The 110,241-nt window shown below is 72.3% G+C and carries 86 protein-coding genes, 1 tRNA gene, 1 rRNA gene and 1 riboswitch (1 of these 89 cut by a window edge); of the genes, 23 read left to right on the forward strand and 65 right to left on the reverse strand.

From position 1 onward, the window contains the following. A protein-coding gene (locus tag BM076_RS12735) for a bifunctional acetate--CoA ligase family protein/GNAT family N-acetyltransferase (RefSeq protein ID WP_093713577.1) crosses the window boundary here: on the reverse strand, window positions 1-645 show its beginning. 2,148 nt of this gene lie to the left of the window's left edge; the window shows 645 of its 2,793 coding nt (coding positions 1-645); its start codon is at window positions 643-645; its stop codon lies beyond the left edge, outside the window. Between the two features lie 192 nt (window positions 646-837). Between BM076_RS12735 and BM076_RS12740 the strand changes: the two genes are divergently transcribed. Then, complete coding sequence (locus BM076_RS12740) at window positions 838-1,119, forward strand: HPr family phosphocarrier protein (protein WP_093713578.1); 282 nt, start codon at window positions 838-840, stop codon at window positions 1,117-1,119. A 180-nt stretch (window positions 1,120-1,299) separates the two neighbouring features. Here BM076_RS12740 and BM076_RS12745 read toward each other — a convergent pair whose 3' ends face one another. From BM076_RS12745 to BM076_RS12760, 4 genes are all read right to left on the reverse strand, one after another. After that, the gene (locus tag BM076_RS12745) at window positions 1,300-1,932 is read right to left on the reverse strand and encodes a GntR family transcriptional regulator (protein WP_407640647.1); all 633 of its coding nucleotides are present in this window, start codon (window positions 1,930-1,932) and stop codon (window positions 1,300-1,302) included. A gap of 270 nt (window positions 1,933-2,202) precedes the next feature. Continuing rightward, window positions 2,203-3,057 (reverse strand): M23 family metallopeptidase, encoded by an 855-nt coding sequence (locus BM076_RS12750; RefSeq protein WP_093713580.1) that lies wholly within the window; start codon window positions 3,055-3,057, stop codon window positions 2,203-2,205. 14 nt (window positions 3,058-3,071) lie between these two features. Continuing rightward, a riboswitch (cyclic di-AMP (ydaO/yuaA leader) is annotated at window positions 3,072-3,239 on the reverse strand. Window positions 3,240-3,520: 281 nt separating this feature from the next. Next, complete coding sequence (locus BM076_RS12755; RefSeq protein ID WP_093713672.1) at window positions 3,521-4,885, reverse strand: M16 family metallopeptidase; 1,365 nt, start codon at window positions 4,883-4,885, stop codon at window positions 3,521-3,523. Window positions 4,886-4,902: 17 nt separating this feature from the next. Next, window positions 4,903-6,282: a M16 family metallopeptidase gene (locus BM076_RS12760; RefSeq protein WP_093713581.1), complete on the reverse strand. Its 1,380-nt coding sequence runs from the start codon at window positions 6,280-6,282 to the stop codon at window positions 4,903-4,905. Between the two features lie 207 nt (window positions 6,283-6,489). Between BM076_RS12760 and BM076_RS12765 the strand changes: the two genes are divergently transcribed. Next, window positions 6,490-8,934, forward strand: a complete 2,445-nt coding sequence (locus BM076_RS12765; RefSeq protein ID WP_093713582.1) for a DNA gyrase/topoisomerase IV subunit A — start codon at window positions 6,490-6,492, stop codon at window positions 8,932-8,934. A gap of 90 nt (window positions 8,935-9,024) precedes the next feature. After that, window positions 9,025-9,957 carry a sucrase ferredoxin gene (locus tag BM076_RS12770; RefSeq protein ID WP_093713583.1) on the forward strand — a complete coding sequence of 311 codons (933 nt, stop codon included), beginning with the start codon at window positions 9,025-9,027 and terminating at the stop codon, window positions 9,955-9,957. An 11-nt stretch (window positions 9,958-9,968) separates the two neighbouring features. Here BM076_RS12770 and BM076_RS12775 read toward each other — a convergent pair whose 3' ends face one another. From BM076_RS12775 to BM076_RS12785, 3 genes are all read right to left on the reverse strand, one after another. Then, window positions 9,969-11,051 (reverse strand): ABC transporter substrate-binding protein, encoded by a 1,083-nt coding sequence (locus tag BM076_RS12775; RefSeq protein ID WP_093713584.1) that lies wholly within the window; start codon window positions 11,049-11,051, stop codon window positions 9,969-9,971. 90 nt (window positions 11,052-11,141) lie between these two features. Next, window positions 11,142-12,020 carry an ABC transporter permease gene (locus tag BM076_RS12780; protein WP_093713585.1) on the reverse strand — a complete coding sequence of 293 codons (879 nt, stop codon included), beginning with the start codon at window positions 12,018-12,020 and terminating at the stop codon, window positions 11,142-11,144. Beyond that, window positions 12,010-12,888 (reverse strand): ABC transporter ATP-binding protein, encoded by an 879-nt coding sequence (locus BM076_RS12785; protein ID WP_245796014.1) that lies wholly within the window; start codon window positions 12,886-12,888, stop codon window positions 12,010-12,012. Before BM076_RS12785 ends, BM076_RS12780 begins: the two co-directional genes overlap by 11 nt. Window positions 12,889-13,125: 237 nt before the next feature. On the opposite strand from BM076_RS12785, the gene BM076_RS12790 reads away from it, so the two are divergent. Then, window positions 13,126-14,853, forward strand: coding sequence for an ATP-binding protein (locus tag BM076_RS12790; RefSeq protein ID WP_093713586.1), 1,728 nt, complete (start codon window positions 13,126-13,128; stop codon window positions 14,851-14,853). Beyond that, a complete protein-coding gene (locus BM076_RS12795; protein ID WP_093713587.1) occupies window positions 14,850-15,542 on the forward strand; it encodes a response regulator in 693 nt (230 codons plus the stop codon). The genes BM076_RS12790 and BM076_RS12795 overlap by 4 nt, the downstream gene beginning before the upstream one ends. An 18-nt stretch (window positions 15,543-15,560) precedes the next feature. Here BM076_RS12795 and BM076_RS12800 read toward each other — a convergent pair whose 3' ends face one another. The 6 genes from BM076_RS12800 to BM076_RS12825 all read right to left on the reverse strand — a co-directional run bounded on the left by BM076_RS12800 (window position 15,561) and on the right by BM076_RS12825 (window position 22,468). Further along, window positions 15,561-17,189 carry a solute symporter family protein gene (locus tag BM076_RS12800; RefSeq protein WP_093713674.1) on the reverse strand — a complete coding sequence of 543 codons (1,629 nt, stop codon included), beginning with the start codon at window positions 17,187-17,189 and terminating at the stop codon, window positions 15,561-15,563. Between the two features lie 41 nt (window positions 17,190-17,230). After that, complete coding sequence (locus BM076_RS12805; RefSeq protein ID WP_245796015.1) at window positions 17,231-17,728, reverse strand: DUF485 domain-containing protein; 498 nt, start codon at window positions 17,726-17,728, stop codon at window positions 17,231-17,233. Window positions 17,729-17,823: 95 nt separating this feature from the next. After that, entirely contained in the window at window positions 17,824-18,501 is a 678-nt protein-coding gene (locus BM076_RS12810; RefSeq protein WP_245796028.1) for a response regulator, read from the reverse strand. 50 nt (window positions 18,502-18,551) lie between these two features. Continuing rightward, window positions 18,552-19,706, reverse strand: coding sequence for a sensor histidine kinase (locus BM076_RS12815; protein WP_093713588.1), 1,155 nt, complete (start codon window positions 19,704-19,706; stop codon window positions 18,552-18,554). After that, entirely contained in the window at window positions 19,703-20,182 is a 480-nt protein-coding gene (locus BM076_RS12820; protein ID WP_093713589.1) for a DUF1453 family protein, read from the reverse strand. The genes BM076_RS12815 and BM076_RS12820 overlap by 4 nt, the downstream gene beginning before the upstream one ends. A 165-nt stretch (window positions 20,183-20,347) precedes the next feature. After that, window positions 20,348-22,468 carry a DNA gyrase/topoisomerase IV subunit B gene (locus BM076_RS12825; protein ID WP_093713590.1) on the reverse strand — a complete coding sequence of 707 codons (2,121 nt, stop codon included), beginning with the start codon at window positions 22,466-22,468 and terminating at the stop codon, window positions 20,348-20,350. 442 nt (window positions 22,469-22,910) lie between these two features. Here BM076_RS12825 and BM076_RS12830 point away from each other — a divergent pair, with 442 nt between their 5' ends. After that, a complete protein-coding gene (locus BM076_RS12830; protein WP_093713591.1) occupies window positions 22,911-23,141 on the forward strand; it encodes a DUF7455 domain-containing protein in 231 nt (76 codons plus the stop codon). 142 nt (window positions 23,142-23,283) lie between these two features. Here BM076_RS12830 and BM076_RS12835 read toward each other — a convergent pair whose 3' ends face one another. The 6 genes from BM076_RS12835 to BM076_RS12860 form a co-directional block, all read right to left on the reverse strand. Continuing rightward, on the reverse strand, window positions 23,284-24,132 hold the full coding sequence (locus tag BM076_RS12835) for a S1 family serine peptidase (protein ID WP_366567472.1): 849 nt from the start codon (window positions 24,130-24,132) through the stop codon (window positions 23,284-23,286). A gap of 224 nt (window positions 24,133-24,356) precedes the next feature. Further along, the gene (locus BM076_RS12840; protein ID WP_093713677.1) at window positions 24,357-25,919 is read right to left on the reverse strand and encodes an RNA polymerase sigma factor; all 1,563 of its coding nucleotides are present in this window, start codon (window positions 25,917-25,919) and stop codon (window positions 24,357-24,359) included. Window positions 25,920-26,215: 296 nt separating this feature from the next. Next, window positions 26,216-27,178: a FadR/GntR family transcriptional regulator gene (locus BM076_RS12845; protein ID WP_407640648.1), complete on the reverse strand. Its 963-nt coding sequence runs from the start codon at window positions 27,176-27,178 to the stop codon at window positions 26,216-26,218. Between the two features lie 51 nt (window positions 27,179-27,229). Further along, on the reverse strand, window positions 27,230-29,047 hold the full coding sequence (locus BM076_RS12850) for an ATP-binding cassette domain-containing protein (protein ID WP_093713593.1): 1,818 nt from the start codon (window positions 29,045-29,047) through the stop codon (window positions 27,230-27,232). Between the two features lie 42 nt (window positions 29,048-29,089). Further along, entirely contained in the window at window positions 29,090-29,824 is a 735-nt protein-coding gene (locus tag BM076_RS12855) for an NUDIX hydrolase (protein WP_093713594.1), read from the reverse strand. 98 nt (window positions 29,825-29,922) lie between these two features. After that, the gene (locus tag BM076_RS12860; protein WP_245796016.1) at window positions 29,923-31,923 is read right to left on the reverse strand and encodes a glycogen debranching N-terminal domain-containing protein; all 2,001 of its coding nucleotides are present in this window, start codon (window positions 31,921-31,923) and stop codon (window positions 29,923-29,925) included. 201 nt (window positions 31,924-32,124) lie between these two features. Between BM076_RS12860 and BM076_RS12865 the strand changes: the two genes are divergently transcribed. Continuing rightward, complete coding sequence (locus BM076_RS12865) at window positions 32,125-33,435, forward strand: alpha/beta fold hydrolase (RefSeq protein WP_093713595.1); 1,311 nt, start codon at window positions 32,125-32,127, stop codon at window positions 33,433-33,435. Here the strand turns inward: BM076_RS12865 and BM076_RS12870 are convergent. Then, window positions 33,347-34,534, reverse strand: a complete 1,188-nt coding sequence (locus BM076_RS12870) for a DUF4192 domain-containing protein (protein WP_245796017.1) — start codon at window positions 34,532-34,534, stop codon at window positions 33,347-33,349. The two genes, BM076_RS12865 and BM076_RS12870, sit on opposite strands and share 89 nt — an antisense overlap. Before the next feature lie 181 nt (window positions 34,535-34,715). Here BM076_RS12870 and BM076_RS12875 point away from each other — a divergent pair, with 181 nt between their 5' ends. Next, window positions 34,716-36,896 (forward strand): RecQ family ATP-dependent DNA helicase, encoded by a 2,181-nt coding sequence (locus tag BM076_RS12875; RefSeq protein ID WP_093713597.1) that lies wholly within the window; start codon window positions 34,716-34,718, stop codon window positions 36,894-36,896. A gap of 206 nt (window positions 36,897-37,102) precedes the next feature. Further along, window positions 37,103-37,684: a hypothetical protein gene (locus tag BM076_RS12880; RefSeq protein ID WP_093713598.1), complete on the forward strand. Its 582-nt coding sequence runs from the start codon at window positions 37,103-37,105 to the stop codon at window positions 37,682-37,684. 3 nt (window positions 37,685-37,687) lie between these two features. Here BM076_RS12880 and BM076_RS12885 read toward each other — a convergent pair whose 3' ends face one another. From BM076_RS12885 to BM076_RS12905, 5 genes are all read right to left on the reverse strand, one after another. Continuing rightward, window positions 37,688-38,365 carry a hypothetical protein gene (locus BM076_RS12885; RefSeq protein ID WP_093713599.1) on the reverse strand — a complete coding sequence of 226 codons (678 nt, stop codon included), beginning with the start codon at window positions 38,363-38,365 and terminating at the stop codon, window positions 37,688-37,690. A 54-nt stretch (window positions 38,366-38,419) separates the two neighbouring features. After that, on the reverse strand, window positions 38,420-39,106 hold the full coding sequence (locus tag BM076_RS12890; RefSeq protein WP_093713600.1) for a ribonuclease HII: 687 nt from the start codon (window positions 39,104-39,106) through the stop codon (window positions 38,420-38,422). A 48-nt stretch (window positions 39,107-39,154) separates the two neighbouring features. Next, complete coding sequence (locus BM076_RS12895; protein WP_093713680.1) at window positions 39,155-40,060, reverse strand: ADP-ribosylglycohydrolase family protein; 906 nt, start codon at window positions 40,058-40,060, stop codon at window positions 39,155-39,157. Window positions 40,061-40,135: 75 nt separating this feature from the next. Next, complete coding sequence (locus BM076_RS12900; protein WP_093713601.1) at window positions 40,136-40,798, reverse strand: histidine phosphatase family protein; 663 nt, start codon at window positions 40,796-40,798, stop codon at window positions 40,136-40,138. Window positions 40,799-40,928: 130 nt separating this feature from the next. After that, window positions 40,929-41,753 (reverse strand): SDR family NAD(P)-dependent oxidoreductase, encoded by an 825-nt coding sequence (locus BM076_RS12905; protein WP_093713602.1) that lies wholly within the window; start codon window positions 41,751-41,753, stop codon window positions 40,929-40,931. A 72-nt stretch (window positions 41,754-41,825) separates the two neighbouring features. Here BM076_RS12905 and BM076_RS12910 point away from each other — a divergent pair, with 72 nt between their 5' ends. Beyond that, on the forward strand, window positions 41,826-42,482 hold the full coding sequence (locus BM076_RS12910; RefSeq protein WP_093713603.1) for a TetR/AcrR family transcriptional regulator: 657 nt from the start codon (window positions 41,826-41,828) through the stop codon (window positions 42,480-42,482). A 475-nt stretch (window positions 42,483-42,957) separates the two neighbouring features. Here BM076_RS12910 and BM076_RS12920 read toward each other — a convergent pair whose 3' ends face one another. The 3 genes from BM076_RS12920 to nrdR all read right to left on the reverse strand — a co-directional run bounded on the left by BM076_RS12920 (window position 42,958) and on the right by nrdR (window position 47,276). Then, window positions 42,958-43,563: a YdbC family protein gene (locus tag BM076_RS12920; RefSeq protein WP_093713681.1), complete on the reverse strand. Its 606-nt coding sequence runs from the start codon at window positions 43,561-43,563 to the stop codon at window positions 42,958-42,960. Window positions 43,564-43,747: 184 nt separating this feature from the next. Beyond that, window positions 43,748-46,645 (reverse strand): vitamin B12-dependent ribonucleotide reductase, encoded by a 2,898-nt coding sequence (locus BM076_RS12925; protein ID WP_093713605.1) that lies wholly within the window; start codon window positions 46,643-46,645, stop codon window positions 43,748-43,750. Window positions 46,646-46,763: 118 nt separating this feature from the next. Then, window positions 46,764-47,276 (reverse strand): transcriptional regulator NrdR, encoded by a 513-nt coding sequence (gene nrdR, locus BM076_RS12930; protein ID WP_093713606.1) that lies wholly within the window; start codon window positions 47,274-47,276, stop codon window positions 46,764-46,766. A 604-nt stretch (window positions 47,277-47,880) separates the two neighbouring features. Here nrdR and lexA point away from each other — a divergent pair. Beyond that, complete coding sequence (lexA, locus tag BM076_RS12935) at window positions 47,881-48,654, forward strand: transcriptional repressor LexA (RefSeq protein ID WP_093713607.1); 774 nt, start codon at window positions 47,881-47,883, stop codon at window positions 48,652-48,654. Between the two features lie 143 nt (window positions 48,655-48,797). Here the strand turns inward: lexA and BM076_RS12940 are convergent, their stop codons facing one another. Next, window positions 48,798-50,780, reverse strand: coding sequence for an ATP-dependent DNA helicase (locus BM076_RS12940; protein WP_093713608.1), 1,983 nt, complete (start codon window positions 50,778-50,780; stop codon window positions 48,798-48,800). Window positions 50,781-50,883: 103 nt separating this feature from the next. Between BM076_RS12940 and BM076_RS12945 the strand changes: the two genes are divergently transcribed. Both BM076_RS12945 and BM076_RS12950 read left to right on the forward strand, forming a co-directional pair. Further along, window positions 50,884-52,068 (forward strand): FHA domain-containing protein, encoded by a 1,185-nt coding sequence (locus tag BM076_RS12945; RefSeq protein WP_093713609.1) that lies wholly within the window; start codon window positions 50,884-50,886, stop codon window positions 52,066-52,068. A gap of 18 nt (window positions 52,069-52,086) precedes the next feature. Beyond that, window positions 52,087-53,286, forward strand: coding sequence for a serine/threonine-protein kinase (locus tag BM076_RS12950; RefSeq protein WP_093713610.1), 1,200 nt, complete (start codon window positions 52,087-52,089; stop codon window positions 53,284-53,286). Here BM076_RS12950 and BM076_RS12955 read toward each other — a convergent pair. The 4 genes from BM076_RS12955 to BM076_RS12970 form a co-directional block, all read right to left on the reverse strand. Further along, window positions 53,264-53,899 carry an FHA domain-containing protein gene (locus BM076_RS12955; protein ID WP_093713611.1) on the reverse strand — a complete coding sequence of 212 codons (636 nt, stop codon included), beginning with the start codon at window positions 53,897-53,899 and terminating at the stop codon, window positions 53,264-53,266. The two genes, BM076_RS12950 and BM076_RS12955, sit on opposite strands and share 23 nt — an antisense overlap. A 151-nt stretch (window positions 53,900-54,050) precedes the next feature. Then, entirely contained in the window at window positions 54,051-54,791 is a 741-nt protein-coding gene (locus tag BM076_RS12960) for a GNAT family N-acetyltransferase (protein WP_093713612.1), read from the reverse strand. 109 nt (window positions 54,792-54,900) lie between these two features. After that, a complete protein-coding gene (locus BM076_RS12965) occupies window positions 54,901-56,877 on the reverse strand; it encodes an IucA/IucC family protein (protein WP_093713613.1) in 1,977 nt (658 codons plus the stop codon). A gap of 91 nt (window positions 56,878-56,968) precedes the next feature. Further along, window positions 56,969-58,366 carry a diaminobutyrate--2-oxoglutarate transaminase gene (locus BM076_RS12970; RefSeq protein ID WP_407640652.1) on the reverse strand — a complete coding sequence of 466 codons (1,398 nt, stop codon included), beginning with the start codon at window positions 58,364-58,366 and terminating at the stop codon, window positions 56,969-56,971. A gap of 217 nt (window positions 58,367-58,583) precedes the next feature. Here BM076_RS12970 and BM076_RS12975 point away from each other — a divergent pair, with 217 nt between their 5' ends. Next, window positions 58,584-59,843 (forward strand): trypsin-like serine peptidase, encoded by a 1,260-nt coding sequence (locus BM076_RS12975; RefSeq protein ID WP_407640649.1) that lies wholly within the window; start codon window positions 58,584-58,586, stop codon window positions 59,841-59,843. Between the two features lie 83 nt (window positions 59,844-59,926). Here the strand turns inward: BM076_RS12975 and hflX are convergent, their stop codons facing one another. From hflX to miaA, 5 genes are all read right to left on the reverse strand, one after another. Then, window positions 59,927-61,420 (reverse strand): GTPase HflX, encoded by a 1,494-nt coding sequence (gene hflX / locus BM076_RS12980; protein ID WP_093713614.1) that lies wholly within the window; start codon window positions 61,418-61,420, stop codon window positions 59,927-59,929. A gap of 160 nt (window positions 61,421-61,580) precedes the next feature. Beyond that, window positions 61,581-63,740 carry a RelA/SpoT family protein gene (locus BM076_RS12985; RefSeq protein ID WP_093713615.1) on the reverse strand — a complete coding sequence of 720 codons (2,160 nt, stop codon included), beginning with the start codon at window positions 63,738-63,740 and terminating at the stop codon, window positions 61,581-61,583. Window positions 63,741-63,961: 221 nt separating this feature from the next. Then, window positions 63,962-64,867, reverse strand: coding sequence for a diaminopimelate epimerase (gene dapF, locus BM076_RS12990; RefSeq protein ID WP_093713616.1), 906 nt, complete (start codon window positions 64,865-64,867; stop codon window positions 63,962-63,964). Between the two features lie 95 nt (window positions 64,868-64,962). Continuing rightward, complete coding sequence (locus BM076_RS12995) at window positions 64,963-65,481, reverse strand: hypothetical protein (protein WP_093713617.1); 519 nt, start codon at window positions 65,479-65,481, stop codon at window positions 64,963-64,965. 105 nt (window positions 65,482-65,586) lie between these two features. Further along, window positions 65,587-66,501: a tRNA (adenosine(37)-N6)-dimethylallyltransferase MiaA gene (gene miaA, locus BM076_RS13000; protein WP_245796019.1), complete on the reverse strand. Its 915-nt coding sequence runs from the start codon at window positions 66,499-66,501 to the stop codon at window positions 65,587-65,589. A 130-nt stretch (window positions 66,502-66,631) separates the two neighbouring features. Between miaA and BM076_RS13005 the strand changes: the two genes are divergently transcribed. Further along, window positions 66,632-66,976 (forward strand): antitoxin, encoded by a 345-nt coding sequence (locus BM076_RS13005; RefSeq protein WP_245796020.1) that lies wholly within the window; start codon window positions 66,632-66,634, stop codon window positions 66,974-66,976. A gap of 54 nt (window positions 66,977-67,030) precedes the next feature. On the opposite strand, the gene BM076_RS13010 is transcribed toward BM076_RS13005, so the two are convergent. Both BM076_RS13010 and miaB read right to left on the reverse strand, forming a co-directional pair. After that, complete coding sequence (locus tag BM076_RS13010; protein WP_093713618.1) at window positions 67,031-67,747, reverse strand: class III extradiol dioxygenase subunit B-like domain-containing protein; 717 nt, start codon at window positions 67,745-67,747, stop codon at window positions 67,031-67,033. Between the two features lie 106 nt (window positions 67,748-67,853). Beyond that, window positions 67,854-69,347: a tRNA (N6-isopentenyl adenosine(37)-C2)-methylthiotransferase MiaB gene (gene miaB / locus BM076_RS13015; RefSeq protein WP_093713619.1), complete on the reverse strand. Its 1,494-nt coding sequence runs from the start codon at window positions 69,345-69,347 to the stop codon at window positions 67,854-67,856. Window positions 69,348-69,458: 111 nt separating this feature from the next. Here miaB and BM076_RS13020 point away from each other — a divergent pair, with 111 nt between their 5' ends. After that, complete coding sequence (locus BM076_RS13020; protein WP_093713620.1) at window positions 69,459-70,490, forward strand: TAXI family TRAP transporter solute-binding subunit; 1,032 nt, start codon at window positions 69,459-69,461, stop codon at window positions 70,488-70,490. A gap of 37 nt (window positions 70,491-70,527) precedes the next feature. Here the strand turns inward: BM076_RS13020 and BM076_RS13025 are convergent, their stop codons facing one another. Together BM076_RS13025 and BM076_RS13030 are read right to left on the reverse strand one after the other, a co-directional pair. After that, a complete protein-coding gene (locus BM076_RS13025; protein WP_093713621.1) occupies window positions 70,528-72,018 on the reverse strand; it encodes a sensor histidine kinase in 1,491 nt (496 codons plus the stop codon). Between the two features lie 18 nt (window positions 72,019-72,036). Further along, window positions 72,037-72,795 (reverse strand): response regulator transcription factor, encoded by a 759-nt coding sequence (locus BM076_RS13030; RefSeq protein WP_093713686.1) that lies wholly within the window; start codon window positions 72,793-72,795, stop codon window positions 72,037-72,039. A 295-nt stretch (window positions 72,796-73,090) separates the two neighbouring features. Between BM076_RS13030 and BM076_RS13035 the strand changes: the two genes are divergently transcribed. Then, window positions 73,091-74,803: an FAD-dependent monooxygenase gene (locus tag BM076_RS13035; protein WP_093713622.1), complete on the forward strand. Its 1,713-nt coding sequence runs from the start codon at window positions 73,091-73,093 to the stop codon at window positions 74,801-74,803. Between the two features lie 99 nt (window positions 74,804-74,902). On the opposite strand, the gene recX is transcribed toward BM076_RS13035, so the two are convergent. From recX to BM076_RS13055, 4 genes are all read right to left on the reverse strand, one after another. Next, the gene (gene recX / locus BM076_RS13040; RefSeq protein ID WP_245796021.1) at window positions 74,903-75,466 is read right to left on the reverse strand and encodes a recombination regulator RecX; all 564 of its coding nucleotides are present in this window, start codon (window positions 75,464-75,466) and stop codon (window positions 74,903-74,905) included. A 4-nt stretch (window positions 75,467-75,470) separates the two neighbouring features. After that, window positions 75,471-76,601: a recombinase RecA gene (gene recA, locus BM076_RS13045; RefSeq protein ID WP_093713624.1), complete on the reverse strand. Its 1,131-nt coding sequence runs from the start codon at window positions 76,599-76,601 to the stop codon at window positions 75,471-75,473. 206 nt (window positions 76,602-76,807) lie between these two features. Then, entirely contained in the window at window positions 76,808-77,911 is a 1,104-nt protein-coding gene (locus BM076_RS13050; protein ID WP_407640650.1) for an AI-2E family transporter, read from the reverse strand. Window positions 77,912-78,030: 119 nt separating this feature from the next. Next, window positions 78,031-78,225, reverse strand: coding sequence for a DUF3046 domain-containing protein (locus BM076_RS13055; RefSeq protein ID WP_093713625.1), 195 nt, complete (start codon window positions 78,223-78,225; stop codon window positions 78,031-78,033). Window positions 78,226-78,325: 100 nt separating this feature from the next. Between BM076_RS13055 and BM076_RS13060 the strand changes: the two genes are divergently transcribed. Further along, a complete protein-coding gene (locus tag BM076_RS13060) occupies window positions 78,326-79,228 on the forward strand; it encodes a hypothetical protein (protein ID WP_093713626.1) in 903 nt (300 codons plus the stop codon). A gap of 9 nt (window positions 79,229-79,237) precedes the next feature. Here BM076_RS13060 and BM076_RS13065 read toward each other — a convergent pair whose 3' ends face one another. Genes BM076_RS13065 through BM076_RS13075 form a run of 3 tightly spaced genes read right to left on the reverse strand, consistent with a single transcriptional unit; the run spans window position 79,238 to window position 81,340 of the window. Then, window positions 79,238-79,564 (reverse strand): AzlD domain-containing protein, encoded by a 327-nt coding sequence (locus BM076_RS13065; RefSeq protein ID WP_093713627.1) that lies wholly within the window; start codon window positions 79,562-79,564, stop codon window positions 79,238-79,240. Further along, window positions 79,561-80,466 (reverse strand): AzlC family ABC transporter permease, encoded by a 906-nt coding sequence (locus BM076_RS13070; protein WP_093713688.1) that lies wholly within the window; start codon window positions 80,464-80,466, stop codon window positions 79,561-79,563. The genes BM076_RS13065 and BM076_RS13070 overlap by 4 nt, the downstream gene beginning before the upstream one ends. Window positions 80,467-80,491: 25 nt before the next feature. Then, a complete protein-coding gene (locus BM076_RS13075; protein WP_093713628.1) occupies window positions 80,492-81,340 on the reverse strand; it encodes an AraC family transcriptional regulator in 849 nt (282 codons plus the stop codon). A 105-nt stretch (window positions 81,341-81,445) separates the two neighbouring features. On the opposite strand from BM076_RS13075, the gene BM076_RS13080 reads away from it, so the two are divergent. After that, the gene (locus BM076_RS13080) at window positions 81,446-86,089 is read left to right on the forward strand and encodes an ATP-dependent helicase (protein WP_407640651.1); all 4,644 of its coding nucleotides are present in this window, start codon (window positions 81,446-81,448) and stop codon (window positions 86,087-86,089) included. Window positions 86,090-86,305: 216 nt separating this feature from the next. On the opposite strand, the gene BM076_RS13085 is transcribed toward BM076_RS13080, so the two are convergent. After that, a complete protein-coding gene (locus BM076_RS13085; RefSeq protein ID WP_093713630.1) occupies window positions 86,306-86,902 on the reverse strand; it encodes an ankyrin repeat domain-containing protein in 597 nt (198 codons plus the stop codon). 138 nt (window positions 86,903-87,040) lie between these two features. Further along, window positions 87,041-87,607: a GlcG/HbpS family heme-binding protein gene (locus tag BM076_RS13090; protein ID WP_093713631.1), complete on the reverse strand. Its 567-nt coding sequence runs from the start codon at window positions 87,605-87,607 to the stop codon at window positions 87,041-87,043. A 317-nt stretch (window positions 87,608-87,924) separates the two neighbouring features. Between BM076_RS13090 and BM076_RS13095 the strand changes: the two genes are divergently transcribed. The 3 genes from BM076_RS13095 (at window position 87,925) to BM076_RS13105 (ending at window position 90,730) form a co-directional block, all read left to right on the forward strand. Continuing rightward, window positions 87,925-89,148, forward strand: coding sequence for a sensor histidine kinase (locus BM076_RS13095; protein ID WP_093713632.1), 1,224 nt, complete (start codon window positions 87,925-87,927; stop codon window positions 89,146-89,148). Beyond that, entirely contained in the window at window positions 89,145-89,819 is a 675-nt protein-coding gene (locus BM076_RS13100) for a response regulator (RefSeq protein ID WP_093713633.1), read from the forward strand. The genes BM076_RS13095 and BM076_RS13100 overlap by 4 nt, the downstream gene beginning before the upstream one ends. A gap of 107 nt (window positions 89,820-89,926) precedes the next feature. Further along, the gene (locus tag BM076_RS13105; RefSeq protein WP_093713634.1) at window positions 89,927-90,730 is read left to right on the forward strand and encodes an Fpg/Nei family DNA glycosylase; all 804 of its coding nucleotides are present in this window, start codon (window positions 89,927-89,929) and stop codon (window positions 90,728-90,730) included. A gap of 67 nt (window positions 90,731-90,797) precedes the next feature. Here BM076_RS13105 and BM076_RS36585 read toward each other — a convergent pair whose 3' ends face one another. The 10 genes from BM076_RS36585 to BM076_RS13155 form a co-directional block, all read right to left on the reverse strand. Further along, entirely contained in the window at window positions 90,798-91,205 is a 408-nt protein-coding gene (locus BM076_RS36585; RefSeq protein WP_177246430.1) for a hypothetical protein, read from the reverse strand. A 177-nt stretch (window positions 91,206-91,382) separates the two neighbouring features. After that, entirely contained in the window at window positions 91,383-91,853 is a 471-nt protein-coding gene (locus tag BM076_RS13115; RefSeq protein WP_093713635.1) for a Dps family protein, read from the reverse strand. Window positions 91,854-92,081: 228 nt separating this feature from the next. Further along, the gene (locus tag BM076_RS13120; protein WP_093713636.1) at window positions 92,082-92,474 is read right to left on the reverse strand and encodes a helix-turn-helix domain-containing protein; all 393 of its coding nucleotides are present in this window, start codon (window positions 92,472-92,474) and stop codon (window positions 92,082-92,084) included. 109 nt (window positions 92,475-92,583) lie between these two features. Then, on the reverse strand, window positions 92,584-93,129 hold the full coding sequence (locus BM076_RS13125; protein WP_093713637.1) for a CinA family protein: 546 nt from the start codon (window positions 93,127-93,129) through the stop codon (window positions 92,584-92,586). Then, window positions 93,126-94,001: a CDP-diacylglycerol--glycerol-3-phosphate 3-phosphatidyltransferase gene (pgsA, locus tag BM076_RS13130; RefSeq protein ID WP_093713638.1), complete on the reverse strand. Its 876-nt coding sequence runs from the start codon at window positions 93,999-94,001 to the stop codon at window positions 93,126-93,128. The genes BM076_RS13125 and pgsA overlap by 4 nt, the downstream gene beginning before the upstream one ends. Continuing rightward, window positions 93,998-95,566, reverse strand: coding sequence for a 30S ribosomal protein S12 methylthiotransferase RimO (rimO, locus tag BM076_RS13135; protein WP_093713639.1), 1,569 nt, complete (start codon window positions 95,564-95,566; stop codon window positions 93,998-94,000). Before rimO ends, pgsA begins: the two co-directional genes overlap by 4 nt. Window positions 95,567-95,649: 83 nt before the next feature. Further along, window positions 95,650-96,462 carry a helix-turn-helix domain-containing protein gene (locus BM076_RS13140; protein WP_093713640.1) on the reverse strand — a complete coding sequence of 271 codons (813 nt, stop codon included), beginning with the start codon at window positions 96,460-96,462 and terminating at the stop codon, window positions 95,650-95,652. Window positions 96,463-96,680: 218 nt separating this feature from the next. After that, window positions 96,681-99,446, reverse strand: a complete 2,766-nt coding sequence (locus BM076_RS13145; protein WP_093713689.1) for an FtsK/SpoIIIE family DNA translocase — start codon at window positions 99,444-99,446, stop codon at window positions 96,681-96,683. Window positions 99,447-99,573: 127 nt separating this feature from the next. Beyond that, the gene (locus BM076_RS13150; RefSeq protein WP_093713641.1) at window positions 99,574-100,272 is read right to left on the reverse strand and encodes a response regulator; all 699 of its coding nucleotides are present in this window, start codon (window positions 100,270-100,272) and stop codon (window positions 99,574-99,576) included. A gap of 299 nt (window positions 100,273-100,571) precedes the next feature. Continuing rightward, window positions 100,572-106,058 (reverse strand): HAMP domain-containing protein, encoded by a 5,487-nt coding sequence (locus BM076_RS13155; RefSeq protein WP_177246431.1) that lies wholly within the window; start codon window positions 106,056-106,058, stop codon window positions 100,572-100,574. Window positions 106,059-106,391: 333 nt separating this feature from the next. On the opposite strand from BM076_RS13155, the gene BM076_RS13160 reads away from it, so the two are divergent. Beyond that, window positions 106,392-109,061 carry a SpoIIE family protein phosphatase gene (locus BM076_RS13160; RefSeq protein ID WP_245796022.1) on the forward strand — a complete coding sequence of 890 codons (2,670 nt, stop codon included), beginning with the start codon at window positions 106,392-106,394 and terminating at the stop codon, window positions 109,059-109,061. Window positions 109,062-109,145: 84 nt separating this feature from the next. Here the strand turns inward: BM076_RS13160 and BM076_RS13165 are convergent. From BM076_RS13165 to rrf, 3 genes are all read right to left on the reverse strand, one after another. Beyond that, a tRNA-Thr gene (locus BM076_RS13165) sits at window positions 109,146-109,218 on the reverse strand. Window positions 109,219-109,291: 73 nt separating this feature from the next. Beyond that, complete coding sequence (locus tag BM076_RS13170; protein WP_093713690.1) at window positions 109,292-110,020, reverse strand: DegT/DnrJ/EryC1/StrS family aminotransferase; 729 nt, start codon at window positions 110,018-110,020, stop codon at window positions 109,292-109,294. A gap of 133 nt (window positions 110,021-110,153) precedes the next feature. Beyond that, window positions 110,154-110,241: ribosomal RNA gene (rrf, locus tag BM076_RS13175) — 5S ribosomal RNA — on the reverse strand; the annotation flags it as partial.

The raw sequence follows: 110,241 nt of genomic DNA on the forward strand, positions 1-110,241 counted from the left end.
GCGGTGTTCGCGGGCCCGCATGACCTGGACGGATTCCTCGGTGGGTTCCAGGTCGAGGTCAAGGTGGACGACGCCGTCGGTGAAGCTGCGCTGCTGGGTGAAGCCCGCGTCGGTGAAGACCTTGACCATCTTGCGGTTGGCGGGCAGCACTTCCGCGGTGAAGTGCAGGATGCCGCGCTCGCGGGCGACGGCGACGATGTGTTCGAGCAGCGCGGAGGCGACGCCGCGGCCCTGGTGGGCGTCCTGGACGAGGAAGGCGACCTCGGCGCGGGTGCCGGTGCCGTTCGTACCGCCGGGCCCGTTCGTACCGCTCGTACCGCTGCCGGAACGTGACACCGCGCGGCCGTCGTCGTCGGTGCGGTCGTAGCGGACGGTGGCGATGAACTCGCCGCCGACGGTGGCGGCCAGGCCCACCCGGTCGTCGTAGTCGTGGTGCGTGAAGCGGTGCACGTCGCGGTCGGACAGCCGGGGGTAGGGCGCGAAGAAGCGGTAGTACTTCGACTCGTCGGAGACCTTCTCGTAGAAGTCGACAAGTCGTCCCGCGTCGTCCGGGCCGATCGGCCGGATGTGGGCGATCCCGCCGTCCCGCAGCACGACGTCCGCCTCCCAGTGCACGGGGTACGGATGCGCCTGCTGCTCGGTCATGGCTTCAGCGTAAGCGCGCCGGGGCCGTACCGGAGCGCGGCGGACCCGCGGACCGGGCGGGCGCGTCCCGCTCGCGGAGCGGGTCCCGACGGGGCAGTCTGGACGCAGCCGCGATGGTGCCGACGTGTCGGAGCAGCCCTCGGGCCGTGCGAAACTGGTCTAGACAACTGGAACGACCTGAAGGGCAGCACCATGGTTGAGCGCCGTGTCAACGTCGGCTGGGCGGAGGGCCTGCACGCCCGCCCCGCGTCCATCTTCGTCCGCGCGGCGACCGCCGCCGGCGTGCCGGTGACGATCGCGAAGGCTGACGGCAACGCGGTCAACGCCGCGTCCATGCTCGCCGTGCTCAGCCTCGGCGCGCAGGGCGGCGAGGAGGTCGTGCTCGCCTCCGAGGCGGACGGCGCCGACGCCGCGCTCGACCGGCTGGCGAAGCTGGTCGCCGAGGGACTCGAAGAGCTTCCCGAGACGGTCTGATTCCGCGCTCCCGATATCCGGGGACGGATTCACGGCGCCGGACCGGCCGCCGGGGAATCGTCCCCCCGGAATCAGGGCAGGCGAATAGGGCGGGGCCGGGCGATCCCATGGATTGCCCGGGCCCCGCCTTTATGTATTCACGGGAGCCGCAATTCTCTTCACTTGTATACGGTGCGATTGTTAATTGCGACGCCGCGCCGCGTTGACGGGATGTTTCAGGATCCTCACCGCGGCCGAGCGCTCCACGTGTCCGGCGGCCAGTTTCCTGGCCCGCTCGGCGTCACCGCGCGCGACCGCGTCCACGATCGCCGCGTGCTCCTCCCACGACTCCACCGCGCGGCTGCGCACCTCGTCGCCGTACACCCAGGCGATCTTGTGGCGCAGCTGCGTGAGCAGGGCCGCGAGCGTCGGGCTGCCCGACGCCTGCGCCAGCGTCTCGTGGAACCAGCCGCCGAGTGACGGCAGGTCGGACAACTGCCCCTGCACCGCCCGCTCCTGGCCGAGCCGTACGAGGCCGCGCAGCACCTTCAGGTGCGCGTCGGTGCGGCGCTGGGCGGCGCGCGCGGTGCCCAGCGGCTCCAGCAGGCCGCGGATCTCCAGCAGATCGGCGGCCTCCTGCTCGGTCGGCTCGGCCACCGACGCACCCGCGTGCCTGCGGGTCCGCACGAAGCCCTCGGACTCCAGGGTGCGCAGCGCCTCGCGCACCGGCACCCGTGACACCCCGTACCGCTGCGCGAGCAGTTCCTCGGTCAGCCGGCTGCCCGGCGGGAAGAATCCGCCGACAATGTCGTCGCGGATGGCCGTACACACCACCTGGGCCGAGATACGCCGGCCAGCGCCGTCCGCCCCGTTCACTGCCGATTCCGCATCATCGCAGGACCCCAACCCGTTCCGCGCATTCCGCCCGCACATGCATTCCGTCCCGCACATTCTGCGGCAAGCCTATTGCAGCACACCAGGGATTCCGGCGGCAGACCGGAAAGGCAAATTCATTGCCGCACGACGAAGGCCCCGGCGGGGGGGAGCCGGGGCCTTCGTGTTCTGGGGGGTGCGCCGCCGCGGCGCGCGGGGTGCTTGTCCGGGTCAGACGGACAGGCCGTGCGACCGCAGGTAGGCGATCGGGTCGACGTCCGAGCCGTAGTCGGGTCCGGTCCTGGCCTCGAAGTGCAGGTGCGGCCCGGTGACGTTGCCGGTGGCGCCGGACAGGCCGATCTGCTGGCCGGGCGTGACGCTCTGGCCGACCGAGACCTGGATCGAGGACAGGTGACCGTACTGGGTGTACATCCCGTCGGCCATCCGGATCACGATGTTGTTGCCGTACGCGCCGCCCCAGCCCGCCTCGACGACGGTGCCGGAGCCGACCGCGTGCACCGAGGTGCCGCTGGCCGCGTGGAAGTCGATGCCGGTGTGGTAGCCGGAGGACCACAGACCGCTGGAGGCGCGGTAGCCGGTGGAGACATAGGAGTTGTCGACCGGCAGCACGAAGGAGCCGAGGCGCTTGCGCTCGGCGGCGGCGCGGTCGGCGCGGGCCTTGGCCTCGCGGGCGGCCTTCGCCTTGGCCGCCGCCTCGGCCTTCGCCTTCGCCGCGGCGGCGTCCGCCTTGGCCTTGGCGGCCTTGGCACGGGCGGCGGCAGCGGCTTCCTTGCGGGCCTGCTCGGCCTTGGCCTTGGCGATGTCCGCGGCCTTGTGCTGGGCGGCGGCCTGCGCGGCGAGGGAGTCGGCGAGCGAGCCGGTCACGTCGGCGGTCTGCGCGAAGACGGTGTTCGCGGTGTCGACGGGGGCGCTGTCGGCGTGCGCCGAGCCGGTCATCGCGGTGGCGCCGAGGGCGCCGGTCGCGGTGAGGACGGCGACCGAGGCGAGCCTGCCGCCGCCGGTCGCGGGGCCGCGGCGGGCACGGCGGTGCTTCCCGCGGGGCGCGGGCAGAACGGTGAACGCCATGAAAGGCGTCGCTCCTTTCCTTCCTTCTCGCCTACCGGGTTAGCTGACGGGTTCGGAGCAGGAAGGTCTCCTACGGGGCCGCCGCCGCTGGGCGGACGGTCCCGATTCACCCCAAGGGACTGCTCCCTCGCGAGAGGGCTGGGTCCCCGGCTCCCCTGACGGGGACTCGGCGATCTGCGGCCCGCGTGCCGCCGGACGCGGCTGCTGCTGACGGGCAACGAGCGAAGACGCTAGCCGCGGGCCCGCTCATCCACCAAACAGATCAGCCGATATGTTGCGGACGCCACACTTCCCCGACACGTGCGCGCACACCCCCGCACAGCCACGCACAGTGCCCCGAATGCGCCCGGGAAACGGCCGGGAGAGGCCCGGAAAACGCCCGGAACCCCGGCGCCGCAAGGGCTGCCGGGGTTCCGGGACCGGGTCCGCACCGCCATGGGGCGAGCCGTCCGGCGACCCGCCGTCAGGCGACGACGCTCACCGGGCCGATGCCCAACTCGCGTACCGGCTCGGCGATCACGGACGCGTCACCGACCAGGATCACCACCAGCCGGTCCAGCGGGAAGGCGTTGACCACCGCGGCGGTCGCCTCCACGGTGCCGGTCTCGGCCAGCCGTGCGTAGAGGTCGGCCTGGTAGTCGTCCGGGAGCTGCTGCTCGACCTGGTCGGTCAGCGTGGCCGCGACGGCCGCCGCGGTCTCGTAGCGCAGCGGCGCCACGCCGACCAGATTCTGCACGGCGACGTCCCGCTCCTCGTCGGTCAGGCCCTGCTCGCCGAGCGTCCTGATCACCTGCCAGGTGTCGGCGAGCGCGGGCCCGGTGACCTCGGTGGCCACCGAGCCGCTGATGCCCAGCAGCGCCGCGCCCGTACCGTCGGCGGAGCCGAGCAGCACCTGTCCGAAGGCGCGGACGCCGTAGGTGTAGCCCTTCTCCTCGCGCAGCACCCGGTCCAGGCGCGAGGTGAGGGTGCCGCCCAGGCAGTAGGTGCCGATCACCCGGGCCGCCCACACCGGGTCGTGCCGGTCGGCGCCGGTCCTGCCGATGAGCAGCTGGGTCTGCACCGCGCCCGGCCGGTCCACGACGACCACGCGCGCGGAGTCGTCCGAGGTGATCGCGGGCCGCGGGCGCGGCTCGGCCTTCGCGCCGGTCCAGCCGCCCAGCGTGTCGCCGAGCAGCGCCGGCAGGTCCACGCCTGTGAGGTCGCCGACCACCACGACGGTTGAGGTGGAGGGGCGTACGTGCGCCCGGTAGAAGGCGCGGACGGCCGCCGCGTCGATCCGCCGTACGGTCTCCTCGGTGCCCTGGCGCGGCCGGGAGCAGCGCAGCTCCGGCGCGAACAGCTCCTTGGACAGCGCCATGGCGGCCCGCCGGGAGGGGTTGGCCAGCTCGTGCGGGATCTCGTCGAGCCGGTTGGCGACCAGCCGCTTGACCTCGTCCTCGGGGAAGGCCGGGGCGAGCAGCGCCTCGGCGAGCAGCGCGAGCGCCTTGTCCAGGCGGGAGACGGGCACTTCGAGGGAGACCCGGACGCCCGGGTGGTCGGCGTGCGCGTCCAGCGTGGCGCCGCAGCGCTCCAGCTCGGCCGCGAACTCCTCGGCGGTGTGCTTGTCGGTGCCCTCGGACAGCGCCCTGGCCATGATGGTGCCGACGCCGTCCAGGCCCTCGGGCTCGGCGTCCAAGGGCGCGTCCAGCAGCACCTCGACGGCGACGACCTGCTGGCCGGGCCGGTGGCTGGTGAGCACCGTCAGTCCGTTGCCGAGCGTGCCGCGCTCCGGGGCGGGGAACGCCCAGGGCTTCGGCTCGCCGGCCTGCGGCTGCGGGTGGAATTCCATGACGGCCGCCTGCTCGCTCACAGCTCGCCCTCCTGCTCGGTCGAAGCGTCGTTGTCCCCGGCATCACCGGCGCTGTCGTCGGCTTCCTCGGCCGCGTCGCCGCCGGTCGGCTCGTACACCAGCACCGCGCGGTTGTCGGGCCGCAGCCGCGCGGCGGCCACCGCCCGCACCTGCTCGGGCGTGACGGCCAGCACCCGCTCGACCGCGGTCAGGGCGAGCTGCGGGTCGCCGAAGAGCACCGCGTAACGGCACAGCTCGTCGGCGCGGCCGCCGACGGTGGCCAGCCGGTCCAGCCACTCGCGCTCGATCTGCGCCTGCGCGCGCTCCATCTCCTCCGGGCTCGGCCCCTCCTGCGCGAAGCGGGCCAGCTCCTCGTCCACCGCGGCCTCGATGTCGGCCAGTTCGACCCCGCTGGACGCCTTGACGTCCAGCCAGCCGAGCGACGGCGCGCCGGCCAGCCGCAGCAGGCCGAAGCCGGCGGCCACGGCGCTGCGGTCGCGCCGTACCAGCCGGTTGTGCAGCCGGGACGACTCGCCGCCGCCGAGCATGGTCAGCGCCAGGTCGGCCGCGTCGCCCTCCACGGTGCCGTCCTCCGGCAGCCGGTAGGCGGCCATCAGGGCGCGCGAGGGCACGTCCTCCTCGACGACCTCGCGGAGCTGACCGCCCATCACGTCCGGCAGCGATCCGTCACGCGGAACGGGCTTGCCGTCGTGGGCGGGGATACTGCCGAAGTACTTCTCGATCCACGCCAGCGTCTGCTCGGGGTCGATGTCGCCGACCACGGACAGCACCGCGTTGCCCGGCGCGTAGTACGTACGGAAGAACGCGCGGGCGTCCTCCAGCGAGGCCGCGTCCAGGTCGGCCATCGAGCCGATCGGCGTGTGGTGGTACGGGTGCCCGTCGGGGTAGGCGAGCGCGGTGAGCCGCTCGAAGGCCGTGCCGTAGGGGACGTTGTCGTAGCGCTGGCGGCGTTCGTTCTTCACCACGTCGCGCTGATTGTCCAGGCTCTCCTGGTCGAGCGCCACCAGCAGGCTGCCCATCCGGTCGGCCTCCAGCCACAGGGCCAGTTCGACCTGGTGGGCGGGCATCGTCTCGAAGTAGTTGGTGCGTTCGAAGCTGGTGGTGCCGTTCAGCGAACCGCCCGCGCCCTGCACCAGTTCGAAGTGGCCGTTGCCCTTGACGCTGGCGGAGCCCTGGAACATGAGGTGCTCGAAGAGGTGGGCGAGACCGGTGCGGCCCTTGACCTCGTGGCGGGAACCGACGTCGTACCAGAGGCAGACGGCCGCGACCGGAGTGAGGTGGTCCTCGGAGAGCACCACCCGCAGGCCGTTCGCCAGGCGGTGCTCGGTGGCTGTCGGGCCGCTGGAGTGTGCCTCCGGCGTGGCCGTGTGACCCATGGGCAAGCTGTCCTTCCGGTCGCTGCTGCGTTACTGCGTAGAGTGCTGCCACTCTAGGCAAGCGAGCCGACCGTCCGCGATGTCGGTGGCACGGTCCACAATGGTCGGCGTCGCCCCCGCGCCCGACCGGCCCGCCCGGCCGACCGCACGACCGTACGACCAGATGACGAGTAGTTGCCGCGTCCAGATGAAGGAGCAGCCGCCGAGATGGCCCGCCGCACCGCGAAGACCCCGCCGCCCGACGATTTCGAGGAGCGCATCCTCGACATCGACGTCGTGGACGAGATGCAGGCCTCCTACCTCGAGTACGCCTATTCGGTGATCTACTCGCGGGCCCTTCCCGACGCGCGCGACGGCATGAAGCCGGTGCACCGCCGGATCGTCTACCAGATGAACGAGATGGGCCTGCGGCCCGACCGCGGCTTCGTGAAGTGTGCCCGCGTGGTCGGCGAGGTGATGGGCAAGCTTCACCCGCACGGGGACGCCTCGATCTACGACGCGATGGTGCGGATGGCCCAGCCGTTCTCGCAGCGGCTGCCACTGGTCGACGGGCACGGCAACTTCGGTTCGCTGGACGACATGCCCGCCGCGATGCGCTACACCGAGGCCCGGATGTCCGGCCCGGCGCAGCTCATGGTGGAGTCGATCGACGAGAACACCGTCGACTTCGCGCCCAACTACGACGGCCAGGAGCAGGAACCGGCGGTGCTGCCCGCCGCCTACCCCAATCTGCTGGTCAACGGCGCGTCCGGGATCGCGGTCGGCATGGCGACGAACATGCCGCCGCACAATCTCGTCGAGGTGATCTCCGCCGCCCGCCACCTGATCCGCTACCCCAACGCGGATCTCGACACGCTGATGCGGCACGTGCCGGGCCCCGACCTGCCGACCGGCGGCCGGATCATCGGCCTGTCCGGCATCCGGGACGCGTACGAGACCGGCCGCGGCACCTTCAAGATCCGCGCGACGGTGTCGGTGGAGGACGTGACGCCGCGCCGCAAGGGCCTGGTCGTCACCGAACTGCCGTTCACCGTCGGCCCGGAGAAGGTGATCTCCAAGATCAAGGACATGGTCGGCGCGAAGAAGCTGCAGGGCATCGCCGACGTCAAGGACCTCACCGACCGCGAGCACGGCCTGCGGCTGGTCATCGAGATCAAGAACGGCTTCAACCCCGAGGCCGTGCTGGAACAGCTCTACAAGCTGACGCCGATGGAGGACTCCTTCGGCATCAACAACGTCTGCCTGGTGGACGGCCAGCCGCTCACCCTGGGCCTGCGCGAGCTGCTCCAGGTCTATGTCGACCACCGTTTCGACGTGGTGCGGCGGCGCAGCGAATTCCGCCGTGCCAAGCGCCGCGACCGGCTGCACCTGGTGGACGGCCTGCTGGTGGCGCTCGTCGACATCGACGAGGTCATCGCGATCATCCGGGCCAGCGACAATTCGGCGGCGGCCAAGGACGCCCTGATGGAGCGCTTCGGGCTGAGCGAGGTCCAGACCCAGTACATCCTCGACACGCCGCTGCGCCGGCTGACCCGCTTCGACCGGATCGAGCTGGAGTCCGAGCGCGACCGGCTGAACGCGGAGATCGCCGAGCTGACCCGGATCCTCGACTCGGACGCCGAACTGCGCAAGCTGGTCTCGTCCGAACTGGCCGCCGTCGCCAAGCAGTACGGCACGGAGCGGCGTACGGTGCTGCTGGAGTCGGCGGGCGCGCCGGTGTCCGCGGTGCCGCTGGAGGTCGCCGACGACCCGTGCCGGGTGCTGCTCTCCTCGACCGGCCTGCTGGCCCGTACGACCAATGGCGAGGACTTCACCGACGGCGGTGCCAAACGCACCAAGCACGACGTGATCGTCTCCGCGGTGCCCACCACCGCACGCGCCGACATCGGCGCGGTGACCTCGGCCGGGCGGCTGCTGCGGCTGACCGTGATCGATCTGCCGATGCTGCCGGACACCGCGGGCGCGCCGTCGCTGGCGGGCGGCGCGGCGCTGTCGGAATTCCTGTCCCTGGAGGACGGCGAGCGGGTGCTCTGCCTGACCACGCTCGACGAGTCCTCGCCGGGGCTCGCGCTCGGCACCGAGCAGGGTGTGGTCAAGCGTGTGGTGCCCGACTACCCGCCGAACAAGGACGATCTGGAGGTCATCGGCCTCAAGGACGGCGACCGGGTCGTCGGCGCGGTGGAGCTGCGCACCGGTGAGGAGGACCTGGTCTTCATCACCGACGACGCGCAGTTGCTGCGCTATCCGGCCTCGCAGGTCCGCCCGCAGGGGCGGCCGGCCGGCGGTATGGCGGGCATCAAGGTGGCCGACGGCGCCAAGGTGATCTCCTTCACCGCCGTCGATCCGGCGGTGGACGCGGTGGTGTTCACCGTCGCGCGCGCCGAGGGCACGCTGGACGACTCGTCCGAGGGCACGGCCAAGCTGACACCCTTCGAGCAGTATCCGCGCAAGGGGCGCGCCACCGGCGGTGTCCGCTGCCAGCGGTTCCTGCGCGGCGAGGCCGGGCTCGCGCTGGCCTGGGCGGGCCCGACGCCCGCCCGCGCCGCGACCGCGGCCGGCGCACCGGCCGAGCTGCCGCCGAAGGACCCGCGGCGCGACGGGTCCGGTGTGCCGCTGGCGAAGCCGGTGGCCGTGGTGGCGGGGCCGGTATAGCCAGCCGGGTCAGAACGGACGTTCCCTCCGGAGGCCGGGTGGCTGGAATTCGCCGCCCGGCCGGGAGGCAATAGGCTCGGCGGTGTGAGTGTGAGCACCTGCACAAGCGCCTCGCTGGCCCTCGGCGAACCGGTGGCCGCCACGGCGGCCACCGCCACCACCTGGCTGCTGATCGAGCAGCCGGGACCCTGGGGCGCGAAGGCGCTGCGGGCGAGCCGGCTGGACCCGGCGACCGGCGGCGCGCTGGAACGGCTCGCCGAGGGCACCGGCGTCCGGGTCGCCCTGATCCGCCGGCCCGGCCGGCACGCCGACCTGCACCGACCGCGCAGGCACCGGGTGTACGTGGCGCACACCGCGCCCGGCGCCTCCTGGATCCGTACCGCGGAGGTCACGGATCCGGCCGAACTGGTCCGCCTGGACTTCGCGGCGCTGGGCGCCGGCACGCACTCCGGTTTCGGCGAGGCGTACGACGGCGCGCCGCTCGCCCTGGTGTGCACGAACGGCAAGCGGGACCAGTGCTGCGCGGTGCGCGGCCGGCCGCTGGCGGCGGAACTGGCCGCGTCCGGCGGCAGCGAGGTCTGGGAGATCACCCACCTCGGCGGCCACCGTTTCGCACCGACCATGCTCGTCCTGCCGTACGGCTACACCTACGGCCGGGTGGACGCGCACCACGCGAAGGGCGTGCTGGAGGCGGCGCGTACCGGACGGGTCGTCCTGGAGGGCTGCCGCGGCAGATCCGCCTGGGACCGGCCGGGACAGGCCGCCGACCTGGCCGTACGGGAGCTGACCGGCGAGGACCGTACGGCCGTCCTCGTGGTGGATTCGGTGGCGGCGGGCGAGGGCTCCTGGAGTGTGCGGGTGGCGCACACCGACGGGCGGGCGTGGCGGGTGGCCGTGACACAGGTGGCGGGGCTGCCGCCGCGCCCCGAGAGCTGCGGCGCGGCCCTCGGCACACCCGGCCGGATGGAGGTCACGGGGATCGAGCGGGTGGCCGGGGGCCGCGCGGACGCTGCCAGGTCCTAGGCACTATTTGACTACTTGACGTTCTTCACGAACTCGGTGGTGTAGGTCTTGTCCAGGTCCACCGTGGCGTGCTGGAGGTTGGGGTTGAACGCCTTCAGCACGGCCTCCACCGTGGCGGGTCCGTCCGGCGGCATCACCCCGTCGGTGGTGAACATCGGCAGCGTCGCCTTGATCGACTCGGCGTAGAGCTTCGCCCCGCCCTGCGCGTAGTCGGCCGGCATCTTGGCGGCGATCTCCTCGGGGCTGTGCGTGGACATCCACTTGAGGGTCTTGACGAAGGCGTTGGCCAGCTTCTGCACGGTCTCCTTGTGGCCGTTCACCCAGTCGGTGTTCATGTAGAGGCTGGAGGAGGGGTAGAGGCCGCCGAGCGCCTGCCGCGAGCCTTCGGGGGTGCGCATGTCGTACAGCACCTTGCCCGCGCCCTTGTCGAGGATCTGCGCGACGGTCGGGTCGGTGGTCATGCCGGCCTGGATGGAGCCCTGCTGGAGCGCGGCGATGAAGGTCTGGCCCGCGCCTACGGTGACCGGGGTGAAGTCGCTGACCTTGAGGCCGTTGTGCACGGCCAGGTATTTGGTGAGGAAGTCGGTGGAGGAGCCGAGGCCGGTCACGCCGAGCTTCTTGCCCTTGAAGTCCTTGGCGGAGGTGATGTCGCCCGCGGCCTTGGTGGAGACCACCTCGACCTCGCCCGGCGCCTGCGCGAACTGCACCACGGACTCGACCATCTTGTGCTTGGTCTGGAGGTCGAGGGTGTGGTCGTAGAAGCCGACGGCGCCCTGGACGTCGCCGGAGACCAGCGCGGTGGTGGCCTGCACACCGGCGGGTTCGCTCATCAGCGTCACGTTCAGGCCCTCGGCCTGGAAGTAGCCGAGCCGCTGGGTGAGCATCGCGGGCATGTAGATGACCTTGTCCAGGCCGCCCACCATGATCTTGACCTTCTCGGCGTTCTTGGCGGCGGGCGGGGCGGAGCCGGCGTCGGCGACGCTGTCCGAGCCGGAACCGGAGCCGGAGGAGGCGTCGTCGGCGCAGGCGGTGAGGGTGGTGAGGGCGAGGGCTCCGGCGAGGGCGAAGGCGGGGAGCTTGGCGTATGTGGGCATGGTCACGTCCTTGTAAGGAGGTGGGGCGGGGGCGGGCTTGCGCGGGGGCGGTCTTGCGCGGGGGCGGTCTTCGGAACGGGGAGGCGGGGGTCAGCGGTTCGTGCCGGGCTGGGCCGGCTTCCAGCGGAAGAGCCGCTTCTCCAGGAAGGTCAGCAGTCCCTCGGCGACCAGGGCGACGACGGCGAGGATCACCATGGCCGCGTAGACGCCGGCGGCGTTGAAGGTGCCCTGCGAGGCGGAGACGAGCAGGCCGATGCCCTTGGTGGCGCCGATGTACTCGCCGACGATCGCGCCGATCAGCGCGAAGCCGAAGCTGACGTGCAGGCTGGTGAAGATCCACGACGTGGCGGCGGGGATCACCACCTGGAAGGTGACGCGGCGGTTGCTCGCGCCGAGGATCCGCGCGTTGGCGACGAGATTGCGGTCGACCTCGCGGGCGCCCTGGAAGGCGTTGAAGAACACCGGGAAGAAGACCAGCACGACCGCCGAGGCCACCTTGGAGGCCGGGCCGAGGCCGAACCAGATCAGGAAGATCGGCGCCAGCACGATCCGCGGCAGCGCGTTGAGCACCTTCACATACGGTCCGAAGACGTCGGCCAGGAACCGTACGCGGCCGAGCGCGATACCGAGCACCACACCCGCGACGACCCCGATGATCCAGCCGAACAGGGCCTCGTAGAGCGTGTACCAGATCTGCTCGCCGAGCGGGCCCTGGGCGGTGCCGTGCAGTGTCCACTGCTTGATCTGGTCCCAGATCTTCGACGGCATGGAGAAGTTGAACGGGTCGATGACCCCGGTGCGGGCGAACCATTCCCACAGGCCGAGGACGAGCGCGAGCACCGCGAGCCGGCTGCCGTACACCAGCAGCGTGCGGTGGCGTACGGCGCGGGCCCTGGCCTTGGTGCGGTCGGCGGCACCGGTCTTGGCGGCGCGGGTCCTGACGGCCGGGGAGACGAGTTCAGGCGGCATGTCCTGCGCCCCTTTCACGGGTGATGCGGACCTCTTCGCCGAGCGACGACCAGATCTCGCGGTAGATCTCGACGAAGCGCGGCTGGAGCCGGACCTCCTCGACCTTGCGGGGGCGCGGCAGGTCGATGGTGAAGACCTCCTTGACGGTCGCGGGTCCTGCCGTCATCACCACGACCTTGTCGGCCAGCGCGATGGACTCCTCCAGGTCGTGGGTGACGAAGACGACCGAGGAGCCCGTACCGGCCCACAGGTCCAGGAGTTCGTCGGACATCAGCGCCCTGGTCTGCACGTCGAGCGCCGAGAAGGGCTCGTCCATCAGCAGGATGTCGGGGTCGTTGACGAAGGTCGCGGCGAGCGCGACGCGCTTGCGCTGGCCGCCGGAGAGCTGGTGCGGATAGCGGTCGGCGAAGGCGGTGAGGCCGACGCGGGCCAGCCAGTCGCGGGCCCGCTCGCGGGCCTCGGCCCTGGCGACGCCGCGGAAGCGCGGGCCGGCCATGACGTTGGACAGCACGGTCCGCCAGGGGAAGACGGCGTCCTGCTGGAAGACGAAGCCGACGTCGGGGTTGATGCCGCGGACTGCCTCGCCGGCCACCAGCACCTCGCCCTCCGTGGGCTCCTCCAGGCCGCTGACCAGGGTCAGCGTCGTCGACTTGCCGCAGCCGGTCGGCCCGACGACCGCGACGAATTCGCCGCGCCCGACGGTCAGGTCCAGATCTCTCACGGCGGTGTGCAGGGCGCCGGACGGGGTCCTGAACGCCTTGCCCGCCCCACGCAGTTCAATGGCGGGGCTGCTCGTATCGCGGCTCGGGGCGCTTTGCGGCGCGCTTTGCCGGGCGCCGCTCGGGTCACTGCTCGGGTCACTGCTCATGGCGGTGGAGGCTAGGAGCGGCCGGCCGGGCACCGGCAGTCTTGTGGGCGCAAGGCGCCTTCTGCGCACAAGCCGGTGTTCTGCTCGTTTTGCTCGCCCCCGCGCAACGAAAACGAAACGGACTCTGCCCATCCGCTCGTCCAGCGTTTACGTTGCGTTGACGACAGGGACGACGGGGCCGTCAGGGACGTCGTCCGGCAGGCAGGACAGTCGGGTCGTCGGCGAAGGAGCCCCACGATGCGGATCGGATGGCCGCGCCGCGTCTCGGCGCAGGTTCTGCTGATGCAGCTGGCCAGCGTCGTGGGCGTCACGGCGCTCGCCACCGGCCTCTTCCTGGCGCCGCTCAGCCACCAGCTCGACGAGCAGGCGATGCGCAGGGCGCTGGCGATCGCGCAGACCGTCGCCCTCAATCCGCAGGTGGAGGCCGACCTGGTGTCCTCGCGGCCGACGCCGGACGGTCCCGTGCAGGCCGAGGCCGAACGGGTCCGGCTGGAGACCCACGCCCTCTACATCGTGGTGATGGACACCCACGGCATCCGGTGGTCGCACACCGATCCGAAGGAGATCGGCAAGACCGTCTCGACCGATCCCAGCGTGGCGCTCCGCGGCGAGGAGATCATGCAGATCGACAGCGGCACGCTGGGGCGCAGCACGCGCGGCAAGGTGCCGCTGTACGACGCCTCGCACCGGATCGTCGGCGCGGTGTCGGTGGGCATCGCCTACGACGGCATCCTCGACCGGGCGCTGCGGCTGGCACCGAGCCTGCTGATGTACGCCGGTGCCGCGCTCGCCGTCGGGGTGCTGGCGGCGGTGTGGGGGTCGCGGCGCCTGCAACGGGCCACCCATGGTCTGGCCTTCGCCGACATCTCGGCGCTGCTGGACGAACGCGAGGCGATGCTGCACGGCATCCGGGAGGGCGTCGTCGCGCTGGACCGGGACGGGCGGGTGCAGCTGGTCAACGACGAGGCGCAGCGGCTGCTCGGCCTGGCCGAGGGCACGGACGCGGACTCGGGTACGGGTACGGGTACGGCTGCGGGCGGGGAGAAAGCTGCGGCCGAGGACGTCACGGGGCGCCTGCTGGACGACGTCCTGCCGCCGAGCCGTACGACCGACGTGCTGGCGGGGCGGGTCGAGGGCGCGGACCTGCTGACGGTGAGCGGGGGCCGGGTGCTGGTCGCCAACCGGATGCCGACCGGCGACGGCGGCGCGGTGGTCACCCTCCGGGACCGTACGGAGCTGGAGCTGCTCGGCCGCGAACTGGACTCCACGCACGGCCTGCTGGACGCGCTGCGCGCACAGGACCACGAGCACGCCAACCGGCTGCACACCCTGCTCGGCATGCTGGAGCTGGGTCTGCACGACGAGGCCGCGGGCTATGTCGCGGAGGTCGCCGACACCCACCGGGCGTCGGCGGAGGAGATCGCCGACCGGGTACGGGACCCGCTGGTGTCCGCGCTGCTGGTCGGCAAGACCGCCATCGCCGCCGAGCGCGGTACGGCGCTGCGGATAGCGCCCGGCACGCTGCTGCCGGACCGGGTGGTGGACCCGCGCGATGTGGTGACCGTCCTGGGCAATCTGATCGACAACGCGCTGGACGCCGCCGGCGGCCACCGTACGGTCCCCGCGCCCTTCGTCGAGGTCGAGCTGCGCGCCGAGGACGACACCACCCTGCTGCTGCGGGTCTCGGACACCGGGCCCGGGGTGCCGCCCGACGCGCGCGAACTGATCTTCACCGAGGGCTGGTCCACCAAGGAGCGGCCTCCGCACCGCGGTCGCGGTCTCGGCCTCGCCCTGGTGCGCCGGCTCGCCGAACGGTACGGGGGCCTGGCCCGCGTGACGGCGCGGGCGGGCGGCGGCGCGGTCTTCACCGTGGTGCTGCCCGAGGCGCTGGCGCCCGGTGCCGCATGCGCGGAACCGGTGGCGCCGGAGCCGGTGTTCGCGGTCGCCGGGGAGGCGGCCCGATGATCGACGTACTGGTGGTGGACGACGACTTCCGGGTGGCGGAGATCAACTCCGCGTACGTGGGCAAGGTGCCGGGCTTCCGGGTCACCGAGCGGGCACACACCGCGGCGCACGCCCTGTCCGTACTGGAGCGCACCAGGATCGATCTGGTGCTGCTCGACCACTATCTGCCGGACGAGACGGGGCTGACGCTGGTCCGCCGGATGCGGCAGCAGGGGCACCACGCGGACGTCATCATGGTGACGGCCGCCCGGGACGTCGCCACTGTGCAGGCGGCGATGCGGCTGGGGGCGCTCCAGTATCTGGTGAAGCCGTTCAGCTTCTCGGGGCTGCGGGCCAAGCTGGAGGGCTATGCGGCGCTGCGCCGCACCCTGGACGGCGTCGGCGGGCGGGGCGAGGCAGGGCAGGAGCAGGTCGACCGGATCTTCGGCGCGCTGCGTACGGCGGGCGCCGCCTCGGCCGAACTGCCCAAGGGCCACTCCGCGCCGACCGCCGACCTGATCCGCCGCGTCCTGCACGAGGCGGGCCGGCCGCTGTCCGCCCACGAGGTCGCCGAACGCGCCGGGCTCAGCCGCTCCACCGCCCAGCGCTACCTCAAGTATCTGGAGCAGGCCGGCCGGCTCCGGCTCACCCTCAAGTACGGCGACACCGGCCGCCCGGAGCACCGCTATGTCTGGGCGGCGACGGACTGAGCCGTGGCGGTGCGTTCCTCACGCGGCCCCGGCGCCGGTCAGCGAACGGACCTCCGTCTCCGCGTACTTCCCCGCGTCCGCATCCTCCGGCGAGAGCACCGTGCCGAGCCAGCCTGCGAGGAAGCCCAGCGGGATGGAGACCAGGCCCGGGTTCTCCAGCGGGAAGAGGTGGAAGTCGACGCCGGGGAACAGCGCGTCCGGCCGCCCGGAGAAGACCGGCGACAAGATCACGAGCACCAGGGCCGGTACGAGGCCGCCGTAGATCGCCCAGACCGCGCCGCGGGTGGTGAAGCGGCGCCAGAACAGCGAGTAGAGCAGGCCCGGCAGATTCGCGGAGGCGGCGACGGCGAAGGCCAGGCCGACCAGGAACGCGATGTTCTGGTCCTGGGCGAAGAGGCTGATGCCGATGGCCGCGGCGCCGATCCCGACGGCGGCGAAGCGTGCCACCCGCACCTCGTCCTCCTCCATCTCCCCTTCCTCCTTCGCCGCGTCGGCCGTCGCGCGGCGGCGCAGGGTCGCGTACAGGTCGTGGGCCACGGAGGCGGAGGAGGCCAGCGTGATCCCCGCGACGACGGCCAGGATGGTCGCGAAGGCCACGGCGCCGACCACCGCGAACAGCACGGTGCCGCCCGTCGTTCCCGCGCCGCCGCCGAGGATCTCGGCCAGCAGCGGCACCGCGGTGTTGCCCGCCTCGTTCGACGAGCGCACGGTGTCGGAGCCGACGACGGCCGCCGCCCCGAAACCCAGCACGATCGTCATCAGGTAGAAGGCCCCGATCAGCCCGATCGCCCACACCACCGAACGCCGCGCCGAGCGTGCCGTCGGCACGGTGTAGAAGCGCGACAGGATGTGCGGCAGCCCTGCGGTGCCCAGCACCAGGGCGAGGCCGAGGCTGATGAAGTCCAGCTTGGACGTCCAACTGCCGCCGTACTTCAGCCCGGGGCCGAGGAAGGCGTCGCCGTGCCCGCTGTTCGCCGCCGCAGCGTGCAGCAGGCTGTTCGGATTGCCGTGGAAGCGGACCAGGACCATCACGGTGAGCGTGATGGTGCCGCCGATCAGCAGGACGGTCTTGACGATCTGGATCCAGGTCGTCGCCCGCATCCCGCCGAAGGACACGTAGAACACCATCAGCGCGCCGACGCCGATCACGGTCCAGGTGCGGGCCGCTCCGTGCCCGCCGAGCAGCAGTCCCACCAGGCTGCTCGCGCCCACCATCTGCGCCACCAGATAGAGGATGGAGACCACCACGGACGAGGTGCCCGCCGCGATCCGTACCGGCCGCTGGCGCATCCGCGCGGACAGCACGTCCGCGAGGGTGTACCGGCCGCAGTTGCGCACGAGTTCGGCGACCAGCATCAGCACGACCAGCCACGCCACGAAGAAGCCCACCGAGTACAGCAGGCCGTCGTAGCCGAACAGCGCGATCAGCCCGGAGATGCCGAGGAAGGACGCCGCCGACATGTAGTCGCCGGCGATGGCCAGCCCGTTCTCCATCGGGGTGAACAGCCGTCCCCCGGCGAAGAACTCCACCGACGAACTGCGCCGCCGCCCCGCCCACGCGGTGATCGCCAGCGTCACCGACACGAAGAGCGTGAACAGGACGATGGCCAGGCCCTGGTGCTCCCCCGCTCCCGTCGCATCCGCCAGGTAACCGCCGCTCAGGCTTCCGCCGTTGAACCCGACCTCGCTCAACGCACCCGCTCCTGCCCGGTCCTGGTCGCCAGCGACCACCGCAGATCGAGCGCCGCCCGGTCCCGGCGCAGCCGGGCGTGCCGCGCGTAGGCCCAGGTCAGCAGGAAGGTGGTGGCGAACTGCGCCAGCCCCGCGACCATCGCCACGTTCAGGTCGCCCGCCACATGGTGCGCCATCAGGTCCGGTGCCGCGGTGGCCGCCACCACATAGAGCAGGTACCAGACCAGGAACGCCGCCACCGCCGGGAAGGCGAAGCCCCGGTACCGCGCGCGCACTTCCTGGAACGCCGCGCTGTCCTGCACCTCCAGATACACCGCCGACCGGTCCACCGCCCCGGTCTCCAGGTCCTGTCGCGGCGCGCCCTCCGGCCGGGTCCGCTCCGGCCCGGCCTCGGGGGCCGTCTGATCCGGGATCCAGAGGCCGGCTCCCGCCGTGTCCTGCCACGGATCGTTCATCCGCAGCGCCCCGGGGTCGACCCCGTCCTGCTTGTCCACCGGACTCTCCTCGTTCCACCGGCCGAGCGGCCGGTGCGCCCAATCATGGACAGAGTGGGAAGATCCAGAACGAACAAGCAGAAACCTTCACCCCATCAGGTGATGCCGTGCCGGTAGGCATATCCGACCGCCTGTGCGCGGTCCCGTACCCCGGTCTTGGCGAACAGGTTGTTGATGTGCGTCTTCACCGTCGCCATGCTCACGTGCAGCCGCCCCGCGATCTCGGTGTTGGAGAGCCCGTCGGCCACCAGCGCCAGCACTTCCGCCTCACGTGCCGTCAGCCCGTCAGGCAGTCTCCTGTGTCCGCCGTTCTCCTCTCCCCCGGTCCGCCCTCCACGGTCCTGCGACGGTCGTCCGCCGCCCTGCCCCTGCGCCTCTGCTCCCCCTTCCGTCCGCCGCTCGGGTCCCGTCCCGGCCAGCGCGTCCAGCACCCGGCTCTGTACCGCCGGCGACAGTCCCGCCTGCCCGGCCGTCACATCCGCGATCGCCCGCGCGATCTCGTCCCCTCCCGCGTCCTTGGTCAGATATCCCCGCGCCCCGGCCCGCAGCGCCGGAAAGAGCGAGTCGTCGTCCGCGTATGTCGTCAGCACCACCACCTGCGTCGCCGGATACTGCGTCCTGATCCGCCGTGTGGCCTCCACGCCGTCGCAGCGCGGCATCCTCAGATCCATCAGCACCACCTCCGGCCGGTGGTCCCCCACCAGCCGTACCGCCTCCTCCCCGTCCGCCGCCGCACCCACCACCTCGATGCCGGGCAGCAGCCCCAGCAACATCACGATCCCTTCGCGCACGACCGTCTGGTCGTCCGCGACCACCACCCGCGTCACGCGGGCACCCGCAAGCGCACCACGAAGCCCTCCTCTGCCGGTCCGGCATCGAGCGCGCCGCCCAACAGCTCCGCGCGCTCCCGCATCCCACGAAGACCGTAGCCCGATCCGGATGCCTCCAGAGAGTTGTCCACAGGCGCTCTGCCGCCGAAGTCCCGGAACTCCAGCTCCACCTCGTCGCTCCGGTACTCCAGCCGCAGCGCGACCCTGGCCCCCGGCGCGTGCTTGCGCACATTGGTCATCGCCTCCTGCGCCACCCGCCGCACCGCGAGCCCGGCCTCCGCCGGAAGGCAGCGCGCGTCCCCGCACACATCCAGGTCTGCGCCCTCCGACGCGACCAGCTCACGCAGGAACTCCTCCACCGGCGACATGTCCCCGCGCAGCGCCGACAGCGCCTGCCGCGTCTCGGCCAGCCCTTCCCGTGCCATCCGCCGGGCCGCGATCACCCGTTCCAGCACCACATCCTGCTCGGCGCCCCGCTCGATCAGCAGCCGCGTCGCCTCCAGATGCACCGTCTGCGCCGACAGGCTGTGCGCCAGCACATCGTGGATCTCCCGCGCGATCCTGGCCCGTTCCGCCAGCGCCGCCGACTCGGCCTCCGCCGCCCGCGCCGCCCGCTCCTGCGCCAGCAGCTGCTGCGTCTGCCCCCGGGCCTCCGCGTCCAGCCGCACGATGTACCCCGCGAGGCTCAGCCCCGCCACCGTCAGCACGGTGACCAGCCAGTTGTCGGACGTCCCGAGCAATGCGTAGGCGACCAGGGCCGTCCCGCTCGCCGGCACCGCCACCACCAGAGGCAGCCGTTCCATCGCCAGCACCGCGCAGGTGCACCACACCACGGTCGCGAACGTCCTGTGGTCGAACGCCTGGAGCACAAACGCGGCGGCGAGCATCGACACCAGCACGGCGAGCGAAGGCCCCATCCGGTGCCGCAGCGTGAATCGGAAGAACGCCCACACCGCTGCCACCGTCGCCGCCAGACCCGCGACGGCGACAGCCGTCTGCCAGCGGTTCAGGTGGGCGCCGGCCAGGATCGCCCAGAGCGCCCCGCTCACGATCAGCAGCCGTACGAGCTTGCCGATCCCCTGCCGGACGATCGGCCGGTTCTCCCTGGACAGCGCCTCTTTCGAGGGCCAGGACGTCCAACTGCTCATGAAACGGTACGGTACGACGGCTCCACGCTCTGGGCCCGCCAGACAAGGACCCCGGTGCGTATCAGCAGGGTCGCCGCGAGACCGATCATGAAGGAGCCGGTCTCCTGGTGTATCCCCATGGCGGCGCCCACCCCGTACAACGCGACCCTCGCCCCCACACCGGCGACCCACACCCCGATCGTCGCCTTGCCGCCCTGCACCCAGACCGCACCGTCCTTCTCGGTCCAGACCCGCGTGCTCCACGCCCACGCCACACCCATGGCCGCGGCGATCAGCAGCTCCACGGCCATCAGCCCGATCGCGCCCTGCCGGTGCTCGGGATCGATCAGCCCGTGCTGCCGCAGCCCCATGAACACCAGCACGGCCGGTATCAGCCACCACCGCCGGCCGCCCGTGACCTTCCTGGGCCTGAGCTGGCGGACGACCACCCACGCGACGACCGCGACGATCACCACCGCGTCGACCGGACCGGACATGGCGGCCCCCTCCGTAGCGAGTTCTCGGACATCGGCACCCTGCCGACACCCTCAAAACTACGGAAACCCGCAGGTCAGCGGATCAAGCCCCGGGTTGAATCTCCCTCTCCACCCCCAGGTGGAGACCCACCCACCCCACCCCGCCCGACCTCCACCCGCCAGACCTCAGACGTCGATCCTGGCCCGGTCCAGCGTCGAGGCCGAGTTGGTGATGAACTCCTTGCGCGGGGCGACCTCGTTGCCCATCAGGAGGTCGAAGGCCAGCTCGGCGGCTTCGAGGTCGCTGATGTTGATGCGGCGCAGGGTGCGGTGGCGCGGGTCCATGGTGGTTTCGGCGAGCTGGTTGGCGTCCATTTCGCCGAGGCCCTTGTAGCGCTGGATGCTGTCCTTGTAGCGGACGTTGCGGCGCTGGAGGTCCAGCAGGGTCTGGCGCAGCTCGTTGTCGGAGTAGGTGTAGAGGTACTTCTCCTGGCCCTTCTTGGGCTGGACCAGCTCGATCCGGTGCAGCGGCGGGACGGCGGAGAAGACCCGGCCCTGCTCGACCATCCGGCGCATGTAGCGCTGGAAGAGGGTGAGCAGGAGGCAGCGGATGTGGGCGCCGTCGACATCGGCGTCGGCGAGGAAGATGACCTTGCCGTAGCGGGCCTGGTCGATGTCGAAGGTGCGGCCCGACCCGGCTCCTATCACCTGGATGATCGCGCCGCACTCGGCGTTCTTGAGCATGTCCGAGATGGACGACTTCTGGACGTTGAGGATCTTGCCGCGGATCGGCAGCAGGGCCTGGAACTCGGAGTTGCGGGCGAGCTTGGCGGTGCCGAGGGCCGAGTCGCCCTCGACGATGAACAGTTCGCTGCGGTCCACGTCGTCGCTGCGGCAGTCGGCGAGCTTGGCCGGCAGGGAGGACGTCTCCAGGGCCGTCTTCCTGCGCTGCGCCTCCTTGTGCTGCCGGGCCGCGATCCGGGTCCTGGCGGCGGCGACGGTCTTCTCCAGCACGGCGCGGGCCTGCGCCTTGGCGTCGCGCTTGGTGGAGATCAGGAATTCCCGCAGTTCCTTGGCGACGACATTGGCCACGATGCGGTTGGCGGCCGAGGTGCCGAGCACCTCCTTGGTCTGGCCCTCGAACTGCGGCTCGGCCAGCCGTACGGTGACGACCGCCGTGAGGCCCTCCATCGCGTCGTCCTTGACGATGTCGTCCTCGGCGACGCGCAGCAGCTTCGCCGAGCGCAGCACCTCGTTCATCGTCTTGGTGACGGAGCGCTCGAAACCGGTCACATGGGTGCCGCCCTTGGGGGTGGCGATGATGTTCACGAACGACTTGGACGTCGTCTCGTAGCCGGTGCCCCAGCGCAGCGCGATGTCGACGCCCAGCTCGCGGGTGACCTCGGTGGGCGTCATGTGGCCGCGGTCGTCGAGGACCGGCACCGTCTCCTTGAAGGTGCCGGAGCCGGACAGCCGCAGGACGTCGCAGATCGGCTTGTCGGGGGCGAGGAAGTCGCAGAATTCGCTGATGCCGCCGTCGTAGTGGAAGACCTCCTCGACGGGCTTGTCCGAGTCGATGCCACGCTCGTCGCGCACCGCGATGGTCAGGCCGGGCACCAGGAAGGCGGTCTGCCGTGCGCGCTGGTGCAGGGTGTCGAGGGAGAGCTTGGCGTCCTTGAGGAAGATCTGCCGGTCGGCCCAGAAGCGGACCCGGGTGCCGGTCCGGGTCTTGGGGATCCGCTTGGCCTTGGTGAGCCCGCCCGCGGGGTCGAAGGGCGCGTCGGCGCCGGACTCGGTGAAGATGCCGGGGACGCCGCGGCGGAAGCTCATGGCGTGCGTGTGGCCGCCGCGGTCGACCTCGACGTCCAGCCGGGCGGACAGCGCGTTCACCACGGACGCGCCGACGCCGTGCAGACCGCCGGAGGCCGCGTACGAGCCGCCGCCGAACTTTCCGCCCGCGTGCAGCTTGGTCATGACGACCTCGACGCCGGACAGGCCCGTCTTGGGTTCCACGTCGACAGGGATGCCCCGGCCGTTGTCCCTGACCTCGACCGAGCCGTCCTCGTGCAGCAGGACCTCGATGCGGTCGCAGTGGCCGCCCAGGGCTTCGTCGACGGAGTTGTCGATGATCTCCCACACGCAGTGCATCAGGCCGCGACTGTCCGTCGACCCGATGTACATGCCGGGCCGCTTGCGGACCGCCTCCAGCCCTTCCAGGACGAGCAGGTGCCGCGCGGTGTAGCTGGAGCCGTCGCGATCTGAACCCGTCAGCAGCGCAGAGGTCGGCGCGGATGTTTCGGCGGTCACGCGGGCAACTCCTCGATCAGGAAAGTTCTGAAGTTTTTTTCAGCCGTGTCGGTGAGAGGGTACCGATGCCGGGAGGGGTGACAGCGCCGCGACCCGGTATCCGGGCCTCATCACGGCCCTCGCCCCGGTCTCCATGCTAGCCCTCTTCGAGCACGCGTTCGATAACCCGCACGAGTGATACACATGTCACGTTCCCAAAGAGGCATGAACCATTTAGGCTCCGGGCACGTCCTCAGCAACAACCGGCAAGCCAGCCGGGAGCAAGTCCGGACAACAGCTCCATAAGCGACATCTGACGCAACTGACTCCTATTCGCCGCCAATCGGTAACATCCAGTCACTCCGAGGTCGGTTTTCGAGGAAAAGCCGAGAGCGGGAACGTTTTCGGCCTGGTTGGATGTTGACCCTGGTACGACAGCTCGTCGAGCTAGAGAAGAGGCGACGTGACTACTGTTCTGACCCCCGCGAGTCCGCTGACAGCGGCAGACCGCTGCGACCGTTGCGGCGCTCAGGCATACCTGCGCGTTGTCCTCATCAGCGGTGGTGAGCTGCTCTTCTGCGGACACCATGGACGCAAGTTCGAGCCGGAGCTCAAGAAGATCGCTTCGGAGATACAGGACGAGACCGGACGGCTGACCGACACCCCGGCAACGGCGGGAGACGACGAGCGCTGACACATCGCATCAGCGACGAGTTCGAGCCGGCGGGCGGACAGACCCCTTGAGGGGGTGTCCGCCCGCCGTCTTCCGTCGGAGCCCTCTGCCGGTCGGCCGAACCCGGCCCCGTACGGGCTCCAGGGCCCACGAGTCCCCGTAATCAGCTGTGCGCGGCCACCAGTGACGCCACGGCCGACACACGCGTGTAAACGCCCGGGTACGCCGCCTCGGCGCAGCCGCTGCCCCAGGACACCAGACCGATCACCCGGTCCGCCACGACCAACGGACCGCCGCTGTCGCCCTGACAGGCGTCCTTGCCACCCCCCTTGGCGCCCGCGCACATCATCGACGCGCGCACATAGGTGCCGTCGAAACTCCCCGGATACGCCTGCGCGCACGCCGTGTCCGAGAAGACCGTGACCGTCGCCGTACGCAGCGTGTCCGAGTACGTGCCGCGGCCGGTCGTATCGCCCCAGCCGTACACATGCGCCTGCGTACCGGCCCGGTAGTCGTCCGTGTCGGACGCGTCCGCCATCGCGATGGTGGCCTCCTTCGGCAACGCGGACGCCAGGGTGATCACAGCGATGTCGCCGGCGTTCGTGTCCGGATCGAAGGACGGGTTGGCCCACACCTGGGACAGCTTCAGCTCCTGCCCCGCGCTGCCGCTGAGGTCGGTGCGCCCGGCGATGACACGCAGATCAGGCAGCTGCCGCCAGTCCCCGACGCCGAGCGCTTCCCGGCCGAAGCAGTGCGCGGCGGTGATCACGGTGCGGGGCGCCACCGCCACCGCGCCGCAGAATTGGCCGGATCTGCCCGACCCGAAGCGTTTACGGCTGGCCAGCGCCACGACCCAGGGCGCACGGTCCGTGCTGGTCGGGCTGCCGCCGACCACGACGCCATTGGCGGCCGCCGGCGTCGCGGGGGCGACCAGCGGCACCGCGACGGCCGGCAGCAGCGCGGGCAGCAGGGCCGCGGCCAGGGAACCGACCCTGGCCCGTCGGCCGAGCACGGTGCGACGGCGCCCGGCGGCGGCACGACGGCGGCCTGTGACGGCACGACGGCGACCTGTGACGGCACGGAAGGGGAAACGCATACGGCCTCCTGACCCTGTGGATCACTCTGGACACCCAGAGTGATCGATGGGGCCGGAGGCCGCATCCGCAATGGCGCCATGTCCGGGCGAACTCATCCGCACCGGCGACGCCGCGAAAATCCGTTCAGTCGAGAATCCGCTTAGTCGAGGTAGTCCCGCAGGACCTGCGACCGCGACGGGTGGCGCAGCTTGGACATCGTCTTGGACTCGATCTGCCGGATCCGCTCGCGCGTGACGCCGTAGACCTTGCCGATCTCGTCCAGCGTCTTCGGCTGCCCGTCGGTGAGGCCGAAGCGCATGGAGACCACGCCCGCCTCCCGCTCGGAGAGGGTGTCGAGCACCGAGTGGAGCTGTTCCTGCAACAGCGTGAAGCTGACCGCGTCGGCCGGGACGACCGCCTCGGAGTCCTCGATGAGGTCACCGAACTCGCTGTCGCCGTCCTCGCCCAGCGGGGTGTGCAGGGAGATCGGCTCGCGACCGTACTTCTGGACCTCGATGACCTTCTCGGGGGTCATGTCGAGTTCCTTGGCCAGCTCCTCCGGGGTGGGCTCGCGGCCCAGGTCCTGGAGCATCTGGCGCTGCACACGGGCCAGCTTGTTGATGACCTCGACCATGTGCACCGGGATACGGATGGTGCGGGCCTGGTCGGCCATGGCGCGGGTGATCGCCTGCCGGATCCACCAGGTGGCGTAGGTGGAGAACTTGAAGCCCTTGGTGTAGTCGAACTTCTCGACCGCGCGGATCAGACCGAGGTTGCCCTCCTGGATCAGGTCCAGGAAGAGCATGCCGCGGCCGGTGTAGCGCTTGGCGAGCGAGACCACGAGGCGGAGGTTGGCCTCCAGCAGGTGGTTCTTGGCCCAGCGGCCGTCCTCGGCGATGATCTCCAGCTCGCGCTTGAGCTTGGGGGCGAGCTTGTCGGCGGCGGCCAGCTTGTCCTCGGCGAACAGACCGGCCTCGATGCGCTTGGCGAGCTCGACCTCCTGCTCGGCGTTGAGCAGCGGGACCTTGCCGATCTGCTTGAGGTAGTCCTTGACCGGGTCGGCGGTGGCACCGGCGACGGCGACCTGCTGGGCAGGCGCGTCGTCCTCGTCGTCGTCGGAGAGCACGAAGCTCTCGGACTCCGACTTCTCGCCCTCCTCCTCGCCGCCCTTGCCGGCGGCGGCCTCCTCGACCGTCTCCTCCGCCTCGACGGCCTCGTCCTCGCCGGTGGCCGACTTCTTGGCCGCCACCTTCTTGACCGGGGCCTTCTTGGCCGCGGTCTTCTTGACGGCGGCCTTCTTCGCCGGCGCCTTCTTTACTGGGGTCTCCGCCTCCACCGATGGCTCCACCGTGGTCTCGGCCTCGACCTCCGCCTGCGGGGCGGCGGCCTTGGGCGCAACGGTCTTCTTGGCAGGGGCCGCCTTGGTGGCGACCGTCTTGGTGGCAGTACGCTTCGCCGGGCTCTTGGCTGCGACGCTCTTACGGGTGCGCTTGGGCGCCTCAGCGGAAGTCACCATCAGCGTCACACCCTCCTCGTCGAGGACCTGGTTGAGGCTGCGCAGAACGTTCTTCCACTGGGTTGCCGGAATCTGGTCCGCTTCGAACGCCCGACGCACATCGTCGCCGGCGATCTGCCCCTGGGCCTTACCCTGCTCGATGAGCGCCATCAGAGACTCGGACTCGGCGATCTCGGACGGGAGCGTACGGGATGTGCTGGCCGACACGAACAACCTCTCGGAACGATGGGAACGACTCGGTGGAACCGCACAGGCACTCAGCGTCAGAATCGACGCCGAATATTCCTCGTGCCGTGGCCACCTCTTAAGTCATCGCGCTGCCTCGCCAAGCGTTACGCCCAGCTTACGTGGCCCGAGTCACACCCTAAATCGTGCAGATAGGCATTAAATCCGGACACTTGCCGCGCGGGGGGTGCGACGGCGGCTGTCACGCTTGCGCCGGCGCTCACATGGAACCGCCGCCGACCCCGGGATTCCGGGGCCCGCGGCGGACGGCGGGGCGGTCAGTGCTGCTCGCGCGGACCGGGGACGACGTGGTCGGCGGGAGCCGACTCGGGCTGCTCGGGCTGGACCGTGAGGAGCTGGCGCATCGCGGCCTCGGCCGTGACGCCGTCGCTCTCGGCGAGCGCCTCGACGATCCGCTGGTGCAGGCCGACCGACGTGTCGCCGGGCCGGTCGCAGCCGGTGGCCGGACCGCCGGAGACGTGCAGCGCGGACGAGACGATCCCGGACAGGTGCTCCAGCATCCGATTGCCCGCGACCTGGAGCAGCAGGGCGTGGAATTCGGCGTCGGCGCGGGAGAAGGTCAGCGCGTCGCCCTGGGCGGCGGCGTGCGCCATGATCTCCGCCATGTCGGCGAGGCGCTGCTGCACGTCCTCACGGCCGTGGCCGGCGGCGAGCCGGGCGGCAAGCGGTTCGATCGTCCAGCGCAGTTCGAGCAGTTCGCGGCGCTGGTCGTCGCGCTGCGGCCCGAAGGCGCGCCATTCGATGATGTCGGGGTCGAGCAGATTCCAGTCGCTCACCGGCCGGACCCGGGTACCGACGTTGGGCCGGGCGCTGACGAGGCCCTTGGCCTCCAGCACCCGCAGGGACTCGCGCACGACGGTGCGGGAGACCTCGAAGCGCTGGCCGATCTCCTCGGGGACCAGCGGGCGGTCGGCGCCCAGATCGCCGGAGACGATCATCTGACCGAGCTGCTGGACGAGTTGTCCGTGCAGTCCCCGGCCGCGGCTGCCGCCGGCCCGGCGGCCCATCCGGCCCATGTCCGGCTCCACGCCTTCCCAGGACGGCAGTCCTGGTCGGTCGGTGCCGGGGGCTTCGGCGTACGAGTAGCGGTCCAGCTCGCCCGAGCCGGCGATTGCGGAGTCGGCAGAACGAGCCGCGGTCATCATTGTGTGCGCAAGGGTACTCACGCATCCTTTGTCGGCGATGCCGATGCGGGCCTTGAGGGCTTTGCTGAAAAGCACACGAAAGGGTGAGCGCTCATCACCTCATAATTGACGTCTTATGGCGATGAATCATCCCTTTTTGCTGGTGAGTGGCCCACTTCGGCCGACTCGGGCGGCAGTTGGGCGGGGCCGGCGCCGTCGGCCGCGCAACGCGGCTGCGACATAGGCGCAGATCAGCACCCCCAGTGACAACACCAGCGCGGACACGACCGGTTGTGCGGCGAAACGCAGCACGTCCCTGGCCGCTCCGCCGCCGCCCTGCGAGACACCGGTGAGCACCGACCACAACGCTCCGCCCGCGTCCACGAGTTGTCGCGCCACCGGCCCACCGAACAGGCCCCGCACGGCCGGTGCGACGAGCAGCGGTACCGCGAGGACGGCGGCGACGCCGAGCGCGGTGGTACGGAACACGCCGGCGGCGAGCAGTCCCGCCCAGGCGCAGCCGACGGCGATCGCCGCCCAGCCGGCGAGTGCGGCGGGCAGTGCCGCGAGGTCGGGCGCGTGTCCGGGGCCGAGGGTCAGGCGCAGCGCCACGGTGTCGGCGACGGCGGCGACCGTGGCGAGCAGCAGCGCGCAGACCCCGCTCACGGCGAGCTTGGCGCCGAGCAGGCGCAGCACGCGTGGTTCCGGTCCGTATCCGGGTGCCAGGGCGGGGTAGCGGAACTCCTGGCCGTAGGCGAGCGCGCCCAGCGCCCCGGCGCCCACGGCGGCGGCCGGCAGCGGGATCCGGGCGGCCCATCCGGAGATCAGCCGCAGCGGCGGTGTGGATCCGGTGCCGGCGCGTGCCATCAGTACGGTGCTGACCACCGAGCCGATCAGGGCCGCGCCGGCCACCGGCCACGGCGTGAGCACCCCGAACGCCCGCCGCAGTTCGTACCGCAGAGGATGGACCGGGCCGTGCTGCCGTACGGGGTGCCGGCGCGGGGCGGCGGGCGTCGGCGGTACGCGGCCGGCGTCGGCGTCGGTGCCCGTACCGGTTGTGCCGGTGGTTTCGACGCGAGCGCCGGTCCTGGGGTCCCGGTCGTCCGGGGCGGATCCGTCGCCGCGTTCCTCGGCGAGGTGGTGCAGCAGGATGCCGTGGCGGTAGGCGGTCTCGCCCACGGCGGCCGAGTTGGTGCCGTAGACGGCGATACGACTGCCGGTCGCGGCGATCACCTCGGCGCCGCTGTCGGCCAGGAGCGCGCCCAGCCGCTGCGCGTAGGGCGAGCGGACGGCGACGAAGGGGCGCATCCGGGTGCGGGCGAAGTGCGCGGACGACTGGTCCGCGACGAGGCGGCCCTTGTCCAGGACGATGACATGGTCGGCGGTGCGGGCCAGCGCCTTGGAATCGCGGCCGGTGAGCAGGACGGCACCGCCGCCGGCGGCGTGCCGCCGCACCAGCGCGTGCACCCAGGCGGCCTCGCGGGCGGGGAGGTCGCGTACCGGGTCGTCCAGGATCAGCGCTCGGGGCCCGGCGAGCAGCGCGGCGGCGAAACCGAGCCGCCGGTCCATGCCGAGCGCGTACGTGCCGAGCCGCTGGTCGGCGACCTCCGCCAGGCCGACCTCATCAAGGACTTCGTCGGCGCGGGTCGCCGGCAGGCCGAAGGCGGCGCAGAGCATACGGAGATGGCCGCGGGCGGTGCGCCCGGGGTGTCCCGGTACATCGCCCAGCAGGGCGCCGACCGCGCGGGCGGGGTGGGTCAGGTCGCGCAGCGGGCGGCCGTCCACAAGCGTGGCGCCGCGTCCCGGTTCCAGGCCGAGCAGCAGCCGCAGCGCGGTGGACTTGCCGGAACCGGCGGGACCGAGCAGGCCGGTGACCTCGCCCGGCCGGATGTCGAACGTGAGGTCGGCGACGGCGGGCGGGGCGTTGCGGCGGGGCATGCTGGTCAACCCGATGGCCTGGATCACCCTTGAACCATAGCTCCGCATATGGGCGATTTGCCGAAAGAGCTAGACCTCGGGCCGCAGCATCGGCGGATTGAGCAGAGTGGCCCCGCCCGCCCTGAACAACTGTGCGGGACGGCCGCCCTGACGGGTCGTCGTCCCCCCGGTCGGCACGAGGAAGCCGACCGTGCCGGTCACCTTCCGGTGGAAATTGCGCGGGTCCAGCGCCACGCCCCACACCGCCTCGTAGACCCGCCGCAGCTCCCCCACGGTGAACTCGGGCGGGCAGAAGGCGGTGGCCAGCGAGGAGTACTCGATCTTGGACCGGGCCCGCTCCACCCCGTCCGCGAGGATGCGGTCGTGGTCGAAGGCCAGCGGCGCCGTCTCCCCCGTGTGTTCCTGGCCGCCCTCGGCCACCAGCGAGCCGACCGGCGCCCAGCGCGCACTGCGGGCGTCACCGCCGGCCCGTGGCGCCGGAAGGTCGGGGGCCAGCACCAGATGAGCGACGCTGACCACCCGCATCCGCGGATCACGCTGCGGGTCCCCGTAGGTGGCGAGCTGCTCCAGATGGGCACCGTTCTGCGCCCGCAGCCCGGTCTCCTCCGCCAGTTCCCGCGCGGCGGCCTGCGACAGGTCCTCGTCCTCCCGGACGAATCCCCCGGGCAGCGCCCACCGCCCCTGGAACGGCGGTTCTCCCCGCCGTACCGACAGCGCGCACAGCTCATGATGTCGCACGGTGAGTACGACCAGATCGACGGTGACGGCAAAGGGCGGGAAGGCCGACGGGTCGTAGGGCGACATGGCGCGATCATAGTCGTCTGCCTGACGATAATCAGCCGGATCTGAAGCTTGATCCCTATCGGATCGATAGGTTTTCCGGTCCCTTTCCCTTCCCGTGGTCAGCTGCCGAGCCGCAGTCCCGGCGCCGCCTCCTCGATCATGGCCATTCCCATCCGGCTGACCCGAACGGAGAACGGCTGCTCCGCGACGCGCAGTCCCGACAGCCGGAGCGCTCCGAGCGGTGCGGTGCCGACCGGCCGTACCGCCACCGTCCCGCCCGGCGCGTCCGGACGCACGCCCACGAGTGCCATCAACAGATGGACGGCACCGGCCGCCGCGACCGCCGCGGGGCGGCACGCCGTGGGATGCGGACAGGGCGCGGCTCCCGGCGAGCGCCGCTCGCCGCCGTACATCTCCGGCAGCCGCAGCCCGAATCCGGCCGCCGCGTCCAGCACCCCGCCCACGAGCGCGGACGCCTCCTTCCCCAGTCCCGCCGCCGCGAGGCCCGACACGGCCAGCGCGGTCTCGTGGACGCGCACCGCGCCGCTCCGGTGCCCGAACGGGCTGAAGCCGGGGATTTTCCCCGACATCGTCCGCAGACCCCAGCCGGAGTCCAGGTCGGGTGCGGCGAACAGCCTGCCGAGTTGTTCCGTCTGTCCCTTGTCCAGCAGTCCGGGAGCGAGCGCGCCCCCGTCGAGCAGGCCCGTGTCGAGCAGGTGCGCCAGCGACGACGTCAGCACGGGCACCGGCCGGCCGTCCGCCGCACGGGCCGACAACGGCCGCCCGCCGCCCGCGTCATCGGCCCACAGGCTCCGCCGAAAGCCCGCGCGCAGCGCCGACGCGTGCGTCCGCCAGCCGTCCGCGCCGGTCCGTCCGAACGCGTCGAGCAGCAGCGCCCCCTGGAGCGCGGCCCGGTGCGCGTACGCCTGCACCTCGGACCTGAGCCAACCGTCCGCCGTGGGATCCGTGACGAGACCCGCGTCCGTCGTCGCCGCGCGCAGCCACCCCAGGCAGCGTTCCGCGGCCGGCAGCAGCGGCTCCACCTCACGGTCCGGCAGACCCCACCGATGGGCCTCCGCGAGCACGGTCACGAACAGCAGCGTGGCCTCCACTCCCGAGCACAGCGGCGGCAGATGCGGCCCAGAGTGCCGGGGTACCCCGGGCACCCGGCCCGTCGCCGGATCCTGCACCCGGGCGAGCGTGCGTAGGGTGCCCGCCGCCAGTCGCGTACCGAACGGCAGCGCCATCCGTGCCGCCCACAGCGCGTCCGCGGGCGCGAGTCCGATCCGCCAGGGAGCCCCGGCCGCCACATAGCTGTCGCCGGGATGGTCGGGTGCCCGCAGCAGCAACGCCTGGAGGTCGCCGAGCGACGCGTCGAGCAGCGGCCCGGCCCGCGGGTCGTCGCTCTCCAGCCGTGCCTGCGCCCACATCGGCGGCGGGCGGTCACCGGTCGGTGTCCGGGCGCCGTCGGCCGTCGTGGGTGCCGGCGCGGGTTCCACCCGCAGTTCGATCGTCCGTGCCGCGCCCGGCGGCAGTTCGAGCTCCCAGCCGAGCACACCCGACGAGGCCAGTGCCACGTCCGGCGCCGGCGTCGCGGCGACCCGCGCCGTGTCGTCTCCGTTCGCCCAGCGCAGGCCGGAGCCGCTTACCGCGCACGGCACTTCGGGACCTGGCTGTCCCGCGGCCACCGCCGACAGCGGCGCGAGATCCGTGCCGAACCCGATCTCCACCGGCAACCGCAGCCCGACCGGGCCCGCGTTGGCGAAGGTGATCCGCTCGCCGCCGTCCGCCGATCTGATCCGCTCCACCGTGACGGCCGGATCGGGGCCCCGGTCACCCGGCGTGCGCACGACGGCCGTGAAGCGTGCCCGACCCGCGTCGAGCGTCCTGGCCTGCACGGTCACCGGTTCGGCTCCGGCGACTCTCAGCTCGCACCGGCTCAACAGCCGCCTGCCGTCGCGGTAGAAACCGTCCAGTCCCTCGGCGCGCAACTGCCCGTGCGGCGCGGACACCGCGAGCGCGGGAGCGGCCACACAGATCACCGCGTCGTGCACCGGCACCGGGCCGGGCGCCGCCCGCCGCTGCCGGCCCGCGGTCGGCGCGCTCACGGATGTGCTCACCGGTCCGCTCCCCCGGACACCGGGGCGCGGTCGACCCGGGCGGTGGCCGGGACCGGCGGCCGGGCGTACGGGATGCGTCTTGCGGGAGAGCGCTGCACGTCGGGTGAACGCCCCGCCGAGCACGCAGGTCACGGCACGTCTACCGTTCCTGGACGGGAGCCCCGATTCCCCGCGCGACCCGTACCTCCGGAAAGAGAGTCCATGACCGTCCTCCGCCAGCCCGGCACCGTCCTCACCGACCACACGTTCGCCGTACCCCTCGACCACGCGGTCCCCGACGGGGAGCGGATCGAGATTTACGCCCGGGAGGTCGTGGCGGCCGGGCGTGAGCGTGACCCGTTGCCCTGGCTGGTCTATCTGCAGGGCGGGCCCGGGTCCGGGTCGCCGCGTCCGCTGGGCAGGGACGGCTGGCTGCCGCGCGCGCTGGACGACTTCCGGGTGCTGCTCCTCGACCAGCGCGGCACCGGCCGGTCGACGCCCGCCACCCGTCAGACGCTGCCCATCCGCGGCGATGCCGCCGCCCAGGCGGAGTACCTGGCGCACTTCCGGGCCGACTCGATCGTCCGGGACTGCGAGTTCATCCGGCGCCGGCTCCTGGGCGAGGACGGGCGCTGGAGCGTGCTGGGCCAGAGTTTCGGCGGCTTCTGCTCGGTCGCCTACCTCTCGACCGCCCCGGAGGGGCTGCGTGAGGTGTTCATCACCGGCGGTCTGCCGGGTCTGGACGTGACCGCGCAGGACGTCTACCGCGCCGCCTATCCCCGGATCGAGCGGAAGAACGCCGGTCATTACGCGCGCTACCCCGACGACGTCGAGGCGGTGCGCACCATCGTGCGCCGCCTTCGCGACGCGCCCGCCCGGCTGCCGGGCGGCGGCCTGCTGACGCCCGAAGCCTTCCAGTCGCTCGGCCTGATGCTGGGGTCCGGTACCGGCTCGCACACCCTCCACTACCTGGTGGAGGGTGCCTTTGTGACGGGCCCTACCGGTCCGGTGTTCGCGGACTCCTTCCTGGCCGAGGCCGAACAGCATCTGTCCTTGGCGGGGCATCCGCTCTTCGCGGTGCTGCACGAGTCGATCTACGGTCAGCGGTCGGTGTCGGCCGGCGCCACGGGCTGGGCCGCCGAGGCGGTGCGCCGGGAATTCCCCCGGTTCGACGCCGACCTCGCGCTGGCCGGTGACGCTCCGGTGCTCTTCACCGGGGAGACCATCCACCCCTGGATGTTCGAGACCGATCCGGCGCTCGCACCACTGCGCGAGACAGCGGAGCTTCTCGCGCAGCGCGAGAAGTGGCCCGACCTCTACGACCCGGCGCGGCTCGCGGCCAACGACATCCCGGTGGCCGCGGCGATCTACCACGACGACATGTACGTCGACACCGCTCACTCGCTGGCCACCGCGCGTGCGGTGCGTGGCCTGCGCACCTGGGTCACCGACGAGTTCGAGCACGACGGCCTCCGGGTGAGTGGCGGCCGGGTCCTCGACCGGCTGATCCGGCTGGTCCGCGGCGAGCTGTAGCGGAGCCGACCACGCGCTCCCGTCTGTCCTGCCGCAGACGGCTCCGCAGCAGCTCGGGGTCAAGGCCCTCGCAGACGGCGTAGTGCAGCAAGCGCGCGTAGCCGCAATGGGGTTCCAGGTCCAGGGAGAGGCCGAGGGCGATCCGCGCCTCGGCCTCGTCCCCCGAGGACCAGGCGACCCATCCCGCGAGGGCCAGCATGGTGGCGGCGTGGTCGGCGTACGGTCCGGCGCAGCGTCGGGCCAGGGCCCGCCACAACCGCAGTGCTGCGTCGGCCTGTTCGGGCGCCGTCCATTCCGACACGCGGTCGCGCGTCGTGCGGTCCTGGAGTCCGAGGATCATGGCCGCGGCTTCGTGGTCGTCGAGCAGCCGGTCGTCCTGCCGGTCGGCTCGCGCGGGATCGTCGGTGCGCGGCGCAGCGCGGAAGCGTTCGAGTGCCGCACGGGCCTTGGCGAGCGTGCGCTGCCTGACCCTTTCGCAGGTGTCGCCGTCGAGCATGCGCGGCACCAGTTCGGCGCAGGCCGCGTCGAGCGCGATCTCATGTTCCCGGTTCCGCGGCTGCGGCGGCTTCAGCCGGGCTTCGATGTCCAGCATCGGCCGGGGCGCCGGGAGTCCCGCGTACGCGGTGGCCGCCGCCATCACCGACCGGCCGGGCGGAGCGAGCGCGCTCCCCTGTTCGGGGACGGCTGCCGCGGGCCGGCAGTAGGACCACCACCGCCCGCCCGAGACGCACAGCGCCTCCACGACGGGCACGTCGAGTGCCCCGCAGGCGATCCGGATGTGCTGGGCGAGCGGTCGGAGCCGCTCCATCACGTCGGAGGGGCGCTCCGCGTCGCGCGGATCCCGGCTGAGGAACAGCACCATCGCGTCCGGCCGTCCGCGCCGCCGGATGCTGTTTCTCACCAGGCACTCGGCCAACTGGTCGGCCATCGCCGGCCACTCACGGGGATCCTCCGGCAGACCGAGGCGCAGGCGGCCCCCGAACCGGCTGTGCTCGCCGTGCAGCGCCACGAGGACCGCGCTGTCGCTCGGCTGGTAGCCCATCAGGTACGGAAGCGCGTCGGCCAATTCCGTGGCGCTGCGCAGGGTGACCTGATCCATCGGCCCGAATGGTGACTCTTCGTATTGAACTTCGTCGCTCTGTGTCATGAGATCGACGATGCCCTACCGGAGCGAACCGCACCAGACCCCCCAAAAATCTGTGGATAACTTTCGCGGGAGTTATCCACAAGCCGCCGACCGGAGTTGGCGCGATGTCGGTGCGATCGGGTTGCATGGGGACATGACCGAGACCTCCACCACGCTGCGTACCGCGGCCGACACCGTACTGAGCCGACTCGTCGGGGCCGAGCCCGGCGCCGCCCGGCTGCGCGAGGACCAGTGGCTCGCCGTCGAGGCGCTGGTCGCGCACGGCCGCAGAACGCTGGTCGTCCAGCGCACCGGCTGGGGGAAGTCCGCCGTCTACTTCGTGGCCACGGCCCTGCTCCGCGAGCGCGGCAGCGGTCCGACGGTGATCGTCTCGCCGCTGCTCGCGCTGATGCGCAATCAGGTGGAGGCCGCCGCACGCGCGGGTATCCGCGCGCGCACGATCAACTCGTCCAACACCGAGGAGTGGGGCGAGATCGAGGCGGAGGTGGCGGCCGGCGAGGTGGACGTGCTGCTCGTCAGCCCCGAGCGGCTGAACAACCCGGACTTCCGGGATCAGGTGCTGCCCAAGCTGGCCGCCACCACCGGCCTGCTCGTCGTCGACGAGGCGCACTGCATCTCCGACTGGGGCCACGACTTCCGCCCGGACTACCGGCGCCTGCGGACGATGCTCGCCGATCTGCCGTCCGGCGTGCCCGTCCTGGCGACCACCGCCACCGCCAACGCGCGGGTGACCGCCGATGTCGCGGAACAGCTCGGCACCGGCGCCACCGGAGCGGACCAGGACGGGGCGCTGGTGCTGCGCGGGCCGCTGGACCGCGAGAGCCTGTCGCTCGGCGTGCTGCGGCTGCCCGACGCCGCCCACCGGCTGGCCTGGCTCGCCGACCACCTCGACACGCTGCCGGGCTCCGGCATCATCTACACCCTCACCGTGGCGGCCGCCGACGAGATCACCGCTTTCCTGCGACAGCGCGGCTTCACCGTCGCCTCCTACTCGGGCAAGACCGAGAACGCCGACCGGCAGGCCGCCGAGGCGGATCTGCTCGCCAACCGGGTCAAGGCCCTGGTGGCGACATCGGCGCTCGGCATGGGTTTCGACAAGCCCGATCTCGGTTTCGTCGTCCACGTCGGCTCACCCTCGTCACCGATCGCCTACTACCAGCAGGTCGGCCGGGCGGGCCGCGGCGTCGACCACGCCGAAGTGCTGCTGCTGCCCGGCCGGGAGGACGAGGCGATCTGGCGGTACTTCGCGTCCCTGGCCTTCCCGCCCGAGGAACAGGTGCGCCGCACGCTGGAGGTACTGGCCGCCGCCGACCGGCCGGTATCGGTGCCCGCGCTGGAAGCCCGCGTCGATCTGCGCCGCTCCCGCCTGGAGATCATGCTCAAGGTGCTGGACGTCGACGGCGCTGTGCACCGGGTCCGCGGCGGATGGACGGCGACCGGCCGGCCGTGGGCGTACGACACGGACCGCTACGCGTGGGTGGCGCGCCAGCGCGAGTCGGAGCAGCAGGCGATGCGTGACTACGCGACCACGACCGCCTGCCGGATGGAGTTCCTGCGCCGCCAGTTGGACGACGAGCAGGCAGCGCCCTGCGGTCGCTGCGACAACTGCGCGGGCGCACGCTTCCCGCTGGACGTCTCGGCCGCCGCGCTGGACGCGGCACGCGCGGCGCTCGGACGGCCCGGAGTCGAGCTGGAGCCGCGCAAGATGTGGCCGACCGGCCTCGAAGCGATCGGCGTCGCCCTCAAGGGGCGCATCCCCGCCACGGAACAGGCGGCGACAGGCCGGGCCCTCGGCCGGCTGTCCGACATCGGCTGGGGCAACCGGCTGCGTCCGCTGTTCGCCGAGGGCGCCGCGGACCAGCCGGTGTCCCCGGAGGCCGTGGACGCGGTGATCCAGGTGCTCGCCGACTGGGCGAAGGGACCGGGCGGTTGGGCCAGCGGCGCACCCGACGCACCGCAGCGCCCGGTGGGCGTGGTCGGCGTCGCGTCCCACCGTCACCGTGTCCTGGTCGACTCGCTCAGTTCCCGGATCGCCGAGGTCGGCAGGATGCCGCTGCTGGGCAGGGTGGAATACGCCGACGACGGCGACCCCGGCGGTGTACCGCGCAGTAACAGCGCACAACGCGTGCGCGCCCTCCATGACGCCTTCGTCGTACCGCAGGAGCTGGCCGCGGCTCTCCAGGCGAATCCGGGACCCGTACTGCTGGTCGACGACCTCTCGGACACCGGCTGGACGCTGGCCGTGCTGGCACGGCAGTTGCGCAGGGCCGGGGCGACGGCGGTCTTCCCGCTGGTCCTGGCCGTTCAGGGCTGATCCGGGCAGCGCGTGCATGACCGGGCGGCGAACGGGAGAGGATCTATCCGGCGGACAGGTCCATACCGGTCGGCGACGTCAATTGCCCGTTGCCGCAAGGCAATACGGGAGCGAGAATTGATGCCGGATCCCCTATCGGCTCATCGAGCCACCTGACCGGCGTGCGCCCGCGCCCGGTCTACGGGTGCATCCGTGAAAGGAGGACCGTGACCATCGGCTTCGTTCCGGAGACGGCCTCCGCCGCAAACTCCCTCGCCTCGCGCACGCTCGAACCGGCGGACTGGATCGGTATCGGCGTTCCGCTGCTGGCCAATCCGCGCGATGTGATCAAGGACCTGCACTCGCGGCACCTGCCGTCCCCGTCCACTGCCGTGATAGCGGTGTACGACCCCGACGGCCGGATACGCGCCAGCGCCTCCTTCGCCGGCCGCAGCGGCGTGGTGGACGGCTGGGAGCGGCGCAATTCCCTGCTGTCCCACCTGCGCCGGGTGCTCCCGCACGATCTGCGGCTGCGCAGACCAGTACGGACGGCGGTGCTGATGGTCTGCCGGGAGGGCGCTCCGGGCTGGACCGAGGAGGACGGCGCCTGGATGTGGGGACTGCGCGACGCCTGCACCCTCCACGGGCTGCGCTCCGGCTCGTACGTCACCCTCACCGCGGACGGCTGGAGTGTGATCGGCGAGAATCGCGCCGGCCGCACACCGAACGCCGTCTCCCGGGCGCGCGGCGCGGCTCGCGAGGTCCCCGGCGGGACGACGCAAGGGATGCGCCGCGCGATCGCGCGCTGAGCCTCAGGCGCTGGCGCCCAGCAGCGCGTTGATCCGCGCCGGGTCACCGCAGACGATCAGCAGCACGCCCGCACGGCCGAGTGCCCCGGCGAGCGCCCGCGCCATGGTGTCGTCGCTGCCGCCGTTGACCGCGACGACCACCACCGGTCGTCCGGTGGCGCGTTCGGCGGAGATGTCGGCGTAGAAGACGTCGTCGGCCGCGTCGTGCTGCGCCCAGTAGGACGCCTCGCCGAACGAGAGTTCGTGGACTGCCCACGGGTGCTGTTCACCCGTGGTGAGGACCAGGATCTCGCCGGGCGCGCGGCCGGTGTCCAGCAGCAGGTCGACCGTCTCGTCGGCGGCGTCGAGGGCGCCGTCGGCGGGTGCCGGGATGAGCTGCAGCTGGGCGGCGACGGGCTCCGCGGCCCGCTGCTGCGGTACGGAGGGAGGGGTCGCTGCCGCGGCCGGGGTCACCGGGCCGGTGGGAGCAGCGGGACCAGGGGTACCGACGGGACGGGCGGGGCCATGACGGCCGGGCCCGACGCCTGCGGTGGCTTCCCTCGGCGGCGCGGGGCGGGGTGCTGCGGGCCGCGGCGGACCGGGGACAGGACGGGGGGTCGACGCACTGCGGCCGGTGGCCGGAGCTGTACGGGGACCCGGGACGCTCTCGTGAATCTGAGGCTCCTCGGGGATGAGAGGCATGAGTTGATGTCTATCAAATGCCGCACGAATGCGCAGCGGGGGGTGGCGTGTGAATCAGAAATCGAAACCGAGTTGTTCCCCTGACTCGACCGGCTGCCGGACCTTCTTGAGGTGCTGCCAGCGCGGCAGCGCGTCGAGATAGGACCAGGACATGCGGTGCAGCGGTGTGGGGCCCAACTCCTCCAGGGCCGCACGGTGAACGGGAGACGGATATCCGGCGTTGTCGGCGAACGCGAACGGCGCGTATTCCGGGCCGAGTTCGGCCATCGCCGTGTCCCGCTGGACTTTGGCGATGACGGAGGCGGCGGCCACCGCGACACAGGACTGGTCGCCCTTGATCACGGTTCTGACCCGCCAGGTGCCGCCGAGGTAATTGTGCTTGCCGTCGAGGATCACCGCGTCGGGCCGCTCGGGCAGGCCCTCCAACGCGCGGACGGCCGCCAGCCGGAGCGCCGCCGTCATGCCCAAGTCGTCGATCTCCTCGGGCGATGCGTGCCCGAGGGCGTACGAGGTGACCCAGTCGCCGAGCACGGCCGCCAGCCGCGCGCGGCGCTTGGGGGTGATCAGCTTGGAGTCCGTGAGCCCCTCGGGGGCCCGGCGCAGTCCGGTGACGGCGGCGCACACAGTGACGGGTCCGGCCCAGGCACCGCGGCCTACTTCGTCCACGCCCGCGACGGTCCGCGCTCCGAGGGTGGCGCGAAGGGACCGTTCGACGCTGTGGGTGGGTGGTTCGTACGGCATGGCGTTCTCAGCGTACCTCGCGCCGCCGCGCCGTCCCACGGCGGTCGATCAGTCGGACAGCGCCCAGTCCGGGAGGACTTCGGTGCGCTCGGCCCAGGTGGCGGGCGGCGCGCCCGCGGGCCGGGACGCGACGATGCCGCCGACGATCGCGCAGGTCGTGTCGATGTCGCCGCCGGCCCGCGCGGTGGTCCAGAACGCCCGCTCGTAGTCGTCGAGATGCCGGGCCGCGGCCCACAGGGCGAACGGCACGGTGTCGTGGGCGCTGGTGCGCCTGCCGCAGCCCAGGACGGCGGCCACCGTGGCCACATCGGCGTAGTCGAGCATGTCGCGGGCCCGCCGGACACCGGCGTGCACGGCGCTGCGTGGGACCAGGTCGAGCACGGCGCCGAGGAGGTCGGACGGCGTGGCCGGGCCCGCGGGGTCGGCCACCAGGGCCGCCGCGGCGGCCACCGCCATGGCCCCGACGACCGCTTCGCGGTGCTGGTGCGTGGTGTAGGCGGAGATCTCCGCCTGGTGGGTGGCCTGGACGGCGTCGCCCGCGTACCAGGCGCCGAGCGGTGCGACCCGCATGGCTGCTCCGTTCCCCCACGAGCCCTGCCCGTTGAACAGGCCCGCGGCCAGTTCCCGCCAGTCGGCGCCTTCCTGGCGGATCAGCCGCAGCATCCGGTTGACGGCCGGGCCGTAGCCCCGGTCGAAATCGTGGTGCTCGGCGAAGGAGAGTGCCAGGGCGTCCTGGTCGATCCGGCCGTGTTCGGCCAGGACGGACAGGATGGAGCAGGCCATCTCCGTGTCGTCCGTCCACCCCCAAGTGCCGGGCGGCAGTTGGCCGTCCTGGAGGGCCGGGTAGTTGGCGGGGACGAAGAACTGGGAGCCCAGGGCGTCTCCCACGGCCAGCCCGCGGAGGCTGGCGAGGGCGCGTGCGGCCCGGTCGGTGTCAGTAGTGTGAGGGGTCATGGCGTCGGAAACTCTGACATCGCGGATGATCCCGGTCAATCTCCTTGTGCCCAATGTCACCGCCGCCGGCGGGCGTCACCATGAACCGCCGCCGGGTGGGCCGGGAGTCCGCCACCTTTCGAAGGGGCGGTCCAGCGTGTAGCCGCCAGAGGGATCGATCAGCAGTGACCGGGTCTCGGCGTTGTCGGGGTTGGACAGCGCCTCGAACTCCTCCACCGTCCAGTGGAACCAGCGCATACAGAACAGCCGCATCGTCAGTCCGTGGGTGACCAGCAGCACGTTCGGCGGGAAGTCCTCCTTGTCGAAGGCGCGGTACAGCGTCTCCAGGAATGCGCCGACCCGGTCGTAGACATCCGCGCCGCTCTCCCCCATGGCGAAGCGGTAGAAGAAGTGCCCGTAGGCGTCACGCGCCTTGCGCTGGCGCTGGATGTCCTCGACGTCCTGCCAATTCCCCCAGTCCTGCTCCCGCAGCCGCGGCTCCTCCTTGGCCTGGGTCAGCCGGGGGTCGAGCCCGAGCGCACGGAAGGTGTGCCAGGTACGGCGGTACGGGGAGACGAACGCCTGGACGCGTTCGTCCCCGAACAGCTCCCGCAGCCGTGCTCCCGCGTCCGTCGCCTGCCTGAGTCCGGTCGCGGTGAGTTCCAGGGCGTGGTCCGGCACCCGCTCGTAAATGGTGTCGTCCGCGTTTCCCTGGGACTCGCCGTGCCGGAGGAGCACGATGCGGCGAGGGCGTCCCATGCCCCTCAGCCTAGGGCTCGGCCGCCGCTCCGGCGCGCCGATGCGAGGGTCGTACGGCTCACACTCGGCATGGCGCTACGCCTCAGACCCGACATGGTCCTACCGCCCGCACCCAGTATGGTCCTCCCACTCACACCCGGGCCGTCAGCTCCTCTGACAGCTCCCGCAGCCGGCGCCGGGCGTCGGCGTCGTAGGCCTGCCGGTCGGCCCGGGCCTCGCGCGTGCCGTTGAAATACCTGCCGGTGCCGATGTCCGTGCCGTCGATGAGCCGCAGCGTCGCCTCACCGCCCTCCCGCACCGAACTCCACGGCGCGATTCCTCCTTCTCTGACCATGGTGGTGTCCATATAGGTGGCCGGGTGCAGCGCGTTCGCCGTGACGCCCGTGCCTTCCAGCGACCGCGCGAGATCGAAGGTGAACATGATCTGCGCGAGCTTGCTCTGGGTGTACGCCCGGCCGCCGTCGTACCCCTTGGTCATCATCGGGTCGGCGAAGTCGATGGCCTGCTGGCCGGCCGAGGAGACATTGACGATGCGGGACGGCGCCGACGCGGTGAGCAGGGGCAAGAGCCGATGTGTGAGGCGGTAGCCCGCCAGGTAGTTCACGGCGAAGCGCCGCTCGACACCGCGCTCGTCCACTTCCCGCGCCCCACCCGGTGAGGCCGCGCCTATGCCGGCGTTGTTGACGAGGACGTCCAGCCGGTCCGTACGGGCGAGCACCTCGTCCGCGAGCCGGTCGACCTGTCCGAGGTCGGACAGATCGGCGAGCAGGATCTCGGCCCGGTCCTCCCCCGCGGCCTCCCGGACCGCACGCCGTACATCCTCGGCGCGCTCGGCACTGCGGCCGTGCACCAGGACGCGGGCGCCGTCCGCGGCGAGGCGGACGGCGAGCCAGCGACCCAGCCCGTCCGTGGACCCGGTCACCAGGACCATGCGCCGACCGACACGTTCGTTCATCGCGAGCTCCATTTACGAGACATGCTGACTCGTAAAGAGTATGCGAGACACGGTGCCTTGTAAAGTGCATTCATGGACGAGACACCCAGCCGTGGCAGACCCCGCAGCGAGACCGCCCGCAGGGCAGTCCTCGACGCGGCGCTGCGGCTCTGCCAGGACGGCGGATACCAGGCCCTCACGATGAAGGGCATCGCGGAGAGCGCCGGCGTCGGCCGACAGACCGTCTACCGCTGGTGGCCCGCGAAGCAGGACGTGCTCATCGACGCCCTGCGCGACCTCGGCCTGCGCGAGGCGGAGCATCTGGACCCGGACTCCGGTGACACGCTGCGCGACGTACGGTCACTGATGGACGCCACTTTCGCACTCACCCGGCAGCTCACCGGCAAGGCGCTGATCGGGCTGATGGCCGAGGCGCAGCACGACCCCGGCCTCTCCGACCGGCTCCAGACCACCGTGATCGGGCCCCGGCGCCAGGCGCTCCGCACGATCCTCGCTCGTGGAGTCGCACGCGGCGAACTGACCGCGGAGGACTGGGCGCTCGACCTCGCGGTCGACTTCGCCTTCGGCACCATGTGGTATCGGCTGATCAGCCATCACGCGCCGGTCGACGCGCGCCTCGCGGAGCAGATCACCGCCGCTCTCGCCACGCTGCTGGGGTCGACCGCGGCGGACGGGGCGCGCGCCGCCGTCAGTCCGCCGGCCGGTCCGCCGCCGGCCACTGCCCGTTGACGAAGACCAGCCGCCCGGGATCCGCCACCGTGCGGATCCCGATCAGCCCCAGCGGGCCGAATTCCGGCGCCACGACGCCCACGACGGTGTCCCCGGCCGTGGCCGGCAGCGTCGCGTCGCCGTCGATCTCGGCGATCCGGCCGCGTGTGCCGGGCTGTGCCCCGGTGATCAGCCGAGCCAGGACGCGCCCGACCTTCGCGGCGCCGAGGCCGGCACGCGCTGCCGCGCCCGGCGGGGTCTCGCGCCGGTGCCGTACGGCCTGTTCGGGTACGGAGAGAGGGCGCGGCCGAAGATCTCGCGGATCAGCGACTGCGGTGCGTCGGCACCGCCGGTATCGGCCGTACGGGTGAGCGCGTCGCGTACCGATCCGAACATCCGATAGGCGGCCGAGAAAAGCCGCGCCTGGTGCGCGAAAAGCCTTTCGGCAACCGGCACACCGTCCGTTCCGGCACCGTCCAGGCTCACACCTTCCGCCTCACACCGTCCACGCCTGCACCACATCCACCACGTCGCCCGCTACGGACAGCACATCGGTGTCGAGTTCGGCGCGTTCCGACAGGCGTTCCACCGCGCCCTCGCGGTACTTGCCGCGTTCCGTCGCCGAATTCCACATCGACAGCACCAGGAAGTCGTTTCCCGTGCCCTGGCCGAAGACCCCGCGGAGCATGCCGGGAGAGCCGGCCATGGCGGGATTCCACACCCGCTGCTGCATCGTTGTGAAGTGGTCGACACGGTCCGGTCGCACTTTGCACAGCGCCACCCGCAGCACGTCGGCGTCGGTGAAGGTCGGTTCGAAGCCGACCTTCACGTCCTGCCGGTGCTCGAAGAGGTGCGTCGCGAGCATCTCGTAGGTGCCGCTCTGCGCCGCGGCGATCCCGTCGTGCGGGCCCGCCATGAAGGCGTCGTAGGACCGCCGGCCGTCCCAGAAGGCGAAGAGGTGTGCCATCCCCGGCTGCGCACGGCTCCAGCCACCGCCCTGGCCCCGGAAACCGGGCTGTTCCTTCAGCGCCGCCCACCTGCGCTGCCCCCGGTCGAACCCGGCCTGATCCACGATCCCGCAGCGCATCCACTTCACCAACACCGCGCCATCGTAGTGGCGTTGACGGCGGAGATCGTCCCGCACGACGGAGTCGGTTCGGTGACGGTACGGGATTCGGCCGACGGCGGCGCCTTCCACCGCCTGACCTGGCGCGAAGGGGCGCCGGCACAAGGCCGGCGCCCCTTCCCCTCAGGCGTGCTTCACCTGCTCATGCGCGCTGCCGGTGTCAGCTGCAGCCGCTGGTGGAGCCGCAGCCCTCGCACAGGTAGCAGCTGCCCGCGCGACGCATCTTGGTGCCGCAGGAGAAGCAGAGCGGGGCGTCGGCGTTGAGACCGAGCTGGATCTCCAGCAGCTCCGTGCTGTTGTGGGCCTCCTTGGGCGCGGGCGCGGCGGCGGCCTCCGTCTCCGGCTTGGCGACGGCCAGCGGCTTGCGCGCCTCGGACTCGCGCACCTCACGCGGGGCGGACTGGGCCAGGCCCTCGACGTCGACCTCGTCCTCGGCCGCCTCGTAGGAACCGGTGTCCAGGTGCCGCTGCCGCTCCGGCGCGGAGTGGATGCCCAGCGCGGAACGGGTCTCGAAGGGCAGGAAGTCCAGCGCCAGGCGGCGGAAGATGTAGTCGACGATCGACTGCGCCATCCGTACGTCCGGGTCGTCGGTCAGACCGGCCGGCTCGAAGCGCATGTTGGTGAACTTCGAGACGTACGTCTCCAGCGGGACGCCGTACTGCATGCCGACCGAGACGGCGATGGAGAAGGCGTCCATCATGCCTGCGAGGGTGGACCCCTGCTTGGACATCTTCAGGAAGACCTCGCCGAGGCCGTCGTCGGGGTACGAGTTGGCCGTCATGTAGCCCTCGGCGCCGCCGACGGTGAAGGACGTGGTGATCCCGGGACGGCCCTTGGGCAGCCGCTTGCGGACCGGGCGGTACTCGACGACCTTCTCGACCACGGCGGGCGCCTCGACGGCGGCCTCGGTCTCCTTCTCGTCCTTCTTCTTGGCCGAGAGGGGCTGGCCGACCTTGCAGTTGTCGCGGTAGATCGCGAGCGCCTTCAGGCCGAGCTTCCAGCCCTCGAAGTAGACCTCCTCGACCTCCTCGACGGTCGCCGACTCCGGCAGGTTCACCGTCTTGGAGATCGCGCCGGACAGGAACGGCTGCGCGGCGGCCATCATGCGCACATGGCCCATGGCGGAGATCGCGCGGTCGCCCATGGCGCAGTCGAACACCTCGTAGTGCTCCTGCTTCAGACCGGGCGCGTCGATCACATTGCCGTGCTCGGCGATGTGGGCGACGATCGCCTCGACCTGCTCGTCCTGGTATCCGAGCCGCTTGAGGGCGGTCGGGACGGTGTTGTTGACGATCTGCATCGAGCCGCCGCCGACGAGCTTCTTGAACTTGACCAGCGCCAGGTCGGGTTCGACGCCCGTGGTGTCGCAGTCCATCATCAGGCCGATGGTGCCGGTCGGCGCGAGCACCGACGCCTGCGCGTTACGGAAACCGTTCTTCTCGCCGAGGCGGACGACGTCCTGCCAGGCTTCGGTGGCCGCGGCCCAGACCGGGGTGTCCAGGTCGTCGATACGGGTGGCGGCGCCATTGGCGTCGGAGTGCTGCTTCATGACGCGCTTGTGGGCGTCCGCGTTGCGGGCGTAGCCCTCGTACGGGCCGACGACCGCGGCGAGCTGCGCGGAGCGCTTGTAGGACGTGCCGGTCATCAGCGAGGTGATCGCGCCGGCCAGGGCGCGGCCACCGTCGGAGTCGTACGCGTGGCCGGTCGCCATCAGCAGCGCGCCGAGGTTGGCGTAGCCGATGCCGAGCTGGCGGAAGGCGCGGGTGGTCTCGCCGATCTTCTGGGTGGGGAAGTCGGCGAAGCAGATGGAGATGTCCATCGCGGTGATGACCAGCTCGACGACCTTGGCGAAGCTCTCGGCGTCGAAGCTCTGGTTGCCCCGGCCGTCGTCGCGCAGGAACTTCATCAGGTTGAGCGAGGCGAGGTTGCAGCTCGAATTGTCGAGGTGCATGTACTCGCTGCACGGGTTGGAGGCGGTGATCCGGCCCGTCTCCGGCGAGGTGTGCCAGAGGTTGATCGTGTCGTCGTACTGGATGCCCGGGTCGGCGCAGGCCCACGCGGCCTCGGCGAGCTTGCGGAACAGGCCGCGCGCGTCGACCTCCTCGATGACCTCACCGGTCATCCGGGCGCGCAGGCCGAACTTCGAGCCGGACTCGTACGCCTTCATGAACTCGTCGTTCACCCGGACGGAGTTGTTGGCGTTCTGGTACTGCACCGACGTGATGTCGTCGCCGCCCAGGTCCATGTCGAAGCCCGCGTCGCGCAGGGCGCGGATCTTCTCCTCCTCCTTGACCTTGGTCTCGATGAACGCCTCGACGTCGGGGTGGTCGACGTCCAGGACGACCATCTTGGCGGCGCGGCGGGTGGCGCCGCCCGACTTGATGGTGCCCGCGGAGGCGTCCGCGCCGCGCATGAAGGAGACCGGACCCGAGGCGTTGCCGCCGGAGGAGAGCAGCTCCTTGGAGGAGCGGATGCGGGAGAGGTTCAGGCCGGCGCCGGAGCCGCCCTTGAAGATCATGCCCTCTTCCTTGTACCAGTCGAGGATCGACTCCATGGAGTCGTCGACGGACAGGATGAAGCAGGCGGAGACCTGCTGGGGCTGCGCGGTGCCGACGTTGAACCACACCGGGGAGTTGAAGCTGAACACCTGGTGCAGCAGGGCGTAGGTCAGCTCGTGCTCGAAGATGTCGGCGTCCGCCGGGGAGGCGAAGTAGCCGTTGTCCTCGCCCGCCTTGCGGTAGGTGAGCACCACCCGGTCGATGAGCTGCTTCAGGCTCTTCTCGCGCTTGGGGCTGCCCACCGCGCCGCGGAAGTACTTGCTGGTGACGATGTTGACCGCGTTCACCGACCAGGAGTCGGGGAATTCGACGCCACGCTGCTCGAAGTTGATCGAGCCGTCGCGCCAATTGGTCATGACGACGTCACGGTGCTCCCAGACCACCTCGTCGTACGGATGCACGCCGGGGGTGGTGTGGATGCGCTCGATACGCAGACCCTTGCTCGCCTTGGATCCCTTGGTACGGGAACCGCGTGCCGGGCCGCTCGTCGTCTCTGTCATTCCGCCTCCCTATACGGGCAAAACGCCCTAATGCGCGCGGATCTTCCCGCGTCACGGTGTTGTCTGCCGCCTCGGCGCGCCAGGCGCTCCGGCAAATCTGTGGTCCCGGCCGGTCCGCTCAGTCGGCGGCGGCAGCGGGCGCGGGGACTCCGAGGTCCTCGTCGAGCCCGCCGGGAGTGGTGGGTGGCAGCTGCTCGCGCAGCTCAGTGATGGCCGTCTCGAAGTCCTCGAGCGAGTCGAACGCCCGGTAGACCGAGGCGAAGCGCAAATACGCGACCAGGTCGAGGTCCTGGAGCGGACCGAGTATGGCCAGTCCCACGTCGTGGGTCGACAGCTCCGCGCTGCCGGTGGCCCTGACCGCCTCCTCGACGCGCTGCCCGAGCTGGGCGAGGGCGTCCTCGGTGACGGGGCGACCCTGGCATGCCTTGCGCACGCCGGCGATCACCTTGCTGCGGCTGAACGGCTCGGTCACCCCGCTGCGCTTGATGACCATCAGTGACGCGGTCTCGACGGTGGTGAACCGGCGGCCGCAGTCCGGGCACTGCCGACGGCGGCGGATCGAGGTGCCGTCATCGGTGGTACGGCTGTCGACGACGCGGCTGTCGGGGTGCTTGCAGAAGGGGCAGTGCATGGATCCCGGCTCCCTTCCTCACCCGCGGTGAGCGCACGACAAAATGGCCTCCGAGGGGCCGTACGGGCCCCGCGAAGCAGTCCCAAGCATAGGCGATCTCGCGGAGATTGGGGCCGTCGGGCCCCCGCGAAACCACTACGGGTGGTGGCTGCGGCATATACAACCACTAGATCTGGTGCCGGTGCGTCAGCTCCGCCGTTCCGCGTGTCGCGTCCGCGGCCGGAGGCGAGCCTAGGGGAAGTGTCGCTGCGGCCCGGCACCGGGGGCGGGGTGGCACACTGGCCGGGCGGCCGCGAGTCCGCCCGTCCGGCCGTATTTCACCCTTCGGCCGCTCCCGGGTCGCCCTCGGACCGGTCGGCCGGGCCGGCCGCCGCCGGAATTTCGGACGGGACTCCGACGGGACTCGGACAGAGCGCCGGTCATCGAACTTCCATTCGATCAATACACCCGATACCTTGATCGCGTCAGCAGATTTACGCAGATTCACTCGAACGTGTGTTTGGCGCAACCTTTCGAAACTCGCTACCGTTGTACTAACTGCCCGCGACTGCGAAGCGGGCCGGCCGCAGTCCATGCGGTGGGAGAACATCGAAAAGGGGCCGCCGTGACGACCACCGCAGACAGCGCGACATTGACCGCCCATGACCGCTCCCAGGATCGGATCGGCCCGTTGGACGTGACAGGCGAGGACCACAGCCAGAAGCCCACGCGCTCGCTTCCCGGGCGGCCCCCCGGCATCCGTGCCGACAGCTCCGGCCTCACCGAGCGGCAGCGGCGCGTCATCGAGGTCATCCGGGACTCCGTGCAGCGGCGCGGATATCCGCCGTCCATGCGCGAGATCGGCCAGGCCGTGGGGCTGTCCAGCACCTCCTCGGTGGCGCACCAGCTCATGGCGCTGGAGCGCAAGGGCTTCCTGCGCCGCGACCCGCACCGCCCCCGGGCGTACGAGGTCCGCGGTTCGGACGGCGGCCACCCGCAGCCGACCGACACGGCGGGCAAGCCGTCCGCCTCGTACGTGCCGCTCGTCGGCCGGATCGCGGCCGGTGGTCCGATCCTCGCCGAGGAGTCGGTCGAGGACGTCTTCCCGCTCCCCCGCCAACTGGTGGGCGACGGCGAGCTGTTCGTGCTGAAGGTGGTCGGCGACTCGATGATCGAGGCGGCGATCTGCGACGGCGACTGGGTCACGGTGCGCCGCCAGCCCGTCGCGGAGAACGGCGACATCGTCGCCGCGATGCTGGACGGCGAGGCGACCGTCAAGCGTTTCAAGCGGGACAACGGCCATGTGTGGCTGCTGCCGCACAATGCCGCCTACCAGCCCATCCCCGGTGACGAGGCCACGATCCTCGGCAAGGTGGTGGCGGTGCTCCGCCGGGTCTGAACGGCCCAGGGTCCGAACGACCCCTACGACCGGGCCCCGGGACCTCTGCGCCGGTTCCGGGGCCCCGCCATGTCCCGGCCGCATAATGGTCCCGGCCCCGCCAATCCTGACCCCTCTGGGCCCCGATCCGGCCCGCGCGGGTGTCAGCCCGCGACGGCCGCCGTCGCCGCCGCGTCGATCGCCGCCAGCGAGCGCCGTACCTGATTGCGGTCGGTGGTGTACCAGAGGTCGGGCATCGAGGACCGCAGGAAGCCGCCGTAGCGGGCGTTGGCCAGCCGCGGGTCGAGCACGGCGACCACACCCCGGTCCCCCATCGCCCGGATCAGCCGGCCCGCGCCCTGCGCCATCAGCAGCGCCGCGTGCGTCGCGGCGACTGCCATGAAGCCGTTGCCGCCGTGCTCCTCGACCGACTTCTGGCGCGCGCTCATCAGCGGGTCGTCCGGCCGCGGGAACGGAATGCGGTCCATCACCACCAGCTGGCAGTTCACGCCCGGCACGTCCACGCCCTGCCACAGCGACAGCGTCCCGAACAGGCACGTCTTCGCGTCCTGCGAGAACGTACGGATCAGCTCGCCGAGCGTCTCCTCGCCCTGCAGCAGCACCGGGTGGTCCAGGCGTCCCCGCATCGCCTCGGCGGCGGCCTGGGCGCCGCGCATGGACGAGAAGAGCCCGAGCGTACGGCCGCCCGCCGCCTCGATCAGCTCGGCCAGTTCGTCGAGCATGTCCTCCCGGTTGCTGTCGCGGCCGGGCTGGTTGAGGTGCTTGGCGACGTAGAGGATGCCCTGCTTGCGGTAGTCGAAGGGCGATCCGACGTCGATGCCCTTCCACTGCGGCACGTCCTCGCCCTCGGTGCCCTCCGGGGCCAGGCCCAGCGACGCGGCCACGCCGTTGAAGTCGCCGCCGAGCTTCAGGGTCGCGGAGGTGAGGACGACCGAGCGCTCGGTGAAGAGCTTCTCGCGCAGCAGACCGGACACGCTCAGCGGGGCGACCCGCAGCGACGCGCCGAACCGGTCGTGCCGTTCGCACCACACCACGTCGTACTCCGAGCCCTGCACCAGGCGCTCGGCGACCTCGTGGATGTGCTCGACCGAGGCGAGCGCCTGCTTGCGGACCGCGTCCTCGTCCTGCACGGACTTGTCGCGGGTCTCGCCGATCGCGGTGATCACCTGGCGGCAGGCGTCGCGCAGCGCCGCGAGGACATAGCCCAGGTCTTCGGGGATCTCCTCCAGGCGTCCCGGCAGCGCCAGCTCCATCACGCGCTCGAAGCCCTCGGCGGCGCTGAGCAGGGCGTCCGCGGCCTTCTCGTTGACCAGCCGGGATGCGCGCTTGACCGCGCGGTTGACGGCCCCGGGGGTGAGTTCGCCGGTGGCGACGCCGGTGACGCGGGAGACCAGCTCATGTGCCTCGTCGATGATCAGCACCTCGTGGCTCGGCAGCACGGGGGCGCCCTCGATCGCGTCGATCGCCAGCAGCGCGTGGTTGGTCACCACCACATCGGCGAGCTTGGCGCGCTCCCTCGCCGCCTCGGCGAAGCACTCGGCGCCGTAGGCGCACTTGGTGGCACCCAGGCATTCGCGCGAGGTGACCGACACCTGGCTCCAGGCCCGGTCGGAGACGCCGGGGGTGAGGCCGTCGCGGTCGCCCGTCTCGGTCTCGTCCGCCCAGTCGCGAAGCCGCAGCAGGTCCTGGCCGAGCTTGCTGGTGGGCGCCGCGGCCTCGAACGGGTCGAAGAGGCCGTCCTCCTCGTCCTGCGGCACGCCCTCGTGCAGGCGGTGCAGGCACAGGTAGTTGGACCGGCCCTTGAGCATCGCGTACTGCGGCTCGCGGCGCAGCAGCGCCTTCAACGCCTCGACGGTGCGCGGCAGATCGCGCTCGACGAGCTGGCGCTGGAGCGCGAGGGTGGCGGTGGCCACCACGACGCGCTCGCCATGGGCGAGCGCGGGCACCAGATAGCCGAGCGATTTACCGGTGCCGGTGCCGGCCTGGACGAGCAGATGGGACTGGTCGTCCACGGCGGCCTCGACGGCTTGGGCCATGGTGACCTGACCGGCCCGCTCGACACCTCCGACGGCGGTGACGGCGGCGTGCAGCAGGTCGGTGAGCGCGGGTGGGGGCGTGGCAGTCATAGGGAGGCAAGCCTAGAGGTCCGCACTGACATCGCCGTCCCCGCACGGCACCGCCGATCGTTCGCCGGACCCTTCGGGCCGGGCGGTGATAGCTTCTGGACACATGCCGTTCGAGCGTCGCCTGACTCTGGATGCCTCCGCCGCGGAATATGTGATCGACGTCGCGAATGTGGTGCGCGAGCCGGCGCTCGGCGGGGAACGGCCGGCGGATCTGGGCCGCCTCGCGGGCCTGTTGGAGGCGCTGGCGGAATTCACCCGCGATCCGGCGGTCCAGGTGTACGCGATCACCGACCGCTCGCTGCTGACCGACGGACGGCTGACACACGAGGAGCGGCAGCGCCTGGAGGGCTGGTATCTCGACGGTCTGCTCGAAGTCCTGCCCAGGGCCGACGACCGCATCCTGGAGCTGGCCGACGCACTGGAGCTGCGGGTGGTCAGTGCCGACAATTTCCTGGACTTTCACCGCGCCTATCCCTGGATCCCCGGCGACCGCGACCATTTCCTGCGGCCTTTCCTGCGGCCCGACGGCGTGATCGGCGTGCGCCCGCGCATCATGCCGGTGCCCGCGGAATGGCAGGTCTCCCGCAAGGAGGAGGAAGGGCTGCTCCTGGAGGCGGGGGTGCTGCGGCGCTGGGACCGTTCGGCGCACCGGGCGGTCCTCAGCCGTGACTGGCGGTGTCCGGAGGCCGGCTGCCCGCTGTTCGGTGCCGGTGACCGGCCGAACACCGCGCTGCCCCGGCGCCGCAAGTCGCAGGTGCTCTGCCCGACGCACGGTCTGCCGCTGACGGACGCCGGTCCCCGGCCGCGGCGCGCCCAGGTCAAGGTCGTGATGGACGGCACCGTGCGCGGCCGTTTCATGGTGACGGCGGGCGAGCCGCTGGCGGTCGGCCGGGCTCCCGCCGACGGCGGCGTCGTCCTCGGTACCTGGATCGACGACACGGCGGTCGACTCGGTGAGCCGCACCCATGTGGTGCTGAGTTACGACGGCACCGGGCTGAGCGTGGTGGACGAGCGCAGCGCGAACGGCACTCGGGTACGGCGCCGCCGCCCGGCCGGCGACCAGGTGGTGCCGCTTCCGCACGGCGAGCTGTGGCATCTGCGGCAGGGCGACTCGGTCGTGCTGCACGACCGGCTGGAACTGCTGCCCAGCGGCCGTCAGTTCGTCTTCGAGGAGGACCCGGCGGACGGTACGGTCGGACCCCGGGCGGGCGCGGAGGCCGCGGGGCCCACCATGATGGCCGTGCCGTGGCCGCCGGAGTCCGACGGTACGGGACGCGGCGACGGGTGAGCGGGGGGCGAGGACGGAGTGTCGGGCGAGATCGGGATCGGTACGGTCCTCAGCGACCGCTATCTCCTGGAGGAGTCGCTGGGCGGCGGCGGGTACGGGCAGGTCTACGCGGCCCTGGACCGGTCGCTCGGGCGGCGCGTCGCGGTCAAGGTGCTGACGCTGCGCCCCGACTGGGCCGACGGTGAGCGCGACGAGCGGCAGGGCCGCTTCCGCAGGGAGGCGATGGCCGCGGCGGCGCTGAGCCACCCCAATGTGGCGACCGTCCACGACGCGGGCGAGCACCGCGGCAGGCCGTTCATCGTCATGGAACTGCTGCGCGGCTCCGACTTCCGCCAGGTGCTGCTGGACCGCGGCGGGCTGCCGGTGGCCGACGTCGTCTCGTACGGCGCGCAGATCTGCGCGGGCCTGCGGCACGCGCACGAGCGCGGTCTGGTGCACCGCGACGTCAAACCCGAGAATCTGATGCTTCTGCCCGACGGTGTCGTGAAGATCTGCGACTTCGGTCTCGTGGCACACCGGGACGACAGCGTCACGCGGTACACCGACCCGCGTGCGGTCATGGGCTCGCCGCCGTATTTCTCACCCGAACAGGCGCAGGGTCTCGATGTGACCGAGCGGTCGGACCTGTACTCGCTCGGCTGTGTGCTGTACGCGATGCTCGCCGAGGGGCCGCCCTTCTCGGCCGGTACGACGGTCGGATACGCGTATCTGCACGTCCACGAGGCGCCCGAGCGGATCGAGCGGCGCCGCCCCGAGGTGCCCGCGGAACTGGCCGACCTGGTGCACCACTTGCTCGCCAAGGACCCGCACGACCGGCCCGCGGGCGCCGGGGAGGTGGCCGACCGGCTGCGCGGCCTGCGGCGGCCCACTCCCGTACGGCGCAGCCCGACGGTGCTGGACCGCAACGCCCGCCATGTGCTGTGGGCGCTGCTGGAGGAGGCCGAGGGGCTGCTGGCCGCGGACCGCTTCACCGAGGCGGACGAGCGCTATTGGCAGGCGCTTCAGCAAATCGTGCGCAAGGGTGCGGAAAACGAGGCCGCATCATATGCGGCGCTTTTCGGCAGGGCGCGAGCGCTGGAGGGTCTGAACGGCGCCGCCGCGGTGGCGCGCCGTTTCGAGGACCTGTCGGCGGACGCCGCCGGGGCGTTGGGCCCCGAGCACCCGCTGGCCCGCTGCATCGCCGCCTATGCGGAGGTCAGGGCAGGAGGCGGACGGTGACGTCGGCGGCGAGCCTGATGGAGTCGCCGGGACGCAGCGGCGAACGTTCTCCGGGTGCGAGCCGGTAGCCGTGCGCGAAGGTGCCGTTGGTCGAGGACTCGTCGGCGACCCAGGCCGAGCCGTCGGCCTCGACGCCGATCGTGGCATGGATACGTGACAGATTGTCGTGCGCCGCGAGGAAGGGGACGGCGGGGCAGCGCCGGGGATCCCGCCCGAGGCGGATCATGTGGCCGGGCTGGACCGGGACGGTCTCGCCGCCGGGAAAACGCAGATGCAGCGCCCGCGACGGCGCCTCCTGGTGGTCCTCGGCCGGCCGCGGCAGCCCTCCGCGGATCGCGTTGAGCACGCGGGTGTGCTCGGGCTCGGCGTCGGCGGCGGACCGGCGGTGCGGCAGCAGCACAGCGGCTTCCGGCACGGCGACTTCGGGCGCGGCGGGCGGCCGGTCCCGGGGCGTCCCGGAGGCGGGCGTGCCGTGCATCCGCGAGGTGCCGGGCAGCACGGAGTTGCCGGGCATCAGCGAGAAGGGGACGAAGCAGCCCTGGCACAGCAGTTGTCCCGGCCTGACCTCCACGCCGCACTCCGGGCAGGCCGTTCCGCCCGCTCCCTCTCCCATGCCCGCCCCCACCTCCCCGCGGCAGCTTCCGCACGGCACTCCCGTACGGCGTTCGCGTACGCCGTTCGCGTACGGAATCCGGCGCGGATTCCCGTCCTGAAGCGCGTGTCGGCGCCCGTGCCGGGATCGTATCCGGCTCCCGGCGCCGGGTTCAGAGCCGGTCGCGCAGCGAGCGGTCGCGGATCATCAGGGCGGCGCGTTTGCCGGGCAGCCGAAGCTCGGCGGAGAGGCGGAATCCGCCGCTGAGGAAGGCGGCGACGGAAGGGGTGTTGCGCAGGTCGGGTTCCGCGACGACGCGGGGGCAGCCGGGGAGCTGGTCGAAAACGAGGTCGGAGACAACGCGCAGCAAGGCGGAGCCCAGGCCACGGGCGCGGTCGGCGACACCGCCGATGAGCAGGTGGACGCCCGTGTCGTGCGGCCGTGCGGGGTAGAAGCGGGCGACCGGGTCGAGGTCGGCCCGGTAGATCTCCCAGTAGCTCATCGGGACGCCGTCGAGCACCCCGAGGCACGGCACACTGCGGCCGTCGCCTTCGGTCTGGCCGCGCAGATGGCGCTCGGTGACCCCCGCGTCGCCGTCCAGCTCCCAGAATTCGGCGACGGCCGGATCGTTCATCCAGCGGGCCAGCAGCGGCAGGTCGCGCTCGACGCGCACCGGGACGAGCCGGAAGGAGCCCGCCGGGGTCCGCACGGCGGGCCAGGAGGCGACGGCACCGAGCAGGCCGGGCGCGGCGGTGTCCGCCGGTTCGTCGGCCCCCGTCTCGGCCGGGCCGGGCTCCGTCGCGGCGAAGAGGGCCAGAACCTCGGGCGGAAGCTTCAGGTCGAGGGTGTCCTCGGTACTGGAGTCGGCGGGTGTCGCCGATGGCACGGGTGTGGCCGGTGTCGCGGGTGTCACGGAGGCTCCTTCCCCTGGGCGGGGGCCGGTGGACGGGGCCCGGCGGCGCCGCGCGGTACGGCGGCCGGACGGGGTCCGGCGCGTACGCGGGCGGGCCCGGGCGGCCCGCTCAGACGGTCAGCGGATTGGGCATGGTGATGTAGACCGACTGGGTGTCGACGGGGCCGGCGAGTTCGTCCATTCCGTGCAGCCTGGTCAGCAGATTGGCCTTGCCGCGCAGTTCGGGGGCGTCCAGCAGCCGCGCGGGCAGATTGCTGCGGCCGCCCGCCGCCGCGGCCAGGAAGCGCCGGAAGGCGGCGAGCAGCACCTGTTCGTCGGCCAGCCGCTGCGAGCCGAAGGCCCCGATGAGGCCGAGCACATTGTTGATGCCGAGGTAGTAGGCGAAGCGTTCGTCCGCCACCTCGTCGGCGACGAAGGTGTCGCTCGCGGCCCCGATGCCCGGCAGTCGCCGTTCCAGCTCCGCGCGGCGCGACGCGCGGAAGTAGTACCCCTGGTTGTCGCGGTAGCGCCCGCCGTGGGGCCAGCCGTGGGCGTCGAGCAGGACGAGGGTGTTCTGCTGGTGCGCCTCCAGGGCGATGCCGGCCTCGCCGTCCAGCCACAGCACGGGCCGTACGACGGCGTCCAGATAGCGCAGGAACCATTCGGTGGCGACCGCCGTCGCGGGCCGCCCGCTGCGCTCCGCCAGCCGGTTGACCAGGACGGCGAGCCGGGACCGCAGGGCGGGTGCGGGGACACCGGGCCAGGGGCGCGGCGAGGTCAGACCCGCCACGCAGTGCGCCTGGTCGCCGGGGCCGAACGGGCTGTGCCTGAGCACCACGTCGAGGCCCGCCACCGGTGTGCCGTCCGGCGTGTCCACGCCGGTCCAGGCCGGGTCGCGGACGATGTCGAAGCCCGGGTGGACCGCGTGCCACTGCGCGGCGAGGCCGCTGCGCAGCAGGCGGTGCACCTCGGTGCCGCGCTTCAGCTCCTTGCGGAGGTTGTCCCGGCGGGAGTTGGTGATGCGCAGGCCCAGCGAGAGCTTGAGCATGGCCGGTGCGTCGGGCCGGTAGACCGTGCGGACGGACGAGGTGGGGTGCCACGGTTCGCCGAGCGGTCCCAGGTCGCGCAACAGCCCGGCGTCGAACAGCTCCCGTACGGCCGGCCGGTGCGCCAGGTCGCGGGCCTGCCAGGGGTGCACCGGGAGCGGCACCGTGCCGGCGGGGAGGTCGAGTTCCGGTCCGGCCATCGCCGCCAGCAGGTCGGCGGCGGGGATGGGCCGGCCGCGGTCGGTCCACGCCGAGTCGGTGGCCAGCACCGCGGTGTCCACCGCGAGCCAGTGCAGCACGCAGGAGCCGCGGGTCTCGGGCGAGTACGCGGCGCTCTCACCGTCGCCGAGCCCTTCGCGGCTCTTGGGGGCGGGATGCGCCGGATGGCCGAGGATCAGGGCCTGTTCCGAGTCGAGGAAGGGCAGTTCGGGTTCCGGCCTGCCGGGCCGTACGCGGCGCTCCGTGACGAAGACGGCGGTGCGCCGTACCGAATCGGCCACCCTGGCCACCAGGTCGTCGCCGTCGGCCGCCGGGCCGCCGCCCTCGCGGGCCAGCAGCGCGGCCAGCGCGACGGCGGTCAGCGGGGCGCCGGCGGCCGTGGTGAGGCGGACGGGGCCGAAGCGGTGGTGGCCGGTGGCCGACCAGTGCAGGACGCGGGTGTGCGCCTCGGTGCCGCTGGCGGGCAGCGGGATCCGCAGGTGGCCGTCGGCGGGTTCCGGAAGGCCCGCCTCGCGGACCCAGCAGCGCAGCAGGTTCTCGGCGCCCGCGGCGTCGGCGACGCGGTACGGGTCGGGGTCTTCCAGCGGGTCCTGGGGCTGGTCCCGGCTCTGGTCCCGGTCCTGGAGCTGGTCCTGGAGCTGGGGCTGGGGCTGGTGCTGGGGCTGGTCCCCGCCCAGGCCGTCGGCCGCGCTCGGGCGCCGGTCGGCGCCGGCCGTACGGGGCCGCTGGGCGGGTACGGCGCCTGCCGGGGGCGGCGCGGACACGGCGGGTGGCACGGCCGGGGCGAACGGCGCGGCGGCGTCCCGCGGTGTCACGGCGCCGGGATCGAGGTGTGCGGTCATGCCGGGGCTCCACTCGTCGGGTCCGCGCCATGGCGCGGCCTCTCGCGGTCGTTCGCCGGGTCGTACGGCGCCGTGCCGACGTCCGCCGGTGTCATGCGGCGCCGCCTCGTACGGCGGTGCTCGCGGTCGCGACGGCGGCGGCGAGCCGGTCGAGGACGGCCTCCGCCTGTTCGTCGGTGATGGTCAGCGGCGGCAGCAGCCGGACCACCGCGCCGTGCCGGCCGCCGAGTTCGACGATCAGGCCGCGGCGCAGGGCCTCCTGCTGGACGCGGGCGGCGAGTTGCGGCGCGGCCGGGAGCGCGCCGTAGTCGTCGGGGTCGGCCTCGGTGTCGACGAGTTCGACGCCGATCATCAGTCCGCGTCCGCGGACGTCGCCGATGCAGGGGTGGTGCGCGGCCAGGCCGCGCAGGCGGCTGAGCATGCGCGCGCCGACGGCCTCCGCGCGCTCGTGGAGGGCGTTCTCGCGGACGTAGCGGAGGGTCGCGGTCCCCGCGGCCATGGCGAGCTGATTGCCGCGGAAGGTGCCCGCGTGGGCGCCCGGCCGCCAGACGTCCAACTCGTCGCGGTAGACGATCACGGCCAGCGGCAGGCTGCCGCCGATGGCCTTGGACAGCACCATGACGTCCGGCACGATGCCGCTGCGTTCCACGGCCCAGAAGGTGCCGGTGCGTCCGACACCGGTCTGCACCTCGTCGACCACCAGGGGAATGCCCCGGGCGGCGGTGATCTCGCGCATCTTGCGCAGCCAGTCGTCGGGCGCCGGGATGACGCCACCCTCGCCCTGGACGGCCTCCAGGAGCATCGCGGCGGGCGGCTGCACCCCGCCCTTGGGGTCGTCCAGCAGGTGCGCGGTCCAGCGGGCGGACAGCTCGGCGCCGCGGTCGCCGCCGACGCCGAACGGACACCGGTAGTCGTACGGGTACGGCAGCCGCGTGACGCGGGCGTCCGGCTCGCCGACGGTTCCGCGTACGGCGGTGTCACCCGTCGCGGCGAGCGCGGCGGCGGTCATGCCGTGGTAGGCGCCGGAAAAGGCGAGCAGCCCGCCGCGCCCGGTGGCCGTACGGGCCAGCTTGATCGCGGCCTCGACCGCGTCGGTGCCCGCGGGACCGCAGAACTGGATCCGGCCGTGCTCGGCGAGCTCCGGCGGCAGGGTCTCGAACAGGGCGGTGGTGAAGGCGTCCTTGACCGGTGTGGCCAGGTCGAGGACGTGCAGCGGGGCGCCGGAGTCCAGGACGCCCCTGATGGCTTCCAGGACAACGGGATGATTGTGGCCGAGGGCGAGGGTGCCCGCGCCCGACAGGCAGTCCAGGTAGCGGCGGCCGTCGGCGGCCTCCACGGTCATGCCCCGCGCGCGGACCGGCACCACGGGCAGCGACCGCGCATAGGTGCGCGCCGCCGACTCGCGCTGCGCCTGCCTGCGGAGAATCGCCTCCCCCGCCGTGATGTCCGCGGCCGATTCCGCCAGTTGTCGCTCCGGCGCGCTCGAAATGGCGGCCACGTGCTCACTCCTCCGGTCGGCGTCAAGGCAGTCGTCCCCCGTCCGTACCAACGACCGGACCACAGCTCGATCACGGTCGGCACCGAGACTTTCCGGCCGGAACCGCGGAACAGCCCCGGCCGTCCCTCACACCGGCGGCATAGTGGGGGCCACCGCGCAGCGGGCGGCGACCGCCGCGCAGCCGAAGACATCTCAGGGGGAGCAGTCCATGTCGTCCAAGCGGTCGTCCCGTCCGGCGCGCGGGAATTCGCGCGAGAGTTCGCGCGGTAACACCCGCGGGAATACGCGCGTGAAATCGCCCAGCCGGTCGTCCATACGCAGGCCCTTCGTCGCCGCGGCGACCGCGGCCGTTCTCCTCGCGGGCGGTGCCACCGCGTGCGGGTCGTCCGGCAGCTCCTCCGACGCCAAGCCGCACGCGTCGGCGACGGCGGGCAACGACCTCGGTCTTCCGACGTCCTTCCCGACCAGCCTCAACGACCTGAAGCAGTGGGAGAAGGCGTACAAGAAGGGCGGCTGGAAGAACTGGGACAAGGCGAAATGGCTGCGCAAGGCGGCGGATTTCGTCAACCCGGTGATCGACGGCCTGTGGAGCGACGACCGCATGAAGGGCGCGGACCAGAGCGACAAGAAGGTGCCGACCGATGTGCCGGCCGATCAGGGCCAGAGCGACCCGGCACCCGACCCGGTGCAGGCGAGCCGGGTGACGGCGCCGTATCACAAGGCCGCACCTGGTGTCGGAAAACTCTTCTTCGACGGCCCCAAGGGGTCGATGGTGTGCTCGGCGACGGTGGTCGAGGATCCGGCGCATCCGGGCAAGTCGAATCTGGTGTGGACGGCGGGGCACTGCGTGCACGCGGGGAAGGCCGGCGGCTGGTACCGCAACATCGCCTTCGTGCCCGCCTACAACGACACGGGCAGGAGCGCCGACGAACTGCAGGGCGCGTCGCGTGACGTCCTGGCGCCGTACGGCGTCTTCTGGGCCGACTGGGCCAGCACCTCGGACGAGTGGATCAGCACCGGCGCCGAGTCCGGCGGCAGCGGTTCGCCGTACGACTTCGCCGTGCTGCATGTGAAGCCGGAGGACGGTGCGGGGTCCAAGTCGCTGGAGGAGACGGTGGGTTCGGCGATGCCCGTCTGGTTCGACGCGCCGTCCGCGACGAAGATCGACGCCATGGGCGCCTGGGGCTACCCCGCGGCGGCGCCCTTCAACGGCCAGCAGATGTACGACTGCGTGGGCAGGCCGGGGCGGCTGTCGCTGGACGCCGACGCGCCCACCGAGTACCGGATCGGCTGCACGATGACGGGCGGTTCCTCGGGCGGTGGCTGGTTCGCCCAGCGCCCCGACGGTACGACGGCGCTGGTCAGCAATACGTCGATCGGTCCGGTGACCAACACCTGGCTGGCGGGGCCGCATCTGGGCACGGAGGCGAAGAAGGTCTTCGACGGGGTGAGCGAGAAGTTCAGCTGACGGCCGCTCATGGTCGCCGGCGCATGAGTAAGGGGCCGCCTCCTGGAGGCGGCCCCTTACTGTTTATCGGGCTGTTTACCGGCTCAGTGCCTGACGAGGGTGAACGGGGCCAATTCCGCGGCCAGTTCCTCGTGCACCCGTACCTTGAGCAGCGTGCCGTCGCCGGTGTGCTCCTCGGAGAGCACCTCGCCCGAGGCGTGCACCCGCGAGACGAGACCGCCGTGCGTGTACGGCACGAGCGCCTCGACCTCGACGTCGGGCCGCGGGAGTTCCTCGTCGATGATCTCCAGCAGCTCGTCGATGCCCATGCCGCTGCGGGCCGACACCGCGATGGCGTGCTTCTCGTTGCGCAGCAGCCGCTGGAGGACCAGCGGATCGGCGGCGTCCGCCTTGTTCACCACCACGATCTCGGGCACGTCGAGCGCGCCGACGTCGCGGAACACCTCGCGGACCGCCGCGAGCTGCTCCTCCGGCACCGGGTGCGACCCGTCGACCACGTGCAGGATCAGGTCGGCGTCCGCGACCTCCTCCATCGTGGAACGGAACGCCTCGACCAGGTGGTGCGGCAGATGCCGCACGAACCCGACGGTGTCGGCCAGCGTGTAGAGCCGCCCGCTGGGCGTCTCGGCCCGCCGTACGGTCGGGTCCAGGGTGGCGAACAGCGCGTTCTCCACCAGGACGCCCGCGCCGGTAAGGCGGTTGAGCAGCGAGGACTTGCCCGCGTTGGTGTATCCGGCGATGGCCACCGACGGCACCTTGTGGCGCTTGCGTTCCTGGCGCTTGAGGTCGCGGCTGGTCTTCATCTCCGCGATCTCCCGGCGCATCTTGGCCATCTTCTCGCGGATGCGCCGCCGGTCGGTCTCGATCTTGGTCTCACCGGGACCGCGGGTGGCCATGCCGCCGCCCGAGGAGCCGGAGCCACCGCCACCCATCTGCCGGGACAGCGACTGGCCCCAGCCGCGCAGCCTCGGCAGCATGTACTGCATCTGTGCCAGCGAGACCTGCGCCTTACCCTCCCGGGACTTGGCGTGCTGCGCGAAGATGTCGAGGATCAGGGCGGTCCTGTCGACCACCTTGACCTTGACGACGTCCTCCAGGTGGATGAGCTGGCCAGGGCTCAGCTCACCGTCGCAGACGACGGTGTCGGCGCCGGTCTCCACGACGATGTCGCGCAGCTCCATGGCCTTGCCGGAACCGATGTACGTGGCCGGGTCCGGCTTGTCGCGGCGCTGGACGACGCCGTCGAGGACGACGGCACCGGCGGTCTCGGCGAGTGCCGCCAGCTCGGCCAGCGAATTCTCGGCGTCGTCGACGGTCCCGGTGGTCCACACGCCCACGAGCACCACACGCTCCAGGCGGAGCTGCCGGTACTCGACCTCGGTGACGTCCTCCAGCTCGGTGGAGAGTCCCGCGACCCGGCGGAGCGACGCACGGTCGGAGCGGTCGAACTGGTCGCCGTCCCGGTCCTCGTCGATCTCATGACTCCAGGCCACGTCCTCTTCCATCAGGGCGTCGGCCCGAAGGCTCTCGGGGAGGCGCTGGCGGTTGTTCGAAGAGGAAGAAGAGGTGGAGGTCATTGGATCCTTAGGTCGTACGGTCAACGGCTCGGCGGTGTTTCCGCCGCTACTACGATGGTCGCACGCCGGACACCGGTGGTCACGCGGGTTTCGCCGCGGGTGTCCCGCGCGGGCCCGCCGCCCGGACCGGACACGCCGCCGGACAGCCGTTTCCCGCGGGTCAGGGACGGGCCGCGGCCACGGTGAGCCGCGCGCGGTAGACGTCGTAGACGCCCGGCACCGACCGCATCGCCCGCATCAGGGCCGTCAGGGCCCCGGGGTCGGGCAGCTCGACGGTGTACGTGTGCCGCACGCGGTGCTCCTGCGGGGGTTCCACCGCGGCCGAGACGATCCCGACGCCCTGGGCGGCGATGGCCTCGGTGAGGTCGGCGAGCAGCCGGGGCCGGCTCAGCGCCTCGGCGAGGACGGTGGCGCGGTAGGCGTTGGCGGAGCCGCCGTCGCGCCAGCGGACCGGTACGGGGGTGCGGCCCGCCGCGGTCATCCGGGCGGTGCTCGGACACTCCACGCGGTGGACGGCGACGGTGCCGCCGCGGATCACGAAGCCGGTCACGCCGTCCGGCGGCACCGGCGTGCAGCAGCGGGCCAGCCGTACGGTCGCGTGCGGCAGGTCGGTGACGGCGACCGGCTCCGCGGTCGGCGGCTCGTCCGCGGTGCGCTCCGGGCGTACGGCCGGTGCCGCCGTCTGCTGGTCCTCGTCGTCCGCCGCCGGGTGCTGGGCGAGCCACCGGGTGATGGCGATCCGGGCGGCCGGGGTGATGGCGCGCTCCAGCCAGTCGGCGTCGGGGCCGGAGGCCGCGCTGTCGGCCATCAGCAGCTGAAGGGTGTCGCCGTCGCGCAGCCGGGTGCCCAGCGGGGCCAGCCTGCCGTTGACCCGGGCGCCGACGCACCGGTGGCCGGCCTCGCCGTGCACCGCGTAGGCGGCGTCCACGCAGCTCGCGCCGGCGGGCAGCCGCACCGTACCGGTGGATTCGCCGGACTCCCCGGACTCGGCGGCGAAGACGGTGATCTCGCGGTCCTGCGCGAGGTCGTCCCGCAGCGCGGACCAGAAGGTGTCGGCGTCGGGCGCGTCGCGCTGCCACTCCAGCAGCCTGGCGAGCCAGCCGGGCCGGGTGGGGTCCACGCGCGTCCCGGGCTCGCCCTCCGCGGTCTGCGGGGTATCGGCGACGGCGTGCGGATCGCCGAGCGCGATCACCCCGGCCTCGGCGACCCGGTGCATCCGCCGGGTGCGCACCAGCACTTCGGCGACCCGGCCGCGGTCGTCGGCGACGGCGGTGTGCAGCGACTGGTACAGGTTGAACTTGGGGGCGGCGATGAAGTCCTTGAACTCCGCGATGACCGGGGTGAAGCAGGTGTGCAGCTCGCCGAGGACGGCATAGCAGTCGGCGTCCTCTGCGACCACGACGAGCAGCCGGCCGAAGTCGCAGCTGCCGAGTTCCGCGCCGCCGCGCTTGAGCAGGACGCGGTGCACGGACACCGCGTGGCGCGGCCGGATGGCGATCTCGGCGGCGATGCCCGCCTCCCGCAGTACCCTGCGCAGGTCCTCGGCGACGGCCGCGAGCAGGTCGGGCCCGTCGGCGTTCGCAGCGATCATGGCGCGGGTCCTGGCGTGCTCCTCGGGATGGAGGATCGCGAAGACCAGGTCCTCCAGCTCGGTCTTGAGGGCCTGCACACCGAGCCGTTCGGCGAGCGGGATCAGCACGTCCCTGGTGACCTTGGCGATCCTGACCTGCTTCTCGGGGCGCATCACGCCGAGCGTCCGCATATTGTGCAGCCGGTCGGCCAGCTTGATCGACATCACCCGTACGTCGTCGCCGGTGGCGAGGAGCATCTTGCGGAAGGTCTCGGGTTCCGCGGCGGCGCCGTAGTCGACCTTCTCCAGTTTGGTGACGCCGTCGACGAGGTAGCCGACCTCCTGGCCGAACTGCTCCCGCACCTGATCGAGCGTCACATCGGTGTCCTCGACGGTGTCGTGGAGCAGTGACGCGGTCAATGTGGTGGTCTCCGCGCCCAGTTCGGCGAGGATCAGGGTGACGGCCAGCGGGTGGGTGATGTACGGCTCGCCGCTCTTGCGCATCTGACCGCGGTGCGAGGACTCGGCGAGCACATAGGCGCGGCGCAGGGTCTCGATCGCCTCGGGGCCCGCCTCGGGGTGGCGGGCGCGGTGGACCTTGGTGAGGTGCTCGATGGCGTCCGGGACCCGGTCGCGGCCGCCGGTGCCGAGCAGTGCCGCGCGGCCGAGCCGGAGCAGATCGATGCGGCGCAGTCCTCGTCGCGGGGTCCCGTCGGTGCGGGCGGCGTCCACCGCGTTGTCTGCACTCATCGGGCACCTCCAGCAGCGTCAACCGGCTGCGGACGCTTTCCACGCCCCGTGGGGCCGCGCCGGTGATTGATGCTACCGAGCCCACCACGTGCGGCAGTCACGCTCTCGCCGAGAGTGATCCCCATCACCCGTTCGAGCGAACGTGTGCGGGAATGACGGTCGGACGCGGCCGGTCGGAGGACGTCGGTCCGCCGCCTCGGAGGCTCGCGGTGCCGCGGGGGTCAGCGGGACGCGAGTCCCAGCCACTCGGGGTCGATGACACCCTCCGCGACGATCACCGCGGGTCCGGCCATCTCGATCTGCCCGTCGACGGTCTCGGTGATCACCAGCCGGCCGCCGGGGACGTCGACGGTGTACGTGACCGGGCGGCCGGTCACGGCCGGGTCGGCGCCGTCCCGGCGGGCGGCGGCGACCATCACCGCGCAGGCGCCGGTGCCGCAGGACCGGGTCTCGCCCGATCCCCGCTCGTGGACGCGCAGGGCCACATGGCGCGGCCCGCGGTCGACGACGAATTCGACGTTGGTGCCCGCCGGGTAGGCCGCGGCGGGGGCGACGGCGGGGGCCTCGTCAAGGGTGCCCGCCTGGTCGAGCGAGTCGACGAAGGCGACGGCGTGCGGATTGCCCATGTCGACATGGCGCGCGGGCCAACTGCGGTCGCCCACCGTGACGGTGACCTCGTCCTCGGGCAGACCCGCGACGCCCATCCGTACGGTGACATCGCCGGGCGTGCCGTCCTCGGCGTCCTTGGCGATGTGGACCTCCCGCACCCCTGCGCGGGTGGCGACGGCCAGGTCGCCCGCGTCGGTGAGTCCGGCGCGCTGGAGGTAGCGGGCGAAGACGCGGACGCCGTTGCCGCACATCTCGGCGATGCTGCCGTCGCTGTTGCGGTAGTCCATGAACCACTCGGTCCGGTCCGCGTACGCGGCGGCCTCGGGGTGGGCGGCGGAGCGGACCACGCGCAGCAGGCCGTCGCCGCCGATCCCGGCGCGGCGGTCGCACAGCCGGGTGACGTCGGCCGCCGACAGGTCGAGCCGGCCGTCCGGGTCGGGGAGGATCACGAAGTCGTTCTCGGTGCCGTGGCCCTTGAGGAAGGCGAGCGGTGCGGTGTCGTGGTGCGTGTCGGTCACGCCCTCGATCGTACGCGGACGGCGAGACGTGGCGGCGGCGCGGGCCGCTGGGTGCGGTCGTACGGACCACCGGGTGCGGCTTGGGAGGGGTGCCCTCAGCGCAGGCGGGCGACGCGCCAGACGGCGAGCACCGCGAGCAGGACGATCAGCGCGGTGTAGCCCGCCACGTAGCGCCAGTCGATACGGGCGCCGGAGCCGCGGGCGGGCATGCCGGGCCAGGTGTAGCCGACCCGGCGGGCGGCCATCAGACCCCACCCCGCCGAGCACGAGCACAACAGCAGCCCGAGCATGGCGACGACGGGACCGGCGTCACCGGACTCGAAGGCGAGCGGGAAGGCGAACATCAGTGAGCCGGCCACCGCGAGGGCGATGATCGGCGCGAGCTGCCAGATCCGCAGCCTGCGCTGGGGGCGCAGCTCCCGGAAGGACGCGCCCTCCTCCATCGGCGGAATGGGCTCGATCGGCTCCAGCGGATCGAGGGATTCCAGCGGCTCGAAGGACTCCAGTGCGTTCCGGGAATCGGGGAACGCGCCACCGCGCTGCGACTGCCCGGGAATCTGGGATTCCGCCGCGGGGTCGCGCCCGGCTGGGGTGTCGCGTGGGCCGGCTTCCATCGCCACGCGCCCTCCCGATTCTCCGACACCGTAGCTAGATGCTCGATGATGGCACGGCCCGGAGCGTGGTCCGGAACGCCGGAGCGTCCCGATGCCATCACGTGATCAGGCTGTGACCGCTTCTTGGAGCAACGTCAGCGCCTGGTCGGTGAGTTCCGTGCCGCGCGCCGTGAGCCAGTGCACACGCGGGTCACGGCGGAACCACGAGTCCTGGCGGCGGGCGAACCGTTTGGTGGCGCGGACGGTGGTGGCGCGGGCCTCGTCCTCGGTGCACTCCCCGGCGAGCGCGGCGAGCACCTGCTGGTAGCCGAGCGCGCGGGAGGCCGTACGGCCCTCGCGCAGGCCGACCGCCTCCAGGGCGCGGACCTCGTCGACCAGGCCGGCGTCCCACATCCGGTCGACCCGCAGGGCGATCCGCTCGTCGAGTTCGGGGCGGGGCACGTCGACACCGATCTGGACGGTGTCGTAGACCCCTTCTGGGCCGGGGAGGTTGGCGGCGAAGGGACGGCCGGTGATCTCCACCACCTCGAGGGCGCGGACGATGCGGCGGCCGTTGCTGGGCAGGATGGCACGGGCGGCCTCGGGGTCGACGGCGGCGAGCCGGGCGTGCAGGGCGCCGGAGCCGCGCATGTCGAGTTCGGCCTCCAGGCGGGCGCGTACGGCGGCGTCGGTGCCGGGGAATTCCAGGGCGTCGATCGCGGCGCGCACATAGAGACCGGAGCCACCGACCAGCACCGGGACGCGCCCTTCGGTGTGCAGCCGGTCGATCTCGGCGCGGGCCAGCCGCTGGTAGTCGGCGACATTGGCGGCCTGTGTGACGTCCCAGATGTCCAGCAGATGGTGCGGGACGCCGCCGCGTTCCTCCGGCCGGAGCTTGGCGGTACCGATGTCCATCCCGCGGTAGAGCTGCATGGAGTCGGCGTTGATCACTTCGCCGCCCAGGGTCTGTGCCAGGGCCACGCCCAGATCGGACTTCCCGGCCGCGGTCGGGCCGACGACGGCGATCACACGGTTCTTCACAGGGCCAGTCTCGCAAAGATTCGGCGCTGACCTCGATCGATCGGCGCGACGCGGGACACCGGGCCCGCGGGTATGGTCGGGAACAGGGCGGGATGTTCTTCGATGCTTCGGAAGGTGCCAGATGGGCTTCATGGACTCGTTCAAGGACAAGCTCAGCGTCGCGAAGACCAAGGCCGGCGACCTCGCGCAGCAGCACGGCGGCAAGATCGAGTCGGGTCTGGAGAAGGCGGCCCACACCGTCGATTCCAAGACCGGCGGCAAGTACAGCGAGAAGATCGGGTCAGGCGTCGACAAGGCCAAGGGCGCGCTGGACAACCTCAAGGACAAGGGCAGCGAGACGGCGTCCGGACCTGACAGCGCCGCGGGGCCCGCCACCGGCACCGACAGCGCCACGGGGCCCGGCAGCGGCACGGGCTCTGGCACCGGCGCCGGCACCGGCACCGGCATGACTAAGGACGACGGCCCCTCGGCCTGACCGACTGACCGACCGGGAACGGCCGGTGCGGCCCGGCGCCCGCCGACGGGCCGGCTACGTCCAGGCCGCCACGGCGTAGCCCACCCCGTACGGCGCCGACGCGTACAGCAGCTCGCCCCCGAGCCCGGCCCCGTCGGCGGCGCCCGCCAGCACCTGCCACGGCGCCCGCCCCGACACCTTCAGCGCGTCGGCCAGCTCCGCGTCGAGTGCGGCCAGCGCGCCCGTGTCGGCGGCTCCCAGGGCGGCCGTCACGGCAGCGTCGAAGGGTTCGGCGCGCTCGTCCAGATAACCGGGTGCCTTCAGGGTCCGGCAGGCGCTGCCGTCCCCCATGACGAGCAGGGCGACGCGGTCCGCGTCCGCCGCCAGGGCGCGGCCGGCGTCGACGCACCGCGGCTGCTCCAGTTGCCCGCCGACCCCGAGGCCCTCGACGGGTGCCGCCGTCCAGTCGCGCAGCAGCCACGCGGCGACGGCCAGCGACGGCGGGAGAGCCCGTACGGGCTCCGTGGCGGCCCGATCACGGTCCGCACCGAGCCGGACGTCGACCGGGACGCCGAAGGGCCGGAAAGAGCCGCCTGTGCCCTCGGCATAGGCGGCACGGTGCTCAGGGCCGGCCGGGCCGACCACCACCAGCCGGTCGGGCCGGGACGCGGCCAGGACGCCGATCGCGTCGGCGCAGGCGTCCCGCAGCGCGTCCAGTTCGGGAGCGGCGCCTGCCGCCACCTCCGGGACCAGCAGCGGCGGGCAGGGACAGACGGCAGCGGCGACCAGCATGATCGAAATCCTACCGGCGCGACCCCGCGGAAGAACGGCCCTCCCGCGGACCGGACCCCGGCACGTACGGCGCCGTGCGCCGCCGTCGCCCGACGCGGGCGGCCCGTCACTCGACGCTGCAACCGCCCTGGACGGCCATGGGCACGGGGGCGGGCGCGCCGATCGTCGGCAGGCCCAGCATCACCCCGGCCGGGGTCGCGGGGGCGGCGGTGCGCCGCTCCCACGCGTCGCCCGCGCGGGTGCGGCGGACGGCGAGCGCGGGCTTCTCCGCGAGCAGGTGGTGCGGCGCGGCGTAGGTGATCTCGACGGTCACCATGTCGCCGGGCCTGACCGGCTCGTCCGGGCGCTCGAAGTGCACCAGCCGGTTGTCAGGGGCGCGGCCGGACAGCCGCCGGGTGGCGTCGTCCTTGCGGCCCTCGCCCTCGGCGACGAGCACTTCGAGGGTCCGCCCGACCTGCTTCTTGTTCTCCTCCCAGGAGATCTCCTCCTGGAGGGCGACCAGCCGCTCGTAGCGCCGCTGCACGACCTCCTTCGGGATCTGCCCCTCCATGTCGGCGGCGGGGGTGCCGGGCCGCTTGGAGTACTGGAAGGTGAACGCCTGCGTGAAGCGCGCCTCGCGGACCACGTGCAGCGTCTGCTCGAAGTCCTCCTCGGTCTCGCCGGGGAAGCCCACGATGATGTCGGTGGTGATGGCGGCGTCCGGCATCGCGGCGCGCACCTTGGCGATGATCCCGAGGTAACGGTCCTGCCGGTACGACCGGCGCATCGCCTTCAGCACCCGGTCGGAGCCGGACTGCAGCGGCATGTGCAGCTGGTGCATCACATTGGGCGTCTCGGCCATGGCGGCGATCACGTCGTCGGTGAAGTCGCGCGGGTGCGGCGAGGTGAAGCGGATCCGCTCCAGGCCGTCGACACCGCCCGCGGCGCGCAGCAGCTTGCTGAACGCCTCGCGGTCGCCGATGTCGGAGCCGTACGCGTTCACGTTCTGGCCGAGCAGGGTGACCTCGATGACGCCCTCGGCGACCAGCGCCTCGACCTCGGCGAGCACATCGCCGGGCCTGCGGTCCTTCTCCTTGCCGCGCAGCGCGGGGACGATGCAGAAGGTGCAGGTGTTGTTGCAGCCGACGGAGATCGCGACCCAGGCGGCGTACGCGGACTCCCGGCGCGACGGCAGCGTCGAGGGGAAGGTCTCCAGCGACTCGACGATCTCGACCTGGGCCTCTTCCGCGATCCTGGCCCGCTCCAGCAGCACGGGGAGCTGTCCGATGTTGTGGGTGCCGAAGACGACGTCGACCCAGGGCGCCCGCTTCACGATCGTGTCGCGGTCCTTCTGCGCCAGGCAGCCGCCCACGGCGATCTGCATGCCGGGCCTGGCCGCCTTCTTGGGCACGAGCTGGCCCAGATTGCCGTAAAGACGATTGTCGGCGTTCTCCCGCACCGCGCAGGTGTTGAAGACGACGACATCGGCGCCGTCGGCGTCTGCGGGTGCGCGGACGTACCCCGCGTCCTCCAGCAGGCCGGACAGCCGCTCGGAGTCGTGGACGTTCATCTGGCACCCGTAGGTGCGGACCTCGTATGTACGCGCGCTCATAACAATCATCCAGAGTACGTGGTCGCCGCGGCCCGCCGCCCCCGCCTTCCACAGACGGGGCCCGGCCGCGGGGCGGCTCGGCCTTCCCCTGGTCACGCCCGGCTGGCAGGATCCCGGTGCATGGACCTCACCCACCTGGCCGAACGCCTGCGCACCGCCGTGCGGGCGCCCGTGCGCGGGCCGGGCGGGAGGCGGGCGCTCCAGGCGCTGCTCGCCGGGTCGTCGGTGCTGGCGCTGCTGCTGTGGTGGCTGCTGCCGAGTTCGGGCCCGTCGTATCCGCGGGCGCCGATGTCGCTGGCCACGGGCGTGGCCAACGGGGTGTACGAGAAGTACGGAATGCTGCTCAAGGGCGATCTGCACACGGCGCTGCCTGGGGTGCAGGTCAATCTGCTGCACACCCAGGGCTCGGTCGACAACATCAAGCGGGTGGTGTCGGGCCGCGCCGACTTCACCATCGCCGCGGCCGATGCCGTCGCCAATTACCAGGGCCCGGGCAAGGACGAACTGCGCGCCTGCGCCCGGCTCTACGACGACTACATGCAGCTTGTCGTACCGAGCGACTCCACGGTGCGCTCCGCACGTGACCTGCGCGGGCTGCGCGTCGGCGTCGGCCAGGCGGACTCCGGGGTCAATCTCATCACCAGGCGGCTGTTCGCGGCGGCGGGCCTGGACATCACCAAGGACGTCGACGCGATACCGGTCGGCATCGACCAGGCACCCTCGATGCTGCGCGAGGGCCGGCTCGACGCCTTCTTCTGGTCCGGCGGGCTGCCCACCGCGGCCGTCACCGAGATGGCCCGTACGAAACCGGGCATCAAGCTCGTACAGCTCGGCGACCTGGTGGCGAAGCTGCACGCCATGGGGCCGCAGATGGCCTACTACCGGCAGGCCGTGATGCCCGCCGACGCGTATCCGCAGGCGCAGAAGGGGCAGGCCGTCGCGACCATCGCCGTCGCCAATCTGCTGGTCACCACCGATCACGCGAACACCGGTCTGGTGGAACGCCTGACGCGTGCGGTGATCGACAGCCGGGACGCGATCGGCAAGGAGGTGCACGCGGCGCAATTGGTGGACCTGCGGACCGCGGTGTTCACCGATCCGCTGCCGCTGCACGTGGGCGCGGAGCGCTACTACCGGTCGGTGAAGCCGTAGCGGAGCTGCCTGGCCGGCCGCGGCCCCGGTGGGGCGGTCAGACGCCGACCGGCGCCGTACGGGGCACGGTGAGCGTGACCTCCAGTCCGTGCGGCTCGCGCCGCCCGTAGGTGATGTCGCCGCCGCCCTGGCCGAGCAGGGCGCGGGCGATGGACAGGCCGAGTCCCGAGCCGTGCACATTCTGGTGGCGGGCGCTGCGCCAGAAACGATCGCCGATCCTGGCGAGTTCCTCGTCCGTCAGGCCGGGGCCGCTGTCGGCGACGGTGATCGCGGCGCGTTTGCCGTCGGTGCCGACCCGCACGTGGACGGCCTCGCCGCTCGGCGTGAATTTGATGGCGTTGTCGATCACCGCGTCCAGGGCGCTGGACAGGGCGACGGCGTCGGCCCAGCCGATCACCTCGGGCACGGTGTCCGCGGACTCGCCACCTTCTTCGTAGGCGTCGGCGTCCTCGGCCGCACCATATGCGGCGAATTCCACGGTGATCCCCGCCCGGTCGGCGACCGGCCGCCACGCGTCGGCGCGGGTACGGGCCAGCGCCGCGAGGTCGGTGAGCGCCAGGTGGCTGCCGGCGCGCTCGGCGAGCGCCAGGCCCAGCAGATCGTCGAGCACCTGGGCGAGCCGGTGCCCCTCCTCCTTGACCGCCAGCGCCTCGGTGTGGCCGTCGGGCAGTTCCAGGCCGAGGAGTTCGATCCGCAGCAGCAGGGCGGCCAGCGGATTGCGCAACTGGTGCGAGGCGTCCGCGACGAAGGCCCGCTGCTGGTCGAGCACTTCCTCGACATTGTCGGCCATTTCGTTGAACGACCGCACCAGGCGGCGCAGTTCCGGGGGGCCGCCGGCCGTGCCGACCCGGGACTTCATCCGGCCGGTGGCGATGTCGTGTGCGACCCGGTCGAGCCGGGCGACCGGCAGCAGCACCCAGGCGGTCAGCCGTACCGCGCACAGGACGGCGATGGCCATCGCCGCCAGTTCCCCCGCCGCCAGTAGCAGCCAGCCGTGCAGGATGCGCGAGCGCAGGGCGCCGGTCGGCGAGTCGGTGACCACGACGGCGACCACGTCACCGTCCCTGACGATCGGCGAGGCGATGGCGAGCTTGCGGTGCTGCCACGGCCACACCTGGCGGGGGTCGTGGGTGCGGCGGCCGAGCAGCGCCGAGTTGTAGGCGTCGTAGAGCTCGCCGGTGTCCGGCACCTGCCAGTCCCCCGGCGCCGAGGCCATCGCGGTGCGGTCGCGGTAGAAGACACCGGCGTCGATGCCGTACAGGTCCTTGTAGCGGGCGAGTTCCGTGCGCAATGTGTGCAGCCGTTCGTCGTCCGCGCTGTCCTCGGCGGACTTGTCGTCGCGCGAGGTCTGCTCGTCCCTGGCCGTCACATATTGGGCGAGGGCGGCGAAACGCGTGGTGTCGTCGATCCGGTCGACCACGACGCGCTGCTGCTGGGACGCGGCCTGGCTGGCGGCCAGCGGGAAGCCGAGGGCCAGCAGGACGCCCGCCATCAGCACGATGAGCAGCGGGAGCAGACGGGTGCGCAAGGTGACGGCCTCGGCGGGTCAGCCGACCGGGACGACGAGCCGGTAGCCGACTCCGCGCACCGTCTCGATCATGGCGGGCGTGCGCAGTTTGGAGCGCAGCGACGCCACATGGACTTCGAGGGTGCGGCCCGTGCCCTCCCAGGCGGTGCGCCACACCTCGCTGATGATCTGTTCCCTGCGGAAGACGACACCGGGCCGCTTGGCGAGCAGCGACAGCAGGTCGAATTCCTTGCGGGTGAGGGCGATCAGCGCGCCCTCCACGGTGACGCGGCGCGTGGACAGCTCGATGGTGACCGGGCCGAGCAGCAGCTTGGCGTTCTCCTGCGGTCCAGGACCGCCGCGCGGGCTCTGCTCGGCGCCGGTGACGTCGGCTCCGCCGGTGGGCTGCCCGGGGGCGCCCTGCGGGCGCAGCGGCGGGCGGCGGCTCACCGCGTGGATCCGCGCCAGCAGCTCACCCGTGTCGTACGGCTTGACCACGTAGTCGTCCGCGCCCAGGTTGAGGCCGTGGATCCGGGAGCGTACGTCGGCCCGCGCGGTCACCATGATCACGGGTGTCGCGGTGCGCCGCCGGATCCGGCTGCACACCTCGAAGCCGTCCTGGTCGGGCAGGCCGAGGTCGAGCAGGACGCAGTCGTACGCGGGTCCCTCGCCGGGCAGCAGCGCCTGGATCGCCTCCTCGCCGCTGCGGGCGTGCCGCACGTCGAAGCCGTGCTTGCCCAGGACCGCGGAGAGGGCGGCGGCGACACGGTCGTCGTCTTCCACGAGGAGCAGTCGCACGGTCAACCTCCCTGTTCATCCGGTATTACGGTCATTCGGGCCGATCTGACGGGTGTGTGATAGCGGTGCCTGTGCACGGAATCCACGCCGATCGGTACGGGGTGCGTCAAGGGGCTACCGGCCCGCGCGGCGGACCGTTACCGACCCGGTACGCATCGGGGTGTCCGCAGGCGCGCACGGAGCACGTGGGGCGCGCGGACCGGCGCACCGCGCCGAGGGCCGACCGTCGCTTGACGTGGGCAGGCGCAGTGGGTTGCATACGCTTTGTGACCGCACTTCTTCCGGGGACCTGTTCATGGACCCGGTGATCGTCGCGGGGGCGGGCCCCGTGGGCCTGACCCTCGCTCTCGCACTGGCCCGCCGCGACGTCCCCGTCATCGTCCTCGACGAGGCGGAGGCGTTCGCCGACTCCGATGAGCTGCGGAGCCCGCGCACCGCGGTCCTCGGCCCCGACACGGTCGCACTCGTCGAACGGCTCGGCTACGAGGGCATCCGCCGGGACGGCGCCTCCTGGTCGGCCTGGCGGACGGTGCGCCGCCGCGCGGAAGTGCTGCGGGTCGACTTCGGGCCGCGTGACGCCCCCCTGCACATCGCGCAGCACCGGCTGGAACGCGGCCTGCGCGAGGCCCTGCTCGCCTGCGGGTCGGTGCGGATCGTGGCGGGCGTGCGGGTGGACGCCTTCGAGCAGGACGGGCCCGGGGTCACCGTGCACACCCGAGGGGCGCACGACACCTGGTGGCGCGGCAGCTTCCTGGTCGGCTGCGACGGTCCGCGCTCGACGGTCCGCAAGCTGGCGGGCGTCCGCTTCCCCGGCCGTACGGCGGTGGACCGGCACGCGGTGGCGGTGATCCGTGCCGAACTCCCGGAGCCGGGCGTGGCGTTGCTGCACCGCGACCCGCCGGGCGCTCCTGCGGGTCAGGAAGTGACGGGCCGGCCGCTGCCGGACGGCTTGTGGCGGCTGGACTGGCTGCTGCCGCCGCAGGGGCGGCTGCTCACCTCCGACGCCCTGGTGGAGCGGCTGCGTTCCACGCTCACCGCGTGGTGCGGCAGCGTCGTCCCGTACGAACTGGTCGGCTCGGCCGACTATCCGGTGCACCAGCGGCTGGCCAGGCGCTGGCGCAGGGGGCGGGTCTTCCTCGCGGGGGACGCCGCACATCTGATGGGCGCGCTGGGGGCGCAGAGCGTCGAGGAGGGGCTGCGGGACGCGGAGAATCTGTCCTGGAAGCTCTCGCTGGCCTGGCACGACGGCGCGTCGAGAATACTGCTGAACAGCTATGAGGCGGAGCGGCGCGGCGCGGTCGGGGCGCGGCTGCGCGCCACCGATCAGGCCCTTCCGCTGCTGCGGGCCAACAGCGCGTGGCAGACGGTGCGGCACGCGGTGCTGTCGGGCTCGGCCCGCGGACAGGCGGAGCTGCTGACCGACAGCCATCTGGGCCGGGGGTCGGTCGCCGCGTCCGCGGTCTACGGGCGTTCGCCGCTGGCACTGCCGGCGCCGCGGTCGGGCGGGGGGAAGTCCGGGCCCTCGCCGCTGGTCGCCGGGTGCGACACCCCGCCGGGCGGGGTGGTGACCGATGTGCCGGTGACCGCCCTCGACGGCACTGTCGGCCGGCTGCGGGACCGGCTCGGGCGGGGGCTGATCGTGGTGCTCGTCGCCCCGGGCACCGGGGTGTGGGACAGCCGCCACTGGCTGACCGCCGGGCTGATGCCCCGGCTGGCGTCGGCGGTCGCGGCGCTGCCGACTCGCGCCGAACTGGTCGTCACCGAGACCTATCCCGGGGCGACCGCGCACAGCGTGCTGCTGGTACGGCCGGACGGCCGGCTGGTGACGGCGATGGTGGGCTGCCGCCCGGCGGAGCTGTATTCGTACGCCGATCTGGCCCGCGGCGGTCCGCCCGTGCCGGTCGGCAGCGACGGCGAGGAGCCGGGGGCGGACGACGGCGACGAGGGCGGTCACGGCGGCGGGCCGGGCGGCGCGGCGGGCACCCGGGTCAGCGGGCACACGCGCTGAGAGGCGTCCCGGGAGCGCGGGTGCGGGCGGATGTGTCCCGCCCGCGCTTTCCGGCGCCGGGTGCCGGGCCTCCCCGCCGGGGCGCCGCCGGCGCCCCGGTCAGTCCCACGGCTCGTCCCCGGAATCCGCTTCCTGGCCCTCCGCGGTGAGAGCGTCGCGCACAACACGCAGGGCCAGGCCCTCGGAGTAGCCCTTGCGGGCGAGCATGCCCGCGAGGCGGCGGATCCGCTTGTCGCGGTCCAGCCCGCGCGTGCCTGGCAGCCGGCGGGCGACCAGTTCGCGGGCGGTCTGCTCCTCCTGGTCGTGGTCGAGCAGCCCGACCGCCTCGTTCACCAACTCCGCGTCGACCCCGCGGTGGCGCAACTCCTGTGCGAGGGCACGGCGGGCGAGGCCCCGGCCGCGGTGCCGGGACTCCACCCAGGAGTTGGCGAACGCCTGGTCGTCGATCAGCCCGACGTCCTGGAAGCGCTCCAGGACGTGCTCGGCGACCTCGTCCGGGATCTCGCGCTTGCGCATGGCGTCGGCGAGCTGCTTGCGGGTGCGGGGCGTCCCGGTGAGCAGGCGCAGGCACAGCGCCCGCGCCTGCTCCTCGGGACTGAGCGGCGGCTCTCGCGAGGCCCTCGACTCGGAAGAGCCGCCGCGTTCTGTGGACCTGCGCGCCACGGCGTCAGGCCTTGGCGGCGGTCGCCTTGGTCGCCTTCGCGCCCTTGGGCGCCGGGACCTCGGCCTTGGGCGCGTCGGCCTTGGCCGCCGCGGATCCGGCCGCGTCCGCACCCGGCTCGGTGCCGGGCGCGTCGGTCTTCTGCACCCCGACGCCGAGCTTCTCCTTGATCTTCTTCTCGATCTCGTCCGCCAGGTCGGGGTTGTCCTTCAGGAAATTGCGCGCGTTTTCCTTGCCCTGACCGAGCTGGTCGCCCTCGTACGTGTACCAGGCGCCGGACTTGCGGACGAAGCCGTGCTCGACGCCCATGTCGATGAGACCGCCCTCGCGGCTGATGCCCTGGCCGTAGAGGATGTCGAACTCGGCCTGCTTGAACGGCGGCGCGACCTTGTTCTTGACGACCTTGACGCGGGTGCGGTTGCCGACCGCCTCGGTGCCGTCCTTGAGCGTCTCGATCCGGCGGATGTCGAGCCGGACGGAGGCGTAGAACTTCAGCGCGCGGCCACCGGTGGTGGTCTCCGGCGAGCCGAACATCACACCGATCTTCTCGCGGAGCTGGTTGATGAAGATGGCGGTGGTCTTCGTCTGGTTGAGCGCGCTGGTGATCTTGCGCAGTGCCTGGCTCATCAGCCGGGCCTGGAGACCCACGTGCGAGTCGCCCATCTCGCCCTCGATCTCGGCCCGCGGCACGAGGGCTGCCACGGAGTCGATGATGATGAGGTCGAGGGCGCCGGAGCGGACCAGCATGTCGACGATCTCCAGCGCCTGCTCGCCGGTGTCCGGCTGGGACAGGATGAGATTGTCCGTGTCGACGCCGAGGGCCTTGGCGTAGTCGGGGTCGAGGGCGTGCTCGGCGTCCACGAACGCCACCACACCGCCGGCCCGCTGGGCGTTCGCCACCGCGTGCAGGGTGAGGGTGGTCTTTCCGGAGGACTCAGGTCCGTAGACCTCCACCACACGGCCGCGCGGCAGTCCGCCGACGCCGAGGGCCACGTCGAGAGCGGTCGATCCGGTGGGGATGACCTCGATGGGGTCGTTCGGCCGGTCGCCAAGGCGCATGACCGCGCCCTTGCCGAACTGCCGTTCAATCTGCGCGAGTGCGGCGTCGAGCGCCTTCTCGCGGTCGTTTCCTGCCATGGGCTCCACCCGGGATGTCTGGTTCGATCGCTTCACGTCCACGACGCTAGCGCCTGGCACTGACAACGCGCCCGGCCGTCGCCCCGTGCTGTGGATAACTCCGGCGGAAACGTACGTCGTCGCCACGGAAATCCACCCCGCACAAGCCATATGAATGGATGTTCGATTTTCGTGTCAAGCGACCCGCCGGGGCGCGCGGCCGGTTGTCAGACCAGCCGGGAGTCCGTCACGTCGTAGCGGCGCACGTAGGCCGCGAGGAATCCCTGGAGGGTGGCGGTCGCCGGGATCGCGATGAGGGCGCCGACCGCGCCCAGCAGCGCCGTGCCCGCGATGACCGAGCCGAAGGCGACCGCCGGATGGATGTCGACGGTGCGCGCGGTGATCCGCGGCTGGAGCATGTAGTTCTCGAACTGCTGGTAGACCACGACGAAGCACAGCACCCACAGCGCGTCCCACGGGTCCTCGGCGAAGGCGATCAGCACCGGCAGCGCGCCCGCCAGATAGGTGCCGACGGTCGGGATGAACTGCGAGACCAGCCCCACCCAGACGGCCAGCGCGGGCGCGTACGGCACACCGAGCACCTGGAGCAGGACGTAGTGCGCGATGCCGGAGATCAGCGCCATCAGGGCCCGCGAGTAGAGGTATCCGCCGGTCTTGGCGACCGCGATCTCCCAGGCGCGCAGCACTTCCGCCTGGTGGGCGGGCGGCAGCACCGAGCAGAGCGCGCGGCGCAGCCGCGGTCCGTCGGCGGCGAAGTAGAAGGTGAACAGCAGCACGGTGAAGAGCTGGAAGACCGTGCCGATGACGGTGGCGGACAGCCCCCACACGCTGCTCGCGCCGTTCGCCAGATAGGTGCGCGCCCAGTCGGAGTGCAGGACGTTGTCGCGGAGATTGTCGGTTTCGAGCTTGGTGTGGAAGTGGTCGTTCAGCCAGACGACGACGTCGTCCACGTAGTTCGGGAAGTCGCGCACGATGGTGCGGATCTGGTCGATGAGCAGCGAGCCGAGGGCCAGCAGGAAGAGCCCGGCGGCGGCCAGGACCACGATGATCACCACGCCGGTGGCCAGGCCGCGGCGGACCCGGCGCCTGGCCATCCAGTCGACGGCGGGCTCGATGGCCAGCGCGCAGAAGAACGAGATCAGGATGTTGACCAGCAGGCCGACGAGCCGGTCGAAGACCCAGTGCGCGAACTGGTAGCAGGCGACCAGGGCCAGGGTGAGGACCAGCGCGCGCGGGAGCCAGCGCGGCATCCGGGCCCGGGAGGGCGGCGGGGGCGCGGCCGGTGCTGGGGTGTCGTCGGTTCCTGCCACGGGCCAAGTCTGACCTTTTGCGGCGCGAAGTCCCGGTATCCACCCGTTCGCGGGCCCGGCGGCGGTCGCCCTATTGGTTCAGTGCCCGCCCTGTTGGTCGGCGCCTGCCCGCGTATTGGTCAGCGGTTGGCGGCGGGCACGTCCATCGCGGTGCACACCGCGCGCCAGACGTCCTTGGCCTCCCAGCCCTCGTCCAGCGCCTGGAGCACCGTACGGCCGCCCAGTTCGGCCATCACATAGTCACGTGCGAAGGAGTCCGCGTAGGAGTCGCCGAAATGCGCGCGCATCCGCTCCCAGAAAATCGTCAACCGCATGACCGCCAGTATCCCGCGCCGGCGGGCACACCGTCACACAGCCGGGTGGCTCCCGGGCGCGGCCGTTTGCAGGCGGCCGGGCACGCCCTAGGGTGCGCGCATGCCAGCAACCACGCTAGGTCGTGCCGAACAATTCGTGTGGCTCACCGCCAGGGTGCTCGAACAGCGCAGATTCGCCTTCCACTTCCTCGACGGCGGCGGCGACCCCGTCGAGACCGCGCTCGACGCGTACCGCAACGACGACGGCGGTTACGGGCACGCGCTGGAACCCGATCTGCGCGGCCCGGTGAGCCAGCCGCTCCATGTGGCGTACGCGCTGCGGGTGCTGGACGAGATCGACCGGTGCAGGGGTGCACGGGCCGAGCGCGTCTGCCGCTATCTGTCGGCGCATTCGACGCCGGAGGGCGCGCTGCCCGCGGTCGACGCCTCCTTGCGCGGCTATCCGTACGCGCCCTGGATGCCGGTTTCCGACGATCCGCCGGGCGATCTGCTCGCCACCGGCCCCGTGGTGGGGCTGTTGCGCCGCAATGAGGTGTGGCACGCGTGGCTGTTCCGGTCGACGGACTTCTGCTGGGCGGCGATCGACGCCATGGAGCGGACGCACCCTTATGAAGTGCTGGCCGCGCTGGCGTTCCTGGCGTCCGCGCAGGACCGGGCGCGGGCACGGGCCGCGGTGGAGCGGCTCGGGAGGCTGGTGCGCGAGCAGCAGCTGGTGCTGCTGGAGCCGGAGCGCGCGGAAAAGGCCGCGGTGCCCGAGGGATACGCGCCGGGCGAGCACCATTACGCGCACGACTTCGCGCCGTCCCCGGACTCGGCCGCCAGGGCGTGGTTCACGGACGCGGAGCTGGAGCGGTCGCTCGACCATCTGGCGGCGCAGCAGACCGACGACGGCGGCTGGCCGGTCACCTGGCGCGAATGGGCGCCGGGCACCGCGCTGGAGGGGCGGCCCATGGTGACGATCGAGGCGCTGCGGACGCTGCGCGCGTACGGGCGGGCGGTCTGAGACCTCGGGTCACAAACCGGCCACCGCCCGCACGGCCGCCGTCACGACCACGGCCGCGGCGACCACGACGAGGAAGGGCGCGCGCAGCAGCAGGGCGACGGCCGCCGCCGCGAGCCCGGCCGAGCGCGCGTCCACGGCGAGCCGCAGCCCGGTCGTGCCGAAGGTCTGCAGTGCGGTGAGCGCCGCGAGGAGCGCGATCGGCACGAGCGCGGCGAGCCGTTTGACCAGGGGCCTTTCCAGCAGCCCGGCCGGCACGGAAAGGCCGAGGAGCTTCACCGCGTAGCAGCCGAGGGCGGTCACGACGACGGCGATCCAGGTGCTCGTTCCGCTGCTCATCGCGCTGCCTCTCCATTTCGCCGGTGCGGCAGGGCGTCTTCTTCCTGCCGGGCCTGCCCTTGCTGGCCCTGCTCCTGCGGGGGCTGATCCCGCTGATCCCGTTCCCGCCGATGCCGTTCCCGCTGGTCCTGCTCCCGCTGGTCCGGTACGGCGCCGGGCGCGGCCTTGCGCGCGGGCCACGCGCGGCCGGTGGCCAGGACGAGTGGCGCGGCCAGGGCGGCGATCAGCACCGGGACGCCGGCGGGGAGCAGTGGCAGGCACACCAGGCCGAGCAGGACGGCGAGCGCGGCCACCGAGCGTTCCGTGCGCCCCTTGACCATGGGGGCGAGCAGCGCCAGGAAGACGGCAGGCCCCGCCGCGTCCAGGCCCCAGGCGTTGGGATCGCCGAGCGCGGAGGCGCCCAGCGCCCCGACCAGGGTGGTCAGATTCCACAGCACATAGAGGCTGGCGCCGGTGACGGTGAAGCCCAGCCGGGCGGCGGCCCGGTCCTTCTGGGCCAGGGCGACCGCCGAGGTCTCGTCGATGACCCACTGCGCGGCCAGCGGACGTACCGCCGCGGGCAGCCGCAGAAGCTGCGACAGCCGCAGGCCGTAGAAGGCGTTGCGGGTGCCGAGGAAGAAGGCCCCCGCTGCCGCCGCGAACGGGCCACCACCCGATCCGAGGGCGCTGACCAGGGCGAATTGCGAGGCTCCGGTGAACACCAGCAGGGACAGGGCGCAGGTCTGCCCGAGCCCGAGCCCGGCGCCGGCCGAGGTCACGCCGAAGGCGAAGCCGGACAGCCCGACCGCGACGCCGACGCCGAGGGCGTCACGGACGACCTGGGCGCGCGGCGAGCGGGACGGCGCTCCCCCGGAGTCGGCGCCGGGCGCCGCGTCGGCGGGTCCTGAGGATTCGGTGGGTATCGGTGGTGCGCTCACCCGGACGAGGCTAGGGACCGGCCGGCGGCGGGTCTTGTACGTTCTTGCGTTCCCGCCGGTAGGCGCCGGGCGGGACGCCGACGATCCGGGTGAAGTGCCGGTTGAGGTGCGGCTGGTCGGTGAAGCCGACAGCGGCCGCGGTGTCGGCGGGGGTGACGCCGGCGTCGAGGAGCCGTTTGGCGGCCCTGACCCGCTCGCCGGTCAGCCAGGCGTGCGGCGGCAGGCCGTAGGCCGCTTTGAAGGCACGCAGCAGGGCGAAGGAACCGGTGCCGATCTCGCGGGCCAGTTCCTCCAGGCTCGGCGGGTCCACCAGCCGGGTGGTCAGCAGGTCACGGGCGCGCGCGGCGACGGCCGCGCCGCCCGCGGGCGCGGGTCCCGCTGCCGCGGGGGCGCCGTGGCGGGCGAGCAGCCGGGCCACGACCAGGCGCAGGAGCGTGTCGGCGGCCAGCGCGTTGTCCTGCTCGGCGGCGCGGTGGACGTCGGCGATCATGCGGGCGGTGGCGGGATCGTCCAGGACGGAGGCGGTGAAGGAGGGGGTGCCGCGCAGCGCGCGGGTCTCGGCGGCCACGGCGGCGACGACAGCCGGGGAGGGGTAGAGCACCCGGTAGCTCCAGCCGTCCTCGACGCCGGCGTACGCGGAGTGCGGGGTCTCGGGGTTGATCAGCACGACACCGCCGGCGCCCGCCCGTTCGGGTCCGCCCGGCAGGCCGATGCCCTCGACGCCGCCGGTGACCGCCGCGATCACATACGTGTCATGAGCGTGCCGGGGGAAGGTGTGCCGGACATAGCGGGCACGCAGCAGGTCGACCCCGGGCAGCCCGGGGTGTTCCCAGTATCTGGCCTGCTCGCGCGGTGTCACCCGGCCATTGTGACCCGGCGGCGGACCGGGGCGTCCAGCGAGTTATCCACAGGCTGGGACGTCGGCCGCCGCGCGCTGTCGGTGCGGCGAGGCAGGATGGATGCCATGTCCAGTCGCAGCAGTCTCGACGCGTTCTCCCCGGCCACCCGCGCGTGGTTCACGGGGGCGTTCAGCGAGCCCACCGACGCCCAGGCCGGGGCGTGGACGGCGATCGCCGAGGGCTCCGACGTGCTGGTCGTCGCACCGACCGGCTCGGGCAAGACGCTGGCCGCCTTCCTCGCCGCCCTCGACCGGCTCGCCAGCACCCCGCCGCCGGCCGAGGCACGGCGCCGCTGCCGGGTGCTGTACGTCTCGCCGCTCAAGGCGCTCGCGGTGGACGTCGAGCGCAATCTGCGCAGCCCGCTCGCCGGACTGCGGCAGGAGTCGGTGCGTCTCGGGCTGCCCGAGCCCGAGGTACGGGTCGGCATCCGGTCGGGCGACACCCCGCCCGCGGAGCGGCGCGCGCTGGTGACGCGACCGCCGGACATCCTCATCACCACCCCGGAGTCGCTGTTCCTGATGCTCACCTCCGCGGCCCGCGAGGCGCTGAGCGGGGTGGAGACGGTGATCCTGGACGAGGTGCACGCGGTGGCGGGCACCAAGCGCGGCGCGCATCTGGCGCTGACGCTTGAGCGGCTGGACGAGATCCTGGACCGGCCCGCCCGCCGGATCGGGCTGTCGGCGACGGTCCGGCCGGTGGAGGAGATCGCCCGCTATCTGTCGCCGCAGCGCAAGGTGACCATCGTCCAGCCGCCGTCGCAGAAGCGCTTCGACCTGTCCGTGGTCGTGCCGGTCGAGGATCTGGGCGAGCTGGGCGGCTCGCCGGTGGCCGACCACACCGGGCCCGCGGCCGGTCCGGCCGAGCGTGCGTCGATCTGGCCGCATGTGGAGGAGCGGATCGCCGACCTGGTGCAGGCGCACCGCTCCACCATCGTCTTCGCCAATTCGCGCCGGCTGGCGGAGCGGCTGTGCAACCGGCTCAATGAGATCGCCTACGAGCGGGCCGAGGGCGAGCCGCCGCCCGAGGCGCACTCCCCCGCTGAAGTCATGGCCCAGTCGGGCGCGGCCAAGGGCGCGCCGCCGGTGCTGGCCAGGGCCCATCACGGCTCGGTGTCCAAGGAGCAGCGGGCGCTGGTCGAGGAGGACCTGAAGGCCGGGCGGCTGCCCGCGGTCGTGGCGACCTCCAGCCTGGAGCTGGGCATCGACATGGGCGCGGTCGACCTGGTGGTGCAGGTGGAGTCGCCGCCGTCGGTGGCATCCGGTCTCCAGCGGGTCGGCCGTGCCGGACACCAGGTGGGCGCGGTCTCCACGGGCGTGGTCTTCCCCAAGTACCGCGGTGATCTGGTGCAGTCCGCGGTGGTGACCGAGCGGATGCGGGAGGGCGCCATCGAATCGCTGCGGGTGCCCGCCAATCCGCTGGACGTCCTGGCCCAGCAGATCGTGGCGATGACCGCGCTCGACACCTGGGACGTGGACGATCTGCTGGCGCTGGTACGGCGGGCGGCGCCCTTCGCCTCGCTGCCGCACTCCGCCTATGTGGCGGTGCTCGACATGCTGGCCGGCCGCTATCCGTCGGACGCCTTCGCCGAATTGCGCCCGCGCCTGGTGTGGGACCGGGTGGCGAACACGGTGACCGGCCGGCCGGGCGCGCAGCGGCTCGCCGTCACCTCGGGCGGCACCATCCCGGACCGCGGGTTGTTCGGGGTGTTCCTGGCGGGCGCCGACCCGAAGAAGGGCGGTGGGCGCGTCGGCGAGCTGGACGAGGAGATGGTGTACGAGTCGCGGGTCGGCGATGTCTTCACCCTCGGCACCACCTCCTGGCGGATCGAGGACATCACCCGCGACCGGGTGCTGGTCTCACCCGCGCCCGGGGTGCCCGGGCGGCTGCCGTTCTGGAAGGGCGACCAGCTCGGCCGGCCGCTCGAACTCGGGCGCGCGCTGGGCGCGTTCCTGCGTGAGGTGGGGGCGCTGGAGCCGGAGCCGGCCCGGCAGCGGCTGACCTCGGCCGGCCTGGACACCTGGGCGTCGGACAATGTGCTGTCGTATCTGGCCGAGCAGCGGCAGGCGTGCGGGCACGTGCCGGACGACCGGACGATCGTGGTCGAGCGGTTCCGTGACGAGCTGGGCGACTGGCGGGTGGTGATCCACTCCCCCTTCGGTGCGCAGGTGCATGCCCCGTGGGCGCTGGCGCTCGGCGCCCGGCTCCAGGAGCGGTACGGCCTGGACGCGCAGGCGATGCACGCCGACGACGGCATTGTGCTGCGGCTGCCGGACGCCGATCTGATGGGCCTCGATCTGCTGGACGCCGATCCCGTGCAGCGCGGGGCGGAGTTCGACCCCGAGCAGTCTCCGGTCGGCGCCGCCGATGTCGCCTTCGACAAGGGCGAAGTGGAGCAGTTGGTCACCGAGCAGGTGGGCGGCTCCGCGCTCTTCGCCTCCCGGTTCCGGGAGTGCGCCGCGCGCGCCTTGCTGCTGCCGCGCCGCGACCCGGGCAAGCGCACCCCGCTGTGGCAGCAGCGTCAGCGCGCCTCGCAACTGCTCCAGGTGGCCTCGGAATTCGGCTCTTTCCCGATCGTCCTCGAAGCGGTCCGCGAGTGTCTCCAGGACGTCTTCGACGTGCCGGGCCTGGTGGAGCTGATGGGCGACATCGAGGCGCGCCGGGTGCGGCTGGTCGAGGTCACCACACCCGAGCCGTCGCCCTTCGCGCGCTCGCTGCTGTTCGGTTACGTGGCGCAGTTCCTCTACGAGGGCGATTCTCCGCTGGCGGAGCGGCGGGCTGCGGCGCTGTCGCTGGACTCGCGGCTGCTGGCGGAGCTGCTCGGCCAGGCGGAGCTGCGGGAGCTGCTGGACGCCGATGTGCTGGCCGAGTTGGACCGCGAATTGCAGTGGCTGACCGAGGACCGGCGGATCAAGGATGCCGAGGGTGTCGCGGACCTGTTGCGGGTGCTCGGACCGCTGACCGGCGCGGAGTTGACCGCGCGGGGCGCCGAACTGCCGTGGGCGCAGGAGCTGGAGGCGGCCCGGCGGGCGATCCGGGTGCGGATCGGCGGGGCGGAGCGCTGGGCGGCGGTCGAGGACGCGGGCCGGCTGCGGGACGCGCTCGGTACGGCCCTGCCGGTGGGGGTGCCAGTGGCGTTCACCGAACCGGTGAAGGACCCGCTGGGCGACCTGCTCGCCCGGTACGCGCGCACGCACGGGCCGTTCACCACCAAGGAGGCGGCCGAGCGCTTCGGCCTGGGCAGCGCCGTGGTCGACGGCACGCTGCACCGGCTGACGGCGGCCGGCCGGATGGTGCAGGGCGAATTCCGGCCGGGCGGTGCGGGCCAGGAGTGGTGCGACGCGACAGTGCTGCGACGGCTGCGGCGCCGCTCACTGGCGGCGCTGCGCGAGGAGCTGGAGCCGGTGCCGCCCGCCACGCTCGGCGTCTTCCTGCCGCAGTGGCAGCACGTCGGCACCCATGGTCTGCGCGGTATGGACGGTCTGGTGCGGGCCGTGGAGCAGTTGCAGGGCGCGTCGGTGCCCGCGTCGGCGCTGGAGAAGCTCGTCCTGCCGTCCCGGGTGACGGGCTACAACCCGGCGATGCTGGACGAGTTGACGTCGTCCGGCGAGATCCTGTGGGCGGGGGCGGGCGCGCTGCCGGGCAAGGACGGCTGGGTGTCGCTGTATCTCGCGGACAACGCCCCGCTGCTGCTTCCCGAACCGCAGCCGCTGGAGCTGACCCCGCTCCACCAAGCCGTGCTGGCGGCGCTGTCCGGGGGCTACGGCCTGTTCTTCCGGCAGATCGCCGAGCAGGTGCGGGCCGCGGGCCAGGACCCCACCGATCCCCAACTGGCCGACGCCGTATGGGATCTTGCCTGGTCGGGGCGGTTGACCAATGACACGCTCGCGCCGCTGCGGGCGCTGCTCGGTTCCGGGCGCACGGCCGGGTCCACCGCGCACCGGGCGCCGCGGGCGGTGCCGCGCGGCCGGTACAGCTCACTGGCGACCCGGGCGCCGCGCGCCACCGCGTCCCGCACGGGCCCGCCGACCACCGCGGGCCGCTGGGCGCTGGTGCCGCCGGCGGAGCCGGACGCCACACTGCGGGCGCACGCCCTGACCCATACGCTGCTCGACCGGCACGGCGTGGTGACCCGGGGCGCGGTGGCGGCCGAGGGGGTCACGGGCGGATTCTCCGCCGCCTACCGGGTGCTGGCGGCCTTCGAGGAAACGGGCCAGGCCAGACGCGGCTATGTGGTGGAGGGGCTGGGCGCCGCCCAGTTCGCGATGGACGGCGCGGTCGACCGACTGCGTTCCCTGAGCACCGCGCGGGAGCGCGAGGAGGAGCGGGCCGGCCGGGCCCGTACGGTGGTGCTGGCCGCGGCCGACCCGGCGAACGCCTACGGCGCCGCGCTGCCCTGGCCCGAGCAGCCCGCGGGCGTCACCCACAAGCCCGGCCGCAAGGCGGGCGCGCTGGTGGTCCTGGTCGACGGCGAGCCCGCGCTCTATGTGGAGCGCGGCGGGAAGACGCTGCTGGCCTGGCCCGAGGACGAGATACGCCTGCAGGCCGCGGCGGACGCGCTGGCGCTGGCCGTCCGCGAGGGGGCGCTCGGCCGCCTCACGGTGGAGCGGACCAACGGGGAGTCGGCTCTCACCTCCCCGCTCGGCCGGGCCCTGGAGGCGGCGGGTTTCCACGCCACCCCGCGCGGCCTGCGCCTGCGGGACGGCGGCTGACCGGGCACCCCGCGACGCGGCGCGCCGGGCGGGACCACGGCCATCGGGCGGCCCGGGACCAGCAACCGGGAGTCCGGACCCAGGGACCGGGAGCGGGCGGAAACACGCGGGCACGGCGCCGCGCGGGTGTCGCGCGACGCCGTGCGGTGGGGACGGGGTGCGGGGCGATGCTGGGGGTGCCGCGCCCAGCCCGGCGTTCTCACACGGCCCGCCGCCTCAGCCCGCCGCGCGCAGTTGCCGCGCGATGGCGTCGAAGCCGCGGCGTTCGGCGTGCTGGAGCGGGGTGACCCCTTCCTTGTCGGCGAGGGCGGGGTCGGCGCCCGAGGCCAGCAGGAGTTCGACGATCTCCTGGTGGGCCCGGCCGCCGTCGCCGAGGATCACGGCTTCGAGGAGGGCGGTCCAGCCGAGCCGGTTGACGTGGTTCACGTCGATGTCCGTCTCGTCGAGCACGGCCCGCACATAGGCGACGTGGCCGCGTTCTGAGGCGGGGATGACGGACACGCCGCCGTAGCGGTTGGTGAGCGTCAGGTCGGGGTGCGCGGGCAGCAGGGCCCGCATCATCTCCACGCTCCCCGTCACGCCGGTGACCAGCCAGGGGGTGTCCTGGCGGTAGTCGCGGGCGTTCGGGTCGGCGCCGGCCGCGACGAGCGTGCGCGCGGCCTCGACGTGGTCGGCGAGCGCGGCCAGCAGCAGCGGGGTGCGCTGCTGGTCGTCGCGCGTCTCGATGTCGGCGCCCGCGCCGAGCAGGGCGGTCACCGCCGCCGCGTCGCCGCTGTGGGCGGCGTCCAGCAGCCTGGTGTTGAGAGCGGCCATGCCGGTGCTTCCTCCTTCACCCGCCCGCTTGTGGGACGGGGACGTCCCGCGCGGGCCGGTCTTCGCCGATTTCTCGGGCGTCCGCGGTGTGTCGTGCCTCGGGGGCGCCGGGGTGATCATGCCCCCGCCCGTCGGCCTTCAACGGTCGAGCGTCGCCGCACCCGCCCGCGCGAACTGCTCGTCCTGGTCGCCGCTGGGCGCGCCCGCGACACCGACCGCCGCGATCGGGCCGCCCTTGGCGGTGACCGGGACGGCGCCGGCCAGGAACAGCGTGTCGGGGATGTCCTTGAGCTGCGGGGCCTGCTCCAGGCGCTTGGCCAGCTCGGAAGTGGGGGCGTTCCAGGACACGGCGGTGTACGCCTTGCGCTCGGCGGACTCGTACGACTGCGGGCCCGCGCCGTCGCCGCGCAGCGTCACCACGGTGTTGCCGTCCCGGTCGACGACCGCGACGGTGACGTGCTGGCCGGCCCGGTTGGCGGCGTTCAGCGCGGCCTCGGCGGCCTTGGTGGCGGCGGCCGTGGTCAGCCGGTCGACCTGCCGGGTGTCCTTGCCGGACGCTGCGGCGGGGGCCGCGGCGGGAGCGCCCTTGCCGGACGACGCGGGAGCGGCGGCGGTCGCGGAGACCGCGCCGAAGGTGGCCGCGCCCACGGCGGCGAGGGTCACGGCACCGGTCAGGACACGGGTACGCGGCGACATCTTCTTCATGGACGATTCACTCCTCGGATCTGTGGGACCGCCTTCGCGTTCCCGCCTCTGCCATCGATCCTCGGGCCGGATCAGGGCCGCGCCGGTCCCCGATACGGATCGCGCTCGCGGGCATGATGGACGACGGGCGGGTCATCCGATCGGTTGATGCGCGGCCCGTTCCGGCAGGTCAGGCTGCATATGACGGCCGCCCACCGGTCCACCCGCCGGTCCGGCCACCGGTCCGCCCGCCGGTCCGCCCACCGGTCCGGCCGCCGACCGTCCGCGCCGCCCCTCGCGGGCGCCCGCCCGATCCGATCCGCCGACCTGGAGCCCCGATGCACAGCCCTCCGCCGCCCGGCCAGGACCGGGACGCGCCGGGCCCCAGCCCCGACCCGGACGGCTGGTGGCTGGCGGCGATCATGAACGGCGCCTTCGTCGTCCTGCTCGCGGGCGCCCTCATCCGTTTCGTCGACCGGCATCCCGACAGCGGCCGGCTGCCGTGGGTGATCGGGCTGAGCGCCGCGCTGGCGGTCCTCCAGTTCGCCGGCCGCCGCCCCGGCCGCCGCCGCGAGCCGCTCCCCCGCCGCTGGGAGCTGGCGCGGCTCACCGCGCTGGTCGCGTGCTGGATCGTCGTGGTGCTGCTGGCGCCGAGTTTCGCGTGGTGCGCCGTCCCGCTGATCTACACCGGCCTGCGATCGCTGCCCACCCGCGCGGCCGTGGCGCTGGTGGCGGTGCTCGCCGTCCTCGTCGTGATCGCCGAGGTGCGGCTCGCGGACGGCACGGACCCCAATCTGGTGCTGCTGCCGCCGGCCGTCGCCACCCTCGCGACCGCCGTCTTCGTCCATATGCGCCGCCAGACCGGCCGTCAGCAGGCGCTCATCGACGACCTGATCCGTACCCGCCGCGAGCTGGCCGCCACCGAGCGCCGCGAGGGCACCCTCGCGGAACGGCAGCGGCTGTCGATGGAGATCCACGACAGCCTCGCCCAGGGCCTGTCCAGCCAGCGCATGCTGCTCCAGGCCGCCGACCGGATCTGGGACACCGAGCCCGGCACCGCCCGCGGCCATGTCCGTACCGCGACCGCGGTGGCCGAGCAGAATCTCGCAGAGGCCCGCCGCTTCGTGCACGATCTGGCACCCGCGGCGCTGGTCGGGCAGGAGCTGGACGACGCCTTGCGCGCGCTGGCCGCGCACCGGTCCGAGCAGCCGGGCCTCACGGTCCGCTGCCATGTGGAGGGCGCGCCCGTGCCGCTGCCGGACCGTACGCGGTCGGCGCTGCTGCGGATCGCCCAGGGCGCGCTCGCCAACACCGCGGAGCACGCCGCGGCCGCCCATGCCACCATCACGCTGACCTATCTCGACGACCAGGTGCTGCTCGACGTGTCCGACGACGGGCGCGGCTTCGACCCGGCGGCGGTCTCCCCCACCGGGGTCCGCGGCCACGGGCTGCCCGCGATCCGCGCCCGGGTGCGGCAGCTCGGGGGCACGCTGACCGTCGAGTCCGCTCCCGGCGAGGGCACCGTCCTGTCCGCCGCCGTCCCCCTGGAGGCCGCGCCATGACCGAATCCGCCACCGGACCGAGCGACGCGGCCGCTCCCGGCATCCGGCTGGTGGTCTGCGACGACCACGCCGTCGTCCGGGCCGGGCTGCTGGCGCTGCTGTCCAGCGCGCCCGGCATAGAGGTGGTGGGCGAGGCGGGCAGCGGCGAGGAGGCCGTCGCGATGGCGGCGAAGCTGCGGCCGGACGTGGTCCTCATGGACCTCCAGCTCGGCGCCGGGATCGACGGCGTCGAGGCCACCCGCCGGATCGCCGCGGCGGCCACGGAGCCCGGCGGCGGGCCGTACGTCCTCGTCCTCACCACGTACGACACGGACGCCGACATCACGCGCGCCATCGAGGCGGGCGCGACCGGCTATCTGCTGAAGGCCGAGCGACCGGACGAGCTGTTCGCCGCGATCCGTTCCGCCGCGCAGGGCCGCACCGCGCTGTCGGCGCCCGTCGCGGGCCGGGTGATGGCGCACATGCGGGCGCCGGGGCCGCAGCTGACCGCCCGCGAGCGGGACATCCTCGGCCAGCTCGCCCGCGGCCTCGGCAATCGCGACATCGCCCGCGCGCTGTTCATCAGCGAGGCCACCGTCAAGACGCACCTCGGCCGGATCTACGACAAGCTCGGCGTCGACACGCGCGCGGGCGCGGTGGCCGCCGCCACCGAACGCCGCCTGCTCGGCTGACGGCCCGCGGTTCCCGCCCGCGCCCAGCGTCCTGATCCGGCGTCCTCACTCCTCGGGCCGCCCGCCCCGGCCTGGCCCGCGCTCCACGCGCGGGCCATCATGGACGGGTGCCCGAGGGAGACACGGTCTGGCTTACGGCCCACCGGCTGCATGACGCGCTGGCGGGCCGCGATCTGCTGCGGGCGGACCTGCGGGTGCCGCAGCTGGCCACCGCCGATCTCGCCGGCCGCCGCGTACTGGAAGTCGTCGCGCGCGGCAAACACCTGCTGACCAGGCTCGACGGCGGCGCGACGCTCCACTCCCACCTGCGGATGGAGGGCTCCTGGCACCTCTACGCGCCCGGTGAGCGCTGGCGCGGTGGCCCGGCCCACGAGATCAGGGCCGTCCTGGAGACGGACCACAGGACCGCCGTCGGCTACCGCCTCCCCGTCCTCGCGCTGCTGCCGACGGCCGAGGAGGCCGAGGTCGTCGGCCATCTGGGGCCCGATCTGCTCGGCCCGGACTGGGACGCGGCGAAGGCGCTGGCGCGCCTGACGGCCGAGCCGGGCCGCGAGATCGCCGAGGCCCTGCTGGACCAGCGCACGATGGCGGGGCTGGGCAATGTGTACGTGGTCGAGCTGTGTTTCCTGCGCGGGGTCACGCCCTGGACGCCGGTCGGCGAGGTCCGGGCGCCGGAGAAGGTGGTCGCGCTCGCGAAACGGCTGCTGGAGGCGAACAAGGCCCGCCCCGGCCACATCACCACCGGTGACACGCGACGCGGCCGTACGCATTGGGTGTACGGCCGGGCGAACCGGCCGTGTCCGCGCTGCGGCACCACCGTCCGTACCGCCCGGCACGGCGCGGCCGACCGCAGCCGGGTCGCGTACTGGTGCCCGAGCTGTCAGAAGGGCCCGTCCCCGCACGGCGATTGACGGCCTCCCGGCCGTGCTCCCGCCCCGACTCGGGACGCCCCACCTCGCCTCGGACGCCCGCCTCGTCTCAGCCGCCCGCCTCGCCCCGGACTCCTGCCCCGCCTGAGTCGCCCCGGCCCTCGTCGCCGGTCGGATCGTCCACCGCGGCGGCGGAAAGTCCAGGCCCTGCCGGTCCGGGCGCCGGCGCCACCGGCGGATCACCGCCCCGGCCGCGCCGCCGGGACCGACGACGGGACCCGCGCCGGTGCACCGCGGGCACCGCGTGCAGCGGTATCAGCCCGAGACTCCAGCCGCCCGCGGCCATCGCGCTCTGCCACGGCCCGGCCGCGTCCGGCCGTATCGCCAGGCCCAGCACCGCCCACCACCACGCCAGCCCGCAGGCCAGCGCGAACACCACGGCGACCGGCGGCACAGGCCGGACGGACGACAGATTCGACAAATACGACAGATACCGGAGTTTCCGTAGAGCACGCATGGCCGCCTCCTTCGGACCCCCGAAGTCACGGCGGGAGGCCGCCCGCGGCGGTTCCCGTACTCAGATGCGCTGCCCCGACCAGAAGATCGGTAGCCGCGGGCCGGCGGTCCCCGGGCGACGTTCACCCGAAAGAGGGACCGCCCACCGGCACGGCCGCGCGGCATTCGCGCACACGCGTCACACGTTCTCGGCCTGGAACATCCAGTGGAACTTCTCCAGGTCGGCGGTGATCCCGATCAGGAGGTCCTGGCTGACCGGGTCCGGCTCGTCGGTCGTCCCGATCCGTTCGCGCATCCGCACGATCACCGCGTCGAGGGCCGCGACCATGATCTCCACGACCTCGGTGTCCTTGACCCAGCCGTCCGTGACGGTGTCGATGCCGCTGGTCTCGGCGACCGTACGGGCCCGTCCGTCGGGCGTGACGCCGATCGCGGAGGCCCGCTCGGCGACGGTGTCGGAGTGGGTCCGTGCGGTGGTCACGACCTCGTCGAGCTGGAGGTGGATGGAACGGAAGCGGGGGCCGACGACGTTCCAGTGCACTTGCTTGGCCAGCAGCGACAGGTCCACGAGGTCGACGAGAGCGCCCTGGAGGGCGTCTCCCACCGTCTTGCGGTCCGGGTCGGCCAGCGAGCTCTTGACGACAGTCATTGCGGTTCTCTCCCTGCGGATCGACGCCATGAGGTCCGTTTCGCCCCTCCTTGACCCTCCACGCCTACCCTGCCCCGGGCTCGTACACATGGCAAAAGGACGGGACCGTGTTCGAGCGGGTACGGAGCCGGACGTGTTCGAACGCGTACGGAGCCGGACGTGCGACGGCCCCGACCGGGAGCGAGCCGGTCGGGGCCGTCGGTACGAGCCTGACGTCGTACGGAACCGCTAGGCGGCGACCACGTCCACGGCTTCAGCCGACTTCTTCGGCGCCTTGATCGTGATCCGTTCATCCGGTGTGGACGTCATGGACGTGACGGATGTGACCGCACCCAGCAGGGGCCGCCTCGGTGCGGCAGTGGTCTCGGACGCCGCCGACTGTGCCAGCTCGGCGAGCGACAGATCGTCGCTGACCTCGCGCATCACCTCGGACATCGGCACGTCCAGGGCGTCGCAGATCGCCGAGAGCAGCTCGGACGACGCTTCCTTCTGCCCCCGTTCGACCTCTGACAGATAGCCCAGGGAGACCCGGGCGGACGAAGAGACCTCACGCAGGGTGCGGCCCTGGCGCTGGCGCTGCCGACGCAGCACGTCACCAAGCAGGCGACGGAGCAGGATCATCGGTGGCTCCCTCCTCGGACCGCGAAACCGCATCCTCTTCGCCCCACCGTACCGCCTCGGACACCGGCCGTGCGGGGAGCGAAGTCGTGTTCACTCAGGGCTGCAAACATCACTTCCCCCCGTGTTCTTCCCTATCCTTCGCTCCCGGACTCTTCTTCCCGCTGTTCCCGGTACTCTTCCCCGCCCCGGTGCTCCGCAGCCGTACGATCAGCAATTCGATGACGGCGGCCACGGTCGCCCGGCGGATCCCGTCCCGGTCGCCGGTCAGCGCGAGTGCCTCGGCCTCGGCGCCCCCGGGGCCCGCGACGGCCACGAACACGGTGCCCACCGGCTGCCCGTCCTGGGGGTCGGGCCCGGCCACACCCGTGGTCGCGGCGCCCCAGTCGGCGCCGAGCCGGTCCCGTACGCCCTCGGCCATCTGCCGCGCCACCTCGGCGTCCACGGCGCCGCGCTCGGCCAGCAGGGCGGCGTCCACGCCGAGCAGCCGGTGCTTGAGCGGCGTCGCGTAGGCCGTCACGGAGCCGCGGAAGGTGCGGGAGGCGCCGGGCACCCCGGTCAGCTCCGCGGCCACCAGACCGCCGGTGAGGGACTCCGCGACGGCCAGCGTCCAGCCGTGCTCGTCCAGCAGCCGCAGCGCCTCGGCGGCTCGCGTCATACGCCCTGGGACCGCTCGACCCCGGTGCCGGCACCGGTCTCCGACGCCGCAGCCGCCTCCTCGGGAGCCGGAGCCACAGCCGGAGCTGAAGCCGGAGCCGCAGCCGAGGTCGAGGTCGAGGTCGAGGTCGTCGCCGGAGCCGAGGTCGATGCAGGAGCCGCCGCGGAGGCCGCCTCCGTCGCCGCCTCCACCGCCGCGCCCGCCGCCTGCGTCGCGGCACCCGCCTCGGCCGCCACCGCCCGCTCCGCGGCCAGCCCGGCGCGCCGCAGCACGACGGCCTGCCGTACGTAGTCGAGCCCGGTGACGACCGTCAGGACGACCGCGACGCCCATCATCCAGGCGCGGACCGAGGCCAGCGGCCCGGTCAGGATCAGCACGTACATGCCGACCGCGATCCCCTGCGTGAGCGTCTTGAGCTTGCCGCCGCGGCTGGCCGGGATCACCCCGTGCCTGATCACCCAGAAACGCAGCGCGGTGATGCCCAGCTCGCGGAAGAGGATGACGACGGTGACCCACCAGGGCAGGTCGCCGAGCGCGGAGAGCCCGACCAGCGCCGCGCCCATGATCGCCTTGTCCGCGATCGGGTCGGCGATCTTGCCGAAGTCGGTGACCAGGCCGTAGCGGCGGGCCAGCTCGCCGTCGAAGAGATCGGTGATCATGGCGACGGCGAAGGCGGCCCAGGCGAAGGAGCGCCAGGCCGGGTCGTGGCCGTCGCCGTGCACCAGCAGCAGCACGAAGCCGGGGACCAGGACGAGGCGGGCCATCGTGAGCAGATTCGCGATGTTCCACAGGTCGGCCTTGGGCAGCACCGGGTCCCCGAGGTGGTCGGGGGTCGAGGCGGCGGGCGCCGCCGACGCGGGGGCTCCCGTCATCTGCCCACCTCCTGCAGCCCGCGGACGGCGCCCGGCCCGTCGCCGGGACCGGCACCGTCCTCGACAGTCCCCAGCGGCTCCGCGACCAGGTCCACGCCCTCCGTCGCCGTCACCTTCGCCAGGACGAAGGTCCCCGGCAGTGGCGCCCGCGCGCCCTCCGGCACGGTCAGCACGACCTGGCCGTCGGTCTCGGGCGCCTGGTGGTCGGCGCGGCCGGTCACCTCACCGGTCTCCTCGTCCACCGCCTCCACCAGCACCCGCACCGTCGAGCCGAGCCGTTCCTCGGCGCGCTGCGCGGTCAGCTCCTCGGCCAGCCGGGAGACCCGGGCCAGCCGCGCGGCCACCACGTCCTCGTCGAGCTTGGCCTCGAAGCCGGCCGCCTCCGTGCCGTCCTCGTCGGAGTAGCCGAAGACGCCGATGGCGTCCAGCCGCGCCGAGCCGAGGAAGCGCTCCAGCTCCGCCAGGTCCTCCTCGGTCTCGCCGGGGAAGCCGACGATGAAGTTCGAGCGGACACCCGCCTCGGGCGCCTTGGTCCTGATGGTGTCCAGCAGTTCGAGGAACCGGTCGGTGTCGCCGAAGCGGCGCATCGCCCGCAGCACGGCGGGCGCGGAGTGCTGGAAGGACAGGTCGAAGTACGGGACGACGCCCGGGGTGCCGGTCAGCGCGTCGATCAGACCGGGCCGCATCTCGGCGGGCTGGAGGTAGCTGACCCGGACCCGCTCGATGCCGTCGACCGCCGCCAGCTCCGGCAGCAGCGTCTCCAGCAGCCGGATGTCGCCGAGGTCCTTGCCGTACGAGGTGTTGTTCTCGCTGACCAGCATCACCTCCCTGACGCCCTGTCCGGCCAGCCAGCGGGTCTCGCCGAGGACGTCGGAGGGGCGGCGGGAGATGAAGGAGCCGCGGAAGGACGGGATCGCGCAGAAGGTGCAGCGGCGGTCGCAGCCGGAGGCGAGCTTCACGGAGGCGACGGGTCCCGAGTCCAGGCGGCGGCGTAGCGGGGCGCGCGGTCCCGAGGCGGGCGCGACGCCTTCGGGCAGGTCGGCCGGCACGATGTCCTCGGCGGGCGGCTGCCCGGTGTTCGCGGCTTCCGGCGTCTCCTGCGCGTGGCCGGGCAGCGCCACCGCCGCCGACTGCCGCTGCGCCGGACTGATCGGCAGCAGCTTGCGCCGGTCGCGCGGGGTGTGCGAGGCGTGGACGCCGCCGCCGAGGATGGTCCGCAGCCGGTCGGAGATGTCCGCGTAGTCGTCGAAGCCGAGCACGCCGTCCGCCTCGGGCAGCGCGTCGGCCAGTTCCTTGCCGTACCGCTCGGCCATGCAGCCCACCGCGACGACGGCCTGGGTGCGGGCCTGCCCCTTGAGGTCGTTGGCCTCCAGCAGCGCGTCCACCGAGTCCTTCTTGGCCGCCTCGACGAAGCCGCAGGTGTTCACGACCGCCACATCGGCGTCGGAGGCGTCGTCGACGAGCTGCCAACCGTCCGCCGCCAGCCGGCCGGCGAGTTCCTCGGAGTCCACCTCATTGCGGGCGCAGCCGAGCGTGACAAGAGCGACGGTACGGGGTTCGGGCATACGCTCAGCGTACCCGGCCGTATGGCCGCCGCCCCGCGCCGCCGGGACGACCGGTGGCACGGGGCGGCGGGACACGCGCGATTTCAGCCCTGCGTCGGGTCACCCGGGGTGTACGTGAGCCGCACCACCTGGCCGTCGGTGCCCGCGGCGCCGAGGTCCTTGCCGTTGACGAAGAGCTTCACGGCGCCGGCGTTGCCGACCACGAGCTTGATCTTCTTGTCGTCGGTGAAGGTCTGGGACTCGCCCTTCTTCAGCGACTTCTGGAAGAGCTGCCTGCCGTTGCTGTCGGTGGCCTGGACCCAGCTCGTGCCGCTCTCGGCGCTGATCTTGACGGTGACCTTGCCGGGCGGCGCGGCGGCGATGGCGCTGTTGGTGGGGTCGGTCTTGGGATCGGCGCCGTTGCTCTGCGGCGACTGGGTGACGGACGGGGCGCTGGTGGTCGCGGTGGGGCTCGGCGACGACTGGGCCGAGGTCTTGTCGCCGTCGCCGCCGCCGGTGAAGACGGTGAAGCCGACGAACCCGATGACGGCGACGATGGCCGCGACCATGGCCGCCGTCCAGTTGGCCCGGCGCGGCTCCGAGCGGATCTTCTGCGCGTCGTACAGCGGCGCGACGGGCACCTGGGTGCTCTCGGCGTGGTGCTCGGCCGCGTACTGCGCGATCAGCGGTTCCGGGTCGACCCCGACGGCCCGCGCGAGGCTCCGGATATGCCCGCGCGCGTACACGTCGCCGCCGCACCGCGAGAAGTCGTCCTGCTCGATCGACTGCACGATCGGGACGCGCACCCGGGTGCTGGTGCTGACCTCGTCGATGGAGAGCCCCGCCGCGATACGGGCCTGGGCGAGGGCGTGACCGACCGAAGGCCGGTCTTCGGAGGGCGAGTTGCCGACGGACACGAGGGCGCCTTTCGAGGGTGCAGCCACCTGCTGGAAGTTCAGTCTAGGGGGGGTGTGAAACGCGACGGCAACCGGACGATCACTTTTTGTCCGCCATCAGGATTGCCGCCCGGATCGCCGGTACGGGCCCCCCTGTATCAACTTGACGTACGAACAGGAGAAACGGTTGCCCCAGAACATTCCCCACGTCCCGCGACTTACGCATCCGGCGCCGGCCCCTACCCCTCGCCGCCGCGGATCTCGGTGATGACGCCGTCCAGTTCGTCGGCCTTCACCAGGACGTCGCGCGCCTTGGAGCCCTCGCTCGGGCCGACGATGCCGCGCGACTCCATCAGGTCCATCAGCCGGCCCGCCTTCGCGAAGCCGACCCGCAGCTTGCGCTGGAGCATCGAGGTGGAGCCGAACTGAGTGGAAACCACCAGCTCAGCGGCCTGGCACAGCAGGTCCAGGTCGTCGCCGATCTCCTCGTCGATCTCCTTCTTGGGGCCGCTGCCGACCGTGACGTCGGAGCGGTAGGTCGGGGTGAGCTGCGCCTTGCAGTGGTCGACGACCTTGGCGACCTCGTCCTCGGTGACGAAGGCGCCCTGCATACGAATCGGCTTGTTCGCGCCCATCGGCAGGAAGAGCCCGTCGCCCTTGCCGATGAGCTTCTCGGCGCCCGGCTGGTCGAGGATGACCCGGCTGTCGGCGAGCGAGGAGGTCGCGAAGGCCAGCCGGGAGGGCACATTGGCCTTGATCAGACCGGTCACCACGTCGACGCTGGGGCGCTGGGTGGCCAGCACCAGGTGGATGCCGGCGGCGCGGGCGAGCTGCGTGATGCGGACGATGGAGTCCTCCACGTCGCGCGGCGCGACCATCATCAGGTCGGCCAGCTCGTCCACGATCACCAGCAGGTACGGGTACGGCGCCAGCTCGCGCTCGCTGCCCTCGGGCGTCTTGGCCTTGCCGGAGCGCACGGCGGCGTTGAAGTCGTCGATGTGCCGGAAGCCGTACGCGGCGAGGTCGTCGTAGCGCAGGTCCATCTCGCGCACCACCCACTGCAGGGCCTCGGCGGCCCGCTTGGGGTTGGTGATGATCGGGGTGATCAGGTGCGGGATGCCTTCGTACGCGGTCAGTTCGACGCGCTTGGGGTCGACCAGCACCATCCGGACCTCGTCCGGGGTGGCGCGGACCATGACCGAGGTGATGAGGCAGTTGATGCAGGACGACTTGCCGGAGCCGGTGGCGCCGGCCACCAGGACGTGCGGCATCTTGGCGAGGTTGGCCATCACATAGCCGCCCTCGACGTCCTTGCCGAGCGCGACGGTCATCGGGTGGTCCTCGCCCGCGGCGTCGGCGGAGCGCAGCACGTCGCCGAGGTTGACCATCTCGCGGTCGCTGTTGGGGATCTCGATGCCGACCGCGGACTTGCCGGGGATCGGGCTGATGATCCGTACGTCGGGGCTGGCGACGGAGTAGGCGATGTTCTTGGCGAGCGCGGTGATCCGCTCGACCTTGACCGCGGGGCCCAGCTCCACCTCGTAGCGGGTGACCGTCGGGCCGCGGGTGAAGCCGGTGACGACCGCGTCGACCTTGAACTCCTTGAAGACCTGGCCGAGCGAGGCGACCACCGCGTCATTGGCGGCGCTGCGCGTACGGCCGGGGCCGCCGCGCTCCAGCAGGTCCAGGGAGGGCAGCGCGTAGGTGATGTCGCCGGAGAGCTGGAGCTGCTCGGCGCGCGGCGGCAGCGGCGAACCGGTCGATTCCAGGCTCGGCTTGGTGAGGTCGGGGACGCCGCCGGACTCCTCCGGCTCCGGTACGTCCTCGGCGCGCGCGGCCGGTACCGGCTTCCTGATCCGGCTGGTCAGGTCGGCGACCAGGGGGGAGGGCTGCACGCCGTGCAGCACCGCGCCGTCCAGCGCGGCGGCAGCGGCGGCGGCCACGTCGACCGCGTCGGGTCCTTCCCCGTCGCCGGGCTGCTTCTCCGTGCGCCGCTTGGGGCGGCGCCGCGGCTTGGGCTCGTCCTCGGCGTCGGTGTCGGCGATCGCGGCGGCCGAGCGGTTCGCGGACCGCTCGTCGGGGTCGGTGTCGCGGTCCACGTCGTACGGCTCGGCGGCGGACTTGCCGAAGCGCAGCGGCACCCGGCGCACCGGCGACTCGTCCTCGGGGTCACGGCGGCCCGCGGGCTCGTCGTCCTCGAAGAACTCCTCCAGCGGTACGGCCTCGGGGTCCGGCGGCGCCTCGTACAGGCCGAGCCGGGACCCGGCCTGGCGCAGCCGCTGCGGGATGGCGTTGACCGGGGTGGCGGTGACCACGAGGAAGCCGAAGCCGGTGAAGAGCAGCAGCAGCGGCACGGCGAGGGCGGAGCCGACGGTGTAGACCAGCGGCGAGGCGGCGGCCCAGCCGATCAGGCCGCCCGCGTCGCGCAGCGCGGTGGCGCCCTCGTCGCGGCCGGGTGCGCCGCAGGCCAGGTGGACCAGGCCGAGCGTGCCGATGACGAGGGCGGACAGGCCGATCACGATCCGGCCGTTGGCCTCGGGCTGCTCGGGGTGCCGCATCAGGCGCACGACGATCGCGCCGAGCAGGAAGGGCACCAGCAGGTCGAGCCGGCCGAAGGCGCCGGTGACCAGCACCTCGACGAGGTCACCCACCGGGCCCTGGAGGTTGGACCAGGTGCCGGCCGCGACCACCAGGGTCAGGCCGAGCAGTCCGAGCGCCAGGCCGTCCTTGCGGTGGGCCGGGTCGAGGCCGCGTGCGCCGTTCCCTATGCCGCGGAACACCGCGCCCACGGTGTGCGCCAGGCCGAGCCACAGCGCTCGGATCATGCGGTAGAGACCGCTGGTCGGCGACGGGGCGGGCCTGGGCGCGGGTCTGGCCGCCGCGGCCTTCTTGGCGGGCGGTCTTCCCGCGGCGCTCTTGGCGGCGGCGGGCTTCTTCGCCGCGGTCTTCTTGGCCGCAGGCTTCGCCGGGGCTTTTTTGGCGGTGCCGGACGTACGTGAGGCCATGGTGCCGAGGTTACCGCCCTTGCGATCGGGGAACACGCGTGCCTGGGGATACGCCCGTTCGTGTCGCCCCGCGCGGGCCGGGGACTGACACGCCGTCACATGCGGTGCGCGGCCGTCCCCGTACGGCTCATTCCTGGTTCGGCAGCTTGACGACACCGTTTCCGGCGCCGGGTTCCAGCGCGTCCAGCGCGCGGCGCAGCCCGTTCAGCTTGCGCTCCAGATGGGCGGCGGTGGCCACGGCCGCGGCGTCCGCCGACTCGTCGAGCTGCTTGCTGAGCGCCTCGGCCTGCTCCTCGACGGCGGCCAGCCGCGCGGACAGTTCGGCCAGCAGTCCCGCGGGCTCGGCGGAGCCGCCGCCCGAGCCATTGGCGCCGGCCGCGGCCGGCACGCCCTGTTCCAGCTGGAGCCGCAGCAGCGCCGCCTGCTCCCGGAGCTGGACGTTCTTGGTGTAGAGGTCGACGAAGACCGACACCTTGGCGCGCAGCACCCAGGGGTCGAAGGGCTTGGAGATGTAGTCGACCGCGCCGGCCGCGTAGCCGCGGAAGGTGTGGTGCGGGCCGTGGTTGATCGCGGTGAGGAAGATGATCGGGATGTCGCGGGTCCGCTCCCGCCGCTTGATGTGCGCCGCCGTCTCGAAGCCGTCCATGCCCGGCATCTGGACATCGAGCAGAATCACCGCGAAATCGTCGGTGAGCAGCGCCTTCAGCGCTTCCTCCCCGGACGATGCCCGGACCAGCGTCTGATCGAGCGCCGAGAGGATGGCCTCCAGCGCCAGCAGATTCTCCGGCCGGTCATCGACCAGGAGGATCTTGGCCTTCTGCACCATGGCCCGCCCTCCTCGCCCCGGCAATACGCCGGTCGCCGCCCCCGGGGACGACTCCGTCACGCCGCCCGTCCTTGTGCCGGTCATGGTAGCCGCACCCCGCCGTTCGCCACACCCTGTCACCGCCAGGTCACTCACCACGTACCGCAAACGCAGGCGGAGTCCAGAAGGTTCCCCTGATTCGGCGCCCTCACACCTCAACAGGAACGGCAGTCGGCGAACGGGCCCTCCGAATCCCGCAGGGCCCGTCCCGCCGCGCCTGTGTCACCCGCGCAGGGCACCGCAGCCCGGTCACCACATGGTCACCTGGCGTGCATCCACTCCTCCATCAGCGTCAGCAGATGGTCGGTGTCGACCGGCTTGGTCACGTAGTCCGACGCGCCGGACTCGATGCTCTTCTCCCGGTCGCCCTTCATCGCCTTCGCGGTGAGCGCGATGATCGGCAGCCCGGCGAACTGCGGCATCTTGCGGATCGCCGTCGTCGTCGCGTATCCGTCCATCTCGGGCATCATGATGTCCATCAGCACCACGGCGATGTCGTCGTGCTGCTCCAGCACCTCGATGCCCTCGCGGCCGTTCTCGGCGTACAGCACGGTCAGGCCGTGCTGTTCCAGGACGCTGGTCAGGGCGAAGACATTGCGGATGTCGTCGTCCACGATCAGCACCTTCTCGCCGCTGAAGCCGCCGGAGAAGCCGGTGTACGCGTCCGGCTGCGCCTCGTCGGCCCAGGACTCCGGCTGCTCCGGTTCCTGTGCCCCGGACCCGCGCCGCCCCGCCGAGCCGTTGGCGGAAGCACTGCCGTTGGCGGATGCGCCGCCGTTGGCGGATCCGTTCGCGCTCGGGCCGCTGCCGTTGGCGGAGCCGCCCTCGGTGAGGGCCGGCGGCTGGGCCGAGCGGCGGCGCAGCCGGGACAGGCTGCTGCCGGGCCGGTTGCGGCCCCCGGACGCGCTCTGCTCGACCTCACCGCCCGCGGGCAACTGCGGTACCGCCTGCGGGTATTCGCCCAGCGCCAGCGGCAGGTACAGCGTGAAGGTGGAGCCGCGGCCGGGCTGGCTGTCGGCGTGGATCTCGCCGCCCAGCAGCCGGGCGATCTCGCGGCTGATCGACAGCCCCAGGCCCGTACCGCCGTACTTGCGGCTGGTGGTGCCGTCGGCCTGCTTGAACGCCTCGAAGATCACCCGCATCTTGCTGGCCGCGATGCCGATGCCGGTGTCGGTCACCGAGAACGCGATCAGCGGCTGGTCCGGCTCGCGCAGCGTGCCCGCCTCCAGCAGCTGCTCCTTGATCGACTGCGGCACCTCGGTACCGGCCGGGCGGATCACCAGCTCGACCGAGCCGCTGTCGGTGAACTTCACCGCGTTCGACAGCAGATTGCGCAGCACCTGGAGGAGCCGCTGCTCGTCGGTGTGCAGGGTGACGGGCAGTTCCGGCGAGACCCGGACGGAGAAGTCCAGGCCCTTCTCCGCGGTCAGCGGCCGGAAGGTGGCCTCCACGTAGTCGACCAGCTGCACCAGCGCGATACGGGTCGGCGAGACGTCCATCTTGCCGGCCTCGACCTTCGACAGGTCCAGGATGTCGTTGATGAGCTGGAGCAGGTCGGAGCCCGCGCCGTGGATGGTCTCGGCGAATTCGACCTGCTTGGGCGAGAGATTGCCGTCCGCGTTGTCGGCGAGCAGCTTCGCCAGGATCAGCAGCGAGTTGAGCGGGGTGCGCAGCTCGTGCGACATGTTGGCGAGGAATTCCGACTTGTAGCGCATGGAGACCGCGAGCTGTTCCGCGCGCTCCTCCAGCACCTGGCGGGCCTCCTCGATCTCGGTGTTCTTCACCTCGATGTCGCGGTTCTGCCGGGCCAGCAGCTCGGCCTTCTCCTCCAGTTCGCCGTTGGACAGCTCCAGGGCACGCTGCCGGTTCTCCAACTCCGCCGACCGCTCCTGGAGTTGCTCGGTCAGCTCCTGCGACTGCTTGAGCAGGCCCTCGGTCTTGGTGTTGACACTGATGGTGTTGACGCTGATCGCGATGATGTCGGTGATCTGGTTGAGGAAGTCCTTCTGGATCTGCGTGAACGGCTGGAAGGCTGCCAGCTCGATCACGCCGAGCACCCGGCCCTCGAAGAGCACCGGCAGCACGATCACATGCGACGGCGGCGCCTCGCCGAGCCCCGAGGTGATCTTCAGATAGCCCGGCGGCACGTTCTCGATCAGGATGGAACGCTTCTCCACCGCCGCCTGCCCGATCAGCCCCTCCCCCGGCAGGAACACCGTCGACATCGTCCGCTTGGAGAAGCCGTACGCGCCGATCAGCCGCAGCTCGTACTCCTCGCCGACCTCCTGGGTGTCCTCGGCGAGGAAGAAGGCGCCGTGCTGGGCGGAGACCACCGGGGTCAGCTCGCTCATGATCAGCGCGGCCACGTCGCCGAGGTCGCGGCGCCCCTGCATGAGGCCGGAGATCCGGGCGAGGTTGCCCTTGAGCCAGTCCTGCTCCTTGTTGGCGAGCGTGGTCTCGCGCAGGCGCACGATCATCGTGTTGATGTAGTCCTGGAGCTCCAGGATCTCGCCGGCCGCGTCCACGTCGATCCGCAGATTGAGATCGCCGCGGGTCACCGCGGTGGCGACCTGGGCGATGTTGCGGACCTGGCTGGTCAGATTGTTGGCCATCAGGTTCACCGATTCGGTGAGGTCCTTCCAGATGCCGGAGACGTCCGGCACCCGGGCCTGGCCGCCGAGCCGTCCCTCGGTGCCCACCTCGCGGGCCACCCGGGTCACCTCGTCACCGAAGGCGGAGAGCTGGCCGACCATCGTGTTGATGGTGGTCTTCAGCTCCAGGATCTCGCCGCGCGCGTCCACGTCGATCTTCTTGGACAGGTCGCCGCGGGCGACCGCCGTGGTCACCTGGGCGATCTGCCGCACCTGACCGGTCAGGTTGGACGCCATGCCGTTCACCGATTCGGTGAGGTCCTTCCAGGTGCCCGACACGCCCGGCACGCGCGCCTGGCCGCCCAGGATGCCCTCGGTACCCACCTCGCGGGCGACACGCGTGACCTCGTCACCGAAGGCCGACAGCGTGTCCACCATGGTGTTGATGGTCTCGGCAAGCTGCGCGACCTCGCCGCGCGCCTCGACGGTGATCTTCTTGGTCAGGTCGCCGTTGGCGACGGCGGTGGCCACCGAGGAGATCGACCGCACCTGGCTGGTCAGATTGTTGGCCATCAGATTGACGTTGTCGGTCAGGTCCTTCCAGATGCCGGACCCGTTGCGCACCCGCGCCTGGCCACCGAGCTGGCCCTCCGTACCCACCTCGCGGGCCACCCGCGTGACCTCGTCACCGAAGGCCGACAGGGTGTCCACCATCTGGTTCACGGTGGTCACCAGCGCCAGGATCTCGCCCTTGGCGTCGACGGTGATCTTCCGCGACAGGTCGCCCTGCGCCACCGCGTTGGTCACGTCGGCGATGTTGCGGACCTGGCTGGTCAGGTTGTTCGCCATGAAGTTGACGGACTGGGTGAGGTCCTTCCAGGTGCCGGAGACGCCCTGCACCTCGGCCTGGCCGCCCAGGATGCCCTCGGTACCCACCTCGCGGGCCACCCGGGTGACCTCCGCGCCGAAGGCGGAGAGCTGGTCGACCATCGTGTTGAGGGTGTTCTTCAGCTCCAGGATCTCGCCCCGGGCATCGACGTCGATCTTCTGCGACAGGTCACCACGGGCCACCGCTGTGGCGACCTCGGCGATGTTGCGGACCTGCGCGGTCAGGTTGCCCGCCATGCCGTTCACGGAGTCGGTCAGGTCGCGCCACACACCGGCGACGCCCGGCACCTGCGCCTGGCCACCGAGGCGGCCCTCCGTACCCACGTCGCGGGCCACCCTCGTGACCTGCTCGGCGAAGGACGACAGCTGGTCGACCATCGTGTTGATGGTGTTCTTCAGCTCCAGGATCTCGCCGCGCGCGTCCACGTCGATCTTCTGCGACAGGTCGCCGCGCGCCACGGCGGTGGTGACCTGGGCGATCTGCCGCACCTGGGAGGTCAGATTGCCGGCCATGAAGTTGACGGAGTCCGTCAGGTCCTTCCAGGTGCCGGCCACGCCGTCCACCCGCGCCTGACCGCCGAGCCGGCCCTCGGTGCCCACGTCGCGCGCCATCCGCGTCACCTGGGCGGCGAAGGAGCCGAGCTGGTCGACCATCCGGTTCACGGTGTTCTTCAGCTCCAGCATCTCGCCGGAGACGTCCACCGTGACCTTCTGCGTCAGATCGCCGTTCGCGACCGCCGTCGTGACCTGCGCGATGTTGCGGACCTGGCCGGTCAGGTTGCGGAAGGCGGTGTTGACCGAATCGGTGAGGTCCTTCCAGGTGCCGGCCGCGCCGGGCACCTGCGCCTGGCCGCCGAGCACACCCTCGACGCCGACCTCGCGGGCCACCCGGGTCACCTCGGCGCCGAACGCCGAGAGCTGGTCGACCATGGTGTTCACGGTGTTCTTCAGCTCCAGCATCTCGCCGGAGACGTCCACCGTGACCTTCTGGGACAGGTCGCCGTTGGCGACGGCCGTCGTGACCTGCGCGATGTCCCGCACCTGACCGGTGAGATTGCGGAAAGCGGTGTTGACCGAGTCGGTCAGATCCTTCCAGATGCCCGCGGCGCCCGGCACCTGCGCCTGACCGCCGAGCTGTCCGTCGGCGCCGACCTCCCCGGCCACCCGGGTCACCTCGTCGGCGAAGGTGCGCAGCGTCTCGGTCATCGCGTTGATCGTCTCGGCCAGCTGCGCGACCTCGCCGCGCGCGCCGATGGTGATCTTCTGCGACAGGTCGCCGTTGGCGACGGCCGTGGTGACCTGCGCGATGTCCCGCACCTGGGCGGTCAGATTGCCGGCCATCAGGTTCACCGAGTCGGTGAGGTCCTTCCAGACCCCGGCCACGCCCGCCACCTGCGCCTGACCGCCCAGCTCGCCCTCGGTGCCCACCTCGCGGGCGACGCGGGTCACCTCGGAGGAGAAGGAGGACAGCTGGTCGACCATGGTGTTGACGGTGTTCTTCAGCTCCAGCATCTCGCCGGAGACGTGCACGGTGACCTTGCGGGACAGGTCGCCCTTGAGGACCGCGTTGGTCACCATCGCGATGTCCCGCACTTGCGCGGTCAGCCGGTACGCCATGGTGTTCACGGAGTCGGTGAGGTCCTTCCAGGACCCCGACATGCCCCGGACCTTCGCCTGCCCGCCGAGCTTGCCCTCGGTGCCGACCTCGCTGGCCACCCGCGTCACCTCGTCGGTGAACGCGGACAGCTGGTCGACCAGGCCGTTGACCGTACGGCCGACCTTGAGGAATTCGCCGCGCAGCGGGTGCGCGGACCCGTCCGCGTTCTGCGAGCGCAGGTCCATCCGCTGTTCCAGGTCGCCCTCGGCCACCGCCGACAGCACCCGTCCGACCTCGGACACCGGCCGTACGAGGTCGTCGACCAGGGCGTTGGACGCCTCGATCGCGGCGGCCCAGGCGCCCTCGCAGGCGCCCGTCTCCAGCCGTTCGGTGAGCTTGCCCTCTCGGCCGACCACCCGCCGGACCCGGGCCAGCTCACCGGTAAGGTGTTGATTACGGTCCGCGACCTCGTTGAAAACGGCCGCGATCTCCGCCATCACCCCGTCCCCTGACACGGTGAGCCGCTTGCGGAAGTTGCCGTCCCGCATCGCGGCCAGCGCTCCCAGGAGCTTGGTCAACGCGGCCGCGTCGACCTCAACGGTCCCACTGGCGCGGGATCGCCCGTTCTTCGTGCGCGTGTTCGTGCCCCGCGCCGATGCGCCAGACTCCACCGTGTCCCTCCTGGAGGGTCGACCGACCTGCAAAGTGCAAGATTGCTGCCTTGAGAGCATGCCCAGTGTTTCACCATGGCCCCACCCGGCCATAACAGTTCGGCAGCAACGCATATGACCCGTGGCACGTTAGGGGTGGAAACACCCACAACCGGCGCACGCGCCGACCTCGTGGGTAAGTAACCTGGCTCCTGTGTCGGCGGCGCCGCCGGCTGCCGGGCGAAGACCACTGGGGAGCCGCCGATGAGGGCAGAGCAGGGCGGCGGTACGACGACGGGTCCGGTTCCCGGGCCGGTGCAAGGACCCGTTCACGGACGAGCAACGAGGAGACCGGTGATCACGGCGCGCGCGGCGGCCAGCTTCGAACCGGTGGGGCGGTCGGTCGCCGTCGCGCGTGCCTTCGTGCGCGACACCCTGCACGGCTGGGGTTTCGCCGATGTCGTGGACGACGCGGTCGTCCTCACCAGCGAACTGGTGACCAACGCGGTGGTGCACGCGGGCACGGCCGCCGACGTGCAGTGCCTGCGGTACGAGACGGCCGTCCGGATCGAGGTCGCCGACCACTATCCGGAGCGCGAGATCCCGATCCAGGGCCGCGGCCGGCAGTTCCGCGACCCCGACAACGAAGGCGGCCGCGGCCTACTGCTGTGCGCGGCCCTGGCCAGCCGCTGGGGCGTGGAGTACACCGGCGCGGGCAAGCACGTCTGGTTCCAGCTCGACCTGCCCGAGCGCCCGGCCGGCACCCGCTCCGCCGGGCCCGTGCTGCCCGCCGCCGAGCTGCCGCTGGCCGACGAGTCGGTCCGGGTGGCCGTCGTCCAGGTCGACCGCCTCGGTGTGATCACCCGCTGGAACGACGACGCGGCCGAGCTTTTCGGCCACCCCGCCGCCGATGTCGTCGGCAAGCCGCTCGCCGACCTCACCGCGTGGCCGCAGACCCCAGGCACCGGCATCGGCCTCGCCGAGGCGCTGCTGCACTCCCGCTGGGAGGGCACCTACGGCCTGCGCGGCGCCGACGGCCGCGTCCTGCCCGTCTACGGCTCCCACCTGCGGGTCCGCGACAGCGAGGGCGAGCCGTCCACCGTCATCCTGCTGGTGCGCTCCGAGGAGCGGGCCGTGCTCCAGACGCCGTCCCGCGGCTCCGGCGGCGCGGAGTCCGGTCTCGGCCAGCGCGGCAAGACCACGGACGCCTTCGAGGTCTTCATCGGCTCCCCCGCCCCCGACGACCTGGACAGCCTGCTCCAGCGCACCGTCGAGCGGGCCCGCGACATGCTCGACGGCGACGCCGCCTATCTGCTGCTGGCCACCGACGACGAGACCGAGCTGGAGGTCCGCGCCTCCACGGGCCTGCCGTCGGCCCGGCAGCGCTTCGCCCGCGTCCCGGTCGAGGCGGGCACCGGCCGGTACGGCAGCGCCCGTATGCCGGCCGTGCACGAGGACCTCACCGCGGTGCCGGGCGCCGTGCCGCTGCTGTCCGGCACCGGGATGCGCTCGGTGGTCACCGTGCCGCTGAAGGTCGAGGGTCGGCTGACCGGGTCGCTGGGCGTGGCCGCCGAGGCCCCCGGCCGCTACAACAACCAGGAGGCGCTGCGGCTGCAGTTCGCCGCCGACCGGATCGCGCTCGCCGTGGAGAGCGCCCGGCTCACCGAGCTGGAGCGGCTGCGCCGCGGCTCGCTGTCCTTCCTCGTGGAAGCCTCCGACCTGCTCGCGGGCACTCTGGAACGGGACCAGACGCTGGCCCTGATGGCCCAGATGACGGTGCCCACGCTGGCCAGCTGGTGCGCGGTCTACACCATCGCCGAGCAGTCCGAGCCGGAGCTGGCCTTCGTGCTGCACGAGGACGAGGACCGCATCGACGGCATCAAGGCCCTGCTGTCCCAGGTACGCCCGCCGGAACCCGATCCGACGCCCGGCGCCCGGGTGTGGACGGCGCCCTCGGACGCGGCGCACTCCAGCGCGCTGCGGGCCTCGCTGCGCAGCCTCGGTGTCGGCGCCCGGTCCGCGGCCTCCTCGTCCGCGCCGTCCGCCGCGTCGGCCGCGGGCAAGGGCGGCCGGGCGCCGAGCGCGCCCGGGGTGGCGCTCGCCACGGCCGCGGCGGTCGGCGGCGAGACGGTCGTGCTGCCGCTGGTCGCCCGCAACCGCGTGATCGGCATGCTCACCCTGGGCAAGCCCGCAGACGAGCGCTTCCGCCAGGAGCTCCTGGAACTGGCCGAGGACCTCTCCCGCCGGGCCGCCCTCGCCCTGGACAACGCCCGCCTCTACAGCGAGCGCACCGCCATCAGCCAGGCGCTCCAGCGCAGCCTTCTGCCACCGGAGCTGCCGCACGTCCCCGGCGTCGAGATCGAGGTCATCTACCAGGCCGCGGGCGAGGGCAACGAGGTGGGCGGCGACTTCTACGACCTCTTCCCGATCCGCGACGGCTGCTGGGGCTTCGCCATCGGCGACGTCTGCGGCACGGGCCCGGAGGCCGCGGCCGTCACGGGCCTGGCCCGGCACGCGCTGCGCCTGCTGGCCCGGGAGGGCTTCGGCGGCCCCGCGGTCCTGGAACGCCTCAATGCGGCGATCCTCGACGAGGGCGCCCGCAGCCGCTTCCTGACGCTCCTGTACGGCGAGCTGTGGCCGCAGCACGACGGCAGCGCCGTCCTGCGCATGGTCTGCGCGGGCCATCCGCTGCCGCTGCGGCTGCGCCCGGACGGCACCGTGGAGCCGGCCGCGGAGCCGCAGCCGCTGCTCGGTGTCATGGACGACCTGGAGCTGTACGAGCAGAACGTCACGCTCGACCCGGGCGACGTCCTGCTCTGCGTCACGGACGGCGTCACCGAACGCCGCGAGGGCACCCGCATGCTCGGCGACGACGGCCTGGCCGAGGTGCTCTCGACGTGTACGGGGCTGACCGCGGGCGCGGTGGCCGCCCGGATCCAGCGGGCGGTGGAGCGTTTCGCCTCGGACGCGCCGTCGGACGACATGGCGATCCTGTCGATGCGGGTGCCGATGCCGGAGGCGTGAGCAGGAAGCGTGAGCAGGACGTGTGACCAGGAGTCCCGAACAAGAAGAAGGCCCCCACCAATTGGTGGGGGCCTTCTTGTGCCGAGCCCCAATACGGAATCGAACCGTAGACCTTCTCCTTACCATGGAGACGCTCTACCGACTGAGCTATTGGGGCGCGTCGATGGGAAGATCCTATCCCATGGATGCGGGTGCCAGAGCCTCACGCGGAGGCACCGCCGGGGCGACGGTCAGAGCAGGCCGCCGAGCGCGTTGCAGGCGTCCGCGATGTGCGTCAACTCCCGCTGGGTGATGCCCGGGTGGACCGGTAGCGACAGGCTGTCCGCGGCCACCAGTTCGGTCTGCGGCAGGACGGCTCCCGACCGGTGCGCGGGCATCCGGTGCACCGGTACGGGCACGCTCACGGTCGCCCGTACGCCTCTGCTCGCGAGCGCCCCGGCGAAGGCGTCCCGGTCCGGCCGGCCGTTGCCGGGGATCCGTACGGTGTACTGCCGGTAGAGGTGGCGCGCGCCCGGCTCCGCGTACGGCACGACAACGCCTTTGAGCGCGGAGTCCAGGAACCGCGCGTGCGCCCTGCGCCGGGCGATCACGCCGGCGTCCTCCTCGACGCCGCCCTCGGCGCCTTCCTCGACCAGCGCGAGTCCGCAGCGCGACGCCAGCTCGGTGAGCTGCGCCATCGGCGCGGGGTGCCCGAAGACGTGCACGGGTACGATCGCGGCCGTCCGCGCGGTGACGCCGGCGGCGACGGCTTCGGGAGACAGGCAGAACGTCCGGGGGTCGATGTCCGCGAACACGGGCGTGGCGCCCGCGAGGCGTACGGCGTCGGCCGGTGCGCCCGGTCCGAAGGACGGGACGATGACCTCGTCGCCGGCCCCGATCCCCAGCTCCTGGAGCGACACGCGCAGCGCGGCGGCCGTCGCGTCCGAAGCGATCCTGTGCCGTCGTCCGGCAGTCGTCATCTGCTGCACGTCTCCACACCTCCGCCGATCGGGAGGCCAGAGTCTCGGCACGACGTGAACGGAGGGTAACGGAAAGCAAAAATGCCTTGGCCCCCGAGCGGAAGCTCGGGGGCCAAGGCATTTTATAAGAATTGTTCGGCGGTGTCCTACTCTCCCACAGAGTCCCCTCTGCAGTACCATCGGCGCTGAAAGGCTTAGCTTCCGGGTTCGGAATGTAACCG

Source organism: Actinacidiphila alni (assembly GCF_900112845.1).
Lineage (GTDB): Bacteria > Actinomycetota > Actinomycetes > Streptomycetales > Streptomycetaceae > Actinacidiphila > Actinacidiphila alni.

Bases quoted from the DNA above. Each gene is read 5' to 3' on its own strand.
- BM076_RS12870 (WP_245796017.1), bottom strand. From the start codon at position 34,534: ATGGATCAGGTCACCCTGCGCAGCGCCACGGAATTGGCCGACGCGCTT.
- recA (WP_093713624.1), bottom strand. From the start codon at position 76,601: ATGGCAGGAAACGACCGCGAGAAGGCGCTCGACGCCGCACTCGCGCAG.
- BM076_RS12995 (WP_093713617.1), bottom strand. From the start codon at position 65,481: ATGGAAGCCGGCCCACGCGACACCCCAGCCGGGCGCGACCCCGCGGCG.
- BM076_RS12910 (WP_093713603.1), top strand. From the start codon at position 41,826: ATGGACGAGACACCCAGCCGTGGCAGACCCCGCAGCGAGACCGCCCGC.
- BM076_RS12795 (WP_093713587.1), top strand. From the start codon at position 14,850: ATGATCGACGTACTGGTGGTGGACGACGACTTCCGGGTGGCGGAGATC.
- BM076_RS12925 (WP_093713605.1), bottom strand. From the start codon at position 46,645: ATGACAGAGACGACGAGCGGCCCGGCACGCGGTTCCCGTACCAAGGGA.
- BM076_RS13170 (WP_093713690.1), bottom strand. From the start codon at position 110,020: ATGACGACTGCCGGACGACGGCACAGGATCGCTTCGGACGCGACGGCC.
- BM076_RS12810 (WP_245796028.1), bottom strand. From the start codon at position 18,501: ATGTTGCTGGGGCTGCTGCCCGGCATCGAGGTGGTGGGTGCGGCGGCG.
- BM076_RS12740 (WP_093713578.1), top strand. From the start codon at position 838: ATGGTTGAGCGCCGTGTCAACGTCGGCTGGGCGGAGGGCCTGCACGCC.
- hflX (WP_093713614.1), bottom strand. From the start codon at position 61,420: ATGACCTCCACCTCTTCTTCCTCTTCGAACAACCGCCAGCGCCTCCCC.
- nrdR (WP_093713606.1), bottom strand. From the start codon at position 47,276: ATGCACTGCCCCTTCTGCAAGCACCCCGACAGCCGCGTCGTCGACAGC.
- BM076_RS13060 (WP_093713626.1), top strand. From the start codon at position 78,326: ATGCCAGCAACCACGCTAGGTCGTGCCGAACAATTCGTGTGGCTCACC.
- BM076_RS12885 (WP_093713599.1), bottom strand. From the start codon at position 38,365: ATGCCTCTCATCCCCGAGGAGCCTCAGATTCACGAGAGCGTCCCGGGT.
- BM076_RS12855 (WP_093713594.1), bottom strand. From the start codon at position 29,824: ATGTCGCCCTACGACCCGTCGGCCTTCCCGCCCTTTGCCGTCACCGTC.
- BM076_RS13020 (WP_093713620.1), top strand. From the start codon at position 69,459: ATGGACCTCACCCACCTGGCCGAACGCCTGCGCACCGCCGTGCGGGCG.
- BM076_RS13125 (WP_093713637.1), bottom strand. From the start codon at position 93,129: ATGACGCGAGCCGCCGAGGCGCTGCGGCTGCTGGACGAGCACGGCTGG.
- BM076_RS12945 (WP_093713609.1), top strand. From the start codon at position 50,884: ATGCCGTTCGAGCGTCGCCTGACTCTGGATGCCTCCGCCGCGGAATAT.
- BM076_RS12875 (WP_093713597.1), top strand. From the start codon at position 34,716: ATGACCGAGACCTCCACCACGCTGCGTACCGCGGCCGACACCGTACTG.
- BM076_RS12905 (WP_093713602.1), bottom strand. From the start codon at position 41,753: ATGAACGAACGTGTCGGTCGGCGCATGGTCCTGGTGACCGGGTCCACG.
- BM076_RS12985 (WP_093713615.1), bottom strand. From the start codon at position 63,740: ATGAGTGCAGACAACGCGGTGGACGCCGCCCGCACCGACGGGACCCCG.
- BM076_RS12765 (WP_093713582.1), top strand. From the start codon at position 6,490: ATGGCCCGCCGCACCGCGAAGACCCCGCCGCCCGACGATTTCGAGGAG.
- BM076_RS13115 (WP_093713635.1), bottom strand. From the start codon at position 91,853: ATGACTGTCGTCAAGAGCTCGCTGGCCGACCCGGACCGCAAGACGGTG.
- BM076_RS13035 (WP_093713622.1), top strand. From the start codon at position 73,091: ATGGACCCGGTGATCGTCGCGGGGGCGGGCCCCGTGGGCCTGACCCTC.
- BM076_RS12760 (WP_093713581.1), bottom strand. From the start codon at position 6,282: ATGGGTCACACGGCCACGCCGGAGGCACACTCCAGCGGCCCGACAGCC.
- BM076_RS12975 (WP_407640649.1), top strand. From the start codon at position 58,584: ATGTCGTCCAAGCGGTCGTCCCGTCCGGCGCGCGGGAATTCGCGCGAG.
- BM076_RS36585 (WP_177246430.1), bottom strand. From the start codon at position 91,205: ATGCGTGCTCTACGGAAACTCCGGTATCTGTCGTATTTGTCGAATCTG.
- BM076_RS13010 (WP_093713618.1), bottom strand. From the start codon at position 67,747: ATGCTGGTCGCCGCTGCCGTCTGTCCCTGCCCGCCGCTGCTGGTCCCG.
- BM076_RS13005 (WP_245796020.1), top strand. From the start codon at position 66,632: ATGGACTCGTTCAAGGACAAGCTCAGCGTCGCGAAGACCAAGGCCGGC.
- BM076_RS13080 (WP_407640651.1), top strand. From the start codon at position 81,446: ATGTCCAGTCGCAGCAGTCTCGACGCGTTCTCCCCGGCCACCCGCGCG.
- BM076_RS12815 (WP_093713588.1), bottom strand. From the start codon at position 19,706: ATGAGCAGTTGGACGTCCTGGCCCTCGAAAGAGGCGCTGTCCAGGGAG.
- BM076_RS13065 (WP_093713627.1), bottom strand. From the start codon at position 79,564: ATGAGCAGCGGAACGAGCACCTGGATCGCCGTCGTCGTGACCGCCCTC.
- BM076_RS12940 (WP_093713608.1), bottom strand. From the start codon at position 50,780: ATGACTGCCACGCCCCCACCCGCGCTCACCGACCTGCTGCACGCCGCC.
- BM076_RS12820 (WP_093713589.1), bottom strand. From the start codon at position 20,182: ATGTCCGGTCCGGTCGACGCGGTGGTGATCGTCGCGGTCGTCGCGTGG.
- BM076_RS13055 (WP_093713625.1), bottom strand. From the start codon at position 78,225: ATGCGGTTGACGATTTTCTGGGAGCGGATGCGCGCGCATTTCGGCGAC.
- BM076_RS12775 (WP_093713584.1), bottom strand. From the start codon at position 11,051: ATGCCCACATACGCCAAGCTCCCCGCCTTCGCCCTCGCCGGAGCCCTC.
- rimO (WP_093713639.1), bottom strand. From the start codon at position 95,566: ATGCCCGAACCCCGTACCGTCGCTCTTGTCACGCTCGGCTGCGCCCGC.
- BM076_RS13150 (WP_093713641.1), bottom strand. From the start codon at position 100,272: ATGGTGCAGAAGGCCAAGATCCTCCTGGTCGATGACCGGCCGGAGAAT.
- BM076_RS13095 (WP_093713632.1), top strand. From the start codon at position 87,925: ATGCACAGCCCTCCGCCGCCCGGCCAGGACCGGGACGCGCCGGGCCCC.
- BM076_RS13085 (WP_093713630.1), bottom strand. From the start codon at position 86,902: ATGGCCGCTCTCAACACCAGGCTGCTGGACGCCGCCCACAGCGGCGAC.
- BM076_RS13145 (WP_093713689.1), bottom strand. From the start codon at position 99,446: ATGGCCTCACGTACGTCCGGCACCGCCAAAAAAGCCCCGGCGAAGCCT.
- BM076_RS12750 (WP_093713580.1), bottom strand. From the start codon at position 3,057: ATGGCGTTCACCGTTCTGCCCGCGCCCCGCGGGAAGCACCGCCGTGCC.
- miaB (WP_093713619.1), bottom strand. From the start codon at position 69,347: ATGATTGTTATGAGCGCGCGTACATACGAGGTCCGCACCTACGGGTGC.
- BM076_RS12780 (WP_093713585.1), bottom strand. From the start codon at position 12,020: ATGCCGCCTGAACTCGTCTCCCCGGCCGTCAGGACCCGCGCCGCCAAG.
- BM076_RS13090 (WP_093713631.1), bottom strand. From the start codon at position 87,607: ATGAAGAAGATGTCGCCGCGTACCCGTGTCCTGACCGGTGCCGTGACC.
- BM076_RS12895 (WP_093713680.1), bottom strand. From the start codon at position 40,060: ATGACCCCTCACACTACTGACACCGACCGGGCCGCACGCGCCCTCGCC.
- BM076_RS12785 (WP_245796014.1), bottom strand. From the start codon at position 12,888: ATGAGCAGTGACCCGAGCAGTGACCCGAGCGGCGCCCGGCAAAGCGCG.
- BM076_RS12955 (WP_093713611.1), bottom strand. From the start codon at position 53,899: ATGGGAGAGGGAGCGGGCGGAACGGCCTGCCCGGAGTGCGGCGTGGAG.
- BM076_RS12900 (WP_093713601.1), bottom strand. From the start codon at position 40,798: ATGGGACGCCCTCGCCGCATCGTGCTCCTCCGGCACGGCGAGTCCCAG.
- BM076_RS13100 (WP_093713633.1), top strand. From the start codon at position 89,145: ATGACCGAATCCGCCACCGGACCGAGCGACGCGGCCGCTCCCGGCATC.
- BM076_RS12755 (WP_093713672.1), bottom strand. From the start codon at position 4,885: ATGGAATTCCACCCGCAGCCGCAGGCCGGCGAGCCGAAGCCCTGGGCG.
- BM076_RS13120 (WP_093713636.1), bottom strand. From the start codon at position 92,474: ATGATCCTGCTCCGTCGCCTGCTTGGTGACGTGCTGCGTCGGCAGCGC.
- BM076_RS12865 (WP_093713595.1), top strand. From the start codon at position 32,125: ATGACCGTCCTCCGCCAGCCCGGCACCGTCCTCACCGACCACACGTTC.
- pgsA (WP_093713638.1), bottom strand. From the start codon at position 94,001: ATGACGGGAGCCCCCGCGTCGGCGGCGCCCGCCGCCTCGACCCCCGAC.
- BM076_RS12790 (WP_093713586.1), top strand. From the start codon at position 13,126: ATGCGGATCGGATGGCCGCGCCGCGTCTCGGCGCAGGTTCTGCTGATG.
- BM076_RS12965 (WP_093713613.1), bottom strand. From the start codon at position 56,877: ATGACCGCACACCTCGATCCCGGCGCCGTGACACCGCGGGACGCCGCC.
- BM076_RS12890 (WP_093713600.1), bottom strand. From the start codon at position 39,106: ATGCCGTACGAACCACCCACCCACAGCGTCGAACGGTCCCTTCGCGCC.